Genomic DNA, 115,343 nt, shown 5'->3' on the forward strand with positions numbered 1-115,343 from the left:
AGCCAAAATCTACAAAGACAAAAATGGAGACATTATTACTTTCTTAAAAGGAAATGCCGAACCTATTGTTGATCCGAGCCAGTTTGCCGTTATGAAAACCAATTTTCCGGTAACTCAGGCCATGTCGGATGAGGAATTAAAAGCCATTGAAACTTATATTTACAGTCATTTAAAGTAAAATTCCTGTTCACTGCTGACATACTGTTGTCACCGCCACATTTTACATTTACAGCTTAACCAAAAACATTTAAAATGGTACAGAAATTCAATGTAATCGGTATTTCGGTAAGAACTACGAACGAAAATGGTCAATCCGGAACAGATATTCCGGCACTTTGGAACCAATTTATCTCTGAAGGAATTTTGAGCAAAATCCCAAATAAGGTTTCGGAAGACATTTTTTGTGTGTATACAGACTACGAAAAAGATCATACCAGGCCGTATACAACTATACTGGGGTGTCGCGTTGAAAACCTCGATACGATTCCGGATGGAATGACAGGAAAAACAATAGAGTCTGCCGTGTATGAAAAATTCATCGCCAGCGGAAATCTAAACGACGGAATTGTTTTTAACAAATGGCTGGAAATTTGGAACTCCGGACTCAACAGAAGCTTTACAGCCGACTATGAAGTTTATGGAGCCAAAGCTCAAAACCCCGCAGCTGCAGCAGTAGACATATTTATTGCGATTTCATAAAAACCTAAAAAAACAAAAACGGCGCTAAATTAGCGCCGTTTTTTATGGTTGTATGATTACCAGATTTTAACTCTTTTATCCGGATCAATATACATCTTGTCTCCTTTTTTAATATCGAAAGCCTGATAAAAAGCATCAACATTTTGAATTGGCACGACAGCTCTGTACATTCCAGGTGAATGCGGGTCTGTTTTAACCTGGCTTTTTATCGCCTCATCTCTTGATTTTGTTCTCCAAACCGTAGCCCAGGAAATAAAGAAACGCTGCTCTGGTGTAAATCCATCGATTAATCCAGGGTTTCCATTTGCTTTCAAATACAACTGTAATCCATCGTAAGCGGCATTTATTCCACCTAAATCTCCAATGTTTTCACCTAAAGTAAATTTACCATCTACGTGAATTCCAGGCAGAGGCTCTAAAGCGCTGTATTGTGCAGCAAGAGCTCCTCCAAGAGCTGTAAATTGTTTTAAATCATCAGCTGTCCACCAGTCAACCAAATTTCCGTCTGCATTGTAACGTGCACCTGAGTCATCAAATCCGTGAGAGATCTCATGTCCGATTACCGCTCCGATTCCACCATAATTTACCGCTTCATCAGCCTGGTAATTGTAGAAAGGCGGTTGCAGAATCGCTGCCGGGAAAACAATCTCGTTGTAAGATGGATTGAAATAGGCATTTACCGTTTGCGGAGACATTCCCCACTCTGTTTTATCAACCGGTTTCCCTAATTTCGCCAGATTTTCAGCATAAGCCCATTTTGATATACTTCTCATATTATCAAAATAAGTTCCGCCTTCTCCAACATTTTTAAGTTCTAAAGCAGAATAATCTTTCCATTTATCAGGATATCCAATTTTAATGGTCAGTTTTTTCAATTTCTCAATTGCTTTTGCTTTTGTTTGTTGTGACATCCAAGGCAACGCATTGATTCTGTTTTCGTAAGCCAGCATTACGTTCGCAATCATTTTCTTTGCTTTGTCTTTTGCTTCAGCAGGGAATAACTTCTCTACATACAATTTTCCTAAAGCTTCACCCGTCGCAGTGTTAATTACCTGTAAGGCCATTTCTTCACGCGGACGTTGTTTCAAAGCTCCTGTTAATGTTTTTCCGTAGAAATCGAAATTAGCATTTTCGATATCTGTGCTCAAAGTAGAAGCTGTTCTGTTCAGTATCGACCATTTTAGGTATTCTTTCCAGGCTTCAACTTTCTTTTCAGAAAGTGTTTTTTCCAAAGCAATCATATAACGCGGCTGCGCTACATTTACGCTATCTAACTTTGCCATTCCAATTCCGGTGAAATATTTCTCCCATTGAATCGAAGGTGTAATCTTTTTTAAATCGGCAATCGCAGTTGGATTGTACTGTTTTCTGCGGTCTCTGCGCTCCACACGGTCTAATCTTGGCGCAGACAATTCAATTTCTAAAGCCAGAATTTGTTTGGCGCTTTCTTTTGCTTTTGCAGGAGACTCACCAATATACTGTAGCATTCTTGCAACGTGTACTTCATATTTTTCACGTTTTTCTTTTGAATCTTTGTCATCGGCATTGTAGTAATCTTTATCCGAAAGTCCTAAACCTCCAGGGCCTAAGTTAACGGTATTTTTATTACTGTTTTTAGCATCCGGGCCCACAAAAACACCAAAGAAACCAACACCACCCTGTGGCTGCATTTCAATAAAGAAATTTTGCAGATCGGTTACATTTTTAATGGCATCGATCTTCTTTAAGGTAGGCTGAAGTGGTGTAACCCCTCTTTTATTGCGTCCAACAGTATCTAAAATAGTATTAAACAAAGCAATCGCTTTCCCCTGATCGGTATTTGATTTGTACTTAGGATCTTTTGAAGCTTCTTTTAAGATGGCAAGTGCATCGTTATCTGTCTTTTGACGTAGTTCATTAAAACTTCCCCATGAATTTCTATCACTTGGAATTTCAGTTTTATCTAACCAGGTTCCGTTTACATAACGGAAAAAATCTTGTTTTGGACTTGTTTTGGTGTCCATATTAGAAAGATTGATACCCGGTTCTTTTGGTTTTGTACTTTGAGCGTTTACTGCAGTAATGGTAACCATTGCAGAAACAACACAAAACATTGGTTTTCGTAATTGTTTAATCATTTTTCTCTGTAGTTTTTAGTATATACACAAACATATTGTAATTATTCCAAACGTCATGTTAAATTTATCACATAAATTGACTGCTGAAATACAATCGGGCGATATCCTGTTTTTTAGTCCAAAAGTACTTATAAAATCAGGGGTTAAGCCTGCAGACGAAGGATGTGATAGCAATGAAAAACGGCGCTAAATCAGCGCCGTTTTTATAGTAGTATCTGTTACCAGATTTTAACTCTCTTATCTGTATCGATATACATTTTATCTCCTTTTTTGATTCCAAAAGCATCATAAAAAGCATCTACGTTCTGAACCGGAACAACCGCTCTGTACATTCCTGGTGAATGCGGATCGGTTTTTACCTGATTTTTGATCGCTTCGTCTCTACTTTTCGTTCTCCAAACGGTTGCCCATGAAATAAAGAAACGCTGTTCCGGAGTAAATCCGTCAATTAAGCCCGGATTTCCATGTGCTTTCAAGTACAATTGCAAACCATCATAAGCTGCATTGATACCTCCTAAGTCACCAATGTTTTCTCCTAAAGTAAAATTACCATCTACATGAATTCCAGGCAGAGGCTCTAAAGCGCTGTATTGTGCTGCAAGAGCTCCTCCAAGAGCTGTAAATTGTTTTAAATCTTCCGGTGTCCACCAATCTACTAAATTTCCTTCAGCATTGTATCGTGCTCCTGAATCATCAAAACCGTGTGAGATTTCGTGACCAATTACCGCTCCGATTCCACCATAATTCACCGCTTCATCGGCCTGATAGTTGTAAAATGGAGGCTGCAAAATAGCTGCCGGAAATACAATTTCGTTGTACGATGGGTTGTAATAGGCATTTACAGTTTGTGGCGACATTCCCCACTCGGTTTTATCAACCGGTTTGTTTAACTTCTCGATTCCTTTTTTGAAATTCCATTTCGAGATATTAATTGTGTTTTGGATATAACTTCCTCCTTCGGCAACACTTTTAATTTCAAGCGCAGAATAGTCCTTCCATTTGTCCGGATAACCCACTTTTACCGTAATTTTATTTAACTTTTCAATTGCTTTTACCTTAGTAGCCGCAGACATCCAGGTTAAATTATTGATACGGTTTTGGTACGCCAGAATGACGTTGTGAATCATATCAACTGCTTTTGATTTTGCTTCAGCAGGAAACACTTTCTCTACATACAATTTACCAAGTGCTTCACCAATACTGGAGTTTACGACCTGCAACGCTTTTTCTTCACGTGGCAATTGTTTCACAGCACCTCTTAAAGTTTTGCTGTAAAAGTCAAAATTAGCCGCTTCGATATCGGTTGACAATTGCGAAGTAAAGGAGTTTAACAAGTCCCATTTCAGATATTCTTTCCACTGCTCTACTTTATTTTGAGTAAAAACAGTCTGCAAAGCTTTCATGTATTTAGGTTGCATTACCACAATGGTGTCTAACTTTGACAACCCAATACTGGTAAGATAGGCTTCCCATTTAATCGCTGGAGTTAACTTTTGAAGTTCAGCAACTGTCATCGGGTTGTACTGCAAACGGCTGTCTCTGCTTTCCACACGATTGAATCTTGGTCTTGACAATTCTGTTTCTAAGGCTAAAATTGCAGCGGCACTTTGTTTTGCTTTCTCCGGAGATTCGCCAATAAACTGCAACATTCTCGCCAAATGCAGCTGGTATTTTGCACGTTTTTCTTTTGAATCTTTATCCTCAGAAATGTAATAATCCTGATCCGGCAATCCTAAACCGCTTGGAACAAGTGTTACAGAGTTTTTAGAGCTGTTTTTTTCATCCGCTCCGATATAAGTTCCAAAAAAAACAATATTGCCTTCCTGTGCAATTTCAGTTAAATACTTTTGAAGATCATTGATGTTTTTGATCGCATCAATTTTTTTTAAGTAAGGCTGCAATGGTTTTATACCTGCTTTGTTTCTTCCAACTGTATCTAAAATCGTTGAAAACAAGTTTACGGCTTTACCCTGATCGGTATCTGATTTGTACTTTGGATTTTTAGAAGCTTCTTTCAGAATAGACATCGCGTCTTTATCTGTCTTCTTAATCAATTCATTAAAACTCCCCCAGGTGGTACGATCACTTGGAATTTCAGTCTTACTAAGCCATGTTCCATTTACGTATTGAAAAAAATCCTGACTCGGACTAATTTTGGTATTCATGTACGAAACATTAATACCCGGCTCTTTTGAAGTTGCATTCTGAGCATTTACAGCTGTAAAGGAAACGGCTGTAAGAAAAGCGCAGAACAAAGGTCTGCTAAGTTGTCTTTTCATTTATATTTAAGTTTTGGTGGTTACACAAACGTATTTCTAATATTTTGAATGCTATGTTAAAATTTTTGAACAAATCGCAAAAATTCAAGGATCACAACATTTTAATGCATACTATCAAATATTTTCATGTATTTATCCCTGGTTTTTATCTTTATATTAGAATACTTTTTCGAATATTTGTTACAACGAATCGAAATAAAAGTGAGAGCAAAAATTCAGAATGCCGTTTCAGGAAAAATCGAAGCTATCGGATTACCGATTTTAGCTTTATGCTGGGTAAGTTTTTTTTGGGGAACCACCTGGCTGGCGTCCAAAGAAGGCGTAAAACATATGCCCGCTTTGCAGTTGGCCACCATCCGTCAATTACTGGGCGGAATTTTATATGTAGGCTATTTTCTGTTGAAAAAACAACCCTGGCCAAAAGGCAAACAATGGCGCACGATCATCATTCTGGCGTTTTTAAATTTTGTATGCAGCAATGGCTTAAGCACCTGGGGTGTCAAATACATGAGCAGCGGACTCGGAGCCATCATCAGTGCTTTATTTCCGATCTGGATCATTATCATCAATTTTTTTAATGGTCAGAAAGTTGCAAAAATGGCTTTGATCGGAATTCTGATCAGTTTTGGTGGGGTTTGTATTATTTTCGTTGATTATCTTTCTGATTTTTTCAGACCTGATTTTCAATTCGGAATCATCCTGATGACTGCTTCTACGATAACTTGGGCCTTTGGTATACTCGAAACAAAGAAACAGGCATCCAGTTTTAATCCCTATTTCAGTTTGGGATTGCAAATGCTGATTTCGAGTGTGTTTCTTTTCGGAATCACGGAAGCAGCAGGAATGAACATTCCGCTAAGCGAAATCCCTTTGCCTTCTTTGTGGTCTATTGTTTATCTGGTTCTTATTGGTTCTGTTTTAACTTTCATAGCGTTTATCTATTCGTTACAGCATCTTCCAACCGAAATCAGCAGTATCTATGTTTACATCAATCCAATTGTTGCCATGATTTTAGGGTCTTTCATTTTTGGAGAAACGCTTACACAGGCCATCGCCATTGGCACAATTGTAACCTTAACCGGTTTGTATTTGGTAAACAAAACCATTCGGAAAACTAAAAAATAACGATTCTCTCTATTCGGTAAAAATTCAGAAAATGCAGTCCGGCTCTTTTAACTCCCTATAAGCTGTTAAAAACGAAGCTTCCTTAGGGTTTTGAAAAGTGCTTTTTGTATTTTTGCGCCAAATTTTTTTTATGAAATCTTTTTTATACAAATACCGTAAATTCTTTATTGTACTTATTGTATTTTCGGCTGTTACCATCTCTTTATTTTACTCGGCTTTAAAACCACAAAAAACGCTGCCTATTTACAACCCTGCTGATGTAAATCCGGAATTAGTAGATAGTACGGTGCAATACAAAAGCAAATACCATACAATTGCCGATTTTTCATTTGTGAATCAAAACGGTGATACCATTACTCAGAAGAATTACGAAGGGAAAATTTATGTGGCCGACTTTTTCTTCACGACCTGCGGGTCCATTTGCCCAAAGATGACGACCAATCTGGCTGATGTTCAAAAAGCGGTTTTAAACAATCCGAAAGTAATGCTGCTTTCTCATACGGTGTTTCCTGAGGTTGACAGTATTCCGGTTTTAAAAGCCTATGCGATCAAACATGGTGTGGTAGACAGCAAATGGAATCTGGTTACCGGTGATAAAAAAGAAATTTACACTATGGCCCGAAAATCATATCTGGCGGTGAAACTCGGACGTCCAGACCAACTCTACGATATGGTACATACCGAGAATTTTGTTTTGGTGGATCAAAAAAGACGTGTTCGCGGTTTTTATGACGGGACAAATAAAGAAGAAATTAAACGTCTTTTAGAAGACATCTATTTCCTTTCTCAGGAGTAAAATCCCTTATTTTTAGAAAGATTTAGCATTTACAAAAGTGTTAAATGCCTTGAAATAAAGAATAATTGCCTATTTTTGCAATCTAAATTCAATCTAAATAAGCTTGCAAAATACTATCCACACTCTGAAAAAAGGCGAGAAAGCCATTATCAAAGATTTTGATATCGATCTTATTCCTTTAAAACTACTAGAAATGGGTTGTTTACCGGGCAACTTAGTTGAATTGTTGCAAATCGCTCCTTTTGGCGATCCTCTGTATTTAGACATTAATGGTTCGCATGTAGCCATTCGCGTTGAAACTGCTCGTGAAATTGAAGTTGAACTGATCAAAAACAATTTGTAATGAGTGTTCAAAATATCAACGTTGCCCTTATCGGGAATCCAAATACAGGAAAAACTTCCGTTTTCAATCAGCTTACCGGATTAAACCAACAGGTTGGGAATTATCCCGGAATTACTGTTGAGAAAAAAATCGGGTTCTGCAAATTACCCAACAATGTCAAAGCCAACATTCTGGATCTTCCGGGAACGTACAGTCTGAACGCCAGTTCGATGGACGAAAGTGTGGTAATTGAACTTTTGTTGAACAAAAACGACAAATTATATCCGGATGTAGCGGTAGTAGTTACAGATGTTGAAAATCTGAAACGTAATTTACTGATTTACACTCAAATCAAAGATCTTGAAATTCCAACGATTCTGGTCATCAACATGTCAGACCGTATGGAAAGTAAAGGTATCACGCTGGATATTCCTTATCTGGAGGAGAAACTAAAAACTAAAATTGCTTTAGTAAGCTCCCGAAAAGGTTTGGGAATCGAAGAGTTGAAAGAACTAATTGTTTCATACAAAACGATTCCGCACGAACCTTGCCTGAATGCTTCTGTTATTGACCAGGAGTATTTTGAAAAATTGCAGCATGCTTTCCCGAATCAATTGTTGTACAAACTTTGGCTGGTGATCACGCAGGATGTGAATTTTTCGAACCTGGATCGAAATGAAATCAGAAGTACTTTTACCAAGTCACATTCTGAATTAAAACGTTTACAGCAAAAAGAAACGATAAAACGTTATCAATTTATAAACGATGTTTTAAAAGAAGGTTTAAAAGTTGATGCCTCGACGGCCAAAGACATTCGGGCAAAACTGGATCGCATTTTAACGCACAAGGTTTGGGGTTATGTGATTTTCTTAGCCATTTTATTTTTGATCTTCCAATCTATTTTTAGCTGGTCGACAATACCTATGGATTTCATAGATAGCAGTTTTGCTTCTTTAAGCAGCTGGGTCGCGGCGGAATTGCCAAGCGGAATTCTGACCGACCTACTCTCACAGGGAATTGTACCGGGAATTGGCGGTGTGATCATTTTTATTCCGCAAATTGCCTTTTTATTTTTATTCATTTCGATTTTAGAAGAAAGTGGTTATATGAGCCGTGTAGTCTTTTTGATGGATAAAATCATGCGAAAGTTCGGTTTGTCCGGTAAAAGTGTTGTGCCTTTGATTTCAGGAACGGCCTGTGCTATTCCCGCAATTATGGCCACCCGTAATATTGAAAACTGGAAAGAACGACTGATCACCATTCTTGTCACTCCGTTTACAACCTGTTCGGCCAGATTACCTGTTTATACGATTATTATTTCATTGGTAATTCCGGATGAACGTTTGTTTGGTGTACTAAACATGCAGGGATTAGCCCTAATGCTACTGTATCTATTAGGTTTTGTAACCGCAATTGTTTCTTCTTATATCTTAAACAAAATTCTAAAAATAAGTGCCAAGACGTATTTCGTGGTAGAAATGCCAAGTTATAAATTGCCATTATTCAAAAACGTTGCGATTAATGTAGTCGAAAAAACAAAAGCTTTCGTAGTGGGTGCCGGTAAAATTATCTTAGCCATATCTGTGATTTTGTGGTTCTTAGCTTCTTATGGTCCCGGGAAAGATTTTAATGAGGCCGAGACTATTGTAAAAGAAAAATTTGCAGCTACTCCTTTAGACGAAACTCCGTTTGAAAATGAAGTCGCTTCTCAAAAACTGGAGAATTCTTATATCGGTTTGATGGGTAGAGCAATAGAGCCTGTGATTTCACCTTTAGGTTATGATTGGAAAATTGGAATAGCTTTAATTAGTTCCTTCGCGGCACGTGAAGTTTTCGTAGGAACATTAGCCACCATATACAGTGTTGGAGACACAGATAACGAATCAACCATAAGAAGTAAAATGCAGGAAGAGATAAATCCGGAAACGGGTCATAAGATCTTTAATTTTGCCTCTGGTATCTCACTATTACTTTTTTATGCTTTTGCTATGCAATGTGCCAGTACACTGGCGATTACGAAAAAGGAAACCAATTCCTGGAAATGGCCCGCTATGCAGCTGGTTCTGATGAGTGGTCTTGCCTATTTTGTTGCATTAATAGCGTATCAACTTTTAAAATAAACGATCATGATACAGGAAATTATAGCTTTTATCATATTATTCATTGCCATTGGGTACCTCATCAAAAAGTTCTTTTGGAAATCTAAAAAGAAAAAAGACTGCGGTGACGGGAATTGCGGGTGTTCGTAGTTTTTTAAGGTGCTAAGATACTGAGGTGCTGAGGTACTAAGTTTTTTTTCTGTTTATAAGTTGTTCCTACGGAACGCTCTCAATAAAAAAAGAGGGGGCTTCGACTTCGCTCAGCCTGACACCCGCAAAATGATAGTGGAATGTCAGGCTGAGCGAAGTCGAAGCCCCTTTCTCTATTAAAAACTGAAGACTGAGACTGAGACTGAAGACTGAGTAACTACTTCTCCCCCTCCCATTCTGCATAAAACTGTGCCAGAAATGTTTCCATGAAACGATGTCTTTCTGCTGCGATTTGTTTACCGGTTTCGGTATTCATTTTATCTTTTAGCAGTAAAAGCTTTTCATAAAAATGATTGATCGTTGGCGCATTGTTCTTTTTGTATTCCTCTTTGGTCATATTGGTTATTGGAGCAATTTCAGGATCGTGGAGCGTTCTGTTCTTAAATCCGCCATAATTAAACGCTCTTGCTACTCCAATGGCCCCAATTGCATCCAAACGGTCCGCATCCTGAACGATATCTAATTCTATGGAGGAAAACTTCTTTTCAAAATTTCCGCCCTTGTACGAGATGTTTTCGATGATGTTCACAACATGCTGAATCGTATCTTCTGCAACTTCTTCCCCTTCTAAAAACAAACGTGCCGTTCTGGGTCCGATCGTCTCATCGCCATTGTGAAATTTACTGTCGGCAATATCATGAAGCAAGGCTCCTAACTGCACAACGGTAAGATCACAATCTGTTCCTTTTGCAATTAAAAGTGCATTTTTATAAACGCGTTCGATATGAAACCAATCGTGTCCACCTTCGGCGTCGTTTAATTTCTCTTTTACAAAAGCGATGGTTTTGTTTATTAGTTCAGAATTATTCATGGTATTTTTATAGTTTGCGGTAAAGGACAGTCCAATAAAACGAAATTAAACTGGTGTTTTATACTTTAAATAAAAAATGTTGATTGTCAAAGTTTTGCAACCTCAACAATCAACAATATGTTTTTAGATATTCTGCTTAAAGTTTCATAAATCTAAACTCTAAAATCAGAAAGCTACAATCGTGCTGGTTCAACCCATTTAAAGATGTGTGATTCTTGTGGAATAACAAGTCTTTCAGAGATTCTTGCCATACGAGCCGGTAATTTCATTAAGTAATCACGTGCTTTCTCAGCTTCATCTGTCAAATTCGAAATTTTATCAATTTCCCATTTGTCAATTAATTTTTGCATGATGTCTACGTAATCATTTGCTGTATAGACTCCGATACGTTGTGCCGAATCAGAAAACTGTTCAAAAGCACTGCTTATTTTCTGACCTGATTCTCTTAAGAAATGAGCCGGCATTACGATCTTTTGTTTCATCATGTATTGAAACGCCAACATCATTTCGCTCGGATCCACTGCAAAAATACGGGTCACAAACTCGCTGTACGCATGGTGGTGACGCATTTCGTCACCTGCAATCATTTTACACATTTTAGACAACTTGTTGTCGCCAAATTTCTTAGCCATTTGTGCCACTCTGTTGTGTGAAACATAAGTAGCTAACTCCTGAAAGCTGGTGTATACGAAGTTTTTGTACGGATCAGATCCGGTTCCAATATCAAAACCGTCGTTGATTAAATGCTGTGTGGTCATTTCGATTTCACGCATGTTTACACGACCGGACAAATACAAATATTTATTTAAAAGGTCTCCGTGGCGGTTTTCTTCTCCGGTCCATTGTCTGATCCATTTCGACCAGCCATTTCCACCGTTTTCTACCTGATTGACTCCTTCTACATCCATTAACCATGATTCGTATGTTGGCAAAGCTTCTTCAGTGATGGTATCACCCACTAAAGTTACCCAGAAATCATATGGCAATTCTTTAGCAATTTCACGCAACTCTTTTACCTCCTCAAAGAAGTTCTCTCCTTCAGAATTAGGCAAAAAGTCTGACGGCTGCCAAATTTTTTCCACTGGAATTAAATACTGTTCAACGAAGCTATCCACGTTTTTTTCCAAAAACTGCATTACTTCTAATCTAATGTTTTTTATAGACATTACTTATTTAAGATTGGGATTTAAGTTTTGGTAGGTACTAAAACAAAAATCTATTTATACTCATTTACTCCTTCTACCACTGCTTTTTCTGTCAAAGCCATTAAATCGGCAAAATCATACTCTTTTACAGCCATTGCTTTATGCGCTGTAAAGGTTAAATGATTTCCTAATCCAACCGGAAACATTCCATAACGAACCATTTTCCAGGAATTATTGATACTTACCGGCACTACATAAGCAGACGGCGCATATTTACATAAGATTTTTAAACCACTTTGTGCAAATTCTTTGGGCTTTCCTGTTTTACTTCTGGTTCCTTCAGGAAAAATTACAGCAGCTCTCGTGTTCTTTTCGATATATTCAGACAAGCCTTTGATTACGGGAATCGCTTGTTTAGGGTCTTTTCGGTCGATTAAGACAGATCCTCCATGGCGTAAATTAAAAGACACACTCGGGATTCCGCTTCCTAACTCTTTCTTACTTACAAATTTACAATGAAATCGTCTAAAGTACCAAATCATTGTCACGATATCGTACATACTTTGGTGATTCGCTACAAAAATGATCGGAACTCCCTTTGGTATATCCTCAACTCCGCTAACGGTATACCTTGTTCCCACCAGATTCGTGCATCTTAACAGGAAAAAATTCAGATAATCGACACTCTTTTTGTGTGCCTGATACCCAAAAACATTCAGGCAAAACCATTGTATCGGGTGAAATACCGCCAAACAAAAACCAAAACATAAGTAATAAATTACGGAAATGGGATACGAAATTATCTTCTGCATGCTTGAAAAATTAATGCCCAAAAGTAATAAATAAATTTTTAGCGGTATAAAAATTGAAAACAATAACTGTTTTTCTGGTTTAATTGTACCTTTGCCCTAAAATTTGCAAATTTTTTCTGAATTAAATGAACTTCACTTACCCTAAAAATGAACGCTTAAAGAGCAAAACGACAATAGGTTTACTGTTTTCCGAAGGGAAATCGGTTTCGAAATATCCCTTGCGTTTGGTTTATCGTCCGGCGGAAGAGCATTCAGAAGAAAAAATCAAAATGGGGGTTTCGGTATCTAAGAAATACTTTAAAAAAGCCGTTGACCGCAATTACTTCAAGCGTGTTTTAAGAGAAACCTATCGTTTAAACAAACATTTACTTTTGGATAACATTCAGGAGCCTTATTCCCTGATGTTTTTTTATCAAAGCAAAGACCGATTGTCTTATGCAGAAATCAACACCAAGACCATTCAGCTGTTTGAGAAATTCCTGCAACAGGTAAACAAAAGCCCTGATTCTGAAAATAAAACAGAATTGTAATTCCTTTACGACAACTTTATTTATCAAATTATACGAAAAATTATAAAAAAATTGTAGTTTTAAATTTAATTTGAAATATTATGCGCTATATTTTCTTTTTATTCCTGCTTTTTTTAGGCTTTTCGAGTTGTGGTAAAAATGAGGAGGCTTCTGCCGATATGATGATTAGTGCCGTCAAGCTTCCTGCAAAAAATGAATCCGCTGCAGCGTCAGAAAAACAATACGACCCCGCTACTTCAGCTGAAGCAGGTGCTCCGGAGATTTCACAAAAAATTATCAAACAGGCTTCTCTTCGATTTGAAACCAATGATTTAGAAGATACTTTCAAACAAATTCAAACTGCAATTACAGCCAACAAAGCCAGCATTCAGAATGATTCGGAAGGAAAAGAGTACGACAACATTTACAGAACCTTAACGATTAGAGTTCCCAGCGCAAACTTTGACTCTTTTATAACTGCGGTTTCTAAGGGGGTTTCGTATTTTGAACAAAAAGAAATCTCTGCAGAAAATGTCACCGAACAGTACATTGACTTAACTTCGCGATTAAATACAAAACGTAAACTCGAAGCCCGCTACTTAGAGATTCTGCAAAAAGCCACAAAAATTAGTGAAATACTCGAAATTGAAAAACAGATTTCGGCTATCCGTGAAGAAATTGAAGCCAAAGAAGGTCAGCTAAAATATCTCGAAAGCCGTGTTTCAGAAAGCACAGTAACGATCTCATTTTACAAAACTGTTGCTCAAAAACAAGGCGTTAAGATTTCGTATGGTTCTAAAATATGGGCCGCCATTCAGTCCGGTTTTTTCAGCCTGTCCGATTTTTTAATTTCAATTATTAGTGTCTGGCCATTTATTATAGTATTTTGCGTATTGGTCTACTTTATTAGAAAAAGATTTAAAAGAAAAAAAATATAATCATGTATCCTTATTTCAAGAAGAAATTCATCATACCTGCTGTTGCTGCAGGGTTTTTATTTGTCGGAACCAGTTTCAAAGACGATTTTTTTGAAATTGCCAAACAAATCGAAATTTTTACCACGTTGTTCAAAGCGGTAAATACCAATTATGTCGACGAAACCAACCCGGGTGACCTGATGGACAAGGCCATTAAAAGCATGTTGGGAAGTCTCGATCCTTATACCGTTTATTTCAACGAACAGGATGTTGTTAATTTCAAAATCAACAACACAGGCGAATATACCGGAATCGGAGCTTTGATTTCGAGAAAAAAAGACCGTCTAATTGTACGCGAACCTTATAAAAACTATCCTGCCGACAAAGCCGGATTGAAAGCCGGAGACGAAATCATTCAGATTGGTGATGTTATGATCGCCGATTTTAAGGATGATGCCTCGCAATTACTGAAAGGAACTAAAAACACTAAAATTAATATCAAATACCTGCGTCAGGGAAAAACCTTCACTACCGAATTGGTTTTGGATGAAGTAGATATTAAATCGGTTCCGTTTTACGGAAAGATTGATGCCAAAACCGGATACATTGTTCTGGCGCACTTTAGCCGAAAAGCTTCCAACGAAGTAAAAGACGCCCTGGAAAAACTTAAAGCAGACGGCGCGACTCAAATAGTACTTGATTTAAGAGGAAATCCGGGTGGTTTGCTCAACGAAGCCATAGATATCTGTAATTTATTTGTTCCGAAGAACGAAGTTATTGTGACTACAAAATCACGTATCGAAAAACACAACAATACCTATAAAACGACTAAAGAGCCTATTGATACTGAGATTCCTTTGGCCATTTTGGTAAACGGACGAAGCGCCTCAGCCTCCGAAATTGTTTCAGGAGCTTTACAGGATTTAGACCGTGCTGTGATTTTGGGAAGCCGCAGTTTCGGAAAAGGTTTGGTACAGCGTTCTGTTGATCTGACTTACGGGACTCAGTTAAAAGTTACGATCTCACGTTATTACACGCCTTCCGGCCGTTGTATTCAGGCTTTGGATTATGCGCATAAAGATAAAAATGGTGTCGCTCAAAAAACCGATGCTAAAAATTTCAATGCTTTTAAAACCCGAAAAGGAAGAACCGTTTATGATGGTGGTGGTGTTTTACCGGATATCGAACTGGACGAAACCAAAATGAGTCCGATTACAACAGCCTTGCTAAAAAATGACGGGATCTTTGATTATGCCACAACGTATTATTACAAAAATCCAAACTTAGGCGATAAAACACCTGTTTTGACGGATGCTGATTACAGCAGTTTCAAGCAATATCTAAAAGCCAACAAAATTAGCTTTGATACAGAAACAGAGGTGGCCCTGAAAAACACGCTGAATGCCGCCAAAAATGAAAAAATAGACGAAACTATTGCTCCGGAATACCAGCAATTACTAGCTGCTTTGGAGAAAAGTGAGAGTACGCTGCTTGATAAAAATCAAAAGGAAATTAGAAACCTGATACAGGAAGAACTGATTAAGAGATACCAATATCAGGAAGGTTTGTATCAGTATTACATTAAAAACAATTCAGAAATTAAAAAAGCAGTAAATGTATTAAATAACCAGACTGAGTACAAAACGATTTTAAAAATGTAAAAATAATGAAGCTTTGTAGAGCCCTATTTCTGTTTCTTATTTACAATTTATCGGCACAGCAAAAACCCATTGAAACTATTTATTTCGAATTTGACAGGTTCGATCTTACTCCAAAACAAACCGAAATTGTAAACCGTTTTATTAAAAGTATCGACTCCTCTAAAGTAGAGTCGGTACAAATATATGGCTATTGTGATGATCGCGGAAATGACGAATACAATTTCCGTTTGTCTAACAATCGCGCAAGCACTATCCAGAACATGTTGATTAAAGCGGGATTCAATCAGGGTAAAATTGTAATTCTGGAAGGAAAAGGGCGTGTTGTTGTACGGCCCGACACTGTCGAAAACCTGCACGAAACCCGCTCCCGAAACAGACGCGTCGATTTGATAGCCGTTAAGAAAAACAGTTTTGGAAAAGGAATTTACAACTCGTTCCCTAACAAGCTAAAAATTGGCGACAAAGTTTTCTTAGACAATATACTGTTTGATATTGGAAGTTCAAAACTGACCACCAATTCTAAAAAGGAATTAGACAAGGTTGCCATAATCTTAGAAAAGCAAAAAGGTCTAAAATTTGAAATTAGGGGGCACGTTTGCTGCACCCCCGACATTTATAGTGACGGAATCGACAGGGCCACCAACGAAAGAAGACTTTCCTGGAACCGCGCCAAAACTGTATTCTATTATCTGAGTTCCAAAAAAATCTCCAAGAACCGAATGACCTACCAAGGTTGTGGTAACAAATATCCGCTAGGAAAAGGCGACAATCTCGATCGCCGTGTTGAGTTTTTGATTACGAAGCTTTAGTTAATTTCCTAATTCAAGCTGATTTTTAACTAAATTAAAATAATCTGATTTGTTAGCTACCAGTTCTTTATGATTACCAATTTCAGCAATTTTGCCTTTGTTGAGCACAATAATCTGATCTGCATTTTTTACAGTACTTAAACGATGCGCAATAATTAATACTGTTTTACCTTTAAAAAATTGCTGCAAATTATCATGTATGATTTTTTCATTATCAGCATCTAATGCACTTGTCGCTTCATCAAAAAATATATAATGAGGTTTTTTATATACTGCCCGTGCAATTAAAATTCGTTGCTTCTGCCCACCGGACAAACCATTTCCAGAAGCTCCAATTTTAGTATTGTATCCTAATGGTAAAGAAGAAATAAAGTTTTCTATGTTTGCAATTTTTACGGCCATCAAAAGCCTTTCTTTATCTACAAATTCATCTCCCGTTGCTATATTTCTTTCAATTGTATCAGAAAAAATAAATCCATCCTGCATTACTACACCACAATTATCTCTTAAACTTCTGGCTGAAATCGAATTAATGTTTTTTGAATTTACATACAATTCTCCTTTTGTAGGTTCATAGAATTTTAATAGTAATTTTAACAATGTAGTTTTGCCGCTACCGCTTGCCCCCACTATTGCTGTAATTTTACTTTCGGGAATAATAAAATCAATATCTTTTAAAACATAGGGCGACTTTGGTCCTTCATATTGAAATGATACATTTTTGATATCAATAAAAAAATGCTCTTCCTTAGAAATTTCTTTTTGATTTTCTATATATTCAGTGGGATGATTCTGAACTTCATTTAATCGTTCTAAACTTAATTTTGCATCCTGAAGAGAACGAAAAAAAATTACCAATTGCTGAATTGGCGAGTTCATTTGTCCAATAATATAAGAAACTCCCAATAACTGCCCCAGAGTCATCGTTCCGTTTACTACATAAGATGCGGCTAAAAAAGTTACAAAAATATTCTTAATCTGATTAATAAACTCAAAGCCTGATAATTGAAACTGGTCTATTCTTAAAATTCTAAGGTTTATCTTAAATAATTTTTGTTGTATTGACTCCCATTCTCTAAGTTTAAAGTCTTCAAATTTATTAAGTTTCATTTCTGTTAAGCCATTAATGATCTCATAAATTGATCCCTGATCTTCGCACCTTTGTTGAAAACGATAGTAATCTAATATTTTTCTCTTTTTTAGCCAATAAAAAGACCAGCTTAAAGATATAATTGTCAACATTATATATACTAAAAAAATCCTGTAATCATAATATAAGAAAATGCCAAAGAATACTATAAAAGTAATAATTGAAAAAAATGTAGTAAGACTTTGAGAACTTAAAAACTCTTCTATTCTCTCATTGTCCTGAATTCTCTGAATAAAATCACCTCTTTTTTTAGTGTCGAAAAACTTAATTGGTAATCGAAGGATTTTTTTAATGAAATCTGAAATAATAGAAATGCTTAAATGAGAGCCAACATAAAGCATTAACCAATTTCGAATTACGTCAATAGAGATTGAACCAAAAAACACCGCTAATTGAACTGACAGAATCAGTAAAATATAATTCATGTCTTTTCCGTTGACACCATTATCAATTAATTTTTGCGTTAAAAAAGGAAAAGCTAATGTTAAAATACTTCCGGCAAAAAGCAAAAAGAAGATTGCTATAAATTTTCTTTTATGTGGATACAAAAATGGGAAAATTTGCTTTATGCTTATCTTATCTTCTACAATTGGTTCTTTATTCATAAATTCCTCTGTGGGAAGTAAAAACAAAACCACACCAGTACTATCACCTGAATACCAAGATTTTAAAAAGAAGTTTTCAGAAATTCTCATAAGACCGTGTGCAGGATCTGCAATATGGAAATAATACTTATTAGAAAAAAAAGTTTTTTTTATTTTCCTTAAAACCACAAAATGATTTTGATTCCAATGCAATATACAAGGAAAAAATTCTTTGCGTTCAATAAGTTCATTCAATTTAACTTTAAGGGAGTATGTATCTAGACCAATACTACTAGCGGCCTCTCTTATACCACTTAAAGAAACTCCTTCTCTTGTAATAAATGAGCTTTCTTTAAGATATTTTAGAGAATAATTTTTACCATAATAACTTGCTATCATACTCAAACAAGCTGGACCACAATCCATTTTATCATGTTGATGTTTGAATTGAAAAGAAGGCATATATTGTTTTGTTAAATTAAATAATGATCCATGTTACTTTAATTCCGTCTTGATTTATTGGTACTCTTTAAACCTAAATTATTTCAAGTGCCTTTTTATCATACAACATTGCAAGGAAATATAAACAAGCATCTTTTGGCCAATCTTTTACAAGATTTTTAATTAAATCATTTACGTTAAAAACCTGATTTGTATTTAGCTTGTCAATAATTACTTCGAGTTCTGAATGGTATCTTATTTCCATTTTATAACCTCTGGCGAAAAAAGTAAGTTCATCTTCAAACAAAACTGAATAGAGTTTAAAAAATTGAGGAACCTGAACTTTTGTATTATCCAGTATGTTATAATCCTCATCTATACTGAATCTTTTTTCAGAAGTAAGTGTTAGTGGAAGACCTGACCATCCACCATTGCTTAAAATTGCATATCTATATTCGTTACTTACATGATTTAACAAATCAACAACTGTAGTTTCGTCATTTAAATTTTGAACAGACAAAAGAGATTTAATATTGCTTGTATCTGTATCAATAGTTAGTACAGAATCATCTTTTTGTATGTATTGAATAGCAAAAGACTTAAACATTTGTTTTGTATATCTTTCTTTTGTTGGGTTATTAAACCATAATGTATAGGCAACTGATAAATCGCCGGAATACCCAACATGCCACTTATCCCAAGGCATATAATAAATATCTCCTGTTTTAAACTGATACTTAATGGCATATTCAAGTAAAGGCTCTATTTCTGTATTGTTTGTCTTGGAACTGGCTTTTTTGTCATAAATTTCGTTTTCCCAGTTATACATTATTTTATCACCGGGACCTAAGTGAAAGTGAATAACATTTTCTCCACGTCTGTCTCTATGAATTCCTAATGGTGTATAGCCGTAATTTCCTATAAAAATAGTTCCGTCCAAACCTAAAACAGGTATTCCTAGTTTTTTTATTAACGGGTCTAATAATAGTCGGACTGTTTTTGCCATTTCGTTAGAATATTTTTCGGTAAAATTCATGATAATCGCGAATTTTTGTCCGTTAAAAACCCTTTCTGAGTATTGTTCGATGTTTTCTTTTTCTAATGGCGGATTGCTAAAAACATTGTTTACAACATATTTTTCACTTTGTTCTTCACCATCAAGATAAAAACGAAAACCTTCGACGTTTAGATTAAATTTTGACATATTTCGTAAAATATTCAAAACTTCAACATTCATTTTATCAACATTCGATTGCGTTAAAGCATTTTCGAAAACATTTGTTTTAGAGAAATTTTCATTTTTAACTAAAAAATTATCCCACCAAAAATCATTTAAATCATTGCGGCTGATATTATTTACTTCCATAAAATGTTTTTAAAAGTTAATAAAAGTTAGGAGAATAAAACTCTCCTAACCTTTTTTTATAAAACTAAGATTATTTATTTGTTCTAATTTTGATCTTAACTTTAACATCATCTTCTAATCCACCTTTAACTTTAGTTTCTTCTAGTGGAGATAAAGTTTTTACATTTAAAAAACTTTTCGCATCGAATTTTTGATTTTTCATGGTAATAAATTTAATTGTTTAAAGAATGTGCTCAAAAGTTTAAAGACATTAGAACTTTATCGGTCTCACCTTGCAAGATGTCTTCTATATTTTATCACTTTGTTCTATTATATTCTTCTTCGTTGATGTTTTTATTTTCTAGCGTTTTGAATTTTTTACCAAAATCATACACTATTGCTAATCTGAAATATCTGCTGTCATAATAATTTCTGAAGGACGTTTTAATATCATTTGAATAAGATGTATAAGTTGTTCTGCTAGAACTTAATATATCGTTTCCGTTGAGTGATATATTTAATTTTTTTTCTAAAAGCAAAACTTTGAGTGTTGCATTTAATTGATTAAAACTTGTATTGGTATCTAAATTATCTACTCCGTTTGTCGCAAAGATGTAAGACAAATTAAAAACGATTGTTTTCTTTTTATTTAAAGTGTAATCATTGCTTAATGAAAATTCTCCGTTCCAACTTTTTAAATAATCAAGTGTAACTGGAATCTTAGACGAGGTTGAACTGTAATATACATCAGCATAAAAATTTATTTTTACACCTTGAAAAGGTTCAATAATTATCGTTTGGTTAAAACCTGCCATTTTATTGGTAAGGAAATTTTGAGGAATGTTTTTTTGAACATTTGTTGCTGCATTAATAATTGCAACTTCTTCGAATCCATTTTCTAGATATGAGAAGTAAAATGAACTAATTAAACTATCTTTGTATGCATACTCAAATTCGAAATTTTGAGAATATGAAGGCTGTAAAAATGGATTTCCAACTGCAAATGAATATGGCGAATAAATCCAAACAAACGGATTTAAAAAATTATAATCTGGTCTGTTAATGCGTCTTCCGTAATTTAGAGAGAATGAATTGTTGTCATTTGGAGTATATGAGACATAAAATGTTGGAAATAGTTTTGTATAATTTACTTTATGAGTTTCGTATAATGTTTTAGAGTTTCCTGTGGTTTGAGTATTTTCTAAACGCAGTCCAAATTTAGAATCCCATTTTTCGCCTAGTTCTTTTTGCGCTGAGAAATATAATGCCTGAGTATCTTCTTTATAAAGAAATTCGTTACTCTGTAAAGGATCTTTTATAGAATTTCCATTTTTTATATCAAAAAAACTAAATCCGTTATTTGTATTGATACAAGAAAATCTTCCTCCATAGTTCAAATTCACCAATTTTGTCGGATGTTCCATATCAATATTGAAAGAATAGTTTTTTATTTTTTGATTACCTACATTAAATGCTGACACAAATGAACTTGGCATTAGCACATAATCACTTGAATAGGTATTTGTTTCAAAAAATCTCTGCGTATCAATTTTATAATCAAAATAATCAAAATCAAGAGATAAAACTTTACCAACTGTATCTATTTTGTAGATAAAATTATAGTTCAAGGAATTTGAAATTCTATTTCGCTCATTATTTGCATTTGTGATTAATAAAGAATTAATACCTTCACTATTAAGATTACTTAATGTACTTAAAATGTTTTCTTTTGTTGAGGGTTTATTTCTTATTCCATTATATAAAAACCCTGTAGATATTTTATCTGTAATCTTATAATCTAAACCCAGTTTAGTAGAAAACACATTTGAATAATCTCTTTTGTTTTTTTCTTCTTTCCAACTGATATCGGGATAATTAATTACTCTATTTTCGACAGGTGCATTCGAGCCATTCGCATATGTTAAATTTGTATTTAAAGTAATTTTGTTTTTCTTTGCATTAAAACTTATCCCTGTTTCTCCTTTTGCGTAAGTTGCCTGGTGATAAACTGACCTTATCGAAGAATTCCATGAGTCATTTTTAAGCTTTTTAGTTTTTATGTTTATAATTCCACTGTTTCCGTCTGCATTGTATTTTGAAGGTGGATTCGTAATTACTTCTATACTTTTTATTTGCTCTGCTTTTAATGTTCTTAAATAATTAATTAAGTCATCGCCTGTGAGTTTCAATAATCGATCGTCTATCATTACGCTCATTTCACTTTTGCCAATCATGGCAATTTGATCATTCTGAACTTTTATTCTCGGTGTTAATTTTAAAATATCAATAACATCTCCGCCAGTTGCAGCAATAGAACTTTCGACATTAAAGACCAATCTGTCAATCTTTCGTTCTAAAACTTTCTTTTTTGAAGTTACAACGACCTCGTCTAAGTTCTGCTTATTTTCATTTACCCTTATTATTCCTAAATCTATATTTTGAGTAATATCAATGTTTTGTTGAACTGTTTTAATTCCAATTTTTTTAATTTGAAAAAAATATTTTCCACTATCGATTAATAAAACAAATTCTCCATTGCTACTGGATAATTCACTTTTAATAATTGTAGAATCCTGATCAAAAACAATTATTTCAGCAAGTTCTATTGCGCTTTCATTTTGGTTAACAATTTTACCTGTTAATTTTATTTGAGAAAATACACTTGTTGGAACTATCATTAACAAAAATGTTGAAATGTAAATCTTACTCATTAGATTTTGTATTTAGCAGGGTTGAAAGAATCAAAAAATAGCCAATTATTCTTACAGCAAATATATAAAGGAAAACAAAAAAGCCTTATGCGATTTTATACGAATTATCTTTAATTATTTATATAAAAAACAAAAAATTGTATTAAAAATACTATTTATTATAAGAATATTTTGAAATAAAAATGGAAAAACCAATAAAAAAATACATCTTGAAAAAGGCCTTTTTCAAGATGTATTAGCCGATTTAATTGAGATGACACAATCCAACTTATAGTAGAAGAGAAAATAGGCTAAAAAAATAACCGAATTGGAATGGGCAAAAATTGCCAAAGAATTAGGTATAAAAAAAGAGGATATCTATCGGCAAGATATCCTCAAAACTGTTCAAACAGATATAACCTTACAATCATTCTCAATCCTTGATCTTATTTTATCCTAAAAAAAGAAAATTCAGCACTAAAAAAAAATTTAAATTATTTATTGCGTTGCATCTCTATGTGTTCAATATCGTCCTCCAGATACATTTCACTGGTTTGCACAAATCCGTGGCTCTCGTAGAATTTTTTCAAATACAGCTGCGCACCAATGGTTATGGCTTCTTTATCAAAATTCGATTTTATGGCAGCAATTGCTTCACGCATTAGGTCATGTCCCCATTTTCGGTCTCTGTAATTGGCATCTACCACCACACGTCCGATTGAAGCATTGTCAAAACTGATTCCTGCGTCAAACAAACGTACATACGCCACTGTTTTCCCATCGTACTCGCCAATCAGGTGCAATGCTTTCTTGTCTTTACCGTCAAGGTCTAAATAAACACAGTTTTGCTCTACTACAAAGATCTCACTTCTTAATTTGAGCACATCATATAGCTCGTTTACATTTAATGCCTCAAATGGCTTTATTTTCCATTTTAGTTCCATTCGTCTTTTATTTATAATTTTGGTTCTATTGTTTTTGTGGTTCTAACTTCCGTTAAAAGCAAAATTACACTAAATACTATCAAATAGAAATCCCGACTGTTGTTTACAATCGGGATTTCTATTTAGTACGGAAGTATTATCTTATTTTTTCTTCATAATAATTTCCATGCTCTTAAACTCCTCCCCGTTTTTTACATCGAACATTTCCATCTTGCGCGTTTTAGCATCTACTATGGTATAAATTTCCCGATAAGGTGTTTTTTTCCCATTTAACGGATTAACCATATCTCCTTTCAGTTCCATGCTTTTGGTACTTTCATCATACTTACCCGTTGCCACGAGCATTCCGGTTCCCATATTATCGATAAAAGTTGTGGTATATTCTTTACTGGCATTGTTGTAAGCGAGTGTACTTTTGCCTTCAAAAGCCTGTCCCATCATCGTTCCCTGATAATTGGATTCCTGATAACGTCCGCCAAGAATCATTTTGATGTTCGCGGTTGAAGTGGCTTTTTCAGGTTTTCCATTTGGTTCTGACCAGAAAGTCATATCGCAGTTCCAGGTTCCAACCTCATCTGTCATTAATTTATGAGGAGTTCCAGGAGTTGCATAAGCCTGCCAGGCTTTCATTTGTGCTGCCGAATCAAGCGGTTGTTCGGTTACTGCTTCTTTGGTTTTAGTACTATCCGAAACACCACCGGTTTCAACTTGTGTTTTCTCTTCTTTTTTACAGGACGCAAAACACACTACTAACATTAACAATGTTACAATTAAATTTTTCATAAGTATCTGTTTTAATGTTTGTTATCAAACAAAATTAAGAAAAATTAACTTGCCGTCGCTCTGTTACAAACCTAAACCCCAAACAATCAGCGTTTATCGATTTTAACCGATTTTATTATTGCTTCGAGATCCAGCATCAAATCACGTTCTTCATTTGACGGTGAATAGCAAAATCCCTCGATTACCAAAATCCTTTTGTACATTTCATCTACAATTGCATAGTTGATAAAGGGTCCGGCCATAAAATCGTTCTTTAGCTCCCAGGTTCCTTTGGTTTCAAAGGCTTTCTTTCCATCTAAAGTTATGGTCGAAAAATAAGGGGCGTAGGCCTCTCCCGTAATCATACGCGTGTTGGGCTCTCTGCCTTTGATGTAACTTCCAACGGAGTCGCGCATCCGGATAATGTTATCAATTACATTGCTACTTTTTTCAAAACTGTGAATTGGGATCTGATAAATCAACAAACTGGTGTTGCCGCTTATAATGTCCTTTTTTAACCAGATAAAGTTCTTTTTGTGCAACATGTATTCATATCCGGTCGGAATTTGCAGATCGATATGAAATTTGTTTTTTATAACAGCTTGATTCAACAAGGATTTACTGTTATCTTCCTGGATTTTTTTGATTTCGGTGTCCCGGATTATTTTGATGATTTGCGCCGAATTGAGTTCGATACTGCAAATAATATCATCAACTGATTTTCCGTAAATTCTAAAAGTGTTATGGGGTAATGATCTGCTGTGGGTTACTTCAAACTTATCAGCAGTTGCTTTTTTTACGACAATTATGCTTCGGCTATCGGTAACAAAACCTTCGAGTAAACGGGCCGGATACTGATTAATAGTAAACAGAGGCTCTTCTTGTGTAAGTCCTAAAACGGGTGAAGCAAATTTGTTCCTAATGCTGTCTCCTACTTCGCCATACCATAACTGATCGTCGATGATGACAGAAATCGAATTGGTTTTTCCGGATACAGGTTCGTCCTGCTTTTCATTTTTAAAACACGAAATGAAGAGCAACGGAAGTAACAGCAATAAAAAATGGGTTTTATTCATTCTCTTAAGTTATGAAATAAAACCCAAATTTATATAAGATTTTTTATTATCCGTTTATTTTAAGCTTCATTCCTGGTTTAATGTCTCCGTCTTTAATGTTATTCCACTTTTTAATATCGGAAATGGTTACTCCCGGATATTTTTTAGAAATACTATACAACGAATCTCCTTTTTTAACATAATAGTCTTCACCCAGGGCTTTTGTTGTTGCTTTTTTCTTGAACGAATCAATTGAATTGTTTGAAGCAATAGCAGTTGTTACCGCATTCTCATCAACAATTTCAGGAACCGCTTTAGAAACTACCAAAGTTTTTCCTAAACCAATATTATTTGAAGTCAGACTATTTAGTTCTTTTAACTCCGCAATAGTCGTACCGAATTTCTTTGCAATGCTGCCTAAATTGTCTCCGGCCGCTACCACATACTCTTGTGGCTGTGCATTATTTTTATCTTTATCATCAGCAGACGCAATAGCTTCCTCTGTTTTTTTATCGATCGCAAGTGTTGCTTTAGTCTCTTTTGGATTTTTAACCGAAGCGTCTATTTCCGATTTAATTTTCAGGTTTCTTCCAAAGGCAACCGAATTTGATTTCAGATTGTTCCACTTCTTCAGATCGACAATACTCACATTGTACTTTTCGGCAATTGCTCCCAGATTATCCCCTTTCCTGACTTTGTAAAACTGAATCTCTTTGGAAGAATCCTCTTTTACTTTTGCACTGTATTTTGTTCTTGGTGCTGTCTTCATTGCCAGTTGAACAGGCATGGTTTTATTCTGAGCCTGATAGGCTACATAGGCATAAATCTTGTCTTCGTTTGAAACAAAGGTGGCAATTTTATCTTTTGGCAAACGCAGAAAGTGCTGCTCTCCCTGATAATAAGGCACTACATTTAATTTATAAGAAGGATTTAAAAGCTGTAACTGAGATTGCGGCATGTCTAACAAATCGGCTATTTGTTTGAATGACATCTGGTTTTTAATCTGAACCGTATCGGTTTCAAAATTTTTAACTACGGCTCTTTGTGGATTAATTCCGTGTTCTTTATGGTATTCGAAAAGGTACATGGTTGCTAAAAAAGCGGGAACATACCCCTGAGTTTCTTTTGGAAGATGACTGCGAATGTCCCAGTATTTTGTTTTTCCGCCAGAACGACGAATGGCTTTGGTCACATTTCCAGGTCCTGAATTGTAGGATGCCAGAACAAGTTCCCAATCACCAAAGATGTTGAACATTTTGCTCATGTATTCTGATGCTGCAGCAGTTGCTTTAAGCGGGTCGCTGCGCTCATCGATATAAGAGTCTATTTTAAGAGCGTATTGTTTACCGGTTCCGTACATGAACTGCCAGATTCCGGTGGCGCCCATTTTAGAAACTGCTTTAGGGTTTAAAGCAGATTCTACAACGGCTAAATATTTAATTTCTAAAGGTACATTTTGCTTGGCAAAAGCATCTTCAAAAATTGGAAAGTAATATTCGGATAAAGACATTAATCTTGAAAACGACTTTTTACGATTCTTAAGAAATGACTTTATGATGTTTTCTAATCCCTGATTGTATTCAATAGTAAAAGGCGATTTCCCATTCATTGCCTGCAGACGTTGTTTTAGCAAATCTGTTGGCAGTTCCTCATCAACGGTTACATCTGTATTGATGGTTTGAATGTCTTTTGTCAGATCATCGTAAATATCCAGACTTACTAATTCGTTCATCCAAAGACTGTCAACACGTGTTGCCAGTTCATTTTTCTTGAAAGTATTTTTAACAGAATCTAAATACGATATCTTTACAACCGGCTTAATTTCAGCATTTGCTTTTGCAACATCCTGTGCTAACATGGATACTGAAAAAAAAGCGGAAACCATTATTGCTATTTTTTTTACAATCATATAACATTTTTTTAAAATTCTATAATTCAACTCATTACAGAAACCTTAGTTTTGCAAACTTAAACAGTTTATGGATGAAAAATATGCAAAAAAATGTTAATTGTGATTTTTTAGTCCAAAATCGCGGCGATTCCAGGTAAAATTTTACCTTCTAACATTTCAAGCATAGCTCCACCTCCGGTAGAAACATAACTCATTTTATCTTCAAATCCGAACTGTTTTACTGCTGCAACAGAATCTCCACCTCCCACTAATGAGAAAGCTCCGTTTTCTGTAGCTTCAGCAATATAATCGCCTAAAGCGATCGTTCCTTTAGCAAAAGATTCCATTTCAAAAACTCCTAACGGACCATTCCATAAGATTGTTTTCGACTCCAGAATTACTTTCTTAAAGTTTTCTAAAGATTTAGGACCTGCGTCAAGACCTTGCCATCCATCAGGAATTGCGTTTACATCAACTATCTGAGTGTTTGCTGTATTAGAAAAAGCGTCTGCAGCAATTACATCAACCGGGATGTGAACCTGAACTCCTTTTTCTTTGGCCAGTCTCAAAATTTCAAGTGCTAACTCTTGTTTGTCATCTTCGCAAATAGATTCTCCAATTTTACCACCCAGTGCTTTAACGAATGTAAATGTCATTCCGCCACCAATGATCATGTGATCTACTTTGTCTAAGATGTTTTCGATAACGGTAATTTTTGAAGATACTTTCGAACCTCCAAGAACTGCTGTTACCGGTTTTTCACTATTTTTAAGTACTTTATTTAAACTTTCTATTTCTTTTGCCAACAATGTTCCAAAACATTTTTCTGTTGGAAAAAACTGTGCAATAATCGTTGTTGAAGCATGTGCTCTGTGTGCAGTACCAAAAGCGTCGTTTACATAGATGTCTCCCAATGACGCCAATTCTTTTGCAAAAGCAACATCTCCTGCTTCTTCCTCAGCATGAAAACGTAAATTCTCCAATAATAAAACTTCTCCAGGCTGCAAGTTAGCTGCAGCTGACTGCGCTATTTCTCCAACACAGTTTTCAGCAAACTTCACCTGAACTCCTAAGATTTCAGAAGCTGTTTTTAAAATGTGCTTTAACGAATATTTTTCTTCTGCTCCTTTTGGTCTGCCTAAATGCGACATTAAAATTACGCTTCCGCCTTGCGCCAAAATAGCATCAATAGTTGGTTTTGCGGCTTCGATACGCGTAGCGTCGGTTACATTAAAATTTTCATCCAATGGCACATTAAAGTCCACACGGATAATTGCTTTTTTATTTTTAAAGTCGAAATCGTTTAAAGTTTTCATTTGATAATTTTTTAATTTTTTCTGATAGAAAACAAATATAGAACTTTTAGAGTTGCAACAAATTTGAAAAATGTAAAATTAAACCCGCTGCAACAGCGAAAACGATATAATTTAAGAAAAAAAACAAATTAACTTTTAAAGACGCTAAAAATGCTTCTTTAATCGTGAACCGGGCTTTGTGTACAAGGACAGTTACTGATAGATTGTAGGAAATCAAAACCAATTGTTATGGAGTGTGTTCCTGTGTTGTAATTCCCCAAATCGTTGAACATTACCTGATACGAATATCCGAAGTAGAATTTAGATTTCATAAAACCTACCATTGGTCCAACGGATAACGGTTTTGGAAACTGGTCGTTTAAGAAACGATAAGAAACCCCGATCCAATAGTAGTCTTCGTAACGATTGTAACGTCGGTACTTGAAGTTAAAATCGGTTGTAGAACGATTGTCACTTGCGAAGTATTGGTAGTAAACTGATGGTTCGTATTCGATACGGCTGTTTTCTCCGTCTTTAAAAATAAAACCAGAATAGACCTGATAATTGGAAAGCAGCGAAGGTTCAACTCCTCTGTATTTATTGGTGTTTTTCTTTAGTACGTTGTTCGCATTAAAACTGATATAAAATGCTTTGTTACGATACAGGGCACTCACATCAAAGTTGCTGTTTGCGGTATATCGGTTGTCAGTTACAGCCGGATCCAGAATAGGGTGTTCGATAGTGTTATTGAATTCATCAATATCAATACGGAAGCTATTAAAGTTATACGAAAGTCCGAAAGACAGGTATTGTTTTGAATAATAATCCAGGATGATGTGATGCGCAAAGGAAATTTTAGCTCCCGTCTGGCGTGTATATCCATTTTTATCATTGTACACATTGATCCCGACTCCTGAACGATCCAATACTCTAAAATCGGCATAAAGCGACTGGTTGTCCGGTGCATCTTTTATCCCTACCCATTGTGTAAGTCCGTTGGCTCTAATTCGAAGGTTATCTCCAATACCGGCAAAGGCTGGTGAGATAACAAATGGATTATCTGCTAAATACTGTGTAAAAACTGGTAGGTTTAACTCTTGGCTGTAACTTGTTGTTACAGCCATGAGTACTAAAGATAAAATAAACTTTTTCATTGTAATAATTTTTTTAGACAACATCATAGGGGCTCTTATTTTGTTATCTGTATAAAGTGAAATGTCCTACAAACTCACGTGCATCTTTCTCGTCATTCAATTTAAGAACATACCAGTAATCTCCTGAAGGTAGTTCGGCACCATTGTATCTACCATCCCATTTTTGACCGTAGTGGTACTTGGCAATTACACGACCGTATCTGTCGAAGATTGAGAATTCAAGGTTGTTGTAAATGTTTGTACAACCAGGACCCCAAGTATCATAAACACCGTCTCCGTTTGGAGTGAAGTAATTGTCAAGACAAACATCAACATAAGTTGCATCTACTGGTATTGTTGCCGTACATCCGTTTTTATCTCTTACTATCACTATATAAACTCCTGATTTGTAGATTTTATATTTGTTAGAAGAAGTAAACGGCTCTCCGTTGAAACTGTACTCGTAAGCAGGTGCTCCACCGGCAGCAGTTACCGAGATGATGTTCAATTCTGATTTTCCTTCAGTTTTTACAAGCGTTAACTGGTCGTAAGCTTTGATTTCAAAACTTGCAGTTTGATTTTTACATCCATTTGTATGTCTTGCTACGATGTAGTGCGTTCCAGGAGCAATATTGGTAAAGATATTTGCTGCCTGCCAAGGTCCTACATCACTGTCAAGTGAGTAATCAATCTGTGTAAGATCGGTATTACTAGCGTCAACAGTTACGGTTACCATATTCGTTTGTGAGTTGTTCACACAATCGTAATTGGTTTCAGTAGTTGGATCAAGAACAACCGGTAAAGGCATCTTTTCTACAAATTCATTCACACATCCCTGAGCATCCTTAACATAAACAGTATGAACTCCTCCTGAAAGATTAGTAAAATCAAATATAGTTTGCGTTGCCGTACCTTGTGTATACGTTCCGTTTTTATTGTCAAGACTTACACTATATGGTGCAGTACCTCCTTTAATTTCGATACTGAATGCTCCATCTTTATCCCCTTTACAAACTTCCGGAATCATAGAGTTTGGAAGTTCAGTTACGATTAAAGGTTTAGGCTGCGTAATTTCAATCTCGTCAATAACATAACAACCGTTTTCATCCTGAGCTATAACCGTGTATTTACCTGGTGCAAGTTTATCAAAAGTGTTTTTAACATCAAACTGATCTAAATCTGGTGATATTGCATATTTAATAATTCCTGTACCACCATTAGCTGCCACGACAATCTGACCATTATTTTCTCCGAAACAAGAAACATTGGTTGGTGTAAATGTAGCCTGAATAGCTGTAGTAGGTTGTTTAATTTCGATAGAACCTGATGTCGCAGGACAATCACCACTAGCTACTTTTACAACATACGTTCCTATTGGAAGATCTTCGAATCTGCCAGTAGGCTGTGCTGGTCTAACAACGCCACCTGCAGTATTTTCTAAGGTATAGATATAGTTTCCTAAACCACCTTTTCCAGTTGCTACAATAACTCCTGTAGCTTCTCCCATACATTTTACTACTGCATTGGTAACATCTAAGTCAATTACTAATGGCTCTAATGGATCGATTTTAACTTCGTTAGAAATTTTCGCCACACAACCTTTAGCATCTTTTACATAGTATTGGTATTTACCTACCGGTACCGCGAAGGTAACAGAAGTTGCAAATGAACCAATTGTTGCTGCAAAAGTCTGATCGGTACTATATGTATATGGTCCTGAACCTCCTGTTGCACTTAACGTAAGTGTTGATTGTGTATTACAAGTTTGTGTAGTTGCTAACACTAAACTTGGAACTACTTCTGTTGGCTCTGTAATTACAACATTTGCTGATGTTGCAGAACATGTAAATCCGTCAGTAACTGTTATACTGTAAGTTCCTGCAGGTAAGCCTGTGAACACAGGGTTACTTTGTGGTCCTGATGAAATAACCGGATTTACTGACAACATATTCAATGTGTACATATAGTTACTTCCCTGACCACCTGTTGGAGGGTTTACTGTAATTATTCCTGATCTGTCTCCAAAACATGGTAATACTGAAGCAGTTGCTGTTGCAGTAACCACAATTGGATCCGGGTTTTTCAATGATTGTGTTGCTGATGCCGGACATCCTTTACCATCTTTAACATTCACTGTGTAGTTACCCGCAGATAATCCGGTAAAGTTACCGTTTGTATTTTGCGCAATAACTGCTCCGTTTAATACCAATTCATATTGATAGTTAGTATCCCAACCGCCTGTTGCAGTAGCTGAAATTTCTCCATCATTATTACCCGCCACACAAGTGATTTCAGATTTAGTCGTTGTCACTGTTAAAGCAGCAGATGGCTGTCCTATTGAGAATATAGTTGATACTGTACAATAAGGGCTGCCAACTAAGGTAGCGTTTACTGTATACTGACCTGCACGAAGACCTGTTACTGTAACCGGACCTGCATTTGCTGAACGGGTCAACGGTATGTTTACCGGACCTGTAATCGTGTAATCAAATATACCCGCATCATCACTTGGAAGTTTTTGATTGTCAACAAAAGTTAAGTTCACACTTCCATCAGCAGTTCCAAAACAAATTTCAGCTACTACCGGAGTCGCTTTTATTTCGAATGTATTTGGGTTGGCTACATAATGCGCTTCCTCAATTTTACATCCTGTTGCAGGGTTTACAACCGTAATTAAATAATTACCGATTGGCAATCCTGTAAAGATACCCGTAGTGTTGTTAGCTGTAAAAGTGCTTCCTCCAATTCCGGCAATACTGTATGACAATTGTGCCGGTGTACCTCCTGTTGTTGCAACAGTTACGGTAATATCCTGATTGTTTACACAAGTGATATCTTTATTAACTGTTACCGTGATATCGTCTAACTTAATAAAAGGTTTAACATCGATTACTGATGTCGATGATCCAACACATCCTTTATTGTCGAAAACATTTACAGTATAAATTCCTCCTGTAACATCAAATATCGTATAGATGTTTGAAGCACTATTTTGAACTTCAACTCCATTTTTCAGGAATTGATATAGAACATACGTCCCTGATCCTCCAGTTACAGTGTTTACTGTAATCGTAGCGTTAACAGTTGTATTTGTTCCTGTTGTACAACCAAACTGTGTAAATACAGGATCAGCTACTACAATTGGAGCCGGTTCAATTATCTCAACATCTTCTAAATCTTTACAACCTCTTCCGGATGTAACCGTTACAGTATATTGTCCTTTTGGCAATCCTGTGAACACATTTGAAGTTTGATTAGGTCTAAGAACTGGTCCGGCCGTAATACTGTAATAGTAAATTGGGTTATCATTAGCACCTGTTTCATCAATAGTTGCCGTGATCGTTCCATTAGTAAATGTGTTACAAGTAACATCTGTATGTGTCAGGCTAAATCCAGCAATTGGAGTAGCAGGCAAGATCTTAAATTTAACGGTTCTGGTACAACCTGTAGTCAAATCCGTTACCGTAATTTCATGATCTCCAGGACCAATATTTGTATTAAATATTCCTGATGTCTGACCAAAATTACCATTTAAACTATAGCTATAGTTTGCAGGGGTTGCACCTCCGCTAGCTGTCGCTGTAATAACTCCATTGTTTGTCGTACAGCTTGGTAAAGTTGTTACTACAACATCTAAAACCAGAGCCGGTGAAATATTGATTAATGCATTTGTTGTTACTTCACAACCGTTACCGTCTCTTACAGTTACATTATAAGTACCTGAAGCATTCACGGTGAATGTTGGGCTACTTTGGAAACCAGTACCAATACTATACTCGATTGGTGCTATTCCGGTAACTCCGGTAACTGTAAATGTATACGTTCCGTTTAATGGATCCGGACATTGGCTGTATGGCGCCACTGACGGAGTTGTAGGTAATGCATCTTCGATAATCATTTGAGATTTCATTAATGGACATCCGTTAAGATCTTGTACATAAATATCCCAATTTCTGTTTGCACCGTTGTTTGTATCAACAGTAATAACATTATTTGTTCCAAAAACCGTAGGAGCCGCTGACATTGAAACAACTGCAGCATAACGATAAGCAGGAGTACCTCCGGTTGCTGTAATCGTTATTTCAGCCGTTTTATCGTTACAATTTGTATTTGTTGCTGTAGATGTAAAATCTAAAGCCGATGGCTGCTTAATCTCAAAGTTAACAACCTGATCCTGACATCCTGATGTATTGTCTACTACTGTCAATGTATAAATACCTGCAGCTAAACCTGTATAAGTTATAACATCTCCGGTTTTAGTAGCTGTACCAGCAAGTGGTGCTAATGAATAGCTATAATCAGCAGGAGTAATATAACCGCTTACAACAAATGATGCTGTACCCGTACTTCCTCCATTACATAACACATCCGTTAACAACTGAGTAGTCACTTTAATCTTGTCAGATTCTTTAATCACGATCGCTTTAGTCGTACTACAACCATTAGCATCCGTAACTTTAATTTGATAGGTATCCGGTAACAATCCAGGGAAAATACCGGTTGTATTATTAGTAACAGCCGCTGCCGGTGAAACTATTTCGTATTTGTAAGGACCTACACCACCTGTTACTGTATTTACGGTAGCAGTAGAAACTCCTCCGACAGTTTTACAATAAATTGGTGTTGCTGTAATATCCATATCTGTTGGTGGAGTATAAGGATTTACAACAGCATTTCCTGAAACTCTACAACCGTTAGCATCAATTACAACGTAAAACACTGTTTTAGGAGCCGTTATAGAACTTACTTTTAATGTTGAAGCATCTCCAAAAGTAACTCCATTATCAAAACTGTATTTATATGCTGGTGTACCGCTAGTAGCCGTTAAAGTTACTACAGCATCCTGTGGCGCATTAGTTACACTACATCCAAATGGAGTAACCGCAACAGTAGCAGCCAAAAGACCAGGCTCTGTAATGGTAACAACCTCACTAATCACACATTTTTTAGCATCTCTCACGTATACTGTATAAGTACCCTGAGTTAATGTTCCAAAAATATTAGACGTCTGGTAGGTAGTACCATCAATACTATATTCGTATGGAGCAAGTCCGCTACCGGCAGTAATTGTAATGCTTCCGTCGTTTCCTAAGTTACAACTTACATTAAATTTAGTAGTCGAAATAGTAGGCATTACGATAGGATTTACTACTACAGGTTTTGAAACTGATTGACAGTTTTTACTATCTGTAACTCTAAAAGTATAAGTTCCTGGGATATTAGTTGTGTATGGAGATGTCGTTGGTGTAAACGCGGCTCCATTAAATGAAACATCATAGTTCGTATACACAGTAGATCCCTGAGTAGCTGTTAATGTAACAGTTGCCATATTAGGAGCCGCACAAGTTAAATCCTGAAGTACAGCGTCTAATAATAATTTCTGATCTAATTGGTAAACGTACGGAGTAGCTGCGTCACAATTGTTAGCATCTCTTACGTAGAAAGTATAACTACCTGGTGCGTTAAGAACAAAGTCTGGGCTTGTTTTAAATCCATTACCAATACTGTACGTTAATGGACCAACTCCATGACCTACCAAAGTAACGCTTACAGGAGAACCATCGTAACAAACACCCGTAATTGGGTCAATTGTTGGCAGAGGATCTGTCGCAATAGTTAATGGTAACTGAGCAATACATCCGTTTGCATCTTTTACATAGGCAATCCAAACTTTAGACGGATCTAAAACTGCACTTGGACTAGCTTTGTAAGCTGATGCTGCCGGTGCTGTTGGGCTCTCGGCATAAGCGTAAGTATAACCAGGAGTTCCTCCTGAACCTACAACGCTCACTTTTGCACCAAAAGTACAATTCGCATTAACATTAGAAACCAATGTTAATAGTAATGGTGTTGCCGGTTGATTAACATCCACATCTGTTGTGGCAACGCAACCTGTAGCTACATCAACAACATCTATTTTATAGTTACCTACCGCTAAATTGGTAAGTGTAACTTTAGGATTCGTATGTGTTCCTGCAACCGCAACTCCGTTAATAGAATAGGTATAAGTTCCTGCAAAATTACCTACAGTAAACTCAACAGAACCATTAGGTGTTGCTGCTACTTCGTTACAACTTACATCTTTAATTAATTGACCAGAAACTGTAATATTGGTTACCGGTTTTATTGTCAATGATTTTTGGAATGAACATCCATTAGCATCTGTTACTTTGAAAACATAAGTACCTGGCAATAAACCATTGAAAACATTTACAGTACCGTTATCTACTGCACTTGCAGTTGGCGAAACGATTTCATATTTCGAAATCGCATATCCACCCGCTACAGTAACTGTAATACTTGTTGCAGGAGCGTTACAAGTAATTGCAGCACCCGCAAAGTTTAAGTCTGTAATTTTTTGGTATGGATTAACCGTTACTGTATTATCAAACAAACATCCGTTAGCATCTTTTACATAATAGTGAATCGCTTGTACTGCACCATTATCTATTACGGTTAGGGTATTAGCGTCATAATAGTTAGCAGAACCATCAAAATTGTATTTGTAAGGTGCTGTTCCTGTACCTGCTGTAACATTTACAGTTACAACAGCTGGCTGTGCAACATTACTTGCATTACAAGCATAGTCTGTAACAGCTGCAGTGGCAGCTAATATAAGTGGCTGACTTACTGTAAACGGTTTAGATGCTGAACATCCTCTGCCTGAAAACACTGTAATTGTATAAGTGTCCGCAGGAAGATTTGAGAATACATTATCTGTTTGTACCATTCCTACCGGAACAGGCAAAATAGAATAGGTATAAACCGGGTTATCGCTTCCGGCAGCTAAGTTTACGGTAATAGTTCCGTTACGTGAGCCATTACAAGTAGCATTCGTTACTACAGCATCAAAATCTACCGGTGTTGGTGCAGAAAGCTCAACCGGAGCTGTTGCAGTACATAGCGTATTTGTATCTGTAATTGTTATAGTGTAAGTTCCGGCAGGAACTCCTGAAATAACATTCCCAACAACAGTTCCAACAGGAGGCGCAATACTATAAGTAAATGGTCCTGCACCACCAATTGGTGTTAATGTTATAACTCCGTCATTGTTTGCACAAGTTGGCAATGTTGTTATCACCGGTGTTACACCCAGTGGTTTATCAATCGTAATTGTTTTAGTATCAATACATCCGTTTGCATCTTTAATACTAATTGTATTTAATCCTGAATTAAGAGCTGTTACGTCATATGGTACAGCCGTTGTAAGTGAAACAGCTGCATATACTCCATTGTTTACACTAATAGCATAAGGCGAAATTCCTGCTGTAGTAAGAGAAACTCTAACCACATAAGCTCCTTCAGCCACACATTTATTGACAACTGCTAATGCAATAACCGGACTAGGATCCAGGCTAATTGTTGTATTAACTCTGTCTATACATCCTTTAGCATCTCTAACAACAATATCCCAATTTTGTCTTGTTGTATAATCTAAAACCAAAACATTATTAGTTCCGAAAGTTGTTGGTGTAAATCCAGGAGCTCCGGCTGCGTACTCATAAGGTCCTGTACCTCCGGTAGTAGTCAACGTAACTTGTGCACCAACATTACAAGTAGCATTTACAACTTTTGTAATTGTTGTTTTAAGCGGTTGAACCGGTTGTGATACTGTAAAACTAAATGTATTAGAACAAAGTGTTCCTCCTGCCTCAGTAACTCTCAAAACATAATTTCCGGCTTTCAATGTTGAAATAGTACCAGAAACAGGACCTCCTAACGGACCAGTTAATGGACCACCAATTGCTGGTGAAACCGGTAATAAAGTTAAAGCATTTAATACTTCATAATTTACTGTAGTAATTGATGGATCAAAATCACGTACAGTGAACGTCAATATTCCTGTTGAAGTACCATTACAAGTAACATCAGTTATAGCTGTTCCTGTAACTTTTATACCTGATGGTGGATTAGGCGTTTTAAATTCTAAAATAGAAATACAATTATTAAAATCTTTTACTTGTAAAAAGTAAGTAGTTCCATGTTTTAAACCTAAGAAAGTATAAGTTGGACTCGTTTGTGCAGGGCTCTCTGTTAAAGGCTGTCCAAAAATAGAGTATTTGTAATCTGGCGTACCACCTGAAGTAGTTACGGTAACATTTACACCTGTAGCACAATTATTTGAATCTGCCACAGCACTCATCGTTAAATAAGGAGGTGTTTCAATTCTTAATTTACCACTTCTGTATTCACATCCATTTGCATCCACAACAGTAATGTAATAATCTCCAAAAGTTAATCCTGCAAAATTATAAACAGGTGTTGGATTTACTGTAGAGGTTTCCGTATAAGTTGCGATTTGTGTAAATGCATTGTCGTACAATCTGTATACATAAGGAGCTGTTCCTCCTGATGTTACATTAATATCAAAACTACCAGGCGTATTTGCATTACATAAAATAGCATTACGTACGATGTTAACAACAATTGGAGCTGGATTAACCAAAGTAATTGTTGCAGGTACCGAAGTACATCCTTTAGCATCTTTTACTACATAAGTATACGTTCCGGAAGCTAATCCTCCAAAAACCTTTGTAGTTACAAAAGTAGTACCTCCATCAATACTGTACGTAAATGGAGAAACTCCGGCTGTAGCTGTCAATGTTACAGAACCATCTGTATAACCGTTACAGGTAGGATCAACTTTTGCAGCAGTTCCTGTTACTGTTTGTGGTGATGTTACTACAACTTTGTTAGTTATTTTTGTACATCCGCTAGCATCTGTTACCTGGAAATAATAATCTCCGGCAGTATTTGTTGTAAATGTATTTCCTGTCAAATCAGGAGATGTTCCAAAAGTCACTCCATCCGTAGAAACTAAATAAGTGTAAGGCGCTAAACCTCCGCCAGCATTAACTGTAATTGTTGCATTAACAGGAGCAGCACAAGTAATGTCTTTCACTAAAACTGCACTGGCTGTTAAAACAGAATTTACTGTTATTGTTACTGTATCTGTACAGTTATTAGCATCTTTTACGGTAATCACATAAGTACCCGGTGACGTCACTGTAAAAGTATCCGCCGGAGATGGTGCAACACCACTGCTAATAGAGTACGTTAAAGGAGCAATACCTCCTGTTCCCACAGCTTTGATAATAAATGAAGTTCCTGTAGACGTACATTGGTTTGTAACCGAAGCCGTAACATCCGGAACTGCATCTGTCGTAATTGCTGCGTCTAATTTAATCACACAACCATTTGCATCTTTTACCCAAACGTCCCAATCCGGAATAGCCGGATCAAGGTTTGCTGAATTACTTGATTTATAATCTGTTGATACAGGTGCTACATTGTTCTGTACAAATGCATAAGAATATGCTGTTGTTCCTCCGGTAGCAGTAACTGTTACTGTTGCTTTTGGAACATGGCAATTAGCATTTACAATTGCAAGTGTTGCGCCTAATGGATTTAATGGCTCAGTAATAGTAACTGATTTGTCTGCCTTACAATTTGTCGTATTATCTGTTACTTCAAGCTTATAAGTACCCGCAACTAATCCGTTTAAGGTAATTACATCTCCAACTGTTACAGTTGTATAAGGTAATCCCGCAGGAGTAGAAGTTACTGCTACTGCATAATTTCCTGTAGCGCTAAATCCTGAAATAGAGAATCTTGCAGAACCTGTATTTCCTCCTTTACATAAAACATCGCTTAATTTAGATTCAGCAACTGCAATTGGAGTTAATGGAAGTACAGTATAAGACTGAATAGCAAAACATCCGTTTGCATCTGTTACTTTAAAAGTATAGGTATCTGCAGTTAATCCTGTAAATACTCCAGTTGTAGCACCCGTTACATTTGAAGTAGCAGAAGCCGGTGCTGTAATAACATAAGCTAAAGCTCCTACTCCATTTGTAGTAGTCACTGTTACAGTACTTGTAGTACTTGTAGATGGTGAACATAAAATTGCACTACCTGATATTGAAACAATAACAGGAGGGTCCAGTTTTTTAATTGTAATTTGTTGAACCGCAGTAGTACATCCTTTAGCATCTTTAACAGAATAGCTAATGATTTGATCTCCTCCGTTATCGTTTACTGTTAATGTATTTGTACCAGTATAGCCACTTCCGTTAAAACTATACGTATAAGGAGCTGTACCGTTTGTTCCTGTAATCGTAACAGTAGCTGATTGTTTAGTATTTGTAACACTACAAGTAAAATTAGTAGCAGTAGCGCTGGCAGTTAATTTTGTAGGCTCGCCTATTGTAACATTAACATTTCCAATACATCCTTTACTGTCTTTTACATAGAATGTATAGTTACCCGCAGCCAGATTTTCAAATAATGAAGCTGCAACATAAGTCACATTATCATCACTATACGTATATCCGCCTGAACCACCAGCTCCCGTCAATTGTACCGTTCCTGTATTAGAACCGTTACATGAAGCATCCACTTTTACAGCAGTTACTGTAGGAGCAGTAATAGGAGCTACTGTAGTAAAGGTTGTAACATCACATCCATTTGCATCTTTAATGGCAAATGTATAAGTATCAGCGTTAGCCGGAGTAACACTTATTGTAAACGATGTTCCGGTAACATTCACAACTCCGCCAGGAGTTCCTGTACCCTTCGTTACAGTATAGGTATATGGAGTTTTTCCTCCGCTAATATCTACTTTAATTGTTGCGTTTGGAGTTGCACTACAATCCAATTCTTTAGTAACCTCTGCTAAGGCACCAACTTTAGGATAAACTACTACAGGAACTGCAGCAGCTGTTGTACATCCATTTTTGTCTTTTACCGTCACCGTATAAGATCCTGCGCTTACGGTAAAAGTATTGCTTGTCTGGAAATTAGTTCCATCAATACTATACGTTAAAGGTACCAGTCCGGTAGCTGTAGCTGTAATTGTAAAACTTGAAACTGATCCTGTCTGACATTGATTGTCAACAACCACGCCTGTAATTACAGGTTTAGCATCAATATCAATTTTTATAGGGAAATTATCCAAACAACCATTTGCATCTTTTATATAAACTATCCAGTTTATTACTGTTCCGTTAACGGTATTAGCCGTTAAAACATTATTTGAACCATAAACAGTCGGTACCGGGCCACCTTGTCTTTCTATTGCATAGGTATAATTTGGTGTACCACCAGTTCCGGTTGCTGTTACTTCAGCAGTAAATTTGTTGCAATTTACTGTAGTTGCCACAGCAGTAACATCAACAGCTGCCGCTGACTGTGTTAAAGTTACGGTATAAGAAGACTGACATTTTGTTAATCTGTCTGTAGCTGTAATGGTATACGCACCTACAGGCTGAGCAGTAGGAACTGCAACAGTAGTTGTAGCCGCACTTATACCAGTAGCTTGCTGGATGATTGTATTGGCAGCGTTTTTAATAACATAATCATATCCGTTTGCCTTAGCACCATTAACTGTAAATTCAATCGTACCTGTAGCACCAAAACATTGAATATTTGCAAGTATCGATCCACCGGTAATGATGTCTGAAGTTGCTTTGATCGTATGTCCTTTTGTGAATGAACAATTGGTATTCGTATCAGTGGCCTGGAAGATATAATCTCCCGGAGTCAATGATGTAAAGTTTCCAGTTGTATTTGTTGCAGGATTAAAGCCAGCCGGACCAGAAATGATCTGATAGATAATATTTGCTGTACTTCCTGTTTTTACCGCTGTCAAAGTTACACGTCCACCAGCCGGAACTGTTGAACAATCATATCCACTATCAACAATAGTGATATCAGTAATTGGTTCTAAAGCACCAATTGTAATTGATAATGGACCAAATTGACAATTATTCGCATCTCTCACATATGCCGTAACTGTTCCGGCAGCTGTTGTTGAGTACGTATTTGTTGTTGTAAAGTTTGCAGTTCCGTTGAAGCTGTAAGTATAAGTACCTGTTCCTCCGGAACCTGTAACTGTAACTACCGCCGGTACTGTGCTTGGCGTACCACATTTAATAATAGTAGCTCCAATAGTTCCTGACACAGCAGTTGGTTGCGTTAATGTAATATTTCCAACAGCAGACGTACATCCTTTACTATCTCTTACCTGATAAGGGTAACTAACATTTGGACTTAAATTAGAATACAATGAAGTTGTTGACCAACCTAAATTGTTAAAGTTGTATTCATATCCGCCTGAACCTCCTGCTCCAACTAACTGTACACTACCATTTGTAAGACCATTACAAGTAATTTGTGTTGGGTTAGCACTAACTGTTGGGTTTGTAATTGGGCTAATAGTAGCATCAATATAAGCTTTACAACCTTTAGAATCTGTAATTTCAAAAGTATAAAGTCCTGCTGTTGTTGCTGGGTAATTAAAGGTATTACCTGCAACGTTTACACTGGCTCCATAAGTACCTGCATCTTTTTTAACTTTATAAGTATATGCCGCAACTCCATCTGTAATATCAACTTTAATCGTTGCATTTGGAGTTGTACAATCTAATGTTTTTGTAATCGAAGCTGCCGCTTTTAATTGCGGAGCAACTACAATTCCGTTTATGGTAACCGGACAATTATTACTGTCGGTAACCGTAATAGTATGTGTTCCCGCTCCAACGTTTGTAAATGTATTACTACTTTGGCCAGGCGCACCATTTAAACTATAAGTTATCGCTCCTGTACCCGTAGCCGTAACAACAAGAGTTGCTCCTTTGGTCGCAGTAACACAATAATCAGTAGTAGCCGCTAAGGTTGCTGTTGGCAGTGTTGGTGCAACAACATTAACCTGTGCAGATGCGCTTGAAGAACATGCATATGCATCACGGGTTACAACTGTATATGTACCGGTAGGAACATTTGTAAATACACCAGAATTCTGGAATGCAGTTATTACTGTAATACCATTTGCCGCTCTTAATTCATACTGATATGCTGGTGTTCCACCTCCGGCAACAGCCGTAATAGTAGCACCATCTGTACAAGTAGCCGTTTTTGTAACACTTGCTGTAATCGTTAATGCAGCAGGAGTACCAATTGGCTGAGTGAATGGGAAACTACAGCTTGCCGCTTTATCATCGTAACGAATTAAAATATTATACGTTTGACTCGTCAAGTTTTTAACGGTAACCGGCGAAGTTTTAGAATTTACCCAGGTTGCACCATTATCTAAAGAGTAATCAAAACCATAAGTTGTATTAAAGTTTTGAGCTGCTAATGTGATCTCTCCATTACTAGCACCATTACAGGTTACGTCTTTATGACCGTCAATAGAAGCTTTAAAAGCTTTATCTGTTCCAATAACAATTGGGAAATCTTTCTCAGCGCCACAAACCTCCGGAATCTGACGTACCCAAATATCATCAACGGCTAAATCATTACCATCAATGACCTGACTGTAGGATAAGATAACGAAGTCCAGAGAAGTATTATTTCCAGGATTTAAGGTTAATATCTGACCACTTCCAAGATCAGTTGTATTATGCCATTTCTCATCTCTCGGAATAGTTTGTGTATCCTTTGATGCTCCCGGTATAGGAACCCCATTTTTCTGAAGTTGTATCGTTAATCTTGGAGAAGGTTTATTGTTACTTGCACTTAATAAATTAAGCATGTAAAGAGATACCTGTATGTCCTGATTTGGAATAACATCATTGATCGTTTTTTTGTATAAAACACCTCCTGGTGGTACCACACCTCCAACATTAACGGCTAAAAATCTACCGTCTTTTATTAGTGGTGTATTATTAATAACCGCTGTATTATCTTTAGGTAAATTCCAACCGAAATCATTAAGGTGTCTTGGTAATAAAGCCTGAGTCACTACGTACTCTCCATCATTAAGTAAAACTGAACCGTTACAATCTGCTACAGCATCTTGTTTTTCCCAACAATAGTTAGGGTGAATACCCGGAGTAGTTGTATCCGGTCCTCTACCAAAATCTTCTCTTAACAAGTTACTGTAAGTAGGTACCGTAGTAACTTTATATTTAACCTTTATAGTATGAGTTCCTGACGGAACATTTGTAAATACATTATTAGTAATTGGCGTATTAGGTGTTCCGTTAATATAATACTCATAAGTATAATTATTTGACGGATTTGTAACCGTAACCGTAGTTGATGCCATACCATTACATCCAAAAACAGGATCAGCAACAGTGATTGTTGGATCGACAGGTTTAGGATCTAAAGTAACCTGATAAGGAATTTCGAAAATACAGCCTAAAGCGTCTTTAACCTGTAAAATAAAACTACCCGGCATAACGTCTTTTTCATTCGATGCCTGCCATGTAACACCACCATCAAAACTAAATTGATAAGCAGGTGTTCCACCTTGAACGTTATTGATACGCAATTTACCTCCCTGGTTTGAACCACTACCGTCAGGTAATGTACATCCGGCCAAAGCGGCAACTCCGGCAGAAGCTGAAATAGCAGAAGTTGGCCCAGTAATCGTTATCTTTTGTACAGGATCTGTACAATATACGATTGGCGTTCCTATACCATATCTTACAACTACATCATAAGTTCCCGGTTGTAAATTAGAAAAAATAGGATTTGACTGAAAAGTAAGACCACCATTGATGCTATACCCCATTGTGTACCCGTTTGCTCCAGCTGTAAGTTTTACTTCTATCTGAGAGCTCGCGTCATAACAATTACTATTGGTATGATCAATAGTGTAAGCAGGTTTTGTATTGTCAGGAACTGTAATGGTTCTTGTTATTGTACAGTTGTTTTTATCTACAATTTTAATAGTATAAAGTCCCGGAGCTGTTACCACAAACTCGTTACTGGTTTGAAAAACAGTATCGCTATTTATAAAATAATTATAAGGTGAATTACCTCCTTCTGTTGTGATTCTAATTTTTCCATCACTACATGCCGTCAAAGGTTCTACTAAAGCAACTGTCGCTTTATACTCATTCCAAACCTTACCTACGTATATGTACTTCGTATCTTTACAACCATCATCTGTAGTAATCTCTACAACATAATTCTGGTCTGTATTTAAATTATCAAAAGTATATTCAGAATCTGGTACAGGTCCAACACTTGATAATAAAGTTCCATTATTATAAAGTTTATAATAATATTGTGCATTAGCGTCATTTACTGCTACTCTAATTTTACCTTTCTCACCATAACACAATGGTTGTGTTACATCCTGCACTACATTAAAGTTTCTTTGTCTGATTTGGATATTCGGAACTGTAAAAATACAAGTGTTTCCTGTTACACCAGCCAATCTGATATAAACGGTATAGAAACCTGCAGTAGTAACATTAAATACATTGCTAGCCTGGTAAGTTGTACCATTAATACTGTACTCATATCCGGCAGGAACACCTCCTACTGTAATGGTACCAGCTTTACCACAAATAATATCTGTATGTTTCTCTGTAGGACTTAATGAATTGGTGAAAACATTAAAGTAAAAACGGTTAAAACAACCACCGGCATAATTTAATGTTAATCGGTATTGCCCGGCAATTTTAGCCAGATAATTTGGTCCCGTTGCAACTTGTACCCAAGTACAAGAAGTTCCTTCATTAGCACAATTTGCACTACTTGGAGCCGTACAGCTTGTTTCATCCAATTTCTCCCAAACAAGAGTAGAACCATCTGAGATGTGAGTCTCAATTAGTCTGGAATCATTTGCACCACATAAGAAAAGGTTAGGTAATTCTTTTCCGTTATTTGGGCAAATTAAAACCTCTCCTTTATAAGGGGCTTTTGCATAAGGTAGTACAGGATTTGTATTTGTAGCACCAAATCTGGTTACTGTAATAGCCTGATAAATTGATCTACAAGGTGCCGCAGCCAAATTGTATACATAATAAGTACCAGGATCCTTAACCGTAAGTGTTTGTCCTGTTCCTATTTGTTTTGTACGCGCTTCGTCACTATACCAGGTATAACTTGTATATCCGTTTGCAGCAACTAAATCTACAGTGTCTTTACATAAAGTAACATTTGCTGTGTATTTACAACCGTCAACACCTACTAAAAAGTTAGTCGCTTTTGGAGTTAATATACATCCTGTATTTGTATTAACACTTGGATCATCTGAAATTTGAAAATCCGGATTTAAAGTTCCTTTATAAGTAGCATATGCTGAGTTATCGATACTATTAGAACATGCTTCACTTAATGAATTACAATCCGGAACAACTTTAACTTTAAAGCTTATCACTTTCTCTGTTAAAGTATTGGCTTTAACAATAGATTCGTCTACTTTAAAAACAATGCTTCTGGTTGCAGGATCATAACTTTGCACCGTTACGCCAGTTGGCAGCGGGTTTAAATCTGCAGGATAATTAAATATAATATTGATTGGCAACTGATCTCTAATGGTTAAAGATTTTGCATCATCATTACCTGAGTTTCTAATACCAATTTCATAATTTAATTGTTGCCCCAATACTACATTTTGGCCCCCAATATCCGTTCCTGCCGAATTTTTAACAATTTTCGTCAGTACAATATGAGGTTCGATAATATCTACCGCAAATGCATTAAAATAATAAAAATAAACGTCTTGAGTACTTCCTAACCTAATATTTGCCGAAGTCTCATTATTGTCAATAATAATACCACCGGGTTTCAAAAGAGTTCCGGGATTATTAATATTCAAAATACCCGCATCATACCCGAGCGTATTGGTACTGGCAGGATTTCGGTTTAGGAAATCCTCTGTTTTATCTGTAGCCGGATCAACATATGTTACACTACTATTAAAGAAGTTATTTGAGGCTCTAATAGAGGTATTTGCGGCGTTTGTAGCGCTAATTGGAATTCCATTAATTTGCAGATAATCTCCTGCAATCGGCTGATCACCCTCTAAAGCAGCGAAAGCAAATTTTACACGTACCGGACCTTTAGGAATAGTCTTGAACCCGGAAACAGGAATATCTAAAGTAGTTGCCCCTCCAATTCCGCTAAAACCGTCAAATGACGTAATATATTTCGCCGGCAAAGTTGGGTCTTCATAAACGATAAAAATAGACCAACCTGCTGATAAACCTGTTCCTCCGTTAGAACCTTCACTAGACTTAACATTTGCAACGGTATACAAACCCTGAGCATTAGCCTGTCCGGTAACTAAAGAAGTAATATCTGCATAACAGGCATATGCCTTATTATTGTCACTACCAATTGGTGCTGCATTAGCATCATATACGATTTGACCTGTAATATCATTATAACCACCAGTTGGTAATTTAAGCTTTACTTTTTCAATACCTGTACGGTCATTTTGCTGTAGAATAGCCCCCCAATACAAACCTGCATAAACAATTTTATAACAAGCCGGCTTTGGTACCGTTAAAGTTGCACTACTCGAACTGAAAGTAGTGTTATCATTATCGATATCAATATATTCCATACTGAAATCAGAATTGTATCCAGAATTATGATAAGCATCTTCCGGATCTCTGTTATTGGTATTTCTATTTAGAATATTATTACCAATAAGCAACATGTCTCCTTTTAGCCTCTTGTCAAATCTTGGCGTAAATGGCTTAAGATTCTGAGAAATTACAAAGTAGCTTTGAAAGAAAATCAAAGCAAATAAAATCAATCTTAGGTTAGTAGGTTTTTTCATAGTCTTCATTTTGTTTTTGCTTCTCTTTTTATTTTTTAAGGGGCGTTAAAAAATAAAGCAAAGCATTCTGAAACGTTTATTATAGATGTCCTTCTTGAAAAAATCAAGAAGGACGGGGCTATATTCTCAATAATTATATTAATTCTCCACTTTAACAATTGCCATTTTCCCGTTGTATGGCTTAGATCCTTTTGCTTCCAGTGCTTTTGTAGCTTCTGACAAACCGTCAAATTTCTCGTAATAGATGTAGTACTTACTAGTCGTTACATTGTAAAAGAAATTAACGTCTGTGCGTCCTGCTGCAACTGCTTTCGCCAGGAACTGATCACGCTTTTCGACACTGTTGTGAACGGCAATAATCATGTAATATCCACCATCAGCATTTTTAATATTTTTAATAATCTGCATGTTTGACTGGTCTTCACCAAAATCAAAATCGCTTGCTGTTAAAGGTGTACTGCTTAATTTGGTTGTTTCCTTAATACGTTTAAGAGCGGCAACATCCTGTGCATATCGACCCTGATCATTCTCATAAGCCGCACGCTTAATTCTACGTTTTTTCTCGATTTCAGTCTCGGCTTTAATACGTTCCAAATTAGAAAGTAATGTAGCACTATCCTGTTCCATTTTTAATTGTGCTGCTTTTAACTCATTTATCTTTTCAAGATAAGCTTTGTTCAAAGCATCATTTTTGTTCGGAACTTTTTTAAGCCTATCATTGTATAAATTAGTCAACTTCTCGATTTCATCTTTCTGTGCTTTATTCACTTCAGCAAGTTGAGATTTTAAAGCTTCTAACTGGCTGTTTTCAGCCGCTACACTTTTGAATGGTTTTGGTTCTTTATAGATTCCTTTTTCACTTAAATCATTCTCTTCTCTTAAGTCATTTAAGTCTCTTTGTTTGCTCGCTACTGTTGAGTTAAACTGAGACAATAAATCCTTTTGTATTTTACTCGCACTTTCAATAGACTGAGATAAATTATCGATCGCTTTTGCTGTATCATCTTTTGGAGCTGACGCTGCTTTTGCTAATGCATCTGCAGCAAGTTTAGCCTGAAGTGCTTCGGCATCGGCTTTCGCTTTGGCATCGGCAAGTAATTTTGCTTCACGTGCCTCTTCTGCTGCTCTTAGTTGTCTAGTTTCTTCCTCCGCTTTTAATCGCTCTGTCGCTTCCGCATCCGCTTTGGCTTTTTGATCAGCCAGTAGCTTCGCTTGTGCAGCTTCCATATCCGCTTTTGCCTTAGCATCGGCAGCTAGTTTTGCTTGTAAAGCTTCTGCATCGGCTTTCGCTTTGGCATCAGCAGCTAGTTTTGCCTGAAGGGCCTGAGCATCGGCTTTCGCTTTAGCATCGGCAGCTAATTTTGCTTGTAAAGCTTCTGCGTCAGCTTTCGCTTTGGCATCGGCGGCTTGTTTTGCCTGTAAAGCTTCTGCATCGGCTTTTGCTTTGGCATCAGCAGCTAATTTTGCCTGAAGGGCCTGAGCATCTGCTTTTGCTTTAGCATCGGCAGCTAATTTCGCCTGTAAAGCTTCTGCATCCGCTTTGGCTTTAGCATCAGCAGCTAATTTCGCCTGAAGAGCTTCTGCGTCGGCTTTGGCTTTTGCATCAGCGGCTTGTTTTGCCTGTAAAGCTTCTGCATCAGCTTTGGCTTTGGCATCGGCAGCTAACTTCGCCTGAAGCGCTTGAGCATCCGCTTTTGCTTTAGCATCAGCAGCTTGTTTTGCCTGTAAGGCTTCTGCATCCGCTTTCGCTTTGGCATCGGCAGCCAATTTGGCCAAACGTGCTTCTTCAGCTTCCTGTAATTGTTTCGCTTCGGCATCGGCTTTGGCTTTAGCTGTTGCTTCAGCATCGGCTTTTACTCTCGCATCAGCAATTAATTTTGCCTGTAAAGCTTCCATGTCGGCTTTCGCTTTGGCATCAGCAGCTAACTTCGCCTGAAGGGCTTCTGCATCCGCTTTTGCCTTAGCATCAGCAGCTAGTTTTGCTTGTAAAGCTTCTGCGTCAGCTTTCGCTTTGGCATCGGCAGCTAACTTCGCTTGAAGGGCTTGAGCGTCGGCTTTTGCCTTAGCATCAGCAGCTAATTTTGCTTGTAAAGCTTCTGCATCGGCTTTCGCTTTGGCATCAGCAGCTAACTTCGCCTGAAGGGCCTGAGCGTCAGCTTTTGCCTTAGCATCAGCAGCTAATTTTGCTTGTAAAGCTTCTGCATCAGCTTTCGCTTTGGCATCAGCAGCTAGTTTTGCTTGTAAGGCTTCTGCGTCGGCTTTTGCTTTGGCATCAGCAGCTAACTTCGCCTGAAGGGCTTCTGCATCGGCTTTTGCTTTGGCATCGGCAGCTAATTTTGCTTGTAAAGCTTCTGCGTCAGCTTTCGCTTTAGCATCGGCAGCTAGTTTTGCTTGTAGAGCTTCTGCGTCAGCTTTTGCTTTAGCATCGGCAGCTAGTTTTGCCTGTAAGGCTTCTGCATCGGCTTTCGCTTTGGCATCAGCAGCAATTCTCGCTTGTCTCGCTTCTTCATCGGCTTTCGCTTTGGCATCAACCGCTTGTTTCTCTTTTAAAGCAGCTTCTTCAGCAGCTTTCGCTTTGGCATCAGCAGCTAGTTTCGCTTTATTAGCAGCGTCTATACTTACTTTTGTTTTGGCAGCAGCAGCAGCGGCAGCTTTGGCTTCAGCAGCCAATCTTGCCTGAAGTGCATCTGAATCCGCCTTAGCTTTAGCATCTGCAGCTAAAATAGATTGTAGATCTGCAGCTTCTGCTTTCGCTTTGGCATCGGCTTTACGTTTCGCTTCTGCAGCATCAGCTTTCGCTTTGGCATCAGCAGCCAGTTTTATTTTTAGAGCTTCAGCATCCGCTTTTACTTTATCTGCAGCTAATTTAGCTTTCGCAGCAGCTTCGGCATCGGCTTTGACTTTATCAGCCGCTAATTCTGCTTGTGTTTTTTGTGGTACCGGTTTATTGGCAGCAGCTGTTTTTGCTTTTGCAGCTTCTGCATCGGCTTTCGCTTTAGCATCTGCAGCTAATTTCAACTTCATTGCCTCAGCATCGGCTTTGGCCTTATCAGCCGCTAATTGCGCCTGTGTTTTTTGCGGTGTCGGTCTATTGGCAGCAGCAGTTGCTCTTGCAGCAGCGGCAGCATCGGCTTTCGCTTTAGCATCGGCAGCTAATCTAATCCTCAATGCTTCTGCATCGGCTTTCGCTTTATCAGCAGCCAATTGTGCTTGTGTTTTTTGCGGTGCCGGTTTATTGGCAGCAGCAGTTGCTTTTGCAGCAGCGGCAGCATCAGCTTTCGCTTTAGCATCGGCAGCTAGTTTAATTTTCAATGCTTCTGCATCCGCTTTGGCTTTAGTATCTGCCAATAATTTTGCTTTTGCAGCAGCTTCGGCATCAGCTTTTACTTTCTCTGCAGCAGCCAGTCTCACTTTTAGTGCTTCCGCATCCGCTTTTGCTTTAGCTTCGGCAGCTAATTGTGCTTTTGCGGCTCCGTCTACTCTGGTTACCGGAGCAGTCGTTGGTTTAGCCATTACAGGTTTTGATTTTGCAGGTTCTAATAAAGCCCCTTCTTCGTCATCACCATAGTAATAGTTTTTATTTTTAAATTTATAGGCTATCGAAAACTCATGAGAACCTCCCATATTGGTGAAATTCCCCATGCCTTTTTCATAATTGTATTCCAATGCAATACTAGGCGAAATATTAAATCCAAGACCCGCAGAAATACCATATAAAGTATTGTATCCGGCTTGTGCCCAAACTCCCTTTGGAATTGCAATCATAGCAAGTCCTGAGATTACTGTTTTGTCTTTTTTAACTTCTGTTTTTAAAATTCCTGAAAATTTACTTCTGTCAAAAAAACCATAACTGTCAATATAACCGGTATACATTGCATGCAATTCAATCGCTCTTTCCGGATCCTCTTTTACGATACCCGATCCAAAATTGTAAAGAATCAAATTGTTTACAGATACTCCAAAATCAAGAAAAGCGGTTCCGTAATTCACCCCTGGATTAATCGCCAATAAAGTGTTAGATGGATAATCTCCATTTAAAATATTCGGATCATCTGAGATGATTTTTCCTGTGTTTAAACTGCTTTGGTAAACACCAACGTTCATACCAAAGGTTAAGTTACTGTCCTGCTCTAAAACGATGTTATGTGCAAAGTTTCCAATTCCTCCAAAGACAGTCATTATACCATAATTTTGCTGAAAAAGACCAAAAGCAAAAGCTTCATTCTCTCTAAAACGACCGGAATAATTGGCTAAATAAGTGTTTGGAGCATTTTCAAACTGCACCCATTGTCTTTTATTATAAAAACTGGCATACGCATTTGTTTCACGAACAAAGCTGAAGGCAGGGTTAATTAAGTATCTGTTGAACTTTAAAGAATTTCTGATGGGTAACGAAAACGAAACAACTCCACCCTCAGAAGTAGCCTGAGAATAGAGTGTATTTGAAAAACCGTAAAATAAACTTATGAATAGTAAAATTTTCTTCATATTATCTTATTACAGTTATTGATCCTTTTTTTTCACCTGTGTCCGATTGAATGACATAGTAATATACTGGATTAACATTTTTAAAATCTTTTATAAAAGAGTTGGCTTGCGGATCATAATTACTGCCTAAACCATCAAACATAATTTCGCCGTTAGCACTCAGTATTATTATTTTGGTTTGGGCTGTTTTATAAACGTCAGGAATATTCCAATAAGGATTCTGAAGACTAACCACATTAGGAATCACTGTTGCGGGAGCCGATGGCCCTGTCACTTTAAAGTTAAGCTCCTTAGAAGAAATACAGCCCGTTGCCTGAGAAATTTTAACCGTATAATTTCCCGGAACCGTAACCCCATAAGTATTTGATGTTGCTCCGTTAATTGCGTTTCCATTTAGCAACCATACAAAAGAAGGATTTGTAGCATCTGTTGTAACAGAAACATTTAACGTTTCACCCTCATTTATCGCAGTAGTTTCTGCAACGTCTATACTAGCCGTAAAACCACTATTTTTCAGATCAATTGATCCTGTTGCTTTACACCCGCCAAAATCAACATCTACTGTATAAACTCCTGATACATTTGCATTAATACTACGGGTAGTTGCACCCGAAATTACTGCACCATCTTTCTTCCATACATAGCTATTTCCGGATGTAGCGGTTAAAACAGTCCCTGTTCCACTCTCACAGAATGGGTTTCCTAAACTCGAACTAATTGTTGCTGATCCTCCTCCTGAACCAGAAGTTGACACCGTAACACGATTTGAACTAAAGTTTGCATCTGAACAGAAACCATAATCAATCTCTGCAAAATATTTACCCGGAGCGTTTACCACCAATTCTTTAGAACTTTGTCCAGGAATTACGACATCGTCTTTGTACCATTTGTACTTTAAATTTGAATAATTAGCTGGTGAAGAAGCCTGATCTGAAGGTGTTGGATTATAAACAGAAAGAGAGATACTACCTCCTGAACAAATCATTGCTGTTGGTTGTTTATCATTAATGTAAAACGAACTCACATAAGTACTGTAATAAACAGCAAAGGTTGTATTTCCGATAGCATTCTTTACCCTCGGACTATAGACTACCGGCGTAGTATTCAAACTTTTAATACGCAGGCTGTACAAATCTGATCCTTTTAGATTCGTAGGAACAGCAAACTTAATGGTTTGTTGTTTTAATACAGCATCGTCTGTAAATGAAATTGTTGTAGTAGCAGTTGGAGTCGTAAAACTTCCAGTTTCATCTGAAAGCTCAACGGCAAAAGTTGTTCCAGCCGGAAAATCTACATAGCTGAAAGTTGCAAAATACTCATTAAACACAACACCATTGACAACAAGACCAGCGCAGATTTTCTCGAATGGAAGCTGCTGTGGTCCTATCACTGGTGTTTGTGCATATGAATTTAATCTAGTAAAAAAGACAATACTAAATAAAAACACTATTTTGATAAAATTTGGGGGCATTCTTTGAATCATATAGTGCGTGTTCTTGCTAAATCTATGTCTTCAAAAAATAGGATATCAATAAATGTTTCAGAAAAATCGTACTTATAGTTCTCGATAATATCTTTTGCAAGAATTGAAAAAGAACCAGTCAAAAATCGATTTTCTTGGTTACACTCTGAATTCTGATCTTTCACAACAGTTGCCATAGAAAGGCTATCCTTGGGGATGGATAGCCCTGCTAATAACTGATTAGAATTATCTAATTCGCCGATCCTTACCTGATCAGCATTTTTTATATTTTGGTCCTTACAACCCGCCATTTTACTCTCAGTTGCAATAGAAATTGTAGGTACTTCTATCGTATTTTGAGCATATAGGCTTAGGGAAACAGGGAACACTAAAAATATAATATATATAAAATATTTTTTTCTAGATGGAGCCATTATGTTTTGATCTTTATTTGTCCGGTATTAAGACGAATACATAAATTGTGTCTGGGGACTTTATTAATAAAATTTACGCGAAATAAAAATCTAAATCTCTTTTATCTGTTGCTGCTAGACGCTGTAATTTTTCCTAATTGTAATCTGAAATCCGGTTTCTTAGCATTGAAGATGTCAATGAAAGTCTCTCTGTTGTTACTTTGAGAATACACATTGAAAAATACGCTATTTCCGTACCAGCTTTCTAAGTCCTCATTGTTTGAATTGTACTCTGTAAAGATGTTTCCGTTACAAAGGTTAAAGTACATTTCTTCAAATCTGATTTTCTTAAGATTAGCATCATTAATTTCAGTTTTACTGTCTAATAAAACAGCAGGATTAAATCCGGAGATTACACTACGCTTCATTTCAAGAGAAGCATTTTCAGCCACATACACAGCTTCTTTTACTAAACCAGACTGAATATCAGCTTTAATGTTTTCACTGTCATTAAGCATTGTAATATTAGTTGCAACAACTAAAGTTTGTTTTTTAGTAAAATCAGTTTCACTTTTCTTTTCGAATGATTTTACTTCCATACAACGAGATCCGTCTTTATTACTTGATAAATAAGAAGATCTAACGGCTAATGAATTGTATAAACGACATTGAACTCCCTGAGTAAATTTGTAGTCGTCGTTGATTGATTTATAAGAAACAAACTTAGTAGCGTTTACATCACCTCCAAAAAAGGCAAATGAGTCACCACCAGAGTAGCTTACCATAATGTTTTCAAGTATTGTTTTAGATCCAACACCAGCAACAGTTAAACCGTTGAAAGTATCTACACCTTTTACTTTTTTACCTGCAAATTCGATTCTCACAAATCTTAAAACTCCTGAATTTGAAGCAGCATTATCACCACCGTAAGTTGTTAAAGTAGGATCAAGATCTAAATTGTAAGAACTAACATTACCAAATTTATTAATCGGAGCATCACCAAGGATTACAATTCCACCCCAGTCTCCAGCTTTTTTCTGGCTGCGGTTTGAAGTAAATACGATTGGGTCAGTTTCTAATCCATCGGCAACAAGCTGAGCACCTTTGGTAACTACTAGTGTTCCTTTTGTTTCAAAATCACCAATAATTAAAGTTCCTGGTTCAATTGTTAAAACAGCATTGTTAGTAACATAAACGTTGCCTTGCAGTACATAAATATTCCTTTTCAGCAATTTAGTATTAACAGAGATGTTTCCTGCTAAAATTTGGTTTGCTTCTCCATACTCTACTTTGTTAGGCTTAAATTCGGTCCAGTTGTTCAACCAATTGTTGTAGCCCATAATTCCTTTCTCTTGCTGAGCACTCATACTGGTAACTGTCAAAAGAACGCAAATCATTTGAGTAATTTTTTTCATGATAAGGGGTATTAGGGTTAATAATAAATTTGGGTATGCGTAAATGAAAAAACTCATCCCGAATTTCTGATGATCGTCAGAACCTTTCGGGAGAGTTGTTTTTTATCTCTTTTTTTTAAATGTAGACATAAATTGAATCCATCTACGTAAACACTTTCAAAAAAGTTTTAAAAAAAAATATTTTTATTACATTTCGTTCAATTCGTTGAACTCGTGTAAAGATTTCAATGTGCTTTCGTAGAATAAAATCGCAGCGATTAAGTTTCCTTTATCAGAATACGGCATCATTTTTCTTTGAAATTCTACTGTTGTATCTAAAAACGTAGCTGTACCTACAGCCTGATTGTCTAATACTTTTTTGTGTTCGTTATCGTCTGGAATACCTAAGTCTGCCATCGTAACTCCCGGTTTTGTAACCAATGCAATGTAAGGAAGTGTTTTTACTAAAACTTTGATACGCTCAATGTATAATTCCAAAAGTTCCCCTTTTTGCATACCACTCAATTCTTTTTGATCATGGTACTTACGAATAAGAGCTGTTGTACTGATTATACTTCTCGGAGCATTTTTTGCCTGCGCCGAAACGGCACCAGTTGTCAATAAAAAAAGTGCACTAAATAAAATAATTTTCCCTTTCATAGATTCTTATTATAATTGGTTCTTGATGAAAACAAAAATATAGAATTTAACTTAAACTGCAACTTTATTGATTTCTTTTTTCAAAAAAAAAGCTTAAAAAAAGCTTAAAAACCAGCGTTATGTCGAGGAAATGTGCGTTTTAACGGTGTTTTTGTTAAAATTGACTCAACTGCAGCAGGTAGGATATTAGCTATTAAAACCGATTTTACACCCATATTAATAATCAAAAAAAGCTACCGTTAATCGTTTCTCACGAAAAACTATTAACAAAAAAGTCTTAATATCTCCACATATTCACCTGTTTATTAACAAAAGTTAGTTGACAAACCTCAAAAAATCGAGCCAAAATCTTCACGAACGACAGAAATGGAACTGGATGCATAAACTTTTGAGCTAAAATTTTTGACTGTATCATTTTCTCCTATCTTTGCTTCATGCAATTTTCTCAAATTTTAGGTCAAGACTACATCAAAAGTCACTTGATAAAAAGTGCAGCTTCCGGAAGAATTCCGCACGCGCAATTATTCATTGGGCCGGAAGGAAGCGGCACATTATCAACGGCAATTGCTTATGCGCAATATATTTTGTGCAACAATACGGGAGACGAAAACTCGAATGGAAATGATTCGTGCAATTTGAAATTTCAAAACATCTCACATCCCGATCTGCATTTTATTTATCCAACAGTAACCACCGAAGACGTAAAAACAAAACCCAAAAGTTTAGATTTTATTCAGGACTGGCGCACTTTTATTCAGGAAACACCTTACGGCGGATTATTTGACTGGTATAAAATGCTGGGGGTTCAAAACAAACAAGGAGAAATTCGTGTTGAAGATGCACAGGAAGTTTTAAAATCACTTTCGTTAAAATCATACGAAGGCGGTTACAAAATTATGATTATCTGGATGGCCGATAAAATGAATATTGCCGCCTCCAACAAACTTCTGAAATTATTGGAAGAACCTTCCGATAAAACCATTTTCATCCTAATTTCAGAAAACGAAGAAGATATTATTCAAACTATACGTTCTCGTTGTCAGGTCATTCACTTTAACGGACTTCCCGAAAAAGTAATTGCCGAAGCCTTAATGGTCAAAGAAAATATCGACGAGAAATTAGCCTTTAAAATTGCGCATCAGGCACAGGGAAATTTCAGTAAAGCCTTACATCTTATAAAAGAAGACGATTCAGAATATCCTTTCGAACAATGGTTTGTCAATTGGGTTCGTGCGGCCTTTAGAGCAAAAGGAAATGCAGCAGCCATTCAGGATTTAATAACCTGGAGTGAAGAAATTGCAGCCCTTGGACGTGAAAGCCAGAAAAAATTCATCCAGTTTTGTATCGAAATGTTTCGTCAGGCACTATTGCTCAACTATCAGGCTCCCACTCTTGTTTACATTGAGCCGAAAGTAGACAAATTTAAACTCGAAAATTTTGCGCCTTTTGTCAACGGAAATAACATTCACGAAATTTTCAAAGAACTTTCAGATGCCATGTATCACATTGAAAGAAACGGAAATGCAAAAATAATTCTAACCGATTTATCTATAAAACTGACTCGTTTAATTCACAAAAAATAGTTTTCAAATGAATAATGTTGCCTCCATTTTACTATTAGCATTTTTAGCCTTAACGTTCTTACAATCAGGATACGAAAAAATATTTTACTGGAAAGACAATGTCGAGTGGCTTAAAGGCCATTTTGCGAAAACAAGACTAAAAAATCAGGTACCACTTGCCCTGCTCCATCTTTTAATTTTAGAATTAATTTCAGGAGTTTTATGTGTTGTAGGTGCCATACAATTACTCACCAACAGCGGTCGCGAATTTGGTTTTTACGGAGCCATATTCTCCTGCATTACTTTGTTAATGATGCTTTTTGGTCAACGATTAGCTAAAGATTACGACGGTGCAAGAACCATTGTTATTTATTTTATTCCAGCCGTAATGGCCGTTTACTGGTTGAATTAATCAGCCCAATTTTTAAAAAAGCAAGCCATTGATTTAAAGAATTTTATCAACTGTTTTTAATTTCTGAAATCTTGTTAATCTATGGCAAAAAAATTATCAAAAAAAATGAATCCAAAACACCCATCAGAGTCCCTGACCATCTTAACCGATTTAGTTTTACCAAGTGAAACAAATCCTTTAAACAACCTTTTTGGTGGCGAATTATTAGCCCGAATGGATCGCGCAGCAAGTATTGCGGCCCGCAGACATTCCCGTCGAATTGTAGTGACAGCCTCTGTCAATCACGTTGCTTTCAACAGAGCTATTTCGTTAGGAAGCGTTGTAACTGTCGAAGCCAAAGTTTCAAGATCATTCAAAAGTTCAATGGAAGTTTTTATCGATGTCTGGGTAGAAGATCGTGAATCCGGAAGCCGAACAAAAGCCAATGAAGCTATTTATACATTTGTTGCCGTTGACGATACCGGAAGACCAGTCGAAGTTCCGCCAATTGTACCCGAAAGTGAGCTCGAAATACAGCGTTATGATGCTGCTTTACGTCGCAAACAGCTGAGTTTAGTGCTCGCCGGTAAAATGTTACCTTCTGATGCTACCGAACTAAAGGCTTTATTTTTATAGTGAAATTTGTGACAATTTGGAACAATTTGACATCATGCTACTTCAAAAAAAAGAAGTATTTTTACAAAATTACAAGCCTGATACAAATCTAAATCAGTACGTTATTAATTTCTGGTTTGTTTTTGAGAATGAATTATAAAAATTTACATGAAAGAAAAAGAAAAAAAAGAGATGAGTTCAGAGAAAGATGCCAAATTAAAAGCGCTACAACTTACGCTTGACAAACTAGATAAAACTTACGGAAAAGGAACCGTAATGAAAATGGGCGATAAAGCCATTGTAGAAGTTGAAACGATTTCTTCAGGTTCTCTTGGTGTCGATTTAGCGCTTGGAGTAAATGGTTACCCTAGAGGAAGAATAATTGAAATTTACGGTCCGGAATCATCTGGAAAGACCACTTTAACCTTACATGCTATTGCTGAAGCTCAAAAAGCTGGCGGAATAGCTGCTTTTATCGATGCTGAGCACGCTTTTGATAGAAATTATGCTGAAAAATTAGGCGTAGATATCGAAAACCTGATCATTTCACAACCGGATAACGGAGAACAGGCTTTAGAAATTGCCGAAAACCTGATTCGCTCAGGAGCAATTGATATTGTTGTAATTGACTCGGTTGCTGCCTTAACACCAAAGAGTGAAATCGAAGGTGAAATGGGAGATTCTAAAATGGGACTTCACGCACGATTGATGTCACAGGCGTTAAGAAAATTAACCGGTACCATCAGCAAAACAAACTGTACTGTTTTCTTCATCAACCAGTTGAGAGAAAAAATCGGTGTTATGTTTGGAAACCCTGAAACCACAACCGGAGGTAACGCTTTAAAATTCTACGCTTCTGTACGTTTAGACATCCGTCGTTCTTCTCAAATTAAAGACGGTGAGAATGTTATCGGAAACAGAACCAAAGTTAAAATCGTAAAAAACAAAGTTGCTCCGCCTTTTAAAACGGCCGAATTCGACATCATGTACGGAGAAGGAGTTTCGAAAACGGGTGAAATTCTTGATTTGGCGGTTGAATTTGAAATCGTTAAAAAAGCAGGATCATGGTTTAGCTATGGAGACACTAAATTAGGACAAGGTCGTGATGCCGTAAAAGCCCTAATTAAAGACAATCCGGAATTAGCGGACGAATTAGAACTTAAAATTAAAGCACATATCAAAGAATTAGCAGGCGCTTAATTTTTACAAAAGCACTTACAATCAATACTTTATATACAACCCGTCAGCCTTTTAAAAAACTGACGGGTTTTTTATTGAAAAAAATATCCTTTAGCGACGCAACCTTTCTAAAATCAAGCCATCTTAGTAACAGACATAGATTTGATTAATGCTTAGCCATAGGCATTACCTCAAAGGTTTTTCTACAAATTTGGTTGGTTTGTTCAATAAAAATCCGTTAGTTTTTTGGTTCTAACGGGTTTTTATTCTTTTTTTAAACTTTTTACAGCTTCCAACGCAACCTTTTTCATTTTTTTCCCTCTATACTAGTATGACGTTCAATGGAGTATTCGTCAGACTCTTTAGTATCAACCATAAATATTTTTAACCATGAAAGAGAGAATAGAAGTGTTGTACAACAAAAACCGTAGAAAAACCAAACTCAAGTTTAAGAAAGTATTGCGTTTTATTTCAGAGAAAATAATTCATAGATAATCATTTTTGAATACAAAATGGGTAAATTTTAATTCAAAAGAAAACCCGACAACTTCTGAAGCTGTCGGGTTTTTATCTTTAAAATACTTTATATCTTTATCTTTCATTCTTTTTAAACATCAGCAAACCTTTATAAATCAGCTGTCTTACCTGATCGCGAAGTTCTTTTCTATGGTCCGATGTTAATCCTTTTGTAGCCACAAAGGGTAATACTTTTACACGCATTTTACCAGGGCTTCCGCTTAAAAAAGTATACGAAAATCTTTCTTTGTTATCGGCAAAAACAATTGGAACAATCGGAATCTGGTGGTCTATCGCCAAACGAAAGGCACCGTCTTTGAACTCATCCAGTAAAATAGATTCGTCATCAGGAACTCCGCCTTCAGGAAAAATACAAATACTAAGTCCCTGATTAAGTCTGTTTTGTGCCCTTTTGAAAACTTCATTTTTACTTTTTGAAGAATTTCGATCCACCAAAATACAAGTTCTTTTATAGAAAAATCCAAACAGAGGGATTTTTGAAAGCTCCTTTTTCCCAACAAAAACAAACGGATTTCGAACGACAGCCAGCATCAGCATAATGTCGGTCATTGAAGTATGATTGGCGACAATCATATAGCTTTTATTTTTAACCAGCTTCTCTTCGCGCTCGATTTTATAATAAAAACCCATCCCGAAAAGGATAAATTTAGCCCAAATGCGGGCCATTTTAAAGAAATAGGGATAACCCCTCTCCGATGCAATAGAAATTAGCAAAAACGGCAACATAATCAATATCGGAATGGCCATTAAAATGTAAAACCATATGCGCCATAAAACCCAAAAAACAACTTTTAATCCTTTCATGGTTTCAAATGTAAGAAAACCGAAATGAATTTAGATTTTTCGATCCTTAGATTTTTAAAATGTTAGACTTTTCTCTGAAATAAAACTTAAAATCAATGAGATGTTGGATAAACTTTAGCGAGTTTGCGAAAAACTTTACGAACTTTGCGGTTAGAAAAAATAAACCTGCAATCTTTGCGATTGGAAGATTAAGAAAAAAACTAGAATGGCAAAAATACTTACTGGTGTTCAGAGTACTGGAACGCCACACTTAGGCAATTTGTTGGGAGCAATTATTCCGGCAATCGAATTATCAAATGACCCGGCAAACGAATCTTTTTTGTTTATTGCTGATTTACACTCCATTACACAAATTAAAGAGGGCAAAACGCTAAGAGAAAATACATACAGCACTGCAGCGGCTTGGCTTGCCTGTGGTTTAAATCCTGATAAAGTAACCTTCTACAGACAATCTGATGTGGTTCAAACTACAGAATTAACCTGGTACCTAAGTTGCTTTTTTCCATTTCAACGTTTGACTTTGGCACATTCGTTCAAAGATAAAGCAGATCGTTTAGACGACGTTAATGCCGGACTTTTTACTTATCCGATGTTAATGGCCGCCGATATTTTATTGTATGATGCAGAATTTGTTCCGGTTGGAAAAGATCAATTGCAGCATTTAGAAATCACGCGTGATGTAGCTTCGCGTTTCAACCATCAAATGGGCGAAACGTTTGTAATTCCAGAGGCTAAAATTCAGGAAGACGGCAAATTGATTCCGGGAACAAACGGTGGAAAAATGAGTAAATCAGCCAATAATCTCATCAACATTTTCCTTGACGATAAAACAATTCGCAAGCAGGTCATGAGTATTGAAACGGACAGTACACCACTCGAAGAGCCTAAAAACCCGGATACCTGCAATGCATTTGCTATCTATTCCTTGCTGGCAACCGAAACGCAAATTGCCGAAATGAGAGCCAATTATTTAGGTGGAAACTATGGTTATGGTCATGCCAAACAAGCTTTGTTTGAACTGATTATAGAAAAATTCAAAACCGAAAGAGAAAAATACACTTACTACATGAACAACCTTGAAGAAGTAGATGCTTTACTCAAAAAAGGGGCATCAAAAGCTTCCGTAATTGCTGATGGTGTATTGGCAAAAGTAAGACAGGTCCTTGGATTTGGTCAATAATATAAATTTTGAGCCCGACCTGTTTTAAAAACCTGTCGGGCTTTTAATTTAAACTAAATTGCCTCAAACAATTTTCCAGGAAGAGGTCTAATCAAGCCTTTCAACTCCATATTCAACAACAGACCCGAAATTTTATAAATCGGAAAATCACATTGCAGCGCAATACTATCCAACAGTTCCCTCCCATTTTTTAGAAGAAAATCATACACCTTCTGCTCCTCAGGTTCTAAATTTATAAAAAGCTGTTTTTGAACCGGTTTGGGTTTTGTTTCAACATTCCAGTTCAGCATATAAATCAAATCTGCGGCACTTGTCAGCACATTGGCACGCTGCGTTTTAATCAAATTGTTGCAACCCTGACTGTACTTATCCGTAACACGTCCGGGAACCGCAAAAACATCGCGATTGTAATCATTGGCCAAGTTTGCCGTAATCAGCGACCCGCCTTTTTCAGCGGATTCGATTACAAGAGTCGCTTCAGCCATTCCTGCCACAATACGGTTTCTGCGTACAAAATTTTCTTTATCGGGATTAGACGTACTCCAGAATTCGGTCATAAAGCCCCCATTTTCCTCGATTTGAGCAGTATACTTTCTGTGCGATTTCGGATAAATCTGATTCAATCCATGTGCCATAACCCCTATGGTTTGCAGGTTAAAATCCATTGCCCGCTGATGGGCAACAATATCAACACCATAGGCAAAACCACTAACGATTACCGGATCTAGTGGGGCCAATTCTTCTACCAAATTTCGACAGAACTCCGTTCCGTATGAAGTAATCTGGCGTGTTCCCACTATGCTTATTATTTTTTTGCTTTTTAAATTTATGTTTCCACGTGAAAAAATCAAAACAGGAGAATCGATACAATGTTTTAAGCGCTCCGGATAGCTTTCTTCCTTAAAAAACGACACGTTCACCGCATTCGATTTCAGGAATTCCATTTCCGAATTGGCTTTTTCAAAAACAGATTTATCTTTAAAATTTCTTAAAAGAACAGAACCAACACCATCAATAACAGCCATTTGTCCCGATTTACTTTTAAAAACTGCCTCTGCACTACCATAATGATTCAGCAGCTTTTTTGCCATTATGTCTCCAACACCTTCCACTTTTAACAGGGCTAATACATAAAATAAATCTTGATCTGACATGAATTGAATAAGGTTTAAAGGCGGAGACAAAAATCTTTTAAAACAAATCTCAAAATAAAATCGAGAAAGTCAAATATACAAATTAGAAGTAATTTCTTTCAAAAAAGATGAAGTAAAAGAAATTTAGAAACAATCAAGAAAACGACAAAAAAACTTAAATACCTGAAAAGCAATTGTCTATAAAAATATCTCAATTGTTAATAAAAATTGTGAATAAAATTTTGATAACTATATTCGTTGCATAACTTTGTTACTATGAAAATCGAAAATTACATAGCACAGTTACTGTATCGTTATCAGTGTGTAACGGTTCCAGGGTTTGGAGCATTTTTAACAGAAATTCAATCCGCGCAGCTGAATGAAAGTACAAATTCATTCTTTCCGCCGACAAAAATGATCTCTTTCAACAGTCATTTAAAAAACAATGACGGATTGTTGGCCAATCATATCGCACAAGCTGAAAAAACTTCTTATGGTTTTGCCGTAAGCGCAATTGCTTTTGAAGTAGTCAGCTGGAAAAAAACTTTGGAAGAAAATGGTGTTGTAACACTTAAAAACATAGGCGAAATTCGTTTAAATGCTGATCAAAAAATGGTATTCACACCAAATGATCAAACCAATTTCCTAACGAGCTCTTTCGGACTAAGTCCATTCGTTTCTCCACTAGTCAAAAAAGAAAATTTCGAGCGTAAAATTGAGGAAATTTCAGAAAGAGAAACCATCTCTTTATACGAAAATGAAGAAGGTAGAACGGCTAATCCATTCTTAAAATATGCTGCAATACTCGTATTAGGTCTTGGAATTACTGGTAGTATTGGATATCCATTATACCAAAATCAAATCGCTGCTAAAACACTAGTAGTGGAAAGCGCTGTTCAGAAAAAAGTGGAAAACAAAATACAGGAAGCCACTTTCTTTATTCAAAACCCACTACCTGCTGTGACACTTTCTGTAGATTCTGCAAAAGTAGAAACAGCTGCCGAAAAAGTAATGCCGTATCATATCATGGCCGGTGCCTACAGAAGTGAAAAAAATGCAAGAAAAGCTTATAACCAATTAATTAAAGACGGTTACGAAGCCCGAATGTTAGGCGAAAACAAACACGGTTTATTCCCTGTTTTATATGGCAGTTATGCTACAATGGCTGAAGCTGAAAAAGCACAAAAAGAAATACAAAAAGGAGAAAATCCGGATGCCTGGATTCTCGTACAACCCCTATAAAACTTAAAAAAGCCTATTCAACTGAGTAGGCTTTTTTTTATTTCGCTATTATTTTTGCATCCTGCGAAAGAATCACTTTCTTACCCTGATAAACCCTCAGTCTCGCCGGAGGCGAATTTTTTTCTCCCAAAACGATAATCGCACACTCATAAACGTTACCGTCTTTCCTAAACTCATACTGGTGATTTCCACCAATACCTTCTACCACTAAAACACCGCCATTAATCACTAAATCAGGCTTCTCAGTCATTTTCTTTTCAACAGACCACGATGCATATCGATAATTGTTATTTCCTAAATGATCAATTCTGATTTTGAATTTAGACGTTTCCAAAATACAAATTGGCGTTTGAAAAAAAGCAATACTCGGATCCAGATTTTTCTTTTGTGCTGCGATTAGAGATTTTTTCAGATCCAGCTCAAATTTCGATTGATAATTTACCGCAATCAGTCTCCCCTCCGTATCAAGCCAAATTTTACCCTGATTAAACATTAATCCCCTCAAACCCATATCTGACCAGCTTTTTACAGCATCCGATTTCACAATTTCATTTTTTAAAGCGCTGTCAAATACTTCTCCATAACGCTTCACAAAATCGGCTTTGTCATTGATATCACTGATAGGATATTCCCGTTTTAGCGGATAAACGACCCAATCGCCAAGGGCTTCTTTGTTGTCGTTTTTTATATTTTCAATGAACTTTCTAACAAGTTTCTGATAGTCGCTTTTAGAATCCTGGGCAACCATACAACCGCCGCAAAAAAACAATACTGCTAAAAATAAACTGCTGCTTCTCATCTTAAAAAACTTATTAATCGGTTAATAATCTGATTTTTACAAACAACTATAAAAGTACTTAATTAAAAATTGCTGTGAAAGCTTTCAATCTGAACCGCCTAAGTTCAATTATCTTCTTCTCTCTCTCTCTCTCTTTGTTTAACGTGGAACACTATTATTCTATTGTGTTGTAATACATCCCTATACGATTCCTATTTTACATAATGTTTTTTACAAACAATCCTCACATCTCACATCTCACATCTCACATCTCACATCTCACATCTCACATCTCACATCTCACATCTCACATCTCACATCTCACATCTCACATCTCACATCTCACATCTCACATCTCACATCTCACATCTCACATCTCACATCTCACATCTCACATCTCACATCTCACATCTCACATCTCACATCTCACATCTCACATCTCACATCTCACATCTCACATCTCACATCTCACATCTCACATCTCACATCTCACATCTCACATCTCACATCACGTCAGCACAAATCAGTTAATACTTGCTTTAAACATTTTCAACTCATCCCAGGTAAATTCATCACCATGTTTCTCTTTCAACGGACTCAAAGATTCCTCCTGATAAAATTCAAAAGCCTCTCTTAGTGCTAAAATTTTATCGTACGGCAAAACATCTGAAATCTCTACTTTCTTCGCCTGAATCAACTTAACCAAATGCATTTCAACAGTTTGAACAGTTAACTTGCGGATTCTTGCAATATCCTGTATTGAATTTTTCTCCAGCCATAAATCATGCGTTTCTTCAATCGTTGTTTTCTTGACAGTCTTAGGCTCACTCTTATCCAGCTTTCTTGCTGTATAGCGCACCACAGGCTGATCAGCTTTAAAAATATCGGTGTTTGCCATATTAAACTCCTCCCGTATCTTATCAATCTTGTCTAATTTGTAGTTTTTAATCGCTGTAGACGACAATTTTTCTTTACAAATGGTTTCACCTGCCACAACAATTTCTATTAGCAATTTGGCCTTCATTAAGCGCAAAACCGCTTTTGTCTGCAAATCATCCAAAAAAGACAGCTCTTCATAGAATTCTTTTACTTTTTTGAATTTTTGAATTTCGGCCATTTTCTGCAAAAGATCCGTCACCAACTTATCCATCGGTTTAAAAAAGTACGCATAAGCAGCCTCTACCCGCTCCTGAACAAAAATCAAGTCAACCGTTTCTTTATTGAAAATTTTATTGAGCTGATGCACAAATTTTTGCGCCGGATCTGTCAACCCATCAATAGTTTCTAAACGTTTGTGTGCCCAAACCGAATGCTTGGACTTTTCTGAACCTGCAGCATTTTCATTGTAACTAAATCGGTGATTACGCCATTCCTGAGCCAGATCACTCCAGTTAAAACTGTTAATCAAATAGTTATGAATAAAATTCTTCGTTTCAAAATGCAATGAGTTTTTCAAAACCTCCTCACTTGCTTTGTTCAAAGCATAATCCATTACATCCTGATCATTCGAAATACCGTTCATCTGTATCGGAGAAAGCAAAATAAGCCCATTTAAGGACGTTAAACGCGATAAAGCAACATATGCCTGCCCGGGCAGAAAAACCTGCGATACATCAAGCGCAGCTTTCTCAAAAGTTAAACCCTGACTCTTATGCACCGTAATGGCCCAGGCCAGTTTGATCGGATAATGAGCAAAAGTTCCTAAAACTTCTTCTTCAACTTCTTTAGTCAGTTCGTTTACTTTGTAACGGATATTTTTCCATTCGTACTTTTCTACTTCAATTGTTTTATCCTCCTCCGGAAAATGCACAAAAATTTCCTCCGGCGAAAGTGCTTTAATCACGCCCATTTTTCCATTGAAATAGCGCTTTTCAAAAGACAAATCATTTTTAACAAACATGACCTGCGCACCAATTTTAAGCTTTAAGTTTTCTTCTACCGGGAATATTTTTTCAGGAAAATCTCCTACAACAAAAGGCTGGTACGAGAATTCATTACCCGCCAAATCTCCAATAGCCTGATCATTAATAGAATCTGCCTTTGCATTATGTGTGGTAAGCGTGATATAACCCGGATTGTTTTTCAGATCAAAATCAGGCTGAACATACTGGTTTAAAACCTGAATGTCCTGTGGACTAATCTGGTTGTTGCGTAAATTATTCAGAACCGAGATAAAAGTATCATCACTTTGTCTGTAAATCTTTGATAATTCAATATATAACGGCGGATACTGCTGAATTACATGAGAATGGAAAAAGAATTTTCCTTTGTAATAATTCCTTAAAGTTCGCCATTCCTCGTCACGAATTACCGGTGGAAGCTGCAGCAAATCGCCAATAAAAAGTACCTGAACACCTCCAAAAGGGCGGTTGTTTTTACGTACCGTTTGCATCATAAAATCAATCGCATCCAACAAATCAGCACGTAACATACTGACTTCATCGATAATCAGCAGTTCCATATTTCGAATCACATTACGCTTTACATTGTTCATCTTGAAATGTCTGCGAAGCGTTTCCTTGTTCTCAAATTTTACCGTTTCAGTAAACTGAGAAGCTTCTTCATACGAAGGAATAAAGGCCGAAAAAGGCAGCTGAAACATGGAATGAATGGTAACACCACCTGCATTCAGCGCCGCGATTCCGGTGGGAGCCACAACTACAGTGCTTTTATGAGTGGTTGCAATAATTTCGCGCAAAAGAGTCGTTTTTCCGGTCCCCGCTTTGCCGGTCAGGAAAATAGATTTTTGCGTTTGATTGATGAATTGTAAGGTGTAAGCAGCTGCTTCTGTAACGTTTTGCATTAGGCGTAAATTGAAGACTAAAAGTATCGCATTTTTATAAAAGAAAAAACCTAAATCTTGACAGATTTAGGTTTTTAAATTTAACTCGTTGGTTTGGAATTATTTTTTCGCTTCTTCCTTCGCAGCTGGTTTTTCTTCTGTTTTTGGAGCCGCTTTATACTTATCATTCAAAGCTTTAACAACGTCTTTTGTGATGTCGTATTTCTCTTCAGCGTATAAAATTGAGGCAGCATCCCCAGTACCATAAATATAAGAATAACCGTTTTTCTTACCGTAATCTTTGATGAATTTTTTAACTCCACTAACTAGAGAATCCATTTCAACACCACTTTCCTGTTGCAATTGTTGAGACAAAGCTTGTTGAGCATAACCCAATTGTTGTTCTCTTTTTTGTAACTCAGCACCTCTTTGTTGTGCCCAGGCCTGACCGTTTGCCTGTGCCTGACTTTGAAAATTAGCAGCGTCTTGTTTAAAACGTGTAATCTCAGCTTGTAGTTGTCTTCCTTTTTCTTCTGCCTGAGCTTTGTATTTTGCCTCAAGGTCTTTTGCTTCAGTGTATTCTTTCATTAAAACTGAAGTATCTACGTAAGCTGTTTTTACTTCCTTAACTTCTGCAGTTTTGCTACACGAAACGGCGAAAATTGAAAGTGCGATAATTACTAATGCTTTTTTCATTTTTTGAATTTCTATTTTTTTAATGTATTGGAGACAAAAATATAAAAAAATAAATAGCATCAACATAAAGTTTAAAAAATGCTATAATTTTATGATATTGCTTTTATTTATAGAGGGAATTTTTACTATAAAATATCACTATTGAAAGCGGCTTTCATAGCTTTTACCTAAGGCGTTTTCTAAAAAAAGACGACACAAATACTAGGCTTTCACTAAAAAACATCTTAAACGTGCTTATTTTAAGTTTTAAGTTGATTTTAGGGCATAAATCTGCAACAAATAGGCTTTTCCTCCTGCCGCAGCAAATTGGATCGCAAATCATAAAACAATAAAGCCACCAAAACTATTTTTTCAATTTTTGCAGCTTTAAAAAAAAATTAAAGAGAAAAAAAATTCACTTTTTCTAAACCTCCAAATTTTAAATTTGAAATCGCAAAAATTCAAAAAAAGGACCCAATTTTATGACATTGTTTTTATTTATGGAGCAAGATTCTACCATAAAATATCACTATCAAAAGTGACTTTCATAGCTTTTATTTAAGGCGTTTTCTAAAAAAAGACGACACAAACCCTCTATTTACCCTAAAAAACGCCTTAAACACGCTTATTTTGCGTTTTAGCTGTTTTTTAAGACATAAATGTGCGACGAATACTCTTTTGTACTTCCCGCTTTTAAATTTGATCTTAATCCCACTAAAAATGCATTGATATAATTCATTTTTCCGGTTTTGTATTTTTCGGATAACAAACTCACATAAAAAGAATCAAATTTCATCGGAAGTACTTTTTCCAATTTCATATCTACTTTTTCAAAAAGAGACTGAATCGCTTTTTTAGAGAAATGCCAGAAGTGAATTGGCACATCATACGCTGCCCAAAATTCGTTATAATATTTTGCATCATACGATTTGAAATTTGGAACCGCAACAATTAAAGTTCCAGTTGGTTTCAACAAACGTTTTAATTCCTGGATTTGCAATTCTAAATTTGGAACGTGTTCTAAAACGTGCCACATGGTAATCACATCAAAAGAATTATTTTCAAGAGCATCAATTCCGTTTACAAAAGAAATTCCTTTTTCGATCGCAATATTTTTTGCTCTCTCGCTTGGTTCCACTCCAACAGTTTGCCAACCGTCATTTTTTGCCGTTAATAAAAAATCTCCGGTTCCGGCACCAATATCTAAAATTCTTCCTTTTTGAGATTGCTCCGCATTGATTAAATTCAGCTTATTTTTTAAAGCTATATTTTTTACAAAATGATATGCTTTTTCAAACAAAGATCTTTTATTATCGGTATGAGAAATATAATCTTCGCTTTCGTAATATTTTCCAAGATTTTCTAAATCGGGTTGCGGAGAAGTAATCAACATGTCTAAAGTTTCGTCATGATACAACTCGAAAATTTCTTTAGATACAGAATGGTCTTTTACAGTAAGAAAATGTTTTTTGTTTAAAACGTTCATTTTTAATTATAGGTTTTTAATAGAATTTGGCAACATACTTTTTTTTATTACACAACAGCTGTTAATGCAACAAGTTTTAATTTATTACTTTGAAATGCGTATCCATGCATCTCACTAGATTTTTTAGAATTGTTTTTTATACTTTCTTCAATAACATCAGGCTTTCGCAAAGTAGTTTCACGTGGAACAAATTTCTTTTTTTTTATTTTTTCCTTTTCTTAGATCTTCTACCACTCTTTTCTACTATCGAAAAATGTGAAACTTCAAACCTGAAACCTGAAACTTGAAACAAAGAAAACTTGAAACTTGAAACAAAGAAAACCTGAAACAAATAAAGACGCACTAACTGTGCGTCTCTAAATTTTTATCTTCCCATGTAAATCAACAAAACAGAAATATCGCTAGGAGAAACTCCGCTTATTCTTGAAGCCTGAGAAATTGTTACAGGACGAATCTTGCTCAACTTCTGCTTCGCTTCAATTGACATTGACTTTATTTTATCATAATCGAAATTTTCCGGAATTTTCACTTCTTCAAGACGAGTAAGCTTATCCGCATTATTTCTTTCCTTTTCGATATATCCGGAATATTTAACTTGTATTTCGGCTTGCTCTAAAATTTCCTGATCCAAATCATTCTCTTCTATATAGGTTTTCACTTTTTCAAACTTAAGCATATCCTCCAAGTCGATTTGCGGACGAGAGAAAACTTTAAACATTTTATCTCCCTGCGTAATCGGAGCTGTTTCTTTAGCTTCTAAAATCGGATTTGTTTCGGCAACCGAAACACTCGTCTCTCTAAAGAAAGCAACCATCTTTTCAGACTCACTTAATTTCTTCTCCATTCGGCGCAAACGCTTTTCAGAAGCTAAACCAATTTCGTGTGACATTGGCGTTAATCTAAAATCGGCATTATCCTGACGCAACAAAGTTCTGTACTCTGCTCTTGATGTAAACATACGATAAGGTTCTTCCGTTCCTTTCGTAATCAAGTCGTCAATCAAAACTCCAATATAAGCTTCATCACGTTTCAAAATCAACGGCGCTTTTTCATGTACTTTCAAATGCGCATTTATTCCAGCCATCAAACCTTGAGAAGCCGCTTCTTCATATCCTGTTGTTCCGTTAATTTGTCCGGCAAAATATAACCCTTCAACCAACTTTGTTTCCAAAGTATGTTTCAATTGCGTTGGCGGGAAATAATCATACTCGATTGCATAACCCGGACGGAAGAATTTCACATTTTCAAAACCGGCTACAGAACGCAATGCTTTAAATTGAATATCCTCCGGAAGTGAAGTCGAAAATCCGTTCACATAAACTTCGCAGGTATTCCACCCTTCCGGCTCCACAAATAATTGGTGGCGTTCCTTATCTGCAAAACGATTAATCTTATCTTCTATAGATGGGCAATATCTTGGCCCAAGACTTTTGATCCTTCCATTAAACATTGGCGAACGATCAAAACCTTCTCTCAAAATATCATGAACATCCAATGACGTGTACGTCATGTAACAAGAGCGCTGATGCGTTAACGGAGTTGTCAAATCAGAATAAGAAAACTTATCCGGCTTTGCATCTCCTTTTTCTTCGTTCATTTTCGAATAATCCAACGAACGACCATCAACTCGTGGTGGCGTTCCCGTTTTCATTCTTCCTGCTTCAAATCCTGCCCGAACTAAATCTTCAGTGATTCCTGTTGCAGCACTTTCACCAGCTCTACCTCCACCAAACTGTTTTTCTCCAATATGAATCAAACCGTTTAAAAAAGTTCCGTTTGTCAACACAACCGATTTGGATCGAATCTCAACTCCCAGCGAAGTTTTGATTCCTTTTATCTTTCCATTCTCAATAATCAAACCTTTGACCATCTCCTGGTAGAAATCCAAATTTGGAGTTCCCTCCAACATCATTCTCCATTCCTCAGCAAAACGCATTCGATCACTTTGAACTCTTGGAGACCACATTGCTGGTCCCTTCGATTTATTCAACATCTTAAACTGAATTGCAGTTCGGTCAGAAACAATTCCTGAGTATCCTCCCAACGCATCAATTTCACGCACAATCTGTCCTTTTGCAATTCCACCCATCGCCGGATTACAAGACATCTGTGCAATGTTCTGCAAACTCATGGTCACCAATAAAGTTTTGGATCCCAAATTTGCTGCCGCTGCCGCGGCCTCAGAACCTGCATGACCAGCACCGACTACAATAACATCGTATTCTTCTAAAAACATTTCTTTTTACTATTCTCTGGAAACCGTTTAAGGCGGTCCTCAGAATTAATTTTTACATTCTTTTGTTCCACGTGGAACTTGTGTTTTGTTTCAAGCTTCACGTTTCAAGCTTCACGTTTCAAGCTTCACGTTTCAAGTTTCAAATTTTCAACCTCAAACTAGAAATACCTACTCACAGCTTAACACTTTACTTCTTCAAGTCTTCATGCTTTTCAAGTCCATTGTTTCACGTGAAACAATTAAAAACTTTCCAAGATCAGAATTATCCCTGTTCCACGTGAAACATTTATACACTCTCCGAAACACAAAAACCAACTTCACTTTTCACATGTTCCACGTGAAACACTTTAAAATATTCTTTCTTTTTTTATGATTTGTTTCACGTGGAACACATAAAAACAAATTCAATAAAAGAATTTAAGCTACTGTTCCACGTGAAACATAGCTATTTTTTCATCTTCTTTAGAACGCATTAACTCGGCTTCCGCATCACTCTTATCTTTGTAACCACAATAATGTAATATACCATGAGCCAAAACTCGCTTTAATTCTTCTTCAAAAGATACATTAAAATCTTTAGCATTATCCTCAACTCTTTCAACAGAAACAAATATATCTCCGTTAAGTTCGTTTCCAACAGTGTAATCAAAACTGATTATATCTGTTAGTGTGTCGTGATCCAGATATTCTACATTTATCTTATGAAGATATTCATCGTCACAAAAAATATAATTTATCTCTCCTTCGTTCTTATTTTCAGAAACGATTACTGCACTTAACCAATCAGAAAAGGCTTGTTCGTTGTCTAAAGTAAATTCGGTTTCGTAATTAAAATTGATCATTTTGTATTAAAATATTCTTGAACCTTTTGATTAAAATTCGAGCGCAAAGGTAGTGATTGTCTGTTTAATATCTCTACACTGTTTAAATATTCCAATAATGAGCTCGGTAATGCATTTGCTCTATTAGAAAATTCAGCTTTATTAGTTTCAGATTGACGCTTCGTATCTTGTCCCTGCTGCTGAACTGCATTGTTCAATTTTAGCAATTCTTGCTGAATATTAAGAATACGCTGCAAGTTCTCATTCTTAAACCCTTTATTTAAAAGTTGCTTTTCAGAAGCTTTCATTTGATCTATTACCGACTTCCCTTGAGAATCCAATCCTTTTTTTGCTAACTCTTTTTGCAAAGCTTCACGCAACTTTACTTGCTCTTTATAAATTTCCATAATCGCTTCAGCATCTCCTTCTCCATCATCACCCTCTTTATTCTCATTTCCTTTTCCACCGTTCTTATTTCCCTGACCGCTTTTACCACTTCCATTTTTACTCTGACCGTCTTTACCCTGCCCCTCTTTTCCATCACCACTTTTTCCTTCTCCTGGTTTATCACCAGATTTCTCTCCCGGTTTATTACCAGACTGCATACCCGCTTTCATCTTATCACCCAAACCTTTTTGTTTTTGAATAATATCCGGCAATTGCATTCCTTGTCCATCACCTGGTTTTGGTTTTCCCGATCCCGGTTTTGACATCGACATCTGCATGTTGTTTAATAAATCACTTAAAAAATCGGCTAACTTATTAGCAGAAGAAACGGCATACTGCTGATGGGATACTCCTTTCGGAACCTGAACATCGCTTAAACTTTCGATCGCTTTATCAATATTGTACTGTACATTACCTATTTCCTTGGTTACATCTTCTGCCACTTTTGGGTTACGAAGTGACAAAGCAAACAAACTATCATCGACATAACGGAACTGCTGTTTCAAATTTTGCTGTACTTTAATGTTCTTGGTATAAGCAGAAGATCCCAATTTCATAGTTCTAAACTGTTTCATCACATCTTCCTGAGATAAAGAATACGCTAAAAGGTTATCCAAAATTTGACGTAACATGGCAACATCTTCTTCCATTTGCTCCTGCTCTCCACCCTCCATACCGGCATCCATTTGTTCGGCCATGCTTTTCATTTTCTTAGCAGCACTCTTCTGTTTTGGTTTGGCCGACGATGAATTCTTTTTACCCAACTCCTCAGAAGCTTTCTGCAAATCATTCTTCACATCTTTTTCTTTCGAAGCATCAGATGGAATATCTAATGGAGCTTTTAATGTTTTATTTTCTTCTTTCAGATCCTTTAAATCTTCCTGAATTTTATCAAAATCTTTATTGATGTCTTCCTGCTTATCCTGTGTATTCTCTTTGTCTTTATTTGAAAGTTGTTCTTGTTTGTCTGCAAGCTTGTTCAATTTTTCAGCAACCTGTTCTGCTTTTTTAGACACATAAAAGCGTTTGGTTAATTCTACCAATTGCTCCAAATTACGAGATTGGTTCTTACTGATCTGCTTGAACTTTTCCATTTTATCAAACAAATCTTCACTATTCAATTTATCATTTAGGTTCTTCAATTCATCCATTAACTTCTGATTCTTTTCCAAATCCTTCTCTGCATTATCGAGTCTCTTTTGTAAATCCTCAGCTGTTTTGTCTTTCTTATCCGATTGAAACTTGTCTAAATTCTTATTCATTTTTTCCGTAAACTGCTTCATCAATTCGTCTTGTTGCTTCTGACGTTTGATAAAATCATTTACTTTTTGCTGATCTTTAAACTCTAAATTATCTTTTTCTTTTCCTGCTTTCTGAATCTTATCCATTTCAGAAAATTGCTTGGTTTGATTTTTTAACGATTTCTCTAAACTATTAATGTTCGCATTCTGTTGTTGCAGTTCCAAATCATGAATTTCATCCGTAGTTGAAACACGATCCGAGAACACAGAAGATCTTGTACTCTTGAATCCATGAGGCGCATCATTATCAAAAACTTCAAAATAGTATTCGTAAGCTACTCCTTCCTGCACCGCCAGATTGCTTGGAAAATTAAAAACAAACTGATCAAATACTCCAGACTTCACCGGTATTGTTCCACGCTTGGCAGTGTTTGGTTTGTTTCGCTCGTAATAAACAACCTGTAATTTAGACAATCCGTAATCATCTCCTAACCTTCCTAAAACATAGTTTTTATCTAACTTTAAACTATCCGGAGCAGGCGCAACATTGATTGTTGGATGCTGATCCTTGATAACTGACAGCTGATAATCTAATTTTTCGTAGTTTTTAACCTTATTATTCGAGGTAAGAATTTGATATTCTGTATTTTGACTGATGCTTTTAGCCAATTTAAATTCATTTTCATCCTTATTAAACTTAAAAACTGAGTTTTCGTCCTTCCAAACGATCTCCTGAGTAGATTGTGTTTTCATTTTCCAGGTCACCAAAGTTCCTTCAGGTAAAATAGCATTACCAGTTCCCTGAATAATTTCTGATTTCCTTTTTAAATAAGATGGAAAATTAAGAACCATTTCGAAGTTAGCAATTGACGGTACTGTTATAACTTTCAACTCATACTCCTCTGATGAAACTGAATTTCCTTCAAAAGAAAAGGAAACGTTTTCTACTGGTTTTTCAATTTTGAATTCGAACTTTCCTGGTTGAGATGATTCCATAAAATAACTTTCATTACCTATATGAATCATCACATTCTCCGGAACCACCTTTCCAACAGATTCCATTTTGATAACGAAATCTTTGTTCTGTTCAGTCTGCAGATTCTGATTCAGCACCACAAATTTAAAAGGTGCCGGTGGCAGGAATGTAGCGTTGAAATGTACTACTCTATTTAAACTTTGATAAATAACAGTGCTGTTCCCCGAAACATAAAACACCACAAAAAGCAAAACCGGAACGATCGCTAATGGCAAATATTTTTTATTGGTTTTAAAATTAATCGCATTCCCAAAAGGAATTGGCTGTAAAGAATTAGCTTTTTGCTCTATCGAAGCCAGCATTAATTCTGAACTTTCAGCCGAACTTTCGGAGGCTGACAATTGCAAAAAGTTAGTTAGTTTATCACTTACTTCTGTAAAATGATTTCCAATAATAGCCGAAGCCTGATTGTAATCTATTCCTTTTTGAAGTTTGAACAACTTAAAAACCGGGAATAAAATAAACCGAAACAAAAGAAAAACTTCTACTCCTATAAACAACCAAAACAATACGGTTCTTCCAAACGGTTTTAACCATAGGAAATACTCGATGAAAAGTGTAAAAAGAAAATACAACAATCCAAAACCAATAAAAAGAAGTCCTCCTTTTATCAATTCGTTTGTATAATATTTTTTTATAAATGCTTCTAGCTTTTGGTATATAGCAGATGTTGTTTTCAATGTGAATCTGTTTTATTTATAACCTATAAAAGTACTAATTTTAATGATATAATGATCAATTCGATAATTAGTCAATTGTATTACAAATAAGATGTTATCACAATTAAAGTCATTTTCTAATTATCTAATTAGAGTCGTATCTTTGCATCAAAATTTATACAAATGTCAAAGCAAGTTCGTGTGCGTTTTGCACCAAGTCCAACAGGACCACTACATATTGGCGGAGTGCGTACTGCCCTATTCAATTATTTATTTGCAAAAAAAAATAATGGTGTTTTTTATTTAAGGATTGAAGATACTGATCAAACCCGTTTTGTTCCCGGTGCAGAAGCTTATATTATGGAAGCACTGGAATGGTTAGGAATTGCTCCTGAAGAAACTGTAGGGAAAAATGAAAAATTTGGTCCGTACAGACAAAGTGATCGTAAGGAATTGTACCAAACTTATGCCAGTCAACTGATCAATTCAGGATGGGCCTATTATGCATTTGATACTCCGGAAGCTCTTGATGCTTTGAGAAAAGAACAAGAAGCTGAAGGAAAAACATTTATTTACAATCATACTATTCGTGAAAAACTAGATACTTCATTAGTAATTTCTGCTGAAGAAGTTGCTCAAAGAATCGCTAATGGAGAGCATTATGTAATTCGTTTTAAAACTCCGGTTGATGAAACATTACATTTGAAAGATATTATACGTGGTGATGTAAAATTTGAAACCAGTTTATTGGATGACAAAGTATTGTTTAAAAGTGACGGTATGCCTACTTACCATTTAGCCAATATTGTTGATGACCATTTGATGGAAACTTCACACGTAATTCGTGGTGAAGAATGGTTACCATCAATGCCGCTTCACGTTTTATTGTACAGAGCTTTTGGTTGGGATGCGCCTGAATTTGCACATTTACCTTTGATTTTAAAACCAGTTGGAAACGGTAAATTATCAAAAAGAGATGGTGATAAATTAGGATTTCCTGTATTCCCGTTAGAATGGAAAACAGAAGATGGCATTTCTTCAGGTTACAGAGAAAAAGGATTTTTCCCGGAAGCAGTTGTAAATTTCCTGGCTTTGTTAGGCTGGAATGACGGAACTGACAAAGAATTATTTTCATTAGAAGAATTGGTTGCAGCTTTTGACTTAAACAGAGTTCATAAATCAGGAGCAAAATTTGATCCTGAGAAAAACAAATGGTTCAATCATCAGTATCTTATCAAACAAAATGATGCTGATTTAGCGAAAGACTTCTCTCCTATTCTAACTGAAAAAGGTATTGATGTTTCTAAATTTGATCTGACAAGAATTGTTTCTTCAATAAAAGAGCGTGCTCACTTCGTATCAGAATTTTGGGATTTAACGGATTTCTTTTTCCAGGCACCAACATCTTATGATGAAAAAGCAAGTAAAAACTGGAAGGAAGAAACACCAGCTTTAATGCAGGAATTAATTTCGATTCTTGAAAATATAGAAGATTTTACTTCTGCCAATATTGAAACTATCGTAAAAGATTGGTTGACGAAAAATGAAATTGGAATGGGCAAAGTAATGCAGCCTTTCCGTTTGAGTTTGGTTGGAGCTTTGAAAGGTCCTCACCTATTTGATATTGTTGAGATCATTGGAAAAGAAGAAACGATTTCGAGAATTCAAAATGCAATTACAGCTTTATAAACAGAATTCTAATTAAATACAAAAACGCTAAGTAACATAAAACAAATGTACTTAGCGTTTTTTTAATGTTTTAAAAATTTAAATTGGAAGAATATTCGTAATTTACAGCATCAAAAACTAAATCAATATCACCATGAACACAGCATTTATTATCATTTTAGTCCTGGCATTCTTTATACTGATGTCCTCTTTTTTTACTGTCAAACAACAATCTTCGGTTATTATAGAAAGATTCGGTAAATTTTTGAGTGTCAGAAATTCAGGTTTGCAATTAAAAATTCCGTTGGTTGATCGCTTGGCGGGACGTGTGAATCTAAAAATTCAACAGTTGGATGTTATCATCGAAACCAAAACGAAAGACAATGTTTTTATCAAAATGAAAGTTTCGGTTCAGTTTAAAGTTATTCAGGAAAAAGTATATGATGCTTTTTATAAACTGGAATATCCACACGATCAGATTACTGCTTATGTATTTGATGTTGTTCGTGCCGAAGTTCCTAAGTTAAAACTGGATGATGTTTTTGAAAGAAAAGATGATATTGCCATTGCAGTAAAAAGAGAATTAAATGAAGCAATGACTACTTATGGTTATGACATTATCAACACTTTGGTTACTGATATTGATCCGGATATTCAGGTAAAAAATGCTATGAACAGAATTAATGCAGCTGACAGAGAAAAAACTGCTGCCGAGTTTGAAGCAGAAAGTTCCAGGATCAGAATTGTTGCTAAAGCAAAAGCCGAAGCCGAAAGTAAACGTTTACAAGGTCAGGGTATTGCAGATCAGCGTCGTGAAATTGCCAGAGGTCTTGTAGAAAGTGTTGAAGTTTTGAACAATGTTGGAATTAATTCTCAGGAAGCTTCTGCCCTAATTGTGGTTACACAGCATTATGATACATTACAAGCTATTGGTGCCGATGCCAACTCCAACTTAATCTTGTTACCAAACTCTCCACAAGCCGGAAGTGATATGCTGAACAATATGGTTGCTTCTTTCACCGCGTCTAATCAGGTTGGTGAAATGATGAAGAAAAACAATAAGAAAATTGTAAAACCAAAACCAATCGAACCACAACAATCTGGTTACGAAGATGATATTGAACCAGAAGTAAAATAACCAAATTATACTATATTAAAAAAGAGGCTCATTTGCCTCTTTTTTTCTTTATAAACCAATTGATAATATAGGGTAAAATTGATTGTAAAATTTGTGGATAGGAACTGAACAGGTATTCTTTATAAGAAGAAAAAACTCCGTTCACTATACTTTGCGGTGTTATAGACTCTTTCGTTTTTTGAAAACTCAGTACCATTTTTTGATAATTGATCTCTTTCTCCAGTTTCAGAATTTCTAAATCTCTTTCGATTTCCGCATATGATGAGTATTTTTTTGTCTCCATAATTAATCATTAAAAAATATTTCTGAAAATTTCTCCAAAATTGGTCCTTCTACAAACTTATCTTTTACAAAGAAAAGCAATATCGTAGCCACAAGATACAACCCACCTACTGTTAGAAATCCCAAAGCATAACTTCCGAACAGATTACTAAAAGCGAAAGCTGCTGCAACAGATCCAAAAAGTAATACCATTCCAACACATAGTAAGATCAAAGTAAATTTAAAAATTAAGGTGGTCGACTTCATTGCAACCTTAAAACCCCAAAGTTTATAGTAGGCCAAATGACTATCGAGATAAATTTTAGCCTGATCCTGAATATTTTCAGTATTTTCTTTTAATTCTTCAAAAGCCATAATTGTAATTTTAATTAAAAAAAGAAGCACAAAACTCATGATTTAAAAATTGCAATTTGATTATTCTAAAGAATAAAATAACCAAAACAATCAATAAAATCATACTAAGCTTTGTGCTTCCTGGATTATTATTTCTGAAGTTTAGCGTTGTGCGCTTTTAAATCAGCCAATTTAGCTTCTAAAAAACTAATTACTTCTTCTGTTTTATAACTCATATTTGAAAGTAATTCACCATAGGTTCCATCTAAATTTTCTTTTGCATGTGAAAACTTATCACGCAATACCTCAGAACTTGCTGAAAGTGAATCTTTCAAATTATGCGCTGCATCATCTAAACCTTCTTTAAGTTTAGCACGGGTTTTAGATCCTTTGTCGGGAGCAAATAAAATTCCAATCGCTGCACCAGCGGCCGCAGCACCTAAAATTGCTGCTACAGTATTTAAGTTCTTTGACATAATATTTCGTTTAAATGATTAATAAAGGTACTCTTTTTTTAATTTATAAAATACTGACTTGAGGTTATTTAATAAAAGTTAACAGTAAATTTAATACGCATAAGCTACAGCTTCATACTTTCCATCTGCTTTTTCAACAATGCTCACAAACGGATATCCACTTGAAGCTAGTTTTGATTTTACTCTCATTGCAGTTTGATTTTTATTGGCGATTGGCGATTCTCCTTTTGTCTTTGTTGAGACACCAGTAAAATTAGCTACCTGTTTCAAACCAACTGTCTTTTCCTGAGGTAAAACGGTAACCAATTTGTAATCTGATTTAGAATCGACTACCACTTTATCAGATACTTTTTTTGATTCTTTTGTTTGTTTGTTGGTTAACTGTGAAACAGCATACTTGCTAATTTTATGTTCTTCTGAACTTCCATTGAATGTATAATAAATTAAATCATTTTCCTGTTTGATAAAATTAACATCCAGCTGTTCACCATTATGTTTTGTAATTTGATGGGTCTGCCCTATTGCAATATTTGCAAATAAAAACGATAGTGTAATAATGATATTTTTCATAAGTAGATAAACTTTAAATTCTTAAATATTAGCAGTCAAAAAATGAAGATCAAAATTTGAAACTATCAGTAAAAATAATTCTATGTTATTTACCATTATGACATCACTTTGAAAAAATACTGATACACTGATGTATTATCAAAATCAAGTCACAATAAAAATTAGAATATAAAATAACTGATACGAATTCGTGTTTAGAATTAAAACTAAAATAAAAAATTAGTCATTTTTAAACTTTAGCCCAACTCAATTTCGATTCCCAACTATGATTTCAAATTATCGAAAAAAACTTCTTCTATTTGACATTTGCATAAAAATACGAACTTTATAAACAATTGCGTGTTAATAACCCGTTAAACTGAGAAAAATAAGGTCAAAAATTAAAATAAAGACCCAAAATCAACGATTATTCAATAAATGAGTTAGGAGATGGAAGAAATAAAAAAACGGCTTAGAACTAAATTATGAAAGCGGTTTTTAATACAAATCATCTATATATTTTTAAACTATAATAGTTTTTATAAATAATAAATTATATAATCAAAAAATACAATTTTAATAACTAAAATTGATTCTGAAATTTATAGGTCCATATCTCGAAAAAATCTACAATTGGATCAAAATTTTGGTCCGAATATACAAAACGAATGTAACTGGCAATTTTATAAACAAACTGTTGTTAATAAGGTCAAAACTACGCTAGAATAAAGGCTGAAATTAAAATAAAGCCTTATTTTTAACTATTTTTCAAAAGATGATTAATGAGTCGGAAGAATTAAATTTTTCGCTTAAATCTAATTTATGAAGGTCATTTTTTAAATAAAACATCTATTATTTTTTACAAAACAATAGATTATATAAATAATAAATAAAATACTTAGTTTTTAAAATAATAATAAATAAAACTAATAATAAATTTTTCCCTATTCCTTTTCACTGAAAATCTGAAATTGGATTCAAATTTTGGCTTCAATTTTACAAAACTGATAGAATTCTTAGCTTTACAAACAATCTGTTATCGATAAGAGTAAAATCAAATCAAAAAAAAGGTCAAAATTAAAATAAAGCTTAATTTTTAACTATTTTTTAAAAGAGGATTATTAGGTAGGAAGAATTAAATTTTTAGCTTAAATCTAATTTATGAAGGTCGTTTTTAATCTCTAAAAATTATACTTTTTTAAAAATCAATAGAAAATATAAATAATAAAAAAAGCGCTTGTAAAAAGCGCTTTCAATAGATTGTAATTATATTATTTTTTAATCATCTCGGTAAGAATTTCAATTTCTCTCTCCGAAGCATTTTTCGGCGGATTTAAATGTAATTTTAAAATTTCTTCCTCAAACTGATTTCTCAAACTTTCATTTTCTAAATCTCTTAAATTCAAAAGTGCTTTAGATCTCACATAAGTCGATTCGCTACGAAGTGACATGTTGTATAATTTTTTAATATCCTCTTCTTCAAAATCAACAGATTTCAGACTTGAATATTTCAAAATAAACTGAGCAAACAACAGTGAACCCTTATTATTGTTGATATTCTTCTTTAAAGAATTTTGTAATAAAGAAAAACTAGAAACATTTTTGATGCTCTCCCCTATTGCACTTTCAATCGCAATACGCTCAGCTTTTGTCTCAACTTTAAAATATTTATTAATATCTTTCAAAGAATTATTGATACTGTTTTCTTCTTTTTTACCCTTTTCTTCCCAGGCATCTTTTAGTCCAACTGTTTTGTTAAATACTAATTTTGAAGGAGTTGAATCTTTATCAACAGTAAAATAACCCAAACGCTGAAACTGAAATTTATCTTCATTTTGAGCTGTTGCCAGGCTTGGTTCAACAAATCCGGTAATAGTTTCTAATGAATTTGGATTGACAAAATCTAAGAAATTTTTCTCTTTATAACTGTCTGGAGCTTCGTCTGTAAACAAACGATCGTACATACGAACTTCGGCTTGAACAGCATGCTGAATAGAAACCCAATGTAAGGTTCCTGATACTTTTCGTTGACTTGCTTCGGTACCGCTTCCGCTTAAAGAATCGGTATCATAAGTTACATGAATTTCCGTAATATTTCCATCAGAATCTTTTATAACACTTTCTCCTTTAATGATATAAGCATTCTTAAGACGTACTTCTTTACCTAAAGTCAAACGGAAAAATTTAGCCGGAGCTTCTTCTAAAAAGTCTTCTCTTTCGATATATAATTCTCTTGAAAAAGGTACTTTTCTGAAACCGGCATTCTCATCTTCCTGATTGTTCTCGGCTTCTAACCACTCTTCTTTTCCTTCAGGATAATTCGTAATTACCAATTTTACAGGGTCTAAAACCGCCATAACACGAGGTGCAATCTTGTTTAAATCTTCGCGGATACAGAACTCTAAAACAGATACACTAATCAAATTATCACGTTTTGCAATACCAATTGTATTAGCAAAATTACGCAATGAAGCAGCTGTATAACCACGTCTTCTTAATCCCGAAATAGTTGACATTCTTGGATCATCCCAACCGTTAACATGCTTTTCCTTAACCAGTTGCTGTAATTTTCTTTTACTTACAACCGTATGTGATAGATTACGTCTTGCAAATTCTCTTTGCTTCGGACGTAGTTTATTTTCTTCTAAAATCTGATCTAAAAACCAGTCGTATAATTCACGATGTGGCAAGAATTCAAGTGTACAAAATGAGTGTGAAATACCTTCTAAATAATCGCTTTGTCCATGAGCCCAATCGTACATTGGATAAATTTTCCAACCATCACCGGTTCTATGGTGATGTTTGTGCAAAATTCTGTACATGATAGGATCACGCATGAGCATATTAGTCGATTTCATGTCAATTTTAGCACGAAGTATATGCGTACCTGCCTCAAATTCACCGTTTTTCATTCTTTCAAACAAATCCAGGTTCTCTTCAACCGAACGATTTCTGTACGGGCTATCCGTTCCTGTAGTGGATGGAGTTCCTTTTTGAATGGCCATATCTTCTGAAGACTGGCTGTCTACATAGGCTTTATCTTTTTTAATCAATAAAACAGCCCAATCGTATAGTTGCTGAAAATAATCTGAAGCATAACGTTCTTCTGACCAGCTATATCCTAACCACTCCACATCTTTTTTAATAGCATCAACAAACTCCTGCTCTTCTTTCTCGGGATTTGTATCGTCAAAACGTAAATTTACAGGTGACTGATAATCAATTCCCAAACCAAAATTTAATGCAATAGAACTCGCATGTCCAATGTGCAAATAACCGTTTGGTTCTGGTGGAAAACGAAAATGAAGTTTAGTTTTAGAAAGACCTGATTTTAAATCTTCTTCTATGATTTGTTCAATAAAATTGAGTGATTTCTCTTCTGATGCCATTATTTTATAGTAATTTTAGCAAAGATAAAAAAGTTTACAGTTTTCGGTTTACAGTTTACAGTTTTCTTTAGAAACTTATCAGTAAACGTGCAACTTGGAACATAAAACCTGAAACTAAAGTTAAAAATGGGAGTTATAAAATTAAAAAACATTCGTACTTTTTCATACCACGGATGTTTGATTGAAGAAGGAAAAATTGGATCTGATTATACTGTCGATCTAAAAATTAAGACCAATTTACAAAAATCAGCAGAAACAGATCATTTATTAGACACTGTTGATTATGTACATTTGAACAAAATTGTAACCGAAGAAATGGCAATTCGGTCTCATTTATTAGAGCATGTTGCTAAAAGAATCAATATTCGTGTGCTTTCGGAGATAGAAATGATAGAAAAAACGACTGTTTGGGTTTCTAAAATAAATCCTCCTATTGGTGGTGATGTTGAAACAGTTACTATAAAAATGACGGAAATCAGAAAATAATTTTTTCTTAAAAAGAACTAATTTTTTAAAATAGTTACTTTGAAACTTTTGAATTTTAAAGATTTTAGTTACTTTTGCCATCCGTTCAAGTAATGGCGTCGTGGCCGAGCGGCTAGGCTGGGCTCTGCAAAAGCTCCTACTCCGGTTCGAATCCGGACGATGCCTCAAAAACCTCTAAATTCTTTAGAGGTTTTTTTTATGTTTAATTTTTTCTAAATGTTTTAAACCGGACAGGTTTTAGAAACCTGTCCGGTTTAGCTGTTCGTAAATAACTTCATAACAATTATCCAATCTTTGTCGAGTTTCTTGTGGAGATTTCTCCTTCGTCGAAATGACACTAGTTAATCGACAAAGATTGTCTACTAAGTTTGCGGAGTTTCTTGTGTGATTTCTCGTTCCTCGAAATGACAAACATTATTAAAAGTAAACCCGACAGGTTTTAGAAACCTGTCGGGTTTAAATAAAATAAAGCCTCTGAAATTCAGAGGCTTTATAGTATATTTCAGAGTTATTAACAACTACTTTTCAATCTTCTCAAAAGCGTTTTTAACCATTTCTTTTTCTTTCGGAAACCATCCCTGGATCATTAAAGCTACTCCAAAAACCATTAAAACAATACTAATTCCTTTCTTTATTTTGAGGATGTTCGTAGGTGTCATTTTTGATTTTAATTGTTTGGCTAATAATATCTTAAGACAGTCTACCAATAAATACGTAATGATCACCGAAGTAAAAAAGGTAAACATTCTCGAATTCTGCATTTCTAATTTTGGACCAACAGAAATAATAACCGCTAACCAGAAACCAAGTACTCCAATGTTAATAACGTTGAGTAAAAAGCCTTTTACAAATAAACTTCCATAGTTTCTTTTAATAATATCACGATCAATTTCCTCGTCGTTAATCTTTTCTTCTTTCCTTAGTCTAACGAAAGAAATTATACCATAGGCGAGCATAATAATTCCACCAAAAATAAAAAGGGCAGGTTTATCTTTTAAACTCTGAATCAATCTGTAACTTCCTAAATAGGCAATTGCAATAAAGAAAATATCACCTAATACAACACCAAGATCAAAAACTATTGCAGCTCTGAATCCTTTTGTAATACTGGTTTCCAATAGTATAAAAAATACCGGACCTACCATAAAACTTAAAAAAAGTCCCCATGGCAGTCCAGCCAAAATATCATTTATCATTCAAATACAATTTCTTATTTTACTTCTTCGATTTTACCTCCAAAAACCGTTTTTTGATTAATTTGTTTCGGTTTTCCATAAATGTAAATAGAGCCTCCTGCGCTCACTTTTGCATCAACAAGGGTAGAAGCATTCACATCTGCTTTTCCTCCCGCAGAAACGCTTACTTTCGTTTGTGAGGTCTTTAATTTACTTGCCAGCAAATAACCACCAGCTCCTAGACTTGCATCCTGATTATCTGCCTTACCAGTTAAAGTGATAGAACCACCGGAAACTGAACTTACATTTAGTTTATCAACATTCAATTCAGCAGTAATAGTTCCGCCTTCTTGTGCACTTACTTTAAATACGGTTGCTTTTATAGCATCTTTGCTGGTTACATTAGCTCCTTCATTAACATCTATAAGCTCTAAACGTTTGTAATATACGGTAATATCCAAATCATTTCCTGATAATAGCTTTGGAAAAGGCATTCTTAGTTTTAATAAACCTTTCTTGTTAACAACTTCAACTTCTGATTCTCTCGCGCCTTTAATCACAATCTTGTTTTCTGAAGACTGAACTAATTTTACACTTAACTTATCGAATACTTTAACGGAATCAAAATCACCTAATTCTTTGGTAACCTGACCAAAAGACATCTGAACAAATAAAATTGCAGCTCCAATTATTAACTTTTTCATACTTTTATTTTTTTAATTAAACTTCTATTATGCTCTTCTTAAAAAATGAAAATCCAATTGTTTTTTAACTAAATCAGCATTTTTAACTTTTACGTAAATTTCATCACCCAATTGTAAAATGCTATTTGAAGTGGCTCCAACCAATGCATATTGTTTTTCATCAAAAGTATAGTAATCGTCTTTTATCTCTCTGATTCTTACCATTCCTTCACATTTGTTGGAAACAATTTCAACATAAATTCCCCATTCCGTAACACCCGAAATAACTCCAAGGAACTCTTCGTCCTGGTGATCCTGCATGTATTTTACCTGCATGTATTTGATACTGTCTCGTTCAGCATTAGTCGCTAAACTTTCCATATTCGAACAATGTAAACATTTTGTTTCGTAAGCTTCTTCGTCTACAGAAGCTCCATTGTCTAAATAATACTGCAATAAACGATGTACCATTACATCCGGATAACGACGAATTGGCGATGTAAAATGGCTGTAATAATCAAAAGCTAAACCATAATGGCCAATGTTTTCTGTCGAATATTTGGCTTTACTCATACTTCTAATAGCAAGAGTATCAATTAAATTTTGCTCTTTTTTACCATTTACTTCTTCCATCAAAGCATTCAATGATTTCGAAATATCGCCTTTGTTTCTAAAATCTATTTTATATCCAAATTTAGCAATTACGGTTTGCATCGCAATTAATTTGTCTTCATTAGGTTCATCGTGAATCCTGTAAACAAATGTTTTCTTTTGTTTTCCAATGTACTCCGCCACTTTTCTGTTGGCTAAAAGCATGAATTCTTCAATTAAATGATTGGCATCTTTTGAAATTTTGAAGTATACTCCTTCCGGTTCTCCTTCGGCATCCAGGTTAAACTTTACTTCTACTTTATCAAAAGAAATAGCGCCATTGGCCATTCTTTTCTTTCGTAAAATCTTAGCTAATTCATCTAATTTTAAAGTAGCTTCTGTAATTTCATCCGAAACCACATAAGATTCTCCGGTAATTGAAACATCAACAGGAATTGTATTGTCTTTTGTTTCAATGATATATTGCGCTTCTTCGTATGCAAATCGCTGATCGGAATAAATTACTGTTCTTCCAAACCATTGGTTAATAACTTGTGCAGTTGGCGAAACTTCAAAAATGGCCGAGAAGGTATATTTCTCTTCATTTGGGCGTAATGAACAAGCAAAATTAGATAAAACTTCCGGAAGCATTGGCACTACTCTGTCTACTAAATAAACCGAAGTTGCACGTTGGTAGGCTTCATCGTCTAAGATTGTTCCTTCTTCCAGATAATACGAAACATCAGCAATATGAATACCTATTTCGTAATTTCCATTCTCTAACTTTTTGAAAGACAATGCATCATCAAAATCTTTTGCATCTTTTGGATCTATCGTAAACGTAAGTGTATCACGCATATCACGACGTTTTGCAATCTCGGCTTCCTGAATCGAAGTATCTATTTTTTGTGCATACACCTCTACTTCTACCGGAAAATCTGCCGGTAAACCGTATTCAGCCAAAATAGCATGAATCTCAGTATTGTGTTCACCTGGTTTTCCTAAAACTCTGATTACAGATCCAAATGGACTATCAGCTCTTTTTGGCCAGTCTTCAATGGTAACCAAAACAACATCACCATTTTCAGCCTCTCCTATTTTATCTTTTGGAATAAAAATATCCGTATACATCTTAGGGTTTGCGGTAGATACAAAAGCAAAATTGGCTTGAATATCTATTACTCCAACAAACTCTGTTTTATTTCTTTCTACAACACTAATTACTTCACCTTCAGGTCTTTTACCCTTTCTACGGTTATAAACATAAACTTTTACCTTGTCTTTGTCTAAAGCTCTGTTTAAATTATTGGTTGGGATAAAAACATCTTCGGCAAACTCTTCACAAATAAAATATGCCGTTTTTCTGCTGGTCATATCAATTGTTCCTTCGTAGTAATCCTGACTTTCGGCTTTTACTAAATATTTACCCGGTTCTGATTCTATAATCTTTTTTGAAGCAGCGAGAATCTTTAAATCTTTTATAATCTCATTTCTGCTTTTCGTATCATCAAGTTCTAACTTTGCTGCTATTTGTTTGTAGTTGAATGCTTTATTTGGGCTTTGCGATAAAATCTTTACTATTTTACTCGAGAAATCTTTCTCCTTTTTTATCGGCTTTCTAATTTTCTTACTCATATATCTTTTCTTAAAAAGTTAAAATTACAAATAAGATATCAGATTATAGATTTTAACAAATAAATTATTAAAAATATAACTTTCGTATCTTTACAAAAAGACCCAATATGGAAAGCTTTAAAACCATTGCAGTATTCAATTACCTGCACGAAACAGTTGTTCTGAAACACTTATTAGAACAAGAAGAGATTCCTTATTTTTTTGAAAACGAAATGACCCTTTCTGTCGTTCCCATGTACACTTCCGCTCTCGGTGGAATCAAACTCAAAGTTCATCCAAACGATTTCGAAGAAGTTCAGCAAATTCTGGACAATCTTAATAACCCACTTAAAATTGTTTGAATCCTTCTATTTTTTTCAATTTCAAAAAATATTTTTCTTTTTAATCTTTCAAAGTTGTCAACATATATTAAATACAACAAAAAGAAAAATTTAAATTAAATTAATTTTTGTTTGTTATTATAGCTTGTTAATATGTGCTATAAATTTATTTTTAAAAGCATTGAAATGAAGTTTCTCTTAGTTATTTAGAGTTATCAACATACTTATATTTAGTTAAAAGTCTAATTTATAAGAGTTTTTGTATTTTAATTAACAACGGTTGACAACTATAAATGAATTGATTTTGTAGATAAGTTCACATGTTGATTTTTGTTGAAAATGGCATTTTTGATATTGATAACTTTTCCAAAAAATACTCAAACTTTATTAGGTTATTTCATTCCGGTTTTGGATTAGGTTTTTTTTCGACACAACCAAAAAAAACTTCTAATTTTCTATCTCGACTTATTAACAAATAATGTTAACTTAAAGTTAATTGAATATCAACGAATTAGCTTTTGCTATTAACATTCTAAAATTTTAACAAAATAACTGATTATTATTTATTGATTATGAGTTACTTACAGCGTTGTTAATAATGTTAATAAGTGTTAAAGTTTTGATTGTAAGACTGTTGTGTTCTATCCTTTTTTTGCTGCTAATTTCACGAATTTGCTCCAATTGAATTTAAATCTTTAAATGTAGTTTTGATGGTTACAAAGAACAATAATTAGTGCTAATTCGTGAAATTCGTAGCTAACTTTTTTCTAAATAGTATACAGCTAAGAAATTCTTTAAGTAAATTTGCAGAACACAACTTAATAGTAATTACAATGAAAATTTCGATAGGAAATGACCACGCAGGGCCAGAGTATAAAAAAGCAATTGTTAAGATGCTTCAGGCAAAAGGATATGAAGTAACTAATTATGGTACAGACTCGGAAGATTCTGTAGATTATCCGGATTTTGGTCACCCGGTTGCAAATGATGTCTCTGAAGGTAAAGCTGATTTTGGAATTGTAATTTGCGGAAGCGGAAACGGAATTGCGATGACTGCGAACAAACACCCTAAAGTAAGAGCTGGGTTATGCTGGACTAAAGAAATTGCGTATTTAACACGTTTACACAATGATGCCAATATTGTGAGTATTCCGGCGCGTTTTACGTCTATTCCACAAGCTGTTGAAATTGTTGAAACCTTTTTAACAACGGAATTTGAAGGTGGAAGACATCAAAACAGAGTAAATAAAATTGCTTGTCAATAAAACTCAAAAAAATCCGGTGCTTCGCACCAAATATCAATAAACAAGCCGGGTGGATTTTAAAAATTCATCCGGTTTTTTATTTATTATAATAGTAATTTGATGAATTGACTGACTGAATTTACATTAATTTAGTCAATTGACTGACTGAATTAATGTTTTATTTATATTTGTATTCTAATTATAAGCCAATTAGAATGAAAACGTATTTAAAAAGAGCGGTTGTTAATGAGTTTAAGAAAAAGGTATTACCAAATAAGGTTTTAATTTTACTTGGAGCCCGTCGTGTTGGTAAAACAGAGCTAATAAAAAGCTATTTAGAAGAAATTCCATCTGAAACTTATCTTCAGCTTAATGGAGAAGATATCAATGATATAAATTTATTAAAAGAACGTTCTGTTAATAACTACAAAAGGTTATTGTCGGGTATTGATTTACTGGTTATAGATGAAGCTCAAAATGTTCCGGAAATAGGAATGATTCTCAAATTGATTGTGGATACAATTGCAGGAATTAAAATTATAACTACAGGATCTTCAATGTTTGATTTAAGTAATAAATTAGGCGAACCTCTGGTAGGAAGAAAAAATACGATTTACTTATTTCCGTTAGCACAAATAGAATTCTCTGAAAAGGAAAACTATAAACAAACTCTTGAAAATTTAGAAGAGAGATTACTTTTTGGAGGTTACCCTGAATTGATTCAATATGATAATTGGGAGGATAAAAAGGATTATCTTTTTGAAATTATCAATTCGTATTTATTGAAAGATATTTTAGTTTTTGAAGGGATTAAACATGCTGATAAAATTTATGACTTACTTCGCTTAATTGCTTATCAGGTTGGTAAAGAAGTTTCTATACAAGAATTAGCCAATCAATTACAGCTGTCAAAAAATACGGTTGCAAACTATTTAGAATTACTTTCAAAAGTATTTATATTGTTCAAAATAGAGGGTTTTAGTAGAAATTTAAGGAAAGAAATTGTAAAATCAAGCCGTTGGTATTTTTATGATAACGGTATTCGAAATGCAGTTATTAACAATTTTAATAACTTAAGTTCAAGAAATGATATTGGTGATTTATGGGAGAATTATTTAGCCTATGAAAGAATCAAAAAACAGCATTATCAAAAAATAAAAACCAATAATTACTTTTGGCGAACCTATGATCAGCAAGAATTAGATTGGCTGGAGGAAATAGGAGATCAGTTGACAGGATTTGAATTTAAATGGAATGAAAATAGAAAAGTAAAAATTCCAACTGCATTTGCGAAAGCTTATCCGGAAGCTGATTTCAAGCTTATTAATAAAAGTAATTATTTAGATTTTATAAGTTAATTTTAGATAAATCAAGACAATCTGAATGAAAAAAATAAACGAGAATTTTATAATAAAAGAAGATTTACTCGTTTTATGTCTGAAGGATAACATTGCTAACAATAATCCGGCAGTTCCACCAATAGCTTCCAGAAAAAACAAGGTGTTTTCGGGGATTCTTTGTTTGTTTTTTCGGGCTTGATATTTATCATATCCCGCGAGAATAAAAACGATGATATTTACAACTAAAAAATACGTTAATAAAACTTCCATTGGCTAAAAATTAAAAACAAAGATATTATTTTAGCCGGGTGATTGCTTAATCTGTTGTTGATTTTGAAAGACAGGTTATCTCATTTTCTAATCCAGAAATTATTTCATTATAAAGTATGACTAATATTCAATTTATTGCAAAGACTGTAACAACAGCGGCAATTAACATTCAAAACACGGTAAAATTATTAGAAGAAGATTGTACGATTCCGTTCATTTCGCGTTACCGAAAGGATACAACCGGAAATCTTGATGAAGTTCAAATCGAGCAAATTGCAAAACTTCAAAAGGAGTATGAAACGATCGTAAAACGCAAAGAAGCGGTTTTGAAATCGATCGAAGAACAAAAATCACTTACGCCTGAATTGAAACAAAAGATTGAACAAAGTTTTGACTTACAGGAAATTGAAGATTTTTATCTGCCTTTTAAAAAGAAGAAAAAAACAAAAGCAGATGTTGCCCGTGAATTTGGTTTAGAACCATTGGCAAAAATCATCATGTCGGAGAATGATGTTGATGTTGATTTTATTTCGACACAATATCTAAACGAAAATGTGATTAATGAAGAAGCCGCAATGCAGGGTGCACGTGATATTATTGCCGAATGGATTAACGAAAATATTTATGTTCGTAAACAATTGCGAAGATTGTATCAGCGCAAAGCGGTAATAGGAACAAAAGTTGTAAAAAAGAAAAGTGAAGAGGAAGGAGCTCAAAAATTCAGTCAGTATTTTGATTGGGAAGAACCATTGACAAAAGCGCCTTCGCATCGTTTATTGGCCATGCTTCGTGCTGAAAACGAAGGTTTTGTAAAAATGAAAGTTGATGTTGATTTGGATGAAGCTTATGATATTATTGACGAGATCATCATTAAAAAACAAAATAGTACAACCGCACATTTGCAGTTAGCGATTGAAGACAGTTACAAACGATTGTTAAATCCTGCTATTGGAAATGAAACGCTACAGGAAGCCAAAGCCAAAGCGGATGCCAATTCAATCCAGGTTTTTGCAAACAATTTAGGGCAGTTGTTATTAGCACCGCCTTTGGGTGAAAAACGTATTTTGGCTATAGATCCCGGATTTAGAAGTGGTTGTAAAGTGGTTTGTTTGGATGAGAAAGGAGATTTGTTATACAATGAAACGATTTATCCGCATGCACCTCAAAACGAGGAAACTATGGCGATCAAAAAAATTCGTTCTATGGTTAATGCGTATCAAATTGATGCCATTTCTATTGGAAACGGAACTGCTTCACGTGAAACGGAATTTTTTATCAAAAAAATCGCGTTCGACAAACCGTTGCAGGTTTTTATTGTTTCTGAGGCCGGGGCTTCGGTATATTCGGCATCAAAAATTGCGAGAGAAGAATTTCCAAACTATGATGTTACGGTTCGTGGATCGGTTTCTATTGGAAGACGACTTTCAGATCCTTTGGCCGAATTGGTAAAAATTGATCCAAAAGCAATCGGAGTTGGGCAGTACCAGCATGATGTGGATCAGACGAAATTAAAAGAAGAACTAGATAATACGGTAATTCGTTGTGTGAACTCGGTTGGAATCAATATCAATACCGCGAGTAAACATTTATTGAGTTATGTGAGTGGAATAGGAGAGAAGCTGGCAGAAAATATCGTTCAGTATCGTTCAGAAAATGGTCCTTTTGAAGACAGAAAGCAACTGAAAAAAGTACCTCGTTTAGGTGATAAAGCCTATCAGCAGGGCGCTGCTTTTATTAGAATTACGAATGCCAAAAATCCGCTGGATAATTCGGCTGTACATCCGGAGGCTTATCCGGTTGTAGAGAAAATGGCAAAAGACTTAAAACTTTCTGTGAATGACCTAATTGCTAACAAAGAGAAAACGGCCCTTATTAAGGCCGAAAATTATATTACTCCTGAAATAGGGCTATTAACTTTAAAAGACATCATTAAAGAGCTTGAAAAGCCAGGATTAGATCCAAGAAAGTCGGCGAAGGTATTTGAGTTTGATGCCAACGTAAAATCAATTAAAGATTTGAAAACCGGAATGATTTTACCGGGAATTGTGAATAACATTACCAACTTTGGCTGTTTTGTTGATATCGGAATTAAAGAAAGCGGATTGGTTCACATTTCTCAATTGAAAGCCGGTTTTGTAAGTGATGTAAACGAGGTGGTAAAATTACACCAGCATGTTGATGTAAAGGTTACTGAGGTTGATGAAGATAGAAAGAGAATTCAATTGACGATGGTATTATAAGCCATAAAAAAATCCCAAATTACAATCTTAATAATTGTAATTTGGGATTTCTAATAACTCGCAAGTTATTATTTTTTTTCTTCCTCTTCTTTTTTAACAGGAGGTGCGGTTTGATCGTCTTTAGCAGCGTTTTTAAATTCCTTAATTCCACTTCCTAAACCTTTCATTAATTCCGGAATTTTTTTACCTCCAAAAAGTAATATCACGATACCTACTATTACAAGGATTTCTGTAAGACCTAATCTTCCCATGGTTTGTATATTTAATGCCGAAGCAAATTGTTTTCTAATTCTTCCGCAAATGTATATAGAATATACGAAGAACAACAGTATTTGGCTTAAAATATTTGTTTTCGGCAACGTTAAATATTTTATAAAATAATAAAATAAGCGTATTCGTTCATTTTAGTCCCGCACCAACAAGACGATTAATTATTATATTTGCTCGTATAAATAACCATAAATGACCACGAAAAAATTCAATTTCAGAAAAAATTTGTTCATCAAAAACCGATTGGTGATTTTGAATGAGAATACTTTTGAAGAAATTTTTTCATTCAAACTTAATTTAATGAACGTTTTTGTGACGTTTACTCTGGGAGGTATCTTTTTAATTTTAATCACCACTTTTATTATTGCTTTCACCCCTTTGCGGGAGTTTATTCCGGGCTATTCTTCTTCTGAATTAAAAAAGAATGCAACGGAACTGGCTATAAAATCAGATTCACTGGAAACTGCTTTAAAGAAAAATGAAGCCTACATAAAAGGGATTCAGAAGGTTTTGAGAGGGGAACTGGAATACGCAAAATTCAATAAAGATTCTATTTTAGCCGAAACGGATGAGCCTTCGGAGGTGGATATGAAGTCGTCAGAAGAAGAGATTAAATTAAGAGAAGAGGTGGCCAGGATGGAGAAGGAGTCAGGTGAAAAGCCCCGAAGTAAAAACAAAAGTGATAAGAATTAATATCTCAAACAATGTCTATTAAATCAGTAGCGGCAAAATTATTTGCCAGCACCATATATTATCAAACAAAGGCTTGGGCTAGTAAGCCAGTCGAAACCCAACAGACTGTATTTAAGAGCTTAATACATAGTGCCAGAGAAACTCAGTTTGGAGAAGATCACCATTTTGAAAAAATAAAAACGGTTCATGATTTCAGGAAGCGTGTACCTATTCGTGATTATGAAGATTTAAAACCTTATATCGATAAGGTTCGAATGGGGAGAAAAATATTCTTTGGAAAGGAAAACCGCTTTATTTTGCTAAAACTTCGGGTACAACTTCGGGAGCAAAGTATATTCCGCTTACCAAAGAGTCAATGCCTTATCATATTGAAGCTTCCAGAAATGCAATTCTGCACTATATTTATGAAACCGGAAATGCTGATTTTGTTGATGGAAAAATGATTTTCCTGCAGGGAAGTCCAATTTTAATTGAAAAATACGGAATCAAATTTGGGCGATTATCAGGAATAGGAGCGCATTTTGTGCCAAAATATCTTCAAAAAAACCGAATGCCCTCCTGGGAAACCAATTGTATTGAAGACTGGGAAACCAAAATTGATGCCATTGTTGAGGAAACGATCGAACAGGACATGACCATCATTTCAGGGATTCCGTCATGGGTTCAAATGTATTTTGAACGCTTACAGGAGAAAAGTGGCGGTAAAAAAATTAGCGAGCTGTTTCAAAACTTTCAGCTGTTTATTTATGGCGGAGTGAATTATGAACCCTATCGTGCGAAGTTTGAAAACATGATTGGTAAAAAAGTAGACAGTATTGAGCTGTTTCCAGCCTCCGAAGGTTTTTTTGCCTATCAGGATTCCCAAAAAACAAAGGGCATGCTTTTGTTGTTGAATTCGGGAATTTTCTATGAGTTCATTAAGGCCGACGACTTCTTTTCAGAGAATCCAAAAAGTTTAACTATCGGAGAAGTAGAAACAGGCGTTAATTATGCCTTGATTATTTCGACAAATGCGGGATTATGGCGCTATAATATTGGTGATACCGTTCAGTTTACATCGTTATTTCCGCATCGGGTTATAGTATCGGGCCGAATCAAACATTATATTTCTGCATTTGGAGAGCATGTGATTGCGAATGAAGTAGAGAATGCAATGAAAGAAGCCACTCAGGGAACCAAAATTGTAATCAATGAATTTACAGTGGCACCACAAATAAATCCTGCAAGCGGGTTACCGTATCACGAATGGCTGATTGAATTTGAAACCGAGCCAGAAAATATGGAAGTTTTTGCCGAAGCAATTGATAGTTCGATGCGAAAGCAAAACATTTATTACGATGATTTGATTACCGGAAATGTTTTACGCAAAGTGGTGGTAACCAAAGTGTCTAAGAATGGATTTCAGGAATATATGAAGTCACAAGGGAAATTAGGCGGACAAAACAAAATTCCAAGATTATCCAATAATAGAGATATTGCGGATAATTTAAAGTAAAAATTATACTGAAACAACAGTTTAGTAACACTCACATTTTATGAAAGTATAGGTTTAAATTACTACTTTCGTTGATTGAAGAATACAAAGTACATCTTCTTAGTAAGAAGATTTTAAAATAAAATAAGCATGAAAGAAACCAAACATATATCAAGATCAAGAGCACAGGAATCGTCTGCTGCTATAGAAAAAATGTACATTACAATGCGTCACTTGTTCAACCGTGGTTTTTACAAACCAATGGGAGTTTCCGGTGATAGTTTACGCGAATCATTATTAGCATTACGTCCGGAAATTTACGGAAATATAGGTGAAGAAAAAGTAGAATTAAATGGACTTTTGTACGTTATAGAACGTTTGCCAATTGGAATTGAACAATGTCGTTTTATCAATTTAACTTCAGACGAAGGATATTCTAAATCACATTTTCAGCCAATTGTTCCTCCAAAAAGAAGGAGAAACTGTTACCGAATTGATGAGGAACAAATGAACGTTGAAATTACTCGTGGACGTTCAGACATTTACGATATTTTGACACACTTGACTTTTATTTTTATCGAATCGCATAAAATTAAAAACAGGGTTTTATTAGATGATGGAGGAGAGGTTTCGCGCGATTGGCTTAAATTAGAACAGGCTGTATTGCAAACAAAGAAACTTTCTCAAATCGAAAAAGAAAAAGCAATCTCGCATGTTGCTAATATTTTAGCGCGAACTTTTGAAGAGGTTTTGGATATTTATGATGCTTTTGGATCAGAAAATGCTCCGGATCGTTTTCTGCACGTTATTTATTGGTTAGGGAAATTAGCAATTGAAGAAGTTATTGACAATAACAAACGTACCATTACTTTTAGTCCCGTATTAAGAGAGCGTTTAGGACATCATATTCATGGTGAAATCTGGGCTACCAACATCAAGGAAGTTCTTAAGGCAAATAACCTGCTAAAACGTCCAATTCATGTTATAAGTGCAAATATGCACAGTGTGATGAATTCAATTTTTGCAACACCCTTGTTGAAAACAAAATTCAAGGAGAAGTCTGATTTTTATATTTACGAAGAGTTAAGCAAATCAGGTGCAAAAGAAATTAGAGGAGTTGTAGAAGAACTGGCATTAAAAAATGGCATGATTTCGCTACCGGATAGTTCCGGAACGAATATCGATGTTCAGATTTTTGATACCGCAAAAATTGACTGGGCAAAAACCGCTTTTCCAAAAGCAAAACTGGAGGAAGAAAAACCGGTTATTATTGTTATGGATTATGCATTTGGTGAGCAGGCATATGAGACTATCGACGAACTTTTGAAACCGTTTAAAAAAGATACTTTATTGAATGTAAAATCAGTTTCGATCATGGGGAAAGCCGGAATTTTAGAGGGTGGAAAAGGAGATATCATGATCCCAACCGCACATATAAACGAAGGAACGGCTGATAATTATTTCTTTGAAAACGAATTAACCGGAGCTATGTTTGAAGGCAATGATATTGCTGTTTTTGAAGGAGCTATGGTTACAGTTTTAGGAACATCATTGCAGAACAGAGATTTATTGAAATTTTTCCATGAGTCTACCTGGGGTGTAATAGGTTTGGAAATGGAAGGTTCTTATTATCAGAAAGCGATTCAGTCTGCCTCTAAAATCAGAAAAAGTGTACCGCATGACATTAAGGTTCGTTATGCTTATTATGCATCAGATAATCCATTGGAAACAGGCAGTACCTTAGCTTCAGGCGGATTAGGTACGACCGGTGTAAAGCCAACTTATTTGATTACCATTAAAATTTTAGAACAGATTTTCAACGTAAAATAACCTATGAGTTTGAAGAAACTCATAGAAAGAATTAAAATTGATTTGGTGTAAAAAATCAATTCGTATTCGCATGAAGTATCTGGTTCGAGATTATTTTCAAATCAGTTACATTTGCGATGTATAAATAATTACTATGAAAAGAATACTTATTACAGGAGCAGCAGGATTTCTGGGATCGCATTTATGTGATCGTTTTATCAAAGAAGGATACTATGTTATCGGAATGGATAATTTGATTACCGGAGATCTTAAAAACATAGAACATTTATTCAAGTTAGAACATTTCGAGTTTTACCATCACGATATTACCAAGTTTGTACACATTCCGGGTGATTTAGATTATATACTGCATTTTGCTTCGCCGGCAAGCCCCATAGATTATTTAAAAATTCCAATTCAGACTTTAAAAGTAGGATCTCTCGGAACACATAATTTATTGGGATTGGCCCGTGTAAAAAAGGCCAGAATTTTAATTGCTTCTACATCCGAAGTTTACGGAGATCCGTTGGTTCACCCACAAACCGAAGAGTACTATGGAAACGTAAATACAATTGGACCACGAGGGGTGTATGATGAAGCAAAACGCTTTCAGGAATCGATCACAATGGCTTATCATACGTTTCATGGCGTAGAAACGAGAATCGTGCGTATTTTTAATACCTACGGACCAAGAATGCGTTTGAATGACGGACGTGTAATTCCGGCTTTTATCGGACAGGCATTACGTGGGGAAGATTTAACGATTTTTGGTGACGGAATGCAAACGCGCTCTTTTTGTTATGTAGATGATCAGGTTGAAGGTATTTTCAGACTGCTGCATTCAGATTATGTGTATCCGGTAAATATTGGAAATCCGGATGAAATCACAATTAAAGATTTCGCAGAAGAGATCATTAAACTAACAGGAACCAATCAAAAGGTAGTCTACCATCCATTACCAATAAATGATCCGTTACAACGCCAGCCAGACACTACAAAAGCAAAAGAGCTGTTGGGTTGGGAAGCAAAAGTAAGCCGCTCTGAAGGAATGAAGATTACTTATGATTATTTCAGATCACTTTCAAAAGAAGAGCTTTCAAAAGAAGAACACAAAGATTTTTCGAATTATATCAAATAATAATAAAAGAAAACGGGCATTATTCCAGAAATAATGCCCGTTTCTATTTTTCGGAAGCTGCTTAAAAAGCATTATTTTCGATGAGTTTTTTCATTTGCTGATCCAGATTAAAATGATTTTTTGCATGAAAAAAAATAGTCTTTTTCATTTTTTGAATTTCTTCTTTACCAAGTCCGGAGATCTCGATCAAAGTGGTGTTTAAATCCTGAAAGTTTTCAACGGGAACGACCCAGCCCAAGTTATTTTCGATTACTATATCTTCACCTTCACCGCCTCCAAAATAAAAAACAGGAAAACCCAAAGCACTGTATTCGAATATTTTTGAAGGAACAGATCCATAAATTCTCGTTTTAAGCGGAACAAGGGCAATGTCTAAGCTTTTCAAAGTTTCATGCAAAACGTTACGTTCTAACATTCCGTGAAAAACAATTTTTTTAGTTGGATTTTCATTAAGGTAATTCACAATCTGAGCTTTCTCAGCCCCGTCACCAAAAATATGAAGTTCGATGTTACTGTTTTCAAGTTTCATTTGTTGAATAAGTTCAAAAACACCTTGTGCAACCCCCAATAATCCGGCGTAGAATAATCTAATGGGTTCTCCGGAATTGTCTTTTTCCTCCAGGAAATTTTCAACAAAATGATCCGGATAATTGCGATACAAAAAGCATTTTTTTTCAGGAAAGATCGAATGAATATGAGTAATGATTTCGTTAGATTGCCCAAAAATGTGTGTGGCTTTTTGGTAAATAAACCGTTCAATAAAAAGCAAAATCTTGTGCGAAACACTATTTTTCTTAAGTACCTGTAATTCGATAGCAGCGGTAGGCCAAAGATCTGAAACATTCAAAATTATGGTTTTACGCTTCAGCCAAAGGACAAAAACAGAAATAAAAGAGAGCAGCAATGGTGGTGATTGTACAATAACTTTTTTAGGTGTTTTGGCAAATAATAAATAGAAGAATAAAGCAGTTGAAAAGGAAAGTGTCGAAACTATTCGTTTAAAGATATTCGGGCTGTTACTTGGATAAATCCAAAGGCGTTTTAATGTAATGTTCTGAATCTTCTCAGTAACAGAAAACCGGCCTTTGTATTCCGGAAATAATTCACCTTTCGGGTAATTTGGAAGCGGAGAAATTACCGAAACTTCATATCCATTTTGATTTAATTTTAAAGCAAGCTGTTCTATTCTATTGGCGGCAGCACCTTTTTCAGGTGGATAATAGTTTGATATAATCAGAATATCGTTCATTAGTTTTTATCCAATAAAATTGAAACAATTCGCTCAGATGCTTTTCCATCCCAAAGCTCCGGAATAGCACTTTTTCGTGGGCCATTTTTTAAGAATGAGTGAAATACCTTTTGTAAATTTTCTAAGGACGTTCCCACAATAGTGTTAGAGCCTATGGTTTCGGTTTCAGGACGCTCAGTGTTATTTCGCATTGTAAAACAAGGAATTCCCATTACAGTTGTTTCTTCAGAAATACCACCGCTATCGGTAATAACCGCAAAACTGTTTTTTACTAAATACATAAAATTCAGGTAACTTTGAGGCGCAACAAAAATGATGTTTTTAAAAGAAATTGCACGTTCTCCCAAAATAGCCTGTGTTCTTGGATGAATAGGAAACAGTATTTTTTTGTCAGTAACCAAATCATCAATTCCCTGAAGCAAAGCAATAAGAGAAGAAACCTCGTCGACATTTCCGGGGCGGTGTAAGGTTAGAACCACGTAGTTTTTTTCACTAAGCTGATGTTCTTCCCAAAAATCAGGAGGAGAAATTCTATTGATGTTTTGGTATAAAGTATCGATCATAACATTTCCCACGAAATGTACATTTTCAGGATCGGATCCTAATTTTAATAAATTTTCTGAGGCTGAAGTTGAGGTTGTAAAAAAGTAATCGGTAATACTATCTGTCAACATTCTATTGATTTCCTCGGGCATTGTTAAATCTCCGGAACGAATTCCTGCTTCAACATGCGCTACCTTGGTATTGCATTTTTTAGCTACGATTGAACATGCCATAGTTGAATTTACATCACCAACAACCAAAACCAAATCAGTAGGATTTTGAAGTAATTCCTTCTCAAAAGCAATCATAATTGCGGCAGTTTGCTCGGCCTGCGAACCGCTTTTTACCTCCAGATTTACATTTGGTTTGGGAATATTTAATTCTTCAAAAAAAGTATCACTTAAATTTTTATCGTAATGCTGACCTGTGTGAACCAATCGAAACGAAACATCAAAACCTTCATTTTGTTTGTTTTGTATAGCATTAATAAGGGGCGCTATTTTTATAAAATTAGGTCTTGCACCTGCGATTAGGGTGATTTTCATAGGTTAATTGAATTCTTTTTAAAACATTCTTTTGGCAAAAGTAAAGTTTAAATTGAATTCTTGGTCGATTGAGAGACTTTCTTCAATATCTAAGTGTAATTTTTGAGAATTAAGGAACTATTTTTTATATCCAATTTTCACTCTTTCACTTTCATTTTCTTTTTTTTCTGTTAATTCATCTAAATAAGAAAAAACCAATTCAATATTCTTATCATGATTTTCTAATTTCTTTTGAATCTGAAGAATATCAACTTTTATTTCAGTTGTATCCAAAAGCATTTGTCTCACTTTTGTGAAAATGCGCATGATCTGAATATTGGTTTGAATTGCTTTGTCACTTTTTAAGACACTTGAGAGCATTAAAATACCATGTTCAGTGAAAACAAAAGGTAATTTTCTGCTTCCGCCCCAACTTGAAGTCGCAATTTGCGACTTCAAGTTTTCAAATTCGTTTTCAGTAAGTTGAAACATGAAATCTGAAGGAAATCGTGATAAATTTCTTTTGACTTGTTCATTTAATCTTTTCGTTTCCACATCATAAAGCAATGCCAAATCACTATCTAACATTACTTTTTGATTGCGGATGTAATATATTTTGTTGGAAATAATTTCTTCAGAAAGTAAAGATTGATCCTTCATAAGTTTTTAATTATAAAAACAAATGTAGGATTTTATTTATATTAAAGATAAGATTTAAATTGTTTTAACTTTCCGCTTTTGCTTCTTTCTAAGACGTTTTTTCGGGTAAAACTAAAATTCAAATTTGGTTCTAAATACAGAGAAATTGCCTTTTTTATTTTTTGAATTTGAGATGCATTTAATTCAAGATCACTTACATATTCAATTTCAAAAGAGTCTAATTGCATTTGTTTGATGGTAAATTCTTTAACATTTCCGTCATCTTCAATAATGCTTTTGGTTACATAATAAAAAGTCAAACCGGGTGATTTTTTGCCGCTTGGGAGAGTCGCAATGTCGTTGGTTCTTCCAGTCAGTTTTTTTAGAATAGGCTTTTGTAGTGTACTTTTTTCGTCTAAAATTCCAATATCACCAATATCATATCTAATAAAGGGATGTGCTTTGTTGAATAAAGAGGTAATGACAATGCGGCCTTCATTACCATAAGGCAAAACCTGATTGTTTTCGTCTAAAATTTCAACAAACAGGGTTTCAGCATTTACTTGCCAATCGCCGTTTGGGTTTTCAAAAGCAATCAAATCCAATTCTGAAGCACCGTATTCATTGATAACCGGAATTCCGAATTGTTTTTCTAAAAGTTTTTTGTCCGATTCAAAAAGCATTTCGGAAGTGACAAAACAGGCATTTAAAGTAGGGCAAACTTCTTTTAAAATAAGGTTCTTTTGTTCTAAGTATTTGGCAAACAAAACGATTGAACTTGTATATCCGTTGATATAATCGAATTTTTTAGTTTTAAACTTTCGTAGAAATTTTTCGAGAACAGTATCGGATAAATCAAAAACCGGAAACCGGAAACGATGCGTCAAAAAATCCTTAATACGTTCTTTGTGATAGCCAATAAAATCCATCGGAATACCATAAAAACGAGCCTGATAGGAGTGATTAAAGTCGATATGGTACCAGCCGAAACGCATAAAAATAGAAGTCCAGGTTAGGGCATGGCAGTATCTATCTTTAGCAAAAATAAAGGGAGTACCACTGGATCCGGATGTTTTGTTGAGGTATATGTTTTTTCTGGAATAACCTTTTGAGAGTCTTTCTTCGAGCGGTTTTTGTAAATTTTGTTTGTTTAATATGGGTAAATTTTCCCATTTCAATTCGGTTATGTCCCCGATCAGTTCTTTATAAAATGAGTTATTTTCGAGATGAAAAGCTACAATTTCTTCTTTTTTCTGCTGAAGAAAGCGAACATATTGTTCTTCCGATAAATTCCTGATTTCATCCAATTCAGCTTTGGCTTTCTTTATCGGAAAACCATTTAATTGCAGTGAAATATCGAAAAGAGAAATCATTTGTGGTATTAATTTTCGTCAAAAATAATACTATCGAATTACTAACATAGAAGAATCAACAACTTTTTAAGATTTAATTATTTTTTACGTACAAAAGCAATTATTTTTGCACCACAACTAAATACAACTATACCATGACAATTTTACTATTGGGATCCGGCGGAAGAGAGCATGCTTTTGCTTGGAAAATGACTCAGAGTCCACTTTGCGAAAAACTTTTTGTTGCACCAGGAAATGCAGGAACGGCGGAAATTGCTACAAACGTTGCAATGTCTCCAACAGATTTTGATGCAATCAAAGCATTTGTAATTCAGGAAAATGTAAAAATGGTGGTCGTAGGACCAGAAGATCCTTTGGTAAAAGGGATTTACGATTATTTTAAAAACGACGAGAGTTTACAACATATTCCGGTTATTGGCCCATCAAAATTGGGAGCTCAATTAGAAGGAAGTAAAGAATTTGCCAAAGAGTTTTTAATGAAACATAATATTCCAACTGCGGCTTACGACAGTTTTACTGCCGAAACAGTAGAGAATGGATGTGCTTTCTTAGAAACATTACAGCCTCCATATGTTTTAAAAGCAGACGGTTTGGCAGCAGGAAAAGGAGTTTTGATTATTCAGGATTTAGAAGAAGCTAAAACAGAATTGAGAAACATGCTGGTTCACGAAAAATTTGGAGCAGCAAGTTCAAAAGTAGTAATCGAAGAATTTTTGGACGGAATAGAATTAAGCTGTTTTGTTCTGACTGACGGGAAAAGCTATAAAATTTTACCAACAGCAAAGGATTACAAACGTATTGGTGAAGGCGATACAGGTTTAAATACAGGTGGAATGGGAGCTGTTTCTCCGGTTCCTTATGTTGATGCTGTTTTGATGGAAAAAATTGAAACGCGTATTGTAAAACCAACTATTGAAGGTTTCCAGAAAGATGGAATTGAATATAAAGGATTTGTATTTATTGGTTTAATTAATGTGAAAAACGAACCAATCGTTATTGAGTACAATGTAAGAATGGGAGATCCTGAGACTGAAGTTGTAGTACCAAGATTACAATCAGATTTAGTTGAATTGTTCCTTTCAGTGGCCAATCAAAAATTAGACTCATTCGAATTAGAGGTTGATCCGAGAAGTGCAACTACAATTATGGTGGTTTCTGGCGGATATCCGGAAGATTTTGAAAAAGGAAAAGTAATTACAGGTTTAGAAAACGTTACTGATTCTATTGTTTTTCATGCAGGAACAAAAATAGAAGGTGAGATTATCGTTAGTAATGGAGGACGTGTATTGACCGTAACTTCTTATGGAGACGATTTCCAACAGGCCATAAAAAAATCTTACCAAAATATAGATAAACTAAATTTTGATAAGATGTATTTTAGAAAAGATATTGGCTTCGACTTACTTTAAAAAAGAGTGAGCTGTAGTATCTTGGTTTTCAGTTCCGGCGTCATCAAAAATGCGTAATTGTTTGATCCAATAAACGATTGCGCATGAACAGATGATCATAAAAATCCAGTTAATAGTATTAGCACCAAACCAGGTAACAAGTTCTAAACGACGTAAAAAATCAAGTGGTGCGAATAAAATGTTAACGAATAAGTACTGTATTCCTTCAAAAAAAGCTGTCATAATTTATAAAATTATATGTTATTTATTGTTGTGTAACGCATCGAAATCAGAATTCTGTTATTAGAATCTTTTTTCAACTTGTTGGTTTTCCTTTTTAAACAAGTATTATATTTACAATCACAAAAGTATAAAATATCCTTATGATAACAAGTGTTTTTAAAAAATCTACGCCATTAAATTATTCATTGGTCGTAATTTTGATACTGGTTTTCTTTTTTCTTTTTCAAATTCAGGAACCATCATGGATGAGTTCTTATTTTTTGGCGTTCCAAAAAGTGAGTTTGTTGTGCTTTATTTTGGCCTCTTTTTTCCTGATTAATTTTATCGTAAAAAAGAACGGACTCAGTAAAGACAATGGATACGCGATACTTTTTTACTTATTGTTTCTGTTGTTTTTCCCCACAATATTTAACAATGCCAATGTAATATATGCCAACTTTTTTGTACTCCTGGCACTTCGAAGATTAATTTCGCTGCAATCTTTGAAAGCTTCAAAAGAAAAAATATTCGATGCTTCATTTTGGATTTTAATAGCCTCTTTATTTCAATTTTGGTGTATTCTCTTCCTGATTTTAGTTTTTATCTCCATAGTTTTTCATGTTTCGAGAGATTATAGAAACTGGATTTTACCATTTATAGCGCTTGTGGCGGTATCGATTATCTTTTTATTGATCTCTTTAATCTTCCATATTGATATAACTGAATTTTTTCAGAAACGTGCTGTAATCGATTTTAACATTGATTATTTTAAGAGCAATTACGAAAACGGAGCACTTTCAATTTATGTGGCTGTAGCTTTATTTTTTGTGGTTTCGATGCTGATGACATTGTCTAATCGACCGCAAATAGTACATTCTTCATACAAAAAAGTAGTGGCATGTTTTTTTATTGCGGCCTTTGTGTACATTCTTTCAACAGATAAAAGCAACGATTTACTCTTTTTTAGCATTGCTCCTTTGACGATCATGGCAGCAAGCCATGTAGAGTATATGCAACAAAAACTGAATAACGAAATTGTTTTTTACGTGTTGATTTTGTGCAGTTTATTTACGTTTTTCTCACAGTTATAATTTACTTCCGTAAGCAAGATCGCCTGCATCACCAAGACCCGGAACAATGTAGTTCTTCTCGTTTAGCTTTTCGTCTAAAGCAGCTACCCATAAATGACAGTTTTCAGGAAGATTTTGCTCAAGAAAAGCAACACCCTCTGGCGCTGCGATAACCACTACAATATGAATCTCTTTTGGAGTTGCGTTTTGAATTAGTTTTTCGTGAACCGCAACAATAGACTGACCTGTTGCCAGCATTGGATCGAGAAGTAAAACCGTTTTATCGTTTATGTTTGAAACCGCTTGATATTCAACCCGGATTTCAAATTCGGCATCGTTATTTGGATGATACCTGCAAGCCGAAACAAAGCTGTTTTCGGCATGATCAAAGTAATTTAAAAAACCATTATGCAACGGTAAACCAGCTCTTAGAATGGAACATAAAACCAAATCACTTTCTATCTCGGTTGTTTCTTTAATGCCTAGAGGAGTTTGAATTTCGACATTTTTATATGCCAGATCCTTGCTCAGTTCATAAGCCATAATTTCGCCAATTCTTTCAATATTTCTTCGAAAACGCATACTGTCGTTTTGAACATTTACATTTCTGATTTGGCCTAAAAAATGATTTAAGACACTGTTGTTTTTGGAGATATAATGGATTTTCATAAGGAAATTTTAGAATTATGGATATATTGTAGTGCAATAACGAAAAATTAATCGTTTTCTTCACACCATAAAAGTATAAAAAGTATCTTTGTGACTCTAATAAATAAAGACATGTTTTCAAAATTAGCATATTCTGTTTTCGAACAAAGCATCAAAGATTATCACCAATTTGATAATGTTGATCAACCTATAAACAATCCTTACCCAAAGGATAAGTTTGAGCATTTATTGTATTTAAAAAACTGGATTGACACCGTTCAATGGCATTTTGAGGATATTATTCGTGATCCGCAAATTGATCCGGTAGCAGCGTTGACGTTAAAAAGAAGAATCGATGCTTCAAACCAGGAGCGTACAGATATGGTTGAATACATTGACAGCTACTTTTTGCAAAAATACAGTGATGTAAAAGTAAAAGATGGTGCAAAAATCAATTCTGAAAGTCCGGCATGGGCTTTTGATAGATTGTCTATTTTAGCTTTAAAAATTTATCACATGCATGAAGAAGCCACTCGTGCTGAAGCTTCACAAGAACATAGAGATAAATGTCAGGAGAAATTAAACGTGCTTTTAGAGCAAAGAAGTGATTTATCAACTGCAATTGATGATCTATTGACTGACATCGAAAATGGAGATAAATTCATGAAAGTGTACAAACAAATGAAAATGTACAATGACGATGAATTGAATCCAGTTTTATACCAAAACAAAAAATAATTTGGCAGAGTTGTCCAATAGAATAAAGCATATAGCCGTCATGAGACTATCCGCAATGGGAGATGTCGCCATGACGGTTCCTGTTTTACGCGCTTTTGTAAAACAGTATCCAACGGTTAAAATCACCGTAATATCGCGTCCGTTTTTTAAACCATTTTTTGATGGAATCCCAAATCTTGAGTTTTTTGCTTTTGATGAAAAAGAACGTCACAAAGGATTTGCAGGACTTTTAACATTGTACGCCGATGTAAAAAAACTTAAAATTGATGCTTTTGCAGATCTTCATAACGTTCTGAGATCTAAAATTGTAAGTCTTCTTTTTGCTTTAAGCGGAAAAAAAAGAGCTACAGTTGATAAAGGCCGTGATGGTAAAAAAGAATTAACGCGCGCCGAGAATAAATTTTTTAAGCAATTGCCAACCATGTTCGAAAGACACGCAAAAGTGTTTGAAAAACTTGGTTTTTCTTTAGATTTATCCAATCCGGAATATCCCGCAAAGGCAGAATTAAGTTCAGATATTGTAGAAATCATTGGCAACCAAAACCAAAAATTAATTGGGATTGCACCTTTTGCCCAATACGATTCTAAAGTTTATCCGCAAGATCTGATGCAGGAAGTTATTGCTAAACTGGCTGAAAACAAAGCGTATAAAATTTTACTTTTTGGAGGAGGAAAGAAAGAAATTGAAATTCTGGATTCGCTTTCAGAACCATTTGAAAATGTAATTAATATGGCTGGAAAAATTAAATTTCAGCAGGAATTACAGCTTATCAGTAATCTGGACGTCATGCTTTCTATGGATTCCGGAAACGCCCATATCGCTGCAATGCTGGGAGTAAAAGTCATTACACTTTGGGGTGCTACACATCCATATGCAGGTTTTTTACCGTTCGGACAAACTCTGGAAAATGCTTTGACTTCAGACCGAAATCAATATCCAAAATTGCCCACATCGGTTTATGGAAATAAAATCGTTGAAGGTTATGAAGACGCTATGAGGTCGATTTCTCCAAAAGATATAGTAGAGAAGATTCAGTTAAGCATATAATCCATTTAAATCATAGAGAAAATATCCAATGGTTTTCTTTTTGTTTTTATTGGCAACAATTACAACAAAATGATTTTCTTTTTCTGTAGAGAGCAAAATGTGCTCAAAATCTTCTGTTGAATTTCTGTATATTTTATGCACCAGTTGAGATTCTTTAACTTTGCTCGATAATATTTTGGCAGCTTTTAATTTGCTGATATAAGGCCAGATATTAAAAGTATTCTTATCAGAAGCCGTTATTTCGGTCATTTTACCAATCATTGTGGCACTATATTTCTCTTTGCTAAGTAATTTGGGACCTTTTTTATTTTGTTGTTTTTTAATGATAAAGTAGATACAAAAAAGAGCTGTAATTACAAAAAGTGCTATAAATGATAAACGAAGGATGTGATGTATTGTCATGATATTTAATATTTAAACGTGTTGACAAATTCGATTTAGCTCTACAAATCTCCGGAAGAATAGGAGATTGCGATTACTTTAATTTTACTCCTAATGTAATGAAAATTTAGCAATATTTTAGAAAAAAATCAGCTTTATTGTAATTGCAATTATAGCCAAATCTTCTCATCCCGGCATCTGCCATAAATATAACTTTTTAGATTCGAAATCGTGGCTTGATAATTTGGTGCTTCATAACCAAACCGTTCGTGTTCCATTTGTTCTTTTTCGATAGCATCGCAGCCTTTTATAACTTCTTTGAGCATATCCAGCATGGCGAGTTCTTTGTTGTTTGTTTTCTGAAATTTAAATTCTACAAGTTCATCCTGAAGTTCTTCACAATATTCCACAAGTTTCTCAACCTCAGGTTCCTCTAAAAGATATTCTTTATTTTTAAAAATTTCCTGTACCGATTTCATAACGTAATTTTTTAAGTCTCAAATTCCAATTTTACAAAGATTGCTAATAATTATAAAACAAAAAAAATTCCAAATCCCAATTGTAAGTTTGGAATTTGGAATTTGAATATTTTGACATTTTAACGACTAAACATCATCATAATCTACATAAATAGACTCTGAAGTTGGATGCGCCTGACAGGTTAAAATTAAACCTGAAGCAATTTCCTTATCGGTTAAAATCGAGTTTTTAGTCATTTCAGCACTTCCTGAAGTTACGCGAGCCAGACAGCTGCTGCAAATTCCACCCTGACAAGAGTATGGAGCGTCAATTCCTTGTTTTAAAGCTGCGTCAAGGATCGTTTGTTTTTGAGACATTTCGAATGAAACTTCGTCATCATCTACCAAAACCGTAATTTTAGTATGTCCTTCTAATGAGGTATTTATTTTATTTTCCTGCGTTGAAGAAGTAAAAAGCTCAAACTTAATAGCCGATTCTTTTACATTTTTCTCTTTCAGAATTCCCGAAACCGTATCAATCATTTCTTCCGGACCGCAAAGGAAAAATTTATCAAATTGCAGTTCTTTGTGTTTGTTGTTCAGAACAAAATTTACCGCCGATTTGTCGATTCTGCCAAACAAAGCATTTTCGGCTTTGGCCTGACTGTAAACATAATGCACAAAAAAGCGACCTACATATTGCAATTGCAAATCGTGTAATTCCTGATAAAAAATAGTTTCGTCTGGAGTTTTATTTCCGTAAACCAATACAAATGAACTTTTTGGTTCACTTTTTAAAACCGATTTTATAATAGAAAGAACAGGAGTAATTCCGCTTCCTGCTACAAAAGCTGCATAGTTTTTTTGTCTTTCAGCATCCGGTTCAAAAGTAAATTTTCCTTCCGGATGACCTACTTCAAGAACATCTCCTGCCTTAAGTCTCGTATTGGCAAACTGAGAAAACAAACCATTTTTTACTGCTTTTACAGCAATGCGTAATTCACCGCTTTCCGGTGCAGAGCAAATCGAGTAAGCACGACGAATCTCTTGATTGTCAAGAGTTAATTTTAAATTTATGTATTGTCCCGCTATAAATTTATAGTCGGGTTTTAGTTCTTCGGGAACATTAAAAAGAACAGAAACAGCATCGGCAGTTTCGCGCTTTACCTCTTTAATTATTAGTTTTAAGAATGAAGGCATGGTTGTATTTTTTATGCAAAAGTAGCAAACGACGGTTAATTCACAGGCACTAAGTTATTATTTTTAACTTTTTTTGTAACGTTTTCTTACATTTGATCACATACTAAGAAATTCAAAACAAATAACCATGATTAAAAAGTTTATTTATCTGGAATGGAAAGCCTTTGTTAGGTCTGCATCATTTGGCACAAGTGTCGTGATGAAAGTTTTAATAGGGTTTTTAATGGTCTACTTTTCCTTGCTTTTTGTTGGAGCAGGAGTAGGAGCATTTTATATACTGAAAAAAATGAAACTGGAGCCATTAGTAACGGTCAATCAATTTTTGATTTATTATTTTCTTTTCGACCTTGTCATTCGTTTATTGATGCAGGCAATCCCGGTGCTGAACATCAAACCTTTGTTGATTTTACCCTTCAAAAAACCAACCATCGTTCATTTTTCATTGGGCAAAACAGCTTTGTCTTTTTTTAACTGGGTTCACGCGCTCTTTTTTATTCCTTTTTCAATTGTGCTAGTTCTGGAAGGTTACGATCCTTTGGGGGTTGTCTTTTGGTTTTTGGCAGCGTTCTCCTTAATCTATATCAACAATTTTTTGAATATTGTTTTAAGTAATATTGATAAGTTGTTCGTTGTTTTTGTCGGAGCAATTATTGTTTTAGCAACAGCGCAGTATTATAAACTCTTTGATATTACCAGCTTTACAACGCCGGTTTTCCAGGGATTTTATGCGATGAAAGGATTGTTTTTGATTCCAGTCTTAATCTTAGTAGGGCTTTATCTGTTCACATTCAAATACTTCAAGAATAATTTGTTTTTAGATGCCGGACTTTCTAAAAAAGAAGACATCGCGAAAACGGAGAATCTTTCCTGGCTGAATCAGTTTGGAACTTTAGGAACGTTTCTTAAAAACGATATCAAATTGATTAAGAGAAATAAAAGATCAAAAACGACCATACTAATGAGTTTTTTCTTTTTGTTCTACGGATTAATCTTTTTCGGAAACACACAGCAGCCGGAAGTGATGAATATTTTTGCCGGAATATTTGTTTCAGGCGGATTTTTGTTTGTCTTTGGTCAGTTTGTACCTAGCTGGGACAGTTCGTATTACCAACTAATGATGACCCAAAACATTCCGTATCGCGGATACATCACTTCAAAATGGTGGCTGATTGTAATTGCCACTTTTATATCGACCATACTTTCTTCTTTCTACCTTTTCTTTGGATGGGAAATTTATTTAACCGTTGTTGTTGGGGCTGTTTATAACATAGGAGTCAATTCACATCTGGTACTTTTAGGCGGTGCTTTCACAAAAACACCAATCGATTTAAGTTCGGCAGGAGGTGCTTTTGGAGATAAAAAAGCATTTAATGTTAATGCCATGCTGTTAACGTTACCGAAGATATTATTGCCTTTAGGACTATATGCAATCGGACTTTATTTAGGAAACAAAACCATCGGATTAGCACTTGTAGCAGGTGCCGGAGTTTTAGGCTTTGTTTTTAAAGACAAGGTTTTTTCCCTAATCGAAAAAAGATATAAAGTAGAGAAGTACAGCACAATAAGCGCTTATAAACAAAAAAACTAATATGTTAATTTGAAAATGTGCCAATTAGAGAATTGATCGCATATAATTGAAAATCAATTGAATTAACGATTAAACCAATCAACAATTAAACTATTAAAAATGATACAAGTAAATCAACTTTCAAAAAAATATAACGGAACAACGGTTTTAAATATTAACAACCTTGAAATTCCAAAAGGACAGAGCTTTGGCTTAGTGGGAAACAACGGAGCAGGAAAAACTACTTTTTTCAGTTTATTACTGGATCTGATTCAGCCTTCAACAGGGAATATAAAAAACAATGATATTCAGGTAAATACAAACGAAAACTGGAAATCTTTTACAGGATCTTTTTTAGACGAAAGTTTCCTGATTGGGTATTTGACTCCTGAAGAATACTTTTATTTTATTGGAGATTTACGCCATCAGAATAAAGCGGATATTGATGCTTTGCTGTTGGAGCACGAAGAGTTTTTTAACGGAGAAATTCTGAACAACAAAAAATACCTGAGAGATTTATCGAAGGGAAACCAGAAGAAAGTGGGTATTATTGCAACACTTATTGGAAATCCTGAAGTTGTTATTCTGGATGAGCCTTTTGCAAATTTAGATCCGACAACCGTGAGCCGATTAAAAAAGATCATTAAAGATCTGGCCGATAATCCAAATGTTACCGTGCTGGTTTCCAGCCATGATTTGCAGCATACAGTAGAGGTTTGTGATCGAATTGTAGCCTTAAATAAAGGTGAAGTGGTGAAGGATATTCAGACTTCAGAAGAAACCTTACAAGAACTCGAATCGTTTTTTGCTGTATAAGTTTCTATATTTCAAAAAGAAGCGTATTTTTACAAGTCAATATACTAAAAATCCTTTTTAGAAGTTAATTGATATAAACTCTTTTCTATTGAAAAAGAATACTCTTAAATATAGTTTTTTCGTCGTTTTTTTATTCTTTTTGATAGCCTGTTCTACCAAGAAAAATACTTTTTTGGCCAGAAATTCCCACGCGCTTAGTACAAAGTATAACATTTTGTATAATGGAGGAATTGGTCTTGACAAGGGATTAAAGGCCATTCAGGCCAACAATCAGGATAATTTCTGGAAAATGCTTCCGATCGAAAAAATGCAGATCGATGAGAATTTTTCGGAAGCAGAAAAAGCGAAGAATGCAGATTTTGAAAAAGCCGAGACCAAGGCCACAAAAGCCATTCAGAAGCACTCTATGAATATTGGAGGAAGAGAGCGAAATTCACAAATTGACGAAGCCTATCTGATGCTTGGAAAGGCAAGATACTACGATCAGCGGTTTATTCCGGCTTTGGAGGCATTCAACTATATTTTGTACAAATACCCCAACAGCAGTAATATTTATACGGCAAAAATCTGGCGTGAGAAAACGAATATGCGCTTAGGCAATGATGCTATTGTAGTAAAAAACATCAACCTGTTATTAAAAAATACAGATCTGAACAAACAGACTTTTTCGGATGCAAATGCTTTATTGGCCGAAGCCTATTTAAATTTAGAAGAAAAAGACAGTGCAGTTGCCAAACTTAAAATTGCCGAGAAATTTACCAAGATAAATGAAGACCGCGCACGGTACCGTTTTATCTTAGGGCAGATGTATCAGGAAGCCGGAGTAAGAGACAGTGCCTTTTATTATTATGACGGTGTGATCGATATGAATCGAAAAGCCGATCGAAAATACATGATGCACGCCTATGCCAAAAAGGCTCAGCTGTTTGATTATAAAAACGGAGATCAGGATTTGTTTATAGAAATGTACAATAAGTTACTGGCAGATCGCGAAAACAGACCCTATCTTGATGTGTTATTTTATGAAATGGGAGTCTTTTTTGATAAAAATGATGAGCAGCAGGATGCCTTATTTTTCTATAATAAGTCACTGGGAAGAAAATCAAAAGACCCTTATTTGACTGCTTCGACCTACAGGAATATTGGGAATATGTATTTTAAGAATACCAACTATTCGGTGGCTGCTAAATACTACGACAGTACATTAGTAAAACTAGATCCTAAAACCAGAGAATTTGCGTTTATTCAAAAAAACAGAAAAAATCTGGACAACGTAATTAAATACGAAGCGATTGCAAAACGCAACGACAGTATTATTAAAGTTTACGGTTTGTCTCCGGCCAACAGAAAAAGTTATTTTAACGATTATATCGCAGCACTTAAAGAAAAAGATGAGGCGAAACGAATCTTAGAAGAAAAAGAAAAGGAAAAACTAGCCAATATTGATCGCAACACAAAGGCTGATGGAGGACCAACCGCTGTAAATCCGCAAGCAGTAGGAGGGACCAATCCTGGAATAGGGGCGTTTAATCCGCCATCAGGAAACGAAACGGCAAGTACAAGTACTTTTTATTTTTACAATCCTACGACAGTGGCTTACGGAAAATTGCAATTCAAGAAAGTATGGGGTAACAGAGTTTTAGAAGGAAACTGGAGACTGTCAGCTGTGAAATCAGCAAATACTGCAGCCTTAAATGATACTTTAAATAATAACGATGCAAACAAACTGAAAGACACCATTGTTATTGAAAAGTATACTACTGATTTTTACGAAAAAAAACTTCCTCAAACACAGGCTGCAATTGACAGCATTGGTGTAGAGCGTAATTTTGCGTATTACCAATTGGGACTAATCTACAAAGAGAAGTTTAAGGAATATGATCTGGCAAGCAATAAACTTGAACAATTGCTAAAAAACAAACCG

Annotated in this window: 83 protein-coding genes, 1 tRNA gene and 1 pseudogene (2 of these 85 cut by a window edge); 36 read left to right on the forward strand and 49 right to left on the reverse strand. The window is 35.3% G+C overall.

Annotated elements, in window-relative coordinates; translation table 11 throughout:
* Together OLM61_RS07515 and OLM61_RS07520 are read left to right on the forward strand one after the other, a co-directional pair.
* Window positions 1–178: the end of a c-type cytochrome gene (locus OLM61_RS07515; protein ID WP_264525769.1), read on the forward strand. The gene continues 224 nt to the left of window position 1, outside the view; the window shows 178 of its 402 coding nt (coding positions 225–402); the start codon falls outside the window, past its left edge; the stop codon is at window positions 176–178.
* A gap of 74 nt (window positions 179–252) precedes the next feature.
* On the forward strand, window positions 253–699 hold the full coding sequence (locus tag OLM61_RS07520) for a GyrI-like domain-containing protein (RefSeq protein ID WP_264525770.1): 447 nt from the start codon (window positions 253–255) through the stop codon (window positions 697–699).
* Between the two features lie 56 nt (window positions 700–755).
* Here OLM61_RS07520 and OLM61_RS07525 read toward each other — a convergent pair whose 3' ends face one another.
* Both OLM61_RS07525 and OLM61_RS07530 read right to left on the reverse strand, forming a co-directional pair.
* Window positions 756–2,816, reverse strand: coding sequence for a M13 family metallopeptidase (locus tag OLM61_RS07525; RefSeq protein WP_264525771.1), 2,061 nt, complete (start codon window positions 2,814–2,816; stop codon window positions 756–758).
* A 218-nt stretch (window positions 2,817–3,034) separates the two neighbouring features.
* The gene (locus OLM61_RS07530; RefSeq protein WP_264525772.1) at window positions 3,035–5,095 is read right to left on the reverse strand and encodes a M13 family metallopeptidase; all 2,061 of its coding nucleotides are present in this window, start codon (window positions 5,093–5,095) and stop codon (window positions 3,035–3,037) included.
* 201 nt (window positions 5,096–5,296) lie between these two features.
* On the opposite strand from OLM61_RS07530, the gene OLM61_RS07535 reads away from it, so the two are divergent.
* From OLM61_RS07535 to OLM61_RS07555, 5 genes are all read left to right on the forward strand, one after another.
* Entirely contained in the window at window positions 5,297–6,220 is a 924-nt protein-coding gene (locus OLM61_RS07535) for a DMT family transporter (protein WP_264526370.1), read from the forward strand.
* A gap of 130 nt (window positions 6,221–6,350) precedes the next feature.
* Window positions 6,351–7,016, forward strand: coding sequence for an SCO family protein (locus tag OLM61_RS07540; RefSeq protein ID WP_264525773.1), 666 nt, complete (start codon window positions 6,351–6,353; stop codon window positions 7,014–7,016).
* 103 nt (window positions 7,017–7,119) lie between these two features.
* Window positions 7,120–7,359, forward strand: coding sequence for a FeoA family protein (locus tag OLM61_RS07545; protein ID WP_264525774.1), 240 nt, complete (start codon window positions 7,120–7,122; stop codon window positions 7,357–7,359).
* Window positions 7,359–9,458, forward strand: coding sequence for a ferrous iron transport protein B (gene feoB / locus OLM61_RS07550; protein WP_264525775.1), 2,100 nt, complete (start codon window positions 7,359–7,361; stop codon window positions 9,456–9,458). Before OLM61_RS07545 ends, feoB begins: the two co-directional genes overlap by 1 nt.
* A 6-nt stretch (window positions 9,459–9,464) precedes the next feature.
* Window positions 9,465–9,587 carry a FeoB-associated Cys-rich membrane protein gene (locus OLM61_RS07555; protein WP_413614374.1) on the forward strand — a complete coding sequence of 41 codons (123 nt, stop codon included), beginning with the start codon at window positions 9,465–9,467 and terminating at the stop codon, window positions 9,585–9,587.
* A 217-nt stretch (window positions 9,588–9,804) separates the two neighbouring features.
* Here the strand turns inward: OLM61_RS07555 and OLM61_RS07560 are convergent, their stop codons facing one another.
* The 3 genes from OLM61_RS07560 to OLM61_RS07570 all read right to left on the reverse strand — a co-directional run bounded on the left by OLM61_RS07560 (window position 9,805) and on the right by OLM61_RS07570 (window position 12,415).
* Window positions 9,805–10,458 (reverse strand): HD domain-containing protein, encoded by a 654-nt coding sequence (locus OLM61_RS07560; RefSeq protein WP_264525776.1) that lies wholly within the window; start codon window positions 10,456–10,458, stop codon window positions 9,805–9,807.
* A 173-nt stretch (window positions 10,459–10,631) separates the two neighbouring features.
* Window positions 10,632–11,624 carry an acyl-ACP desaturase gene (locus OLM61_RS07565; protein WP_264525777.1) on the reverse strand — a complete coding sequence of 331 codons (993 nt, stop codon included), beginning with the start codon at window positions 11,622–11,624 and terminating at the stop codon, window positions 10,632–10,634.
* Window positions 11,625–11,674: 50 nt separating this feature from the next.
* A complete protein-coding gene (locus tag OLM61_RS07570; protein ID WP_264525778.1) occupies window positions 11,675–12,415 on the reverse strand; it encodes a lysophospholipid acyltransferase family protein in 741 nt (246 codons plus the stop codon).
* A gap of 125 nt (window positions 12,416–12,540) precedes the next feature.
* Between OLM61_RS07570 and rnpA the strand changes: the two genes are divergently transcribed.
* From rnpA to OLM61_RS07590, 4 genes are all read left to right on the forward strand, one after another.
* Window positions 12,541–12,945: a ribonuclease P protein component gene (rnpA, locus tag OLM61_RS07575; RefSeq protein ID WP_264525779.1), complete on the forward strand. Its 405-nt coding sequence runs from the start codon at window positions 12,541–12,543 to the stop codon at window positions 12,943–12,945.
* An 80-nt stretch (window positions 12,946–13,025) separates the two neighbouring features.
* Complete coding sequence (locus OLM61_RS07580) at window positions 13,026–13,862, forward strand: DUF4349 domain-containing protein (RefSeq protein WP_264525780.1); 837 nt, start codon at window positions 13,026–13,028, stop codon at window positions 13,860–13,862.
* Window positions 13,863–13,864: 2 nt separating this feature from the next.
* A complete protein-coding gene (locus OLM61_RS07585; protein WP_264525781.1) occupies window positions 13,865–15,502 on the forward strand; it encodes a S41 family peptidase in 1,638 nt (545 codons plus the stop codon).
* 5 nt (window positions 15,503–15,507) lie between these two features.
* Window positions 15,508–16,311 (forward strand): OmpA family protein, encoded by an 804-nt coding sequence (locus tag OLM61_RS07590; protein WP_264525782.1) that lies wholly within the window; start codon window positions 15,508–15,510, stop codon window positions 16,309–16,311.
* Here the strand turns inward: OLM61_RS07590 and OLM61_RS07595 are convergent, their stop codons facing one another.
* From OLM61_RS07595 to OLM61_RS07670, 16 genes are all read right to left on the reverse strand, one after another.
* Window positions 16,312–18,507 (reverse strand): peptidase domain-containing ABC transporter, encoded by a 2,196-nt coding sequence (locus OLM61_RS07595; RefSeq protein ID WP_264525783.1) that lies wholly within the window; start codon window positions 18,505–18,507, stop codon window positions 16,312–16,314.
* A gap of 73 nt (window positions 18,508–18,580) precedes the next feature.
* A complete protein-coding gene (locus OLM61_RS07600; RefSeq protein WP_264525784.1) occupies window positions 18,581–19,852 on the reverse strand; it encodes a hypothetical protein in 1,272 nt (423 codons plus the stop codon).
* Between the two features lie 70 nt (window positions 19,853–19,922).
* Entirely contained in the window at window positions 19,923–20,054 is a 132-nt protein-coding gene (locus OLM61_RS07605; RefSeq protein WP_264525785.1) for a hypothetical protein, read from the reverse strand.
* A gap of 94 nt (window positions 20,055–20,148) precedes the next feature.
* A complete protein-coding gene (locus OLM61_RS07610) occupies window positions 20,149–22,542 on the reverse strand; it encodes an outer membrane beta-barrel family protein (protein WP_264525786.1) in 2,394 nt (797 codons plus the stop codon).
* Window positions 22,543–23,015: 473 nt separating this feature from the next.
* Window positions 23,016–23,465, reverse strand: coding sequence for a GNAT family N-acetyltransferase (locus OLM61_RS07615; RefSeq protein WP_264525787.1), 450 nt, complete (start codon window positions 23,463–23,465; stop codon window positions 23,016–23,018).
* Window positions 23,466–23,606: 141 nt separating this feature from the next.
* Entirely contained in the window at window positions 23,607–24,248 is a 642-nt protein-coding gene (locus OLM61_RS07620) for a DUF1579 domain-containing protein (RefSeq protein ID WP_264525788.1), read from the reverse strand.
* An 86-nt stretch (window positions 24,249–24,334) separates the two neighbouring features.
* The gene (locus OLM61_RS07625) at window positions 24,335–25,303 is read right to left on the reverse strand and encodes a DUF4837 family protein (protein WP_264525789.1); all 969 of its coding nucleotides are present in this window, start codon (window positions 25,301–25,303) and stop codon (window positions 24,335–24,337) included.
* Window positions 25,304–25,349: 46 nt separating this feature from the next.
* Window positions 25,350–27,191 (reverse strand): LysM peptidoglycan-binding domain-containing protein, encoded by a 1,842-nt coding sequence (locus OLM61_RS07630; RefSeq protein ID WP_264525790.1) that lies wholly within the window; start codon window positions 27,189–27,191, stop codon window positions 25,350–25,352.
* A gap of 110 nt (window positions 27,192–27,301) precedes the next feature.
* Entirely contained in the window at window positions 27,302–28,489 is a 1,188-nt protein-coding gene (locus OLM61_RS07635) for a phosphoglycerate kinase (RefSeq protein ID WP_264525791.1), read from the reverse strand.
* A 158-nt stretch (window positions 28,490–28,647) separates the two neighbouring features.
* A complete protein-coding gene (locus OLM61_RS07640) occupies window positions 28,648–29,622 on the reverse strand; it encodes a type IX secretion system membrane protein PorP/SprF (protein ID WP_264525792.1) in 975 nt (324 codons plus the stop codon).
* A 43-nt stretch (window positions 29,623–29,665) separates the two neighbouring features.
* Window positions 29,666–47,131, reverse strand: coding sequence for a T9SS type B sorting domain-containing protein (locus tag OLM61_RS07645; protein WP_264525793.1), 17,466 nt, complete (start codon window positions 47,129–47,131; stop codon window positions 29,666–29,668).
* Window positions 47,132–47,269: 138 nt separating this feature from the next.
* Entirely contained in the window at window positions 47,270–51,619 is a 4,350-nt protein-coding gene (locus tag OLM61_RS07650; protein ID WP_264525794.1) for a type IX secretion system membrane protein PorP/SprF, read from the reverse strand.
* A 1-nt stretch (window position 51,620) separates the two neighbouring features.
* Entirely contained in the window at window positions 51,621–53,009 is a 1,389-nt protein-coding gene (gene sprC / locus OLM61_RS07655; RefSeq protein ID WP_319800547.1) for a gliding motility protein SprC, read from the reverse strand.
* An 89-nt stretch (window positions 53,010–53,098) separates the two neighbouring features.
* Complete coding sequence (locus OLM61_RS07660) at window positions 53,099–53,515, reverse strand: hypothetical protein (RefSeq protein WP_264525796.1); 417 nt, start codon at window positions 53,513–53,515, stop codon at window positions 53,099–53,101.
* A 101-nt stretch (window positions 53,516–53,616) separates the two neighbouring features.
* Window positions 53,617–54,909 (reverse strand): hypothetical protein, encoded by a 1,293-nt coding sequence (locus OLM61_RS07665; RefSeq protein ID WP_264525797.1) that lies wholly within the window; start codon window positions 54,907–54,909, stop codon window positions 53,617–53,619.
* Window positions 54,910–55,095: 186 nt separating this feature from the next.
* Window positions 55,096–55,548, reverse strand: coding sequence for a hypothetical protein (locus OLM61_RS07670; protein WP_264525798.1), 453 nt, complete (start codon window positions 55,546–55,548; stop codon window positions 55,096–55,098).
* Window positions 55,549–55,982: 434 nt separating this feature from the next.
* Between OLM61_RS07670 and OLM61_RS07675 the strand changes: the two genes are divergently transcribed.
* The 4 genes from OLM61_RS07675 to recA all read left to right on the forward strand — a co-directional run bounded on the left by OLM61_RS07675 (window position 55,983) and on the right by recA (window position 59,316).
* Window positions 55,983–57,131, forward strand: coding sequence for an ATP-binding protein (locus OLM61_RS07675; protein ID WP_264525799.1), 1,149 nt, complete (start codon window positions 55,983–55,985; stop codon window positions 57,129–57,131).
* Between the two features lie 7 nt (window positions 57,132–57,138).
* Window positions 57,139–57,522, forward strand: a complete 384-nt coding sequence (locus OLM61_RS07680) for a DoxX family protein (RefSeq protein ID WP_264525800.1) — start codon at window positions 57,139–57,141, stop codon at window positions 57,520–57,522.
* Window positions 57,523–57,627: 105 nt separating this feature from the next.
* Window positions 57,628–58,137 carry an acyl-CoA thioesterase gene (locus OLM61_RS07685; protein ID WP_264525801.1) on the forward strand — a complete coding sequence of 170 codons (510 nt, stop codon included), beginning with the start codon at window positions 57,628–57,630 and terminating at the stop codon, window positions 58,135–58,137.
* 171 nt (window positions 58,138–58,308) lie between these two features.
* Window positions 58,309–59,316 carry a recombinase RecA gene (recA, locus tag OLM61_RS07690; protein ID WP_264526372.1) on the forward strand — a complete coding sequence of 336 codons (1,008 nt, stop codon included), beginning with the start codon at window positions 58,309–58,311 and terminating at the stop codon, window positions 59,314–59,316.
* Window positions 59,317–59,886: 570 nt separating this feature from the next.
* On the opposite strand, the gene OLM61_RS07695 is transcribed toward recA, so the two are convergent.
* Window positions 59,887–60,636: a lysophospholipid acyltransferase family protein gene (locus tag OLM61_RS07695; protein ID WP_264525802.1), complete on the reverse strand. Its 750-nt coding sequence runs from the start codon at window positions 60,634–60,636 to the stop codon at window positions 59,887–59,889.
* A 205-nt stretch (window positions 60,637–60,841) separates the two neighbouring features.
* Between OLM61_RS07695 and trpS the strand changes: the two genes are divergently transcribed.
* Complete coding sequence (trpS, locus tag OLM61_RS07700) at window positions 60,842–61,816, forward strand: tryptophan--tRNA ligase (protein WP_264525803.1); 975 nt, start codon at window positions 60,842–60,844, stop codon at window positions 61,814–61,816.
* Between the two features lie 53 nt (window positions 61,817–61,869).
* Here trpS and dprA read toward each other — a convergent pair whose 3' ends face one another.
* A complete protein-coding gene (gene dprA / locus OLM61_RS07705) occupies window positions 61,870–62,970 on the reverse strand; it encodes a DNA-processing protein DprA (protein ID WP_264525804.1) in 1,101 nt (366 codons plus the stop codon).
* A gap of 255 nt (window positions 62,971–63,225) precedes the next feature.
* On the opposite strand from dprA, the gene OLM61_RS07710 reads away from it, so the two are divergent.
* The gene (locus OLM61_RS07710) at window positions 63,226–64,191 is read left to right on the forward strand and encodes an SPOR domain-containing protein (RefSeq protein WP_264525805.1); all 966 of its coding nucleotides are present in this window, start codon (window positions 63,226–63,228) and stop codon (window positions 64,189–64,191) included.
* A gap of 37 nt (window positions 64,192–64,228) precedes the next feature.
* Here OLM61_RS07710 and OLM61_RS07715 read toward each other — a convergent pair whose 3' ends face one another.
* The 7 genes from OLM61_RS07715 to OLM61_RS07745 form a co-directional block, all read right to left on the reverse strand.
* A complete protein-coding gene (locus tag OLM61_RS07715; RefSeq protein WP_264525806.1) occupies window positions 64,229–64,990 on the reverse strand; it encodes a hypothetical protein in 762 nt (253 codons plus the stop codon).
* Window positions 64,991–65,492: 502 nt separating this feature from the next.
* Complete coding sequence (locus tag OLM61_RS07720; RefSeq protein WP_264525807.1) at window positions 65,493–67,772, reverse strand: helix-turn-helix domain-containing protein; 2,280 nt, start codon at window positions 67,770–67,772, stop codon at window positions 65,493–65,495.
* A 99-nt stretch (window positions 67,773–67,871) separates the two neighbouring features.
* Window positions 67,872–68,447, reverse strand: a complete 576-nt coding sequence (locus OLM61_RS07725) for an OmpH family outer membrane protein (protein ID WP_264525808.1) — start codon at window positions 68,445–68,447, stop codon at window positions 67,872–67,874.
* A gap of 616 nt (window positions 68,448–69,063) precedes the next feature.
* Entirely contained in the window at window positions 69,064–69,912 is an 849-nt protein-coding gene (locus OLM61_RS07730) for a class I SAM-dependent methyltransferase (RefSeq protein WP_264525809.1), read from the reverse strand.
* A 364-nt stretch (window positions 69,913–70,276) separates the two neighbouring features.
* Complete coding sequence (gene mnmG / locus OLM61_RS07735) at window positions 70,277–72,148, reverse strand: tRNA uridine-5-carboxymethylaminomethyl(34) synthesis enzyme MnmG (protein ID WP_264525810.1); 1,872 nt, start codon at window positions 72,146–72,148, stop codon at window positions 70,277–70,279.
* Window positions 72,149–72,570: 422 nt separating this feature from the next.
* Window positions 72,571–72,990, reverse strand: a complete 420-nt coding sequence (gene ybeY, locus OLM61_RS07740) for an rRNA maturation RNase YbeY (RefSeq protein ID WP_264525811.1) — start codon at window positions 72,988–72,990, stop codon at window positions 72,571–72,573.
* Window positions 72,987–76,373 (reverse strand): DUF4175 family protein, encoded by a 3,387-nt coding sequence (locus tag OLM61_RS07745; protein WP_264525812.1) that lies wholly within the window; start codon window positions 76,371–76,373, stop codon window positions 72,987–72,989. Before OLM61_RS07745 ends, ybeY begins: the two co-directional genes overlap by 4 nt.
* Window positions 76,374–76,535: 162 nt before the next feature.
* Here OLM61_RS07745 and gltX point away from each other — a divergent pair, with 162 nt between their 5' ends.
* Window positions 76,536–78,041, forward strand: coding sequence for a glutamate--tRNA ligase (gltX, locus tag OLM61_RS07750; protein WP_264525813.1), 1,506 nt, complete (start codon window positions 76,536–76,538; stop codon window positions 78,039–78,041).
* Window positions 78,042–78,174: 133 nt separating this feature from the next.
* On the forward strand, window positions 78,175–79,158 hold the full coding sequence (locus OLM61_RS07755) for an SPFH domain-containing protein (protein WP_264525814.1): 984 nt from the start codon (window positions 78,175–78,177) through the stop codon (window positions 79,156–79,158).
* Window positions 79,159–79,186: 28 nt separating this feature from the next.
* Here OLM61_RS07755 and OLM61_RS07760 read toward each other — a convergent pair whose 3' ends face one another.
* The 5 genes from OLM61_RS07760 to OLM61_RS07780 all read right to left on the reverse strand — a co-directional run bounded on the left by OLM61_RS07760 (window position 79,187) and on the right by OLM61_RS07780 (window position 84,187).
* Window positions 79,187–79,441 (reverse strand): DUF6327 family protein, encoded by a 255-nt coding sequence (locus OLM61_RS07760; protein WP_264525815.1) that lies wholly within the window; start codon window positions 79,439–79,441, stop codon window positions 79,187–79,189.
* A gap of 2 nt (window positions 79,442–79,443) precedes the next feature.
* Window positions 79,444–79,794, reverse strand: coding sequence for a competence protein (locus OLM61_RS07765; RefSeq protein ID WP_264525816.1), 351 nt, complete (start codon window positions 79,792–79,794; stop codon window positions 79,444–79,446).
* A 128-nt stretch (window positions 79,795–79,922) separates the two neighbouring features.
* On the reverse strand, window positions 79,923–80,249 hold the full coding sequence (locus tag OLM61_RS07770) for a YtxH domain-containing protein (protein ID WP_264525817.1): 327 nt from the start codon (window positions 80,247–80,249) through the stop codon (window positions 79,923–79,925).
* Window positions 80,250–80,339: 90 nt separating this feature from the next.
* The gene (locus OLM61_RS07775) at window positions 80,340–80,819 is read right to left on the reverse strand and encodes a hypothetical protein (protein ID WP_264525818.1); all 480 of its coding nucleotides are present in this window, start codon (window positions 80,817–80,819) and stop codon (window positions 80,340–80,342) included.
* Window positions 80,820–82,069: 1,250 nt separating this feature from the next.
* Window positions 82,070–84,187 carry a glutamine--tRNA ligase/YqeY domain fusion protein gene (locus OLM61_RS07780; protein WP_264525819.1) on the reverse strand — a complete coding sequence of 706 codons (2,118 nt, stop codon included), beginning with the start codon at window positions 84,185–84,187 and terminating at the stop codon, window positions 82,070–82,072.
* A 126-nt stretch (window positions 84,188–84,313) separates the two neighbouring features.
* Between OLM61_RS07780 and folB the strand changes: the two genes are divergently transcribed.
* Complete coding sequence (gene folB, locus OLM61_RS07785; protein ID WP_264525820.1) at window positions 84,314–84,673, forward strand: dihydroneopterin aldolase; 360 nt, start codon at window positions 84,314–84,316, stop codon at window positions 84,671–84,673.
* 94 nt (window positions 84,674–84,767) lie between these two features.
* A tRNA-Cys gene (locus OLM61_RS07790) sits at window positions 84,768–84,838 on the forward strand.
* A 353-nt stretch (window positions 84,839–85,191) separates the two neighbouring features.
* Here OLM61_RS07790 and OLM61_RS07795 read toward each other — a convergent pair.
* Genes OLM61_RS07795 through rnr form a run of 3 tightly spaced genes read right to left on the reverse strand, consistent with a single transcriptional unit; the run spans window position 85,192 to window position 88,757 of the window.
* Complete coding sequence (locus OLM61_RS07795; protein WP_264525821.1) at window positions 85,192–85,869, reverse strand: LysE family translocator; 678 nt, start codon at window positions 85,867–85,869, stop codon at window positions 85,192–85,194.
* A 14-nt stretch (window positions 85,870–85,883) separates the two neighbouring features.
* The gene (locus OLM61_RS07800; RefSeq protein ID WP_264525822.1) at window positions 85,884–86,552 is read right to left on the reverse strand and encodes a head GIN domain-containing protein; all 669 of its coding nucleotides are present in this window, start codon (window positions 86,550–86,552) and stop codon (window positions 85,884–85,886) included.
* 27 nt (window positions 86,553–86,579) lie between these two features.
* Window positions 86,580–88,757: a ribonuclease R gene (rnr, locus tag OLM61_RS07805; protein WP_264525823.1), complete on the reverse strand. Its 2,178-nt coding sequence runs from the start codon at window positions 88,755–88,757 to the stop codon at window positions 86,580–86,582.
* 107 nt (window positions 88,758–88,864) lie between these two features.
* Between rnr and OLM61_RS07810 the strand changes: the two genes are divergently transcribed.
* The 3 genes from OLM61_RS07810 (at window position 88,865) to OLM61_RS07820 (ending at window position 91,679) form a co-directional block, all read left to right on the forward strand.
* Window positions 88,865–89,098, forward strand: a complete 234-nt coding sequence (locus tag OLM61_RS07810; RefSeq protein WP_264525824.1) for a DUF2007 domain-containing protein — start codon at window positions 88,865–88,867, stop codon at window positions 89,096–89,098.
* A gap of 812 nt (window positions 89,099–89,910) precedes the next feature.
* Window positions 89,911–90,342, forward strand: a complete 432-nt coding sequence (gene rpiB / locus OLM61_RS07815; protein ID WP_173968156.1) for a ribose 5-phosphate isomerase B — start codon at window positions 89,911–89,913, stop codon at window positions 90,340–90,342.
* Between the two features lie 194 nt (window positions 90,343–90,536).
* Window positions 90,537–91,679 (forward strand): ATP-binding protein, encoded by a 1,143-nt coding sequence (locus OLM61_RS07820; protein ID WP_264525825.1) that lies wholly within the window; start codon window positions 90,537–90,539, stop codon window positions 91,677–91,679.
* Here OLM61_RS07820 and OLM61_RS07825 read toward each other — a convergent pair.
* The gene (locus tag OLM61_RS07825) at window positions 91,662–91,931 is read right to left on the reverse strand and encodes a DUF1294 domain-containing protein (protein WP_264525826.1); all 270 of its coding nucleotides are present in this window, start codon (window positions 91,929–91,931) and stop codon (window positions 91,662–91,664) included. The two genes, OLM61_RS07820 and OLM61_RS07825, sit on opposite strands and share 18 nt — an antisense overlap.
* 116 nt (window positions 91,932–92,047) lie before the next feature.
* Between OLM61_RS07825 and OLM61_RS07830 the strand changes: the two genes are divergently transcribed.
* Window positions 92,048–94,171 (forward strand): Tex family protein, encoded by a 2,124-nt coding sequence (locus OLM61_RS07830; protein WP_264525827.1) that lies wholly within the window; start codon window positions 92,048–92,050, stop codon window positions 94,169–94,171.
* A gap of 68 nt (window positions 94,172–94,239) precedes the next feature.
* Here OLM61_RS07830 and OLM61_RS07835 read toward each other — a convergent pair whose 3' ends face one another.
* On the reverse strand, window positions 94,240–94,422 hold the full coding sequence (locus tag OLM61_RS07835) for a twin-arginine translocase TatA/TatE family subunit (RefSeq protein ID WP_264525828.1): 183 nt from the start codon (window positions 94,420–94,422) through the stop codon (window positions 94,240–94,242).
* Between the two features lie 211 nt (window positions 94,423–94,633).
* On the opposite strand from OLM61_RS07835, the gene OLM61_RS07840 reads away from it, so the two are divergent.
* From OLM61_RS07840 to OLM61_RS07855, 4 genes and pseudogenes are all read left to right on the forward strand, one after another.
* Window positions 94,634–95,134 (forward strand): peptidase, encoded by a 501-nt coding sequence (locus OLM61_RS07840; protein ID WP_264525829.1) that lies wholly within the window; start codon window positions 94,634–94,636, stop codon window positions 95,132–95,134.
* Window positions 95,135–95,145: 11 nt separating this feature from the next.
* A pseudogene (locus OLM61_RS07845) lies at window positions 95,146–96,629 on the forward strand (GH3 auxin-responsive promoter family protein).
* A gap of 129 nt (window positions 96,630–96,758) precedes the next feature.
* Complete coding sequence (locus tag OLM61_RS07850; protein ID WP_264525830.1) at window positions 96,759–98,438, forward strand: DUF6909 family protein; 1,680 nt, start codon at window positions 96,759–96,761, stop codon at window positions 98,436–98,438.
* 133 nt (window positions 98,439–98,571) lie between these two features.
* Window positions 98,572–99,555, forward strand: coding sequence for a UDP-glucuronic acid decarboxylase family protein (locus tag OLM61_RS07855; protein WP_042564890.1), 984 nt, complete (start codon window positions 98,572–98,574; stop codon window positions 99,553–99,555).
* Between the two features lie 61 nt (window positions 99,556–99,616).
* Here the strand turns inward: OLM61_RS07855 and OLM61_RS07860 are convergent, their stop codons facing one another.
* The 4 genes from OLM61_RS07860 to OLM61_RS07875 form a co-directional block, all read right to left on the reverse strand.
* Window positions 99,617–100,804: a glycosyltransferase family 4 protein gene (locus OLM61_RS07860; RefSeq protein ID WP_264525831.1), complete on the reverse strand. Its 1,188-nt coding sequence runs from the start codon at window positions 100,802–100,804 to the stop codon at window positions 99,617–99,619.
* Window positions 100,804–101,892 (reverse strand): non-hydrolyzing UDP-N-acetylglucosamine 2-epimerase, encoded by a 1,089-nt coding sequence (wecB, locus tag OLM61_RS07865; protein ID WP_264525832.1) that lies wholly within the window; start codon window positions 101,890–101,892, stop codon window positions 100,804–100,806. Before wecB ends, OLM61_RS07860 begins: the two co-directional genes overlap by 1 nt.
* Window positions 101,893–102,009: 117 nt before the next feature.
* A complete protein-coding gene (locus OLM61_RS07870) occupies window positions 102,010–102,531 on the reverse strand; it encodes an ORF6N domain-containing protein (protein ID WP_264525833.1) in 522 nt (173 codons plus the stop codon).
* Between the two features lie 41 nt (window positions 102,532–102,572).
* The gene (locus tag OLM61_RS07875; RefSeq protein ID WP_264525834.1) at window positions 102,573–103,883 is read right to left on the reverse strand and encodes a phenylacetate--CoA ligase family protein; all 1,311 of its coding nucleotides are present in this window, start codon (window positions 103,881–103,883) and stop codon (window positions 102,573–102,575) included.
* A 134-nt stretch (window positions 103,884–104,017) separates the two neighbouring features.
* Here OLM61_RS07875 and purD point away from each other — a divergent pair, with 134 nt between their 5' ends.
* Window positions 104,018–105,292 carry a phosphoribosylamine--glycine ligase gene (purD, locus tag OLM61_RS07880; RefSeq protein ID WP_264525835.1) on the forward strand — a complete coding sequence of 425 codons (1,275 nt, stop codon included), beginning with the start codon at window positions 104,018–104,020 and terminating at the stop codon, window positions 105,290–105,292.
* Here purD and OLM61_RS07885 read toward each other — a convergent pair.
* Window positions 105,284–105,514: a DUF6341 family protein gene (locus OLM61_RS07885; RefSeq protein ID WP_017496855.1), complete on the reverse strand. Its 231-nt coding sequence runs from the start codon at window positions 105,512–105,514 to the stop codon at window positions 105,284–105,286. The two genes, purD and OLM61_RS07885, sit on opposite strands and share 9 nt — an antisense overlap.
* Before the next feature lie 140 nt (window positions 105,515–105,654).
* Here OLM61_RS07885 and OLM61_RS07890 point away from each other — a divergent pair, with 140 nt between their 5' ends.
* Complete coding sequence (locus tag OLM61_RS07890) at window positions 105,655–106,584, forward strand: DUF6427 family protein (RefSeq protein WP_264525836.1); 930 nt, start codon at window positions 105,655–105,657, stop codon at window positions 106,582–106,584.
* Here OLM61_RS07890 and upp read toward each other — a convergent pair.
* Window positions 106,579–107,232, reverse strand: coding sequence for a uracil phosphoribosyltransferase (gene upp, locus OLM61_RS07895; protein ID WP_264525837.1), 654 nt, complete (start codon window positions 107,230–107,232; stop codon window positions 106,579–106,581). The genes OLM61_RS07890 and upp overlap by 6 nt on opposite strands.
* 111 nt (window positions 107,233–107,343) lie before the next feature.
* On the opposite strand from upp, the gene OLM61_RS07900 reads away from it, so the two are divergent.
* Window positions 107,344–107,949, forward strand: a complete 606-nt coding sequence (locus OLM61_RS07900) for a DUF4254 domain-containing protein (RefSeq protein ID WP_202700896.1) — start codon at window positions 107,344–107,346, stop codon at window positions 107,947–107,949.
* Window positions 107,950–107,989: 40 nt separating this feature from the next.
* Complete coding sequence (locus OLM61_RS07905; protein ID WP_264525838.1) at window positions 107,990–108,997, forward strand: glycosyltransferase family 9 protein; 1,008 nt, start codon at window positions 107,990–107,992, stop codon at window positions 108,995–108,997.
* Here the strand turns inward: OLM61_RS07905 and OLM61_RS07910 are convergent.
* From OLM61_RS07910 to OLM61_RS07920, 3 genes are all read right to left on the reverse strand, one after another.
* Window positions 108,986–109,399, reverse strand: a complete 414-nt coding sequence (locus OLM61_RS07910; protein ID WP_264525839.1) for a hypothetical protein — start codon at window positions 109,397–109,399, stop codon at window positions 108,986–108,988. The genes OLM61_RS07905 and OLM61_RS07910 overlap by 12 nt on opposite strands.
* A gap of 149 nt (window positions 109,400–109,548) precedes the next feature.
* The gene (locus OLM61_RS07915) at window positions 109,549–109,857 is read right to left on the reverse strand and encodes a hypothetical protein (RefSeq protein ID WP_264525840.1); all 309 of its coding nucleotides are present in this window, start codon (window positions 109,855–109,857) and stop codon (window positions 109,549–109,551) included.
* Between the two features lie 126 nt (window positions 109,858–109,983).
* The gene (locus tag OLM61_RS07920) at window positions 109,984–111,036 is read right to left on the reverse strand and encodes a ferredoxin--NADP reductase (RefSeq protein WP_264525841.1); all 1,053 of its coding nucleotides are present in this window, start codon (window positions 111,034–111,036) and stop codon (window positions 109,984–109,986) included.
* 127 nt (window positions 111,037–111,163) lie between these two features.
* Between OLM61_RS07920 and OLM61_RS07925 the strand changes: the two genes are divergently transcribed.
* From OLM61_RS07925 to OLM61_RS07935, 3 genes are all read left to right on the forward strand, one after another.
* A complete protein-coding gene (locus OLM61_RS07925; RefSeq protein ID WP_264525842.1) occupies window positions 111,164–112,624 on the forward strand; it encodes a DUF5687 family protein in 1,461 nt (486 codons plus the stop codon).
* Between the two features lie 99 nt (window positions 112,625–112,723).
* Window positions 112,724–113,419 (forward strand): ABC transporter ATP-binding protein, encoded by a 696-nt coding sequence (locus OLM61_RS07930; protein WP_264525843.1) that lies wholly within the window; start codon window positions 112,724–112,726, stop codon window positions 113,417–113,419.
* 88 nt (window positions 113,420–113,507) lie between these two features.
* On the forward strand, window positions 113,508–115,343 hold the 5' portion of the coding sequence (locus OLM61_RS07935; RefSeq protein ID WP_264525844.1) for a tetratricopeptide repeat protein. 777 nt of this gene lie beyond the right edge of the window; 1,836 of the gene's 2,613 nt are visible here — the first part of the coding sequence; the start codon lies at window positions 113,508–113,510; its stop codon lies off the right edge, out of view.

It is taken from the genome of Flavobacterium sp. N502536 (assembly GCF_025947345.1).
Lineage (GTDB): Bacteria > Bacteroidota > Bacteroidia > Flavobacteriales > Flavobacteriaceae > Flavobacterium.

Bases quoted from the DNA above. Each gene is read 5' to 3' on its own strand.
- OLM61_RS07645 (WP_264525793.1), bottom strand. From the start codon at position 47,131: ATGAAAAAACCTACTAACCTAAGATTGATTTTATTTGCTTTGATTTTC.
- gltX (WP_264525813.1), top strand. From the start codon at position 76,536: ATGTCAAAGCAAGTTCGTGTGCGTTTTGCACCAAGTCCAACAGGACCA.
- OLM61_RS07630 (WP_264525790.1), bottom strand. From the start codon at position 27,191: ATGATTGTAAAAAAAATAGCAATAATGGTTTCCGCTTTTTTTTCAGTA.
- OLM61_RS07660 (WP_264525796.1), bottom strand. From the start codon at position 53,515: ATGGCTCCATCTAGAAAAAAATATTTTATATATATTATATTTTTAGTG.
- OLM61_RS07870 (WP_264525833.1), bottom strand. From the start codon at position 102,531: ATGAAGGATCAATCTTTACTTTCTGAAGAAATTATTTCCAACAAAATA.
- OLM61_RS07520 (WP_264525770.1), top strand. From the start codon at position 253: ATGGTACAGAAATTCAATGTAATCGGTATTTCGGTAAGAACTACGAAC.
- OLM61_RS07755 (WP_264525814.1), top strand. From the start codon at position 78,175: ATGAACACAGCATTTATTATCATTTTAGTCCTGGCATTCTTTATACTG.
- OLM61_RS07830 (WP_264525827.1), top strand. From the start codon at position 92,048: ATGACTAATATTCAATTTATTGCAAAGACTGTAACAACAGCGGCAATT.
- OLM61_RS07620 (WP_264525788.1), bottom strand. From the start codon at position 24,248: ATGAAAAATTTAATTGTAACATTGTTAATGTTAGTAGTGTGTTTTGCG.
- feoB (WP_264525775.1), top strand. From the start codon at position 7,359: ATGAGTGTTCAAAATATCAACGTTGCCCTTATCGGGAATCCAAATACA.
- OLM61_RS07890 (WP_264525836.1), top strand. From the start codon at position 105,655: ATGATAACAAGTGTTTTTAAAAAATCTACGCCATTAAATTATTCATTG.
- rnr (WP_264525823.1), bottom strand. From the start codon at position 88,757: ATGAGTAAGAAAATTAGAAAGCCGATAAAAAAGGAGAAAGATTTCTCG.
- OLM61_RS07850 (WP_264525830.1), top strand. From the start codon at position 96,759: ATGAAAGAAACCAAACATATATCAAGATCAAGAGCACAGGAATCGTCT.
- OLM61_RS07915 (WP_264525840.1), bottom strand. From the start codon at position 109,857: ATGAAATCGGTACAGGAAATTTTTAAAAATAAAGAATATCTTTTAGAG.
- OLM61_RS07595 (WP_264525783.1), bottom strand. From the start codon at position 18,507: ATGCCTTCTTTTCAATTCAAACATCAACATGATAAAATGGATTGTGGT.
- OLM61_RS07680 (WP_264525800.1), top strand. From the start codon at position 57,139: ATGAATAATGTTGCCTCCATTTTACTATTAGCATTTTTAGCCTTAACG.
- dprA (WP_264525804.1), bottom strand. From the start codon at position 62,970: ATGTCAGATCAAGATTTATTTTATGTATTAGCCCTGTTAAAAGTGGAA.
- OLM61_RS07775 (WP_264525818.1), bottom strand. From the start codon at position 80,819: ATGAAAAATATCATTATTACACTATCGTTTTTATTTGCAAATATTGCA.
- OLM61_RS07600 (WP_264525784.1), bottom strand. From the start codon at position 19,852: ATGGAAGTAAATAATATCAGCCGCAATGATTTAAATGATTTTTGGTGG.
- OLM61_RS07825 (WP_264525826.1), bottom strand. From the start codon at position 91,931: ATGGAAGTTTTATTAACGTATTTTTTAGTTGTAAATATCATCGTTTTT.
- OLM61_RS07615 (WP_264525787.1), bottom strand. From the start codon at position 23,465: ATGGAACTAAAATGGAAAATAAAGCCATTTGAGGCATTAAATGTAAAC.
- OLM61_RS07875 (WP_264525834.1), bottom strand. From the start codon at position 103,883: ATGATTTCTCTTTTCGATATTTCACTGCAATTAAATGGTTTTCCGATA.
- OLM61_RS07565 (WP_264525777.1), bottom strand. From the start codon at position 11,624: ATGTCTATAAAAAACATTAGATTAGAAGTAATGCAGTTTTTGGAAAAA.
- OLM61_RS07540 (WP_264525773.1), top strand. From the start codon at position 6,351: ATGAAATCTTTTTTATACAAATACCGTAAATTCTTTATTGTACTTATT.
- OLM61_RS07625 (WP_264525789.1), bottom strand. From the start codon at position 25,303: ATGAATAAAACCCATTTTTTATTGCTGTTACTTCCGTTGCTCTTCATT.
- OLM61_RS07820 (WP_264525825.1), top strand. From the start codon at position 90,537: ATGAAAACGTATTTAAAAAGAGCGGTTGTTAATGAGTTTAAGAAAAAG.
- OLM61_RS07900 (WP_202700896.1), top strand. From the start codon at position 107,344: ATGTTTTCAAAATTAGCATATTCTGTTTTCGAACAAAGCATCAAAGAT.
- OLM61_RS07555 (WP_413614374.1), top strand. From the start codon at position 9,465: ATGATACAGGAAATTATAGCTTTTATCATATTATTCATTGCCATTGGG.
- OLM61_RS07720 (WP_264525807.1), bottom strand. From the start codon at position 67,772: ATGCAAAACGTTACAGAAGCAGCTGCTTACACCTTACAATTCATCAAT.
- OLM61_RS07910 (WP_264525839.1), bottom strand. From the start codon at position 109,399: ATGACAATACATCACATCCTTCGTTTATCATTTATAGCACTTTTTGTA.
- OLM61_RS07925 (WP_264525842.1), top strand. From the start codon at position 111,164: ATGATTAAAAAGTTTATTTATCTGGAATGGAAAGCCTTTGTTAGGTCT.
- OLM61_RS07525 (WP_264525771.1), bottom strand. From the start codon at position 2,816: ATGATTAAACAATTACGAAAACCAATGTTTTGTGTTGTTTCTGCAATG.
- OLM61_RS07585 (WP_264525781.1), top strand. From the start codon at position 13,865: ATGTATCCTTATTTCAAGAAGAAATTCATCATACCTGCTGTTGCTGCA.
- folB (WP_264525820.1), top strand. From the start codon at position 84,314: ATGGGAGTTATAAAATTAAAAAACATTCGTACTTTTTCATACCACGGA.
- ybeY (WP_264525811.1), bottom strand. From the start codon at position 72,990: ATGATCAATTTTAATTACGAAACCGAATTTACTTTAGACAACGAACAA.
- OLM61_RS07580 (WP_264525780.1), top strand. From the start codon at position 13,026: ATGCGCTATATTTTCTTTTTATTCCTGCTTTTTTTAGGCTTTTCGAGT.
- rpiB (WP_173968156.1), top strand. From the start codon at position 89,911: ATGAAAATTTCGATAGGAAATGACCACGCAGGGCCAGAGTATAAAAAA.
- mnmG (WP_264525810.1), bottom strand. From the start codon at position 72,148: ATGTTTTTAGAAGAATACGATGTTATTGTAGTCGGTGCTGGTCATGCA.
- OLM61_RS07835 (WP_264525828.1), bottom strand. From the start codon at position 94,422: ATGGGAAGATTAGGTCTTACAGAAATCCTTGTAATAGTAGGTATCGTG.
- purD (WP_264525835.1), top strand. From the start codon at position 104,018: ATGACAATTTTACTATTGGGATCCGGCGGAAGAGAGCATGCTTTTGCT.
- OLM61_RS07675 (WP_264525799.1), top strand. From the start codon at position 55,983: ATGCAATTTTCTCAAATTTTAGGTCAAGACTACATCAAAAGTCACTTG.
- OLM61_RS07770 (WP_264525817.1), bottom strand. From the start codon at position 80,249: ATGTCAAAGAACTTAAATACTGTAGCAGCAATTTTAGGTGCTGCGGCC.
- OLM61_RS07640 (WP_264525792.1), bottom strand. From the start codon at position 29,622: ATGAAAAAGTTTATTTTATCTTTAGTACTCATGGCTGTAACAACAAGT.
- OLM61_RS07885 (WP_017496855.1), bottom strand. From the start codon at position 105,514: ATGACAGCTTTTTTTGAAGGAATACAGTACTTATTCGTTAACATTTTA.
- OLM61_RS07685 (WP_264525801.1), top strand. From the start codon at position 57,628: ATGAATCCAAAACACCCATCAGAGTCCCTGACCATCTTAACCGATTTA.
- OLM61_RS07920 (WP_264525841.1), bottom strand. From the start codon at position 111,036: ATGCCTTCATTCTTAAAACTAATAATTAAAGAGGTAAAGCGCGAAACT.
- wecB (WP_264525832.1), bottom strand. From the start codon at position 101,892: ATGAAAATCACCCTAATCGCAGGTGCAAGACCTAATTTTATAAAAATA.
- OLM61_RS07795 (WP_264525821.1), bottom strand. From the start codon at position 85,869: ATGATAAATGATATTTTGGCTGGACTGCCATGGGGACTTTTTTTAAGT.
- OLM61_RS07930 (WP_264525843.1), top strand. From the start codon at position 112,724: ATGATACAAGTAAATCAACTTTCAAAAAAATATAACGGAACAACGGTT.
- OLM61_RS07715 (WP_264525806.1), bottom strand. From the start codon at position 64,990: ATGAGAAGCAGCAGTTTATTTTTAGCAGTATTGTTTTTTTGCGGCGGT.
- OLM61_RS07810 (WP_264525824.1), top strand. From the start codon at position 88,865: ATGGAAAGCTTTAAAACCATTGCAGTATTCAATTACCTGCACGAAACA.
- OLM61_RS07800 (WP_264525822.1), bottom strand. From the start codon at position 86,552: ATGAAAAAGTTAATAATTGGAGCTGCAATTTTATTTGTTCAGATGTCT.
- OLM61_RS07905 (WP_264525838.1), top strand. From the start codon at position 107,990: ATGAGACTATCCGCAATGGGAGATGTCGCCATGACGGTTCCTGTTTTA.
- OLM61_RS07560 (WP_264525776.1), bottom strand. From the start codon at position 10,458: ATGAATAATTCTGAACTAATAAACAAAACCATCGCTTTTGTAAAAGAG.
- OLM61_RS07730 (WP_264525809.1), bottom strand. From the start codon at position 69,912: ATGAACGTTTTAAACAAAAAACATTTTCTTACTGTAAAAGACCATTCT.
- rnpA (WP_264525779.1), top strand. From the start codon at position 12,541: ATGAACTTCACTTACCCTAAAAATGAACGCTTAAAGAGCAAAACGACA.
- OLM61_RS07650 (WP_264525794.1), bottom strand. From the start codon at position 51,619: ATGAAGAAAATTTTACTATTCATAAGTTTATTTTACGGTTTTTCAAAT.
- OLM61_RS07840 (WP_264525829.1), top strand. From the start codon at position 94,634: ATGACCACGAAAAAATTCAATTTCAGAAAAAATTTGTTCATCAAAAAC.
- OLM61_RS07605 (WP_264525785.1), bottom strand. From the start codon at position 20,054: ATGAAAAATCAAAAATTCGATGCGAAAAGTTTTTTAAATGTAAAAACT.
- OLM61_RS07695 (WP_264525802.1), bottom strand. From the start codon at position 60,636: ATGAAAGGATTAAAAGTTGTTTTTTGGGTTTTATGGCGCATATGGTTT.
- OLM61_RS07710 (WP_264525805.1), top strand. From the start codon at position 63,226: ATGAAAATCGAAAATTACATAGCACAGTTACTGTATCGTTATCAGTGT.
- OLM61_RS07670 (WP_264525798.1), bottom strand. From the start codon at position 55,548: ATGAAAGGGAAAATTATTTTATTTAGTGCACTTTTTTTATTGACAACT.
- OLM61_RS07590 (WP_264525782.1), top strand. From the start codon at position 15,508: ATGAAGCTTTGTAGAGCCCTATTTCTGTTTCTTATTTACAATTTATCG.
- OLM61_RS07760 (WP_264525815.1), bottom strand. From the start codon at position 79,441: ATGGAGACAAAAAAATACTCATCATATGCGGAAATCGAAAGAGATTTA.
- OLM61_RS07635 (WP_264525791.1), bottom strand. From the start codon at position 28,489: ATGAAAACTTTAAACGATTTCGACTTTAAAAATAAAAAAGCAATTATC.
- OLM61_RS07780 (WP_264525819.1), bottom strand. From the start codon at position 84,187: ATGGCATCAGAAGAGAAATCACTCAATTTTATTGAACAAATCATAGAA.
- trpS (WP_264525803.1), top strand. From the start codon at position 60,842: ATGGCAAAAATACTTACTGGTGTTCAGAGTACTGGAACGCCACACTTA.
- OLM61_RS07530 (WP_264525772.1), bottom strand. From the start codon at position 5,095: ATGAAAAGACAACTTAGCAGACCTTTGTTCTGCGCTTTTCTTACAGCC.
- OLM61_RS07610 (WP_264525786.1), bottom strand. From the start codon at position 22,542: ATGAGTAAGATTTACATTTCAACATTTTTGTTAATGATAGTTCCAACA.
- recA (WP_264526372.1), top strand. From the start codon at position 58,309: ATGAGTTCAGAGAAAGATGCCAAATTAAAAGCGCTACAACTTACGCTT.
- OLM61_RS07665 (WP_264525797.1), bottom strand. From the start codon at position 54,909: ATGAAAAAAATTACTCAAATGATTTGCGTTCTTTTGACAGTTACCAGT.
- upp (WP_264525837.1), bottom strand. From the start codon at position 107,232: ATGAAAATCCATTATATCTCCAAAAACAACAGTGTCTTAAATCATTTT.
- OLM61_RS07855 (WP_042564890.1), top strand. From the start codon at position 98,572: ATGAAAAGAATACTTATTACAGGAGCAGCAGGATTTCTGGGATCGCAT.
- OLM61_RS07725 (WP_264525808.1), bottom strand. From the start codon at position 68,447: ATGAAAAAAGCATTAGTAATTATCGCACTTTCAATTTTCGCCGTTTCG.
- OLM61_RS07765 (WP_264525816.1), bottom strand. From the start codon at position 79,794: ATGGCTTTTGAAGAATTAAAAGAAAATACTGAAAATATTCAGGATCAG.
- OLM61_RS07860 (WP_264525831.1), bottom strand. From the start codon at position 100,804: ATGAACGATATTCTGATTATATCAAACTATTATCCACCTGAAAAAGGT.
- OLM61_RS07570 (WP_264525778.1), bottom strand. From the start codon at position 12,415: ATGCAGAAGATAATTTCGTATCCCATTTCCGTAATTTATTACTTATGT.